Consider the following 115343-nt stretch of genomic DNA (forward strand, 5'->3'; position numbering starts at 1 on the left):
TATTAAGTTGTGCTAATTGCATCGACGGCTTTTCCTTGTGGTGAGTTGCTACATTCTCCCAAACTTCACAATCATACTACTGTTTGCTCGCCGCCAAGTTAAGACAAAATTTAGCCAAATAGAGATTTTTTCACTTTCTACGTTTCTGGGAATGGATGCATATTGATGTATTGCACTATACGAGGTGCGTTTGCTGTATTCGCACTGCCACCATGGGGTAAAAACTGGTGCCAAATCATCATATCTCCTGCATTGGCTGCAATTGCTTTGGAACCCAGTTGATGTAAGTACTCTGTATTTGGTATACATGGATCCCATGGGGCAGATGCAAGCCATGACTCTAGTTTTGTATGAAATCCGGGCACAACTGTTGTAGCCCCCTGCTTTTCTTCAGTGTCTGATAGATACAAAATCCCTTGCGTGCCAAACTTAAGCTGCCTAGAGAAATCTAAATCCCAGTGTAGATCAGGACCTTGAAAACTAGATTGCACAGTTTCAGGCGGGTTGAACCCACACTGATCGGCTGAAACTATCAGTTGTTCGCTCTGCCATAACTGGCTAAAGGCCTTATGAATTCTCATCGAATTCCGATTGTCTTCCAGTGCTTTATGTTGTACCAAATGCACCATACTGCGACTCATTTTTCCTTTGTTAACTTTATACCAAGTCTTTGGATCTGCTAGCTCTATCTCTAAATAGTCTTGGATCGCGTTTCTCGCATTAGCACAGCCTTCAGCACTCACTGCATTTTTAACGATGACATAACCGTTGTCCCGCCAGCATTCTAGGTCATCCTCAGTGAGTACATCCGGCATATTCTGAACTGCAGCTATTTTTTCTTGATAACTGTCGGGACAAGGCATCTGGCAGGTGACATGTTTTAGCAGTGCTATTTTTTCACTACTTGGCTGAGCAATTGTTACTATTGCATCAATAAAACTATCGTAATCGTGTGCATATCGAAACTGTAGCTGATGTGCTTGAGATAAACTTAGGCCCAGTATGTCAAAAGTCGTTTTATATAATTCGAAACTAACTGGCTCTAACTGCTGCTGTTTATTTGTGAGAGTGTTGTTGGCTTGAAGCCAGATCTTTTTGAGTATGGATAAATGATAAAGCGCTAGATCAAGGTTTACATCACACATTATTTAACAACCATCCTTTAAAGCAGAGTTGTGTGTTCCCTCCTTAAAATTTTATTACAAAGACGTTTTTTTTCAATTTTTACCGCTTACACCTCAATACACTATACGTATCACTAAACATGAGGATTCAGAGATGAAAAGAGCAGACTACTTCAATCAGGCACCTGAGCTTATTCAGCACTTATTGGGACAAGAGGAGTTATTAAAACAGCAGGCCCACGCTACTTTTGGAGTCACAATCTGGGAGCTTGTTAAACTTAGAGCATCACAAATCAATCAATGCGCTTTTTGTATTGCAATGCACACTAAACAAGCACTAGAGTATGGTGAGACCACTAATCGTATTATTGGATTAAGTGCATGGCAAGACATGCCGCTATACTCCAATAGAGAAAAACTAGCATTAGCGCTTTGTGAAAAGCTGACAAACGCACAAATGATTGACGACGCTTTTTATCAAACACTCAATATAGAATTTGATGATAAAGAGCTGGCCACGTTAACTATCGCTATTAATGCCATCAACAGCTGGAATCGGATCGTTAAAATGTTTAAGCCAAATGTAGAGTTCAATGAGCACAGATCTAACACTTGAATTAATAAACCCAACAGGTGAAATCGCTAACTATGTGCAAGCTATCTGGCTTGCACAATCACATAAGCGCGGAGAAACTTGGCTTCCAAGCGACGGGGCAACTGGATTTATTTTCCCTCTTCGTGGGCTCGTTAGCTTCAATGACAATCCGCTCACAGCCCCCTTTTATCTGCAACCAATTGCCATTCAGTCTAGCAAAGTCAACTATTCTGAACAGGCATGTTTTTTCGGGATACGGTTTAAACCCGCGGGACTGGCATTTCTGAAAACGCTGCAACATCCTATAGCAAATCCCAATAATATATTACCCTTGTTGAACACGCTGCAAACTAGTGCCAACTTGACAGCATTACTTCGACTACTAGAGCCGATATTGAATACGCCAATTCCTCGCCACAATTCTATCCTACATACCCAAATACTCCTTGAGCATATTGTTTCAATGACCCCTTTAGAGCAAGCATATGCTCAAACTCCGATCGGAAAACGGCAATTAGAGAGACAAGTTAAAACACATTGTGGGATAACCCCTAAACATTTAGCTCGCATTTATAGAGTTCGATTGGCTAAACAAAAACTGAGAGAAACGCCTGACATTAACATCGCTCAACTCGCGCTAGATTGCGGCTACGCTGATCAATCTCATCTTATTCGCGAATTTAAAACTATCTTTCAGATCACACCAGCAAAATACACAAAGCGACTAAAAGCTGCAGACACAACGTTACCTGCAGCTCGGTAAATTTTTCAACGACCAAGAATATAAAAGCAAGGTTAATTCATTACTACTTATTCGCGCAATGTGCGACCAAGGTTTCGCTTAAAAATTGATTTACCTCAGTTTGCACTTTTTTGTTAAAGCTGTAGTGACCCGAGTTAAGTGCGATATGTTTAAATGGATGAGAAAAATTAGCTTCGCGTAAACCAGCTTCAATATATCCGGCCATTTTGTACGATGGCCAAATTTCATCGTGTTTGGCAGAGACCAGCAGCACTGGCCCATTGGTGTTTTCAACCGGGATGCGAGCGGCTGCAATTGCTTCAGGCGTTGCCTCTGCCAATGCAGCCTCAAAGGCAGGTGTAAACTCTCCCGTTACGTTCCCCTTTTGCATTTTCCATGACAACAGGGGTGCATCAATGTAGTCCAGAGCATTACCGCTAAGCGTCCAGCTCGAGCGAGAAGACAAGGTTTTAACAGCATTCCAGCTTACGTGACTAGGCATAACGGACACGACATGGTTTATCTCATCAAAGTGCGCACCGAGTAATAACGCAAGCTCCGCTCCTTTAGAAAAACCATACACCGCGACGCAATTTGGGTTTATCTTTGGGTCTGCACTCAATGCTTTTATCCGTTTGGCTATATCATCCAAAGATAATTCAGCTGCACTGCTCGATGTATTTTCGGTGCCATAATAACCAAGTGCAGCTACTGAGACACCAATATCATTAAATCCATCTAAAAATGGTTTCCACTGAGGATTAGCGAGTGTATTCCCTCCTTCGCTACCACCTAACACCACAACCAACGGATGAGCCTGACCATCATCGATAAACTGACGTTTAACATCTGGTATAGTCGTGTTTGAACAGGCCGCAAGAAGCCCTACCAAAGAAAATGGCATTATAGTTTTCATCATTTTATTACCTTTTTGAGTTAGCTGAGCCCTATGTTGCTCAGTTGTTGTTTGAGTAGTTTTGCACCGCCCCGGCTAGTCACAACTTGTAAATTGCTATCTCGCAACTTGACAAGGTAACCCCCTGTAACCCAGCGTTCAAACGCAGTTATCGCGCTTTGGTTTACAATGGCATTACGGTGAACTCTTAAGAAATGTGTTGGCAATTGCTGTTGGATCTCCTCAAGGGAGCCATCAATGGGATATTGCTGTCCATTACTAAACGCAATGGCTTGACCGTATTCTAGCTTGATAAGTTCGATACTGCTGACATCAATTAGTGAGGTTTTCCCCGCCACCTTACTCGTTAAAGTAGCGGCGAATCCTGTCGCGATAACACGATTGACTCTTGATAGCGCCAACGCTAATCGTTCGGTACTATAAGGTTTGAGCAAATAATCAACAGCGCCGAGCGTAAAGGCCTCAACCGCAAACTCACTGTAGGCCGTGGTAAAAATTATCGCACCTGCAAACCCCGCCCCTTGAAGTTTCTCGACCAAAGTAACACCATTGCATTCTGGCAAGTTAATATCGACAAAGACAATATCTATCGCAAGCTCATGATGTGCGTCAAGAAATACTAATGGCGTGTTACAAGTCAGTACCAAGTTGTGCTTGGTGATCTGGCCAAGTTGTTCAGTTAATTTATCAATGGCTGGTTGCTCATCTTCCACAATGGCAATGTTCAACATTCCTTTGCTCCTCGTGTAAGTGAAAAGCTGACAACCGCACCACCTGTGTGCAGGTCGTTACCAAGCCTAAGTTCAGCATTTTCTTCTAACTTTAACCGTGAGCGCGTGATCGAAAGGCCGAGTCCCGCATCTGACGAACCCAATATGTCCTGCTCCTTAAAGCCCACCCCGTTGTCACTTATTTTAAACACTAACTGGTTCGCTAACTTTTTAATTACTACTTCAATGTGAAGCGGCCTGCTGTTGCCATGTTTTACTGCATTTTCTAAAAGCGGCTGTAATATCATTGGCGGTATTGCTTCGCTCAATAATACATCGTCGATATCAAAGTCGATGATAAGCGCATCCCCAGACCGACTTTGCTCTATCTCGCACCATTGATTTAGTGCAATTAGCTCATCGGCAACAGACACTTTGCTCGGTATTTTTCCGCTTGTCACAGAATGCGTTAATGAATATCTTAATACCGCAGCGAGATTATGAACCAAAGACCGTGCTGCTTCTGGTTGATTTGGTACAAAGGCTGCAATTGTGTTGAGGCTATTGAACATAAAGTGCGGGTTTAACTGACTGTGTAATAACTTAATTTCAGCTAGTTGGCGAAGCTGTTTTTCTTGTTTTAACAACTTTTGGGAAAGGTAGAACTTAATCACCACAAAAATACCGCTAGACCAAGGCAGTGCGATGGTTAGCGCCTCAAACAGTGAAAATGCATGGGTATTTAACATTCCACTTCTGAGTACACCCCAACATAAACAGCCCATTACCATCAGTCCATAAAAGCCGATATATTGCAGCGGCCAATTGCCTATCTTGAAACGGATGATGAGTACGTAACTTATCACCATCGGTAACCAGTAGAGGAACACAACCGCCAAAATAGAAGAAAGCGCGATATTTGCCGACAACAACATGCCCCGCTGCACCCAATCGGTAAGACTGATAGCAAAACTTATTGCGGCAACGATGGCTAAAATTGCGAATTGTTCATTTCGCTGCAATGTGAGATTGACCATAATCAATACAAATAGTGACTGAATACGTTCATGGTACGCATTTAGCATCGAAAAGCACTCTGAATATTGCTGAATGGTCGCTTTTCAATGCTAAATGGTTATCTGTATTAGTCCACACTTTTACATCCAAGTTAAAGTGCTAAGAAATAGATTAACTTGCTTTAAACCGTAAACACTTGAGGCTGCTTTGCTCATCAATGTCTTTAAATTCAGGTGGGTTTTGTAAACGTTCAACAAACGTAAGCGTTGGCGCCTCTCTGGTCATTTCATCAATCAGAAATTGGCTTGAAACATCGGGGGAATTTACACACGCCAACACTTGGGCATTTGGCGTAAGTAACTCAGGAAGCTTTCTTAAAATACGTTGATAGTCTTTGGTCAGTGCAAAGCTGCCTTTTTGAAAGCTTGGCGGATCAATTACGATTAGGTCGTACGGCCCATATTTACGTACTTTTCCCCAAGATTTAAATAAATCATGGCCTAAAAAAGATACCTTGCTGAGGTCGTGTTCATTGAGTTGATGGTTGACTCGGCCTTGCTTGAGCGCCGCTTTTGCCATATCTAGATTCACAACATGGGCAGCACCGCCCGCAATCGCCGCGACGGAAAACCCACAAGTATAAGAAAACAGATTAAGTACCCGAGCCCCCGCAGACTGAGCTTTTACAAACTCACGACCCAAACGCATATCTAAAAACAGTCCCATGTTCTGCTTTACGCCAAGCTTTAAGCCATATTTAAGTCCATTTTCTTCAACGATAGGCATAGCGGTTAATTCACCATACAAGACCTCGAGATCTGAATCAGGCAAATAACGATGTTGCAGCAAAATAGCAGAGAGTTTTTCGCTAAATGCTTCAGTCTCCACAAGTGATAATAATGCCTGCTTTAACGACGCTATAAAGTCAACGTCGTGCTCCTTGAATAAAGAGATTAAGAGCTGACCTTGTAACCAATCTACGGTGATTTGTTCAAGCCCTTCATAGCAACGACCACGTCCATGAAATAGACGCCTAAGCTCGTTTGGTACGGCTTGGGTTTGCAGATGATTAAGGAGGGTCGATACAGGGTTTATTGCTGTCATGTCGGTGTCTGGTTATGCGTAAAATTCGGCATTTTACTTGTTACTTCATAGCAAAAGCAAATGTCTAAGGCCTGCTTATCTTTCACGTTTATTTTTTGCAGCAAAGGAAACCAGTCTTATGGGCGCCACAACATCGTTGTTGCCCCGCTAAAACCAATTAACCAATTGAGATAAGAAAAATCCTCATGATGGGAGGCAACAAAGCCCATTCTCATGTAAAGCTTTTTTGCTTGGGGGTTAGAATCAATTACATCAAGTCGTAATGCGTGAAACCCGCTTTGTTTGGTATAGCGCTGCAGTGCCACTAGAAGCGCAGTGCCAACACCTCGTCCTCTGACCGATTCTGCAACAGCGATACCATCCATCACTACTTCATTGGGCGCAGGCTTTCGCTCAAATAGGGTAAACACCGCTGCGGCTTTAACCCCGCCTAGCAAACCTAATTCGTCAATAAGTCCAGAAAAGCCCATATTCGATGTAAAACCGCTTTTGCCATATTGAAAGCCCGCAATCCCCACTAACTTGCCGTCTGCAAAGGCAGCGAAAGAGTATTCTGAGATGAAGCTCTTCGCGATAATAGTGATAAGCTTATTGCGATCCGGCACTGCGGCTTTGAATTTGCTACCAAACGCGTCAACATAAAGCTCAGCAGCCGCTTGCGCATACTCTATATCCCATCCTTGTGTTATTTCTATTTCCATACCTTACCTCAAGCTAACGTGCCAACTTCAATAGTAGGTCAAAACTAGCTTAGGAATGAAGTTCGAATTTGTAAAAAATTCAAGTCGATTATGCATATAACTTAATTGTTAGTTTGCGCCATACACGTTCAACGGGTCCCACCTTAAAGAATCGCCCATAGATCACATTTAATAGCAGCTGCACTGCCATAATAGCAAGCCATAAGAACAAGAGCTCACTGCGACTTAGCGTATTATGTAATCCAAAGCCATAAAATATGACCACCAATAACAGTGACTGTCCAATGTAATTACTCAGCGCAAATCTCCCCACTTGATTTATCGCCTCAAGGGGTTTGAACCGATGCAACCAACGGTTATATAGCAAAGATAACAAAACCAAGTAAACAATCGCTTGCAGCTCCCGGTTAAGTACGATGACCATTTGTTTAGCGTAAGACAACACTGGGATATGTGAACTGTGTAGCCAATGAAAATAGCGAGCTTGAGTGGCATAACACGACACCGCAATCAAGCAAAGTAGCGCTACAACCGTGAGTGGGCTAAGCTTAGTCTTTGAGAACAATCCCCATTGAAACAGCTGCGAGCCTATCAGCATCATCATTAGCGTGGACCAAAAAATACTTGAATAAAACAGCTTACCTTTGTGGACTTGTGAGCTGTCAAAGTTTTTCTGCCAATACTCAGTTAAGCTTGGCGTTTCTTCCAAAGTACGATGAGTGGGTGTCCGTGGTTCGGTTTTATTCTGCCACCGGTTAATCGCTTTTTGCTGGTCTCGTGTGCGAGACACTTCGTCCACATTGAGTGCAGCTTGGTAAGCATCGTATTGGGCGTTGGTGCGCTCTGCTCTGCCAAAACCTGCAACTAACATAAACGCCAAACAAATTACTATGCTGACTTTGATGGCCCGGGTGCCAAGTAATATGACGGTGGTGGCAATCATTCCTATCACGGCATAGTGATAGAGAATGTCGCCACTCCAAATACAATAGGCATGAACAAGGCCGAGTATAAATAAAGCCACTAGCCTTGCCGCACTTAATTTAATCGCAAATTCAAATGGCTGTTTTTGAAGAATGATGGTGAGACCTGCGCCAAATAACATCGCCAGCAGTCCGTAAAATTTGCCCTGAGCAAATACATAAACCCAGTACCTTACCTCACTGTCTATATCCGTCATAAAGCCATATTGGTAAATGCCCCATGGATTGGGATAGGCAAAACTTTCGATGTTGATAAGTAAAATACATAGGATTGCTACCCCGCGAATAAAGTCGAGGCTGTTAATGCGATTTCTTTCAGGGCTAGTCATCGGCATTACCCATGCTGCCCGACTGTCCATCATTGTGAGCTAGCTTTGTGTTTTCGCTATCGAGTAGTGTGGTAATTTGTGCAACCTGCGCGCTAAATTCATCAAATTGCGTGTCATTTAGCTTAGTATTTTTTGGTTGTTTTAGGGTGAGTGGATTGATGGCTTTTCCGTCTTTATGCACTTCATAATGTAAGTGACGCGCCTGCGACAGGCCGGTATTACCAAGATAACCTATCACATCGCCTTGCTTTACTCGCGTCCCAGCCTTGAGGCCGCTCGCAAAGCCATTTAAGTGAGCATAAAGTGTTTGATAGCCTTTACCGTGATCTAACACTACGCGATTACCAAAGCTGCCGCCCCACCCAGCTTTGAGTACTTTTCCAGAACCCGCAGCCATAATAGGCGTACCAACAGGCGCACCAAAATCGATCCCTTTGTGCATTCGGGTGTAGCCCAATACTGGGTGATGACGTTTACCGAAGTTTGACGATAATCGAGCACCGTTAAGGGGCGTTTTCATTAAAAAACTTTGTGCGAGGGTACCGTCTGAGTGGTAAAAAGCGGTCGTTCCGCCATTATCAGTAAACCGGTATAAGCGGTATTTTTCTTTTCCTGAAAGTAGCGCAACATGTTGTAATTCTATAGGTTTGGAGATTTGCTTGAGTAACTCTTTGGCTGCCACAAGCTGCTGTTCTTGAAATACAAAATCAATTTGATCGCCGGCATATACTTCTCTTTGAAAATCGACAAGGTGAGATAAGGCCACAATACTTTGATTGATAATGTCATTGGGTACCCCGATTTTGCTGGCGTCTACAAAAAAGCTAGAATCTATGCTTGTCGATAAGCGCTTTGTTTGCGTGACGGTTTCAAGCTCACTTAGCGATGCATGCCAGTGTTCATCTACTCTTTTAATCTCAATAACCTGTGCAAATGCATATTCAAAGCAGATCTGCTGTACTTGTCCGTCTACAAGCTCTGCTTCTATTAACTGTCCAGCCTTGAGTTTAGTCAGTGATGTCCACGTACTCACGGCTTGTTCCACCAGCCAACTATCGCGGTCACTGAATGCAAACTCACTTAAAAGATTCGCTAAACTCTCACCCGATTTAAGTTCAAGTAAACGAATATCTTGAACAGGTTTTAACTCCTCTGTGATTTGGGTTTGGGCCGCGACTGAGTCTTCAGCGGATCCATTAAGTACAACAGCTTGGCCTTGTTCTGCTTGCGCCAAAACAAAGGTGTTCTCTTGCGCTTTATTGACCGAATGAGTCTGCTCTGGTTGTTTCGAGCAGCCAAAAGTTGCCATCATTGCAATGGCGATAGAAAGCTTTTTAATCATGTTAATTTTCCAATAAGGTCAGCGGATCAATGCGCGTGTTGTTATGCAGAGCTTCTAGATGTAGATGTGGACCAGTGACTCGACCGGTTTCACCTATGGTACCGATCACTTCTCCTTGCGATACTTGCTCACCCACTGCAACATCAATGCTATCAAGGTGTGCGTAGAGACTTTGATAACCATTGTCATGATGGATCAACACCACTTTACCGTAATTCTCAGGCAGGGTTTTATCATCAGCAATCGTGACCGTACCGCTGGCAACCGCCATCGCCGGTTCACCAACGCCGCCAGCTAAATCCAGTCCTTGATGTGCTTTATTGTGACGAAAGTTCGATACATGTCCAAACCTTGATGTTATTTCAGGGGTGACGACCGGGTATGTCCATGTTTTACTCACCATTGCCGTTCCCATTGTCCATTGAATATTGCCATAGGCTAAACCTGAACTAAGCAACACAAAAACCCCTATCAACACAAGATTACTTGGCTTCTTTTTAGATTTAAGAATAACGCTAAAACGCTTTTTATAGTCATCTAAAGTCAATGAGTTAGACGCAAAACTTGCTGTCATATTCATCGTTTCCGGCGGAGCAGCAGCTCGTTTTAAAGAGTTCATTAATGCTTTGCTATAAGCCAAGGGCTCTAGGCTGTGCTTCGCTATCGTCACCTCATCACAGCGATATTCCATCGCTCGAATAAAGCCCAGTTCCATTTTTGCAATAAATGGATTAAACCAAGCAAGCGTCGTGAGTATTCGCCAAATTACGACAGCAATATGATCGCCTTTATCTATATGAGTTAACTCATGCAGAATAAGCGCCTGCTGCTCGGCCTCTGGCAGCGTGTCAAATTCCACCGGCAAATACACTTTGGGTTGCCACAGTCCGAACACAAAAGGAGAGCAAGTAATTGGCAATTGATAGCAACTCCGTGTTCCGAGTTTTATTTTTGAAGCAGTACTACAAAGGCGTTTTACTCGCCAAAACTGTCGCCCAAGTACCAAAAGATGAGCAATGAGACCAACGCAATAGACCATAAATACAGCCAAAAGCGTCAAGTTTAGCCAGTCAGACCCAACCTGTGTGCGCTTAGTCATTGCCAGCAGCGGCTCTGCAAATTGTTGTAAGTTGGCATTAAACAAGATGGCTGGAATGGCGTTATGTTGCTCTATGTGTTCAAGTGGGATCCAAGGCACAAAAGTCACTGCCAGCACGCCCCACCAAAGTCCCTTATTCTGTATATACCGAGCGGAAAATTTCACTCCAAGTGCGTACGTTAAGCCACTAAGCGCCACCCACAGCAAGACCGAAAGTAATATCAGTTCCATACTTTACTCTTCATCACCTTGCGTCTTAGCTAACTCATCTAACATGGCTTCTAATTCATCTAATTCATCCGCTGCAATTAACTTACTATCTGAAAACATAGCGATTGGAAGAGGCTCATCCAACTCCATGATTTGCTTTGCAAACTCTTGGGCATAAAGTGCGAGAGTCGGTACCTTAGCAAGGACAGCTGAGTATATTTTTTTATTGCCTTGCATTTGCTCGGCGAGATAACCCTTTTCACACATTCTCTCAAGAGTTTTTCGAGTTGATGAGTAGCTCCAACTGAGCTTTGATCCTATTTCTGTGTGAATTTCTTTACCCGTTTTTGGCTGTTCACGCCAAAGGATTTTTAAAACGATTAGTTCGGTTGAGTTAGGTTTCATTGTTTTTCTCACAACTGCGACATATGTCACACATTAACAAACAAAAAAGTGCGACACAAGTCGCACATTATGCTTTTTTAATTTTCACCACGAAAAATGGCGACATTATCAACAGCACTTATACTTCAAGTTGATATGCAAAAAATGAGTTATCTGTAGTGCTAGAGCTAATTAATATTCGCCATAAATTATGGCTGCTAATTGTGTTTCCCGTCATTGCGCTTGCCTTACTGCTCGGATATGCTTTTAACCGTTACGCTCACCTTGAGTCAGAAGTAGAATCTCTATACGCCGATCGTGTTGTGCCGCTTATTCAAATAAAAAAAGTATCAGATCACGGTGCGATTCAGATTGTCGACATACTTCATAAGTATCGTGCAGGGTTGGTCTCCAAAGACGAGGTGCTGCTGCAAATAGCAGATGCAACTCGGGTCATGAACGACGCGTGGCAAAGCTATCTAAACACATATTTGGTGACTGCGGAGCAAGTCAAAGTTGAACTCATTGAGTTCCAAATGCAGGCCGTATTTACGCATATTGCCTCGCTCCAAAGCGCGATAAATCAAGGGACATTTTTAGCAATTCCACAACATCAGTTTGTTACTGCACTCTATGAAAAGTTCGATCCGTTAACTGCATCACTACAAGCACTCACCGAGGTACAAAATGACGTCGCACTCGGTATTGTGGAGCAAACCGAGCATCAATTTAGCCAACTAAAGTTGTTGCTCATTATTTTTTCTGTGATTGTATTGGTGAGCTTAATTGCCGTTGGCTTCGCTTTATATCGCTCTATTCAACATCCAATCAATCATATTCGCTCGCAAATCAATCACATTATTGAGAGCTCGAGTCTCGAAAAACGTATCGACATTGATAACCACAATGAATTGACTGATGTTAGCCTTGCCATCAACCAGCTCCTTAGCCACATCCATGTGATCCACCAGCAACTGGTAGAGGCGGAAAAATTATCAAGCCTAGGTAGTTTAGTTTCAGGATTGGCTCACGAGGTAAATACTCCACTTGGTGTCTCGATTACCGCAGTGTCATCCTGCCAAGAGCAAGTGGATGCGATGGAAACCGGCATGAAAGCGCAGCGTTTGTCGCACGCTGAGTTTTTAGAAATTATGGCAGCATTGGATTCTGGGTTGTCTATCGCAGAGCGAAATCTCGGCAAAACGGCAAAGCTAGTGCAAGAGTTCAAGAATATCTCCGCAGAGCAAGAAACTGACGTCGAGCAACTTGTCGACCTAGAAGCCGTTATTCGCAATTATTGCGAACAAACGGCCCGTTTTCAGTTAAAGATGCGCGTTGAATTTAGCGCAACAGGAAAACTGGAACAACTGGTCAAAATCAACGTTAAGGCGCTACAGCAAATTTTGTTGCAGCTGCTTGAGAATGCCCGAGTGCATGGTTTTAGTAATGATAGCGACACCCAGCCATTTGCTGCTGTTCGTTTAGAGATCACTGACAACAAAATATTTATTCGAGTCAAAGACGAAGGCGTCGGTATGAGTAATGAGGTCCTAAATCGGATCTTTGAGCCCTTTTACACCACAGCTCGCCAACATGGTCATGCTGGGCTTGGACTTTCCGTCACCTATAATCTCGTCAAAAAACATTTAGAAGGTGACTTAAAAGTTAATTCCAAAGCCGGAAATGGCACCACTTTTACCATCTTGTTGGCGAACAAAACGTTGGCACAAACCGCCTAACCAACTTGTGCCCTAATAGCATACTTAACGAGTGACAAAGCCTCCGTTAACAAACAAGGTTTGTCCAGTCGTCCAGCGTGATTGCTCCGACGCAAGATAAAGCACTGCAGGGGTAATATCGTCTACTTGCCCTAGTCGGTTCATTACACTTGCAGACTGCAAATAATTAACGGTTTGCTCGTTTTCTTCGCCATGGAAAAAGTCAGTGTCAATTGGACCTGGTGCAATCGTATTGACGGTCACACCTCGATGTCCGACTTCCTTTGCCAGCGCACGAGTGAAGTGCTCAAGTGGTGCTTTTGAGCCAGCGTAGAGCGCATAATTTCCAGTAAATGCTGCCAATAGCGAAGTGCCCATATTAATGATCCGACCGTTATCACGAATATGTTTAGCGGCTTCTTGCATCACAAAAAATGCCCCTTTACAGTTGATCCCAAATAGCCTGTCAAAATCTTCCTCGCTATATTCAGCAAATGGTTTCTTGCTGATAGTACCGGCATTATTGATAACGATATCCACGGCGCCAAACTCACTAATAATATGCTCAAATATATTCATTACCTGCGCTTTATTGCTGACATCTCCGTGTACTAGCGTCGTCCTAACACCCAGCGCTTCAACTTCCTTCTGGGTTTCAAGTGCTTGTGGTTTAGAATGGGCACTATGATAGTGAATGACAAGATCAGCGCCTTGCTTTGCCAACGCAATAGCAAAATCCTTCCCCATATTTTTGGCTGACCCAGTGATAAACGCAACCTTACCTGTTAACTGCTTAGACATACCTATTTCTCCTACTTGCAATATTCAATCGACTTTTAGTGTAGCTAGGTGAAAGGGATACAGGTATAGTGATTTTAGTCATTTACTAATTGCATTTTTTACATCCGCTATGAAATCGATTACTGAAGAAGATTTGTTTGTTCTTACCGTTGAATCTGGCAGCCTCAAATCTGCGGCTGAAGTGATAGGTACCGATCCCTCCTCGGTAAGCCGAAAACTCGCAAACTTAGAAAGTCGATTAGGAGTAAAACTTTTACAGCGCTCCACTAAGCAAACGGCCGCAACTGAAGTTGGGCTTGAGTACTATAAAGGCGTAAAACAATTACTAGATGAAAAAAGAGAATTGGAAGAGTCGATTTCAGGCACCTCCACACTGCCTTCTGGTACATTAAGAGTTGCAGCGCCACACGACTTCGCCGAGCGCTTCATTGCTCCTGTGATACAAACCATGATAACCACCTATCCAGACCTCAATATTGAGTTACTACTCGGCAGTCATTTTGAAGATCTCAAGGCTAAACAAATCGATATTGCAATTAGGATTGGCAAACTGGATGACTCCTCCTTGATTTGCCGACAACTTGGCCATGTACCACGGGTCTTGGTGGCCTCTAAAGCGTATATTGAGCGCATGGGACAACCACAACGCTTTAGCGATTTAAGCAAACTGGATTTTATCTTTTACAATAAACCTAAGCTTGGTGATCAGCTCATTCTCGGTAAAGGCCTGCATCGTGAAGCCGTTGCGGTAAGTGGTAAACTCGTCGCCAACAGTGTTGCTGTACTAAAAAATTGGGTAAACGCTGGCCTTGGTGTGCATTACGGGCCGCTATGGGCATTTAAAGATGAATTAACTATGGGCAGTTGTGTGCAGCTACTACCTGAACTACACGATGAAAGTTATCCTATCCACGCACTGTACTTGTCGAAGCAATATACTCCCGCAAAGGTACGGGAGTTTGTTGAGCTATTGACTTCAACCTATCAGCAATACCGCTTCGATTAACTCAGTTTTATAGTAAACAAGTATTAAGGCTAACTGATATAAGCTCAAGCCCAGCTTTTACTGTAACGGCAAAGCATGAGCTTAAAAGAAATTTACTTCATCAAGTTTTCGAATGCTACGCAAAAAAGCCCTACAGATTGTAGGGCCTTGACTATAAAGAAGTTAATCTTATTTTATTTGCGTCTACGACGAAGTGCCGCAAATGGTGCTGCCAGTAAAGCTAACCAGCCAAATGAACCCGACGAGCCAGTACCAACTTCAACTGGCTCTTCCACTACTGGTGGTGTCGTAGCCTCTGCAACATCAGCAACATTCACAGTTACCTTGGTTGGTGCAAGCATCAACGTACTTTCACCAGCGGCCTTCGCTGTGTATGTGAAGCTATCTACGCCGTTAAAGTCTGCTTCAGGGGTATAGATGACTTTACCTTCTTTGATTTCAACAGCACCATTAGCAGGAGCATCAACAACCGCTAGTGTTGCAGCATCAAAGCCACCTTCAGGATTGGCAAACGATACGCTTTGTACCGCGCGCTGATTTTCGCTGCCTTTCACCGTTAGCGTCACAGGAATAAGGTCAATATGTTGAGCATCATCATTCGCTAAAACATCAATAGCTTCAGATGACGTGTCTTCATCCATCTCTATTGTATCTGCTACACCTGCTTTGATATGTGCATTTTCAGCAAGCTTAACTTTAACACCAAGATTTACCGCACCACCCTTGTTATATTCATAAGCGATAACTTGTCCAGCAACTGGCGCAGTACCTTCACCATTGTGATACGTCTGAAGACCAACAATACCATTTGAATCCTCTATACCAACCGTTGCTTTACTTGGCATTTTTGGCACTTTTACATAGTTGAAGAAGTGCTCTTCTTCACCATTTAGACGGATCCAAGATTGGAAAGTGTATTCATCACCCGAAGTGTCTTCGAATAATCTCGCGTCAGCCCATTCAGTTACAAAGTAGTGTGTTAGGTTTTCAGGATCGTCCCCAAACGACAGAAGTGCAACATAAACTGCACCGCCAACAGCTTCATCAGGCCCTTGAAGATCAAAGTCAGCCCAAAGCGGGGCGATCAAACCGTTTTGTCCATTAACTGATGGTATCGCTTCATTAGAGCCTGTACCACTAGCTGAACCATTGCCGGCAACAATCAAGCCATTTGAGGTGATCGTAATATAACTATATTCAACACCACCTAACTTGAACGTATAGCCATCACCAATGTTTGCTAAGTTAAATTTAAAATCTGAATCATCACACGAATCTTCACAGGTTGGTCGATATTCCTTTCGAGCTTTAAGGTCAATATTTATTCCAGCCTCAATTGCGCTTTTTATAGATGATTTGTCAAGCTTTCCTGTCCAAGCAATGTGGCGAGTTGGAATATCTGCACCAGCAAGGATTTGGTTGCCATTATCCATAGAAACCTTAAAGCTGTCTGGGATTACTTCAAGTGAACTAGGCAATACTGAGTCAAGAGTAACTTGACCGTCAATAACATCATTCACAAAACCTAAATTCACATCAAATTCTGCTGAATTTGAAGCCCCTGATGTAGACACAGCTAAACCAGGAAGAGACGTTGATGATGCAAATGCAGCAAGAGGTACGTGACCGACACGCTCTCCCGCATCATTGTACGCTTCAATACGACCAAACTGCCATGCATCCAGATCGGAACCCGTAATGCTAAGTGTTATTGATGCTGACTTAGCATCGCCTTCCTCACCACGAGGTGCTAATTCGACAGAAGACGTTAGATCCTTAACAGCAACACCACCACCTATCGCAACGCCCTTAAAGTGCAGGTTCATTGCTTCAGCAGTCATGTTTTTCACAGTAACGCTGTAATCACAGCTTTCAATACATTGAGTTTCAGACAATCCCATCTCAGAGAAAGTCACTTTTGCGTTAAATGCTTTATCTAAATCAAAGCGTCCTGCACCAACATCAAAGCCGTCAGCCGGAGTCACTTCATCTTCTTTCTTCAAACCTTCAGTAACACTGGTATTGGCCAATGCTGATTTGATTTCTTCAGGGGTCCAGTCCGGATATTGCTGCTTAAGAAGTGCTGCAGCACCGGCAATGTGTGGACCTGCCATTGACGTACCAGAAAGCTCAGCGAAATTCGCAACACCGTCTACCGCCAAGTGCGCAGATAGAATATTAGTGCCTGGCGCTGCAACGTTTGGCTTAAAGATAGATGGATCGCCGTTAGGGCCTCGTGACGAAGACTCACGCATTGAATCACGAGCAGCTTCACTAATCGCGGTACGATTTACACCGTCAACGGCAAGCTTACCATCAAATCCGTCTGCAGAAGCGGCTGCAATAATCGCTTCACCATCTTCTTGGCTAACCATGAATGCAGGAAGGGTTTCGCCTGCGGTCGCCATCACAAAAGGTGTACCTACGCGATTATTATAAACAACAATAGCTTTAGCACCGGCATCAGCAGCATTTTTAACTTTAACTGAGAAATTACAATCGCCTCGAGACACTACAGCAAAAGCATCGGTGAAAGAGCCAGCTGGGAAAGGCTGACAACCAGTTACATTCTCTGCATCAACTTTTTCCGCTGCTACTGGTTTAGCAGAGATAACCGTACTATGTTCTGTATCTGAACTCGTTACGTGAAGAATATTTTCTCCACCGTCTAATGACATGCCAGTAGTGAAGATACGGCCGTGCTGAGTGTTTGCCACCGAAATAACTGATTCAAGGTTAGCTGGACCACCAATGGTGCTAGCGCCAGCACCGCCATTACCAGCAGAAACAACTGCAACAACACCCGCTGCTCTGATATTTTCAAAAACTTCAGCATAAGCACTATTTTCAGGGTGTGAACCATAGCCACCACCCCAAGAGTTGTTGATTACATCAGCACCGTCTTCTAATGCGTGCTCCAACGCCTCAATTAACATAATATTAGAGCCGCCCTCTTCATATAGAGCTTTGTAGCTCATGAGGTACGCGCCTGGTGCGACGCCACTCAACTCAACGGTATTACCGTTATAGTCAGCAGTTACCGCTGAACCTACCGCAGTACCCGCAACGTGAGTACCGTGACCGTCAAGGTCTAATGGGCTAAAAGTTTGAAAGTCAGGTTGTTCAAAAGTAGGTACAGAGTAACGGGCTACAATTAGTTTGTTGTTACAGAATGAGGTATCCACTTTTCGGCAGTAATCGTCTGATGGTAAGCCGTCTGTAGGCGCTTCCATACCAGTGTCGTCAAACATAGGATTAGTCGGAGTAATCCCAGAGTCAATAACTGCTACTCGAATACCTTTACCAACATTTCGGTCACCACCAAGCTTTTCCCACACTACAGGTGCATTGATTAAAGAAAGCGATGAGTCCATCTGAGCGTGATAGCGCTCTTCTTTAAATACGCGCGTTACACCAGGTAATGATTTAAGTTGTTCAAATATATCCTTTTCTGATTTAACAACAACCGCATTCATCGTTGCATCATAATGACGATCGATTTGAGCTCCAGGAATAGTTTGAGAAAGTTTTTGCGAGAATGAATTACGTTCCTGAGCAAGGGCTTGCCTCTGCGTCTTAACGGCTTGAGATTGCATCATCAGACCGTTGCCGCTTCGTTCTGAATTGATTGCGCCTTTGGTTTTCGCCAAAGCATTGCCTTCTAATCGAACGATATAATAGTGCTTACTTTCTGCTTTAATGGGGTTTGTTGGTTTAGCGTGGTTAGTTGATTTGTACTCAAACCCGTTAATCCCTGTTTTCACTTCTGAGCTTAGGTTTACACTAGCATGAGCGCTTGTCATCGCTAATGCGCCACACACTGATGCGGCAACCACTGATAGTTTTAGTTTATTGGACATTTTTACCCCTGAATTTTTTCTTATAGTAATATCATTGCAATCAATGCAAAAGAAAAATCAATATAATGTAAATCTGTACTGATAATCAACACAGTAAAGTTAAACTATTCCTACACAGAAATGCATATTGATAAAAAAACACATAAAACAATGATTTATAAAGAAAAAAAACACTGTAAAATTGGTAAACAAACGTAAACAAGACATTCAAATGTCATAATAAGCTGCTAGCTCACATCATTTTATTGACCAAGTATTAACCAATCTCAAACGATGTTACACCAAACACACGAGTTAATGGTAAATCAGGTTGTTCACCGGTATACATTCTCGCGGTTTCAAAGGAAAGTGACATCTTGTACTTTTGTGCAAGCGCAACAGCAGCTGCATTTACTTCTGGCACGTCCAAATAGATGGCCTCGGTTGTTGATACCTTAGCTCTAAGCGCTAAGAAAAGTGTCTCTGCAAGTTCCGCGCTATCAGCGTAAAGAGGACCTATTTTATAGCCGACGTGACAAGGGCGAATCACACCTATGGCTGCAAGTGTGTCATCCTGTTTAATGCCTAAAGCGTGGCAGTTTGGCTGGTTAAACCAAGCGTCAACAAAAGCGACTCTTTTTGCGGGGAAAAACGCACTGTCATAAGCAATGACCTCTTCTACCGGTAACCTTTCAAGTGCCACTAAGTTTGAGCAATCTGGCGCTTCGCCACCACCCACTCCTTCGTAGCGCATATTACGATAGGCGAGCTTAAAACCCGATTTTTTGTAATTATCTTGCTGAGCGACCACTCCATCAAGTGCGACGTTACAACCAGCTAAATATTGAAGCCCTGCCTGCCAAATCTGCATTCCATAACCCTGACCTCGATATTCTGGCTTAACGATATAAAAGCCTAAAAAACCAAATGTATCATCATATTTAACCACCGAAATCGAAGCGATAGGTTCATCGCCAAGATAGCCAATTAAAAAGCCATTTGGATCGGCTTGATAGTAGCACTTAGCATCACTAAGCCCAGGGTTCCACCCTTCTTGCAGAGCCCATTTTGCTGCAATTTCTAATTCAGTTAAGTTCATTACTTTTATATTGAATGTTCTATTTTCCACGGCGTATCTACTTTTCTCACCTGATGTAGTTTGTATTATAGCGGACAATCCAGCACTGCAATGGCCCTATCATAGGCATGATAAGCCACAAATTTGGAGAAAATATAAAGGACAGGCACGCTAACGCCCGAACAATTATGATCACTGATTGATTTTCCACGCGCCTCGCTATATGGTGTCCATCAAATACGAGCCTAACGTATTAATTACCAAAAAATAAACCATAAAAAGGAGTTGTTTTATGGCCCTCTACATTAAAGATTCGGCGGTCGCATGTCCTGCGGAAAAAGTATTGCAAGCTACTGACTTTTACAAGCCATTCCCGAGCACCCAAGATGTCGCGTTTAATGACACTCAGCTATTACCAATAGGACTACTTGACTATTCAAGGTTAGACGCAAACAGCGATGATAATATACTTATCGCATTACCGATTTCTATGGAGATTTTTGATGGCGACCTTTCCTATATCTCCTACTCATTGACAGACATTGGGTGGCAAGTTGACGCTCACAATGTTGACAATCTAAGTGAAGAGAAGGAGGATTTTGAAGACTATAGCGAATACTACCAGCAAGCAGCCAGCTTCTATGCTAAACATCAACGACTTAACTACTCTCTTGACGAAAGCGAAGAAAGCGACCCGCTCTTTGAATTAGGTGGCCAACCCATGCTCGGTTGCAATTGGGACGCCTATTTGTGGGATGAAGAAGGTGATGATGAAACGCGCTATTTTGACGCTATGGATGAGCAAAGCGGCGAGAATTACAGTCACTACTCCACTCGTGAAATTGGCTTTTTTGATGAAGAGCACGGTGTAGATTTTACTTATCTTGGTACCTTCTGCTTCTCTACTTATTTTGAAGGCGGTGGTGAAGGGATTGTTTTTTATAGCGCTAAACACAAAAGAGTATTGGTTATCGCCGAGTTTTCTTAAGTTCAATTAAATTCTCTCAAGGCACGATAACAGAAGTCAGCGTGCCTTTTTATCTTAAGCAAACTTTAAGTGAACCGACACACCTGTTTCGCCACTTTCAATCATCACCTCCACAGAAAACTTCTCACAAAGACGCTTTACTAGCGATAAGCCAATGCCTGTGCCTGAACTATTGGGACCGCGCATTCCAGACTCAAAGGCTTGCTCGTTTGCAGTAAAGATCTCTGATAACCCTTGCCCATTATCCGCAATTGTTAGTGTATTATCTCTGTAACGAATATGGATTTGCTCACCTTGGCTATGATGTACAGCGTTCTGTAGCAGGTTTTGCACCACCAATCTTAGCTCCTGCGCAGCCATAGAAACAAATACATTGGCGGGTAAGTCGATAGTTAGGACTTTATGCTCAAACAGCGCTTGATTGTTGATAATGCAGGCTTCAATCACGGATTGTAGATTAGTCTGTTCCGGTGTATCGGCTTTTTCTCGGGCAAGGGCAAGTAGCGCCTCTAGTGTTAGCTGTATCTGCTGGTCAGACTCCGCTATCCTTGCCACCAATTCCTGCTGTTTACTATTTAACTCAGTATGGTTGAGTAAACTGACCGCCCCTTGGGAAATGGTGACAGGTGTTCTCAATTCATGGGAAATATCTCTGGTAAATTGGCGTTCACGCTCAACGAATGCTCGAATGCGAGTAAGGGCTGACTCTAGCGTTTGTGCAAATTTACCAATTTCATTTTGCGAAAACTGAGATGCAAAATTGGTCGGGAGGTTTTCAACGGGACTTGCTTCTACAATTACCATTAGCTCATCCAAAGGTTTAAGTAGTCTTTTCGCCAGCTTTACCGTACCAAGCGCTAGCAATAGCGCGATTACTAAGCCAATCACCAATAAGGCCAATGAAAAACCAAGCATCAAGCCTCGAAGTTCGCGTACCACAAGATGGTCGCTTACTTCAGCAAGCAATATGCCTTGTCCACGGTCATGCTTGTTTAGAAAGACGATATGATAATGTTTACCCGCCTCAGCACTAAACTCTTTACGGTTTGGCTCCTCAGCAAGTAGCGTTTTTACCACCGCAGGTAAAGTATCGGTTGTTGGATGAAATGTGACGAAGTCAAAATGCGGTTCAGGTGTCTGGTTATTGATGATTTGAAGCGCTGTCTGCTTTCTTTCATCTTCTAAAATTTGATAAAAAAAGCTGTCTTCTATGATGTAGCTAAAAAGCAAAGTGATCAGTGAAAATAATACACTGAGCAGCACGACGATAGAGACAAAATAAGTGATGATGCGGTTTCTTAGTTGTTTTGTTTTCATTTTTCTCAATTGCTATTTCAGCTATAAATCCAGCACTAAGCCAACGCTGTGAATCGTTTTAATAATGGCAGTTGGAAATGGCTTATCTACCGCTTTGCGTAATTGGTAGATGTGTGACCGTAAAGAGTCCGAGTCAGTGCCCTCCTCGCCCCAAATACGCTCAACAAGCTCACTCTTAGATACCGCTCTAGGGTAACTTTCCATCAAAATTTTAAGAATATTGAACAAAATTGGCGGTAACACGAGTGTAGTCTCACCACGCGTTACCGTTTGATTTTGGTAATTGAGCGTAACCTGTTTATCTGCCTCCCCCACACTGAGCGCCCTTGCAGCAGGTATGGGATTTAATCGACAAGTTAATGCGCTGACTCGAGCTACTAGCTCCTCTAGTGAAAAAGGTTTGGTGAGGTAATCATCCGCACCCTGCGCAAATCCTGCTAATTTATCGTCCAAAGTATCTCTAGCAGTTAACATTATGATGGGAATATGCCTGTCGGCTTGAAGTCTTAATCGCTGGCAGACCTCAAGCCCTTCGATATCTGGCAGCATAATATCCAAAATAATACAGTCAAAATATTGTGTTAGTGCAAGCTCACAACCTTGCTCTCCCGTATAAGCAAAGTCCAGACTATGTCCCTGCATATCGAAGTAATCAGCAATATTACTTGCAATCGCGGAGTTGTCTTCAATTACTAATATATTGAGTTGTGAGCTTGTTTTCATTAATACCAACCTTGTAATTCTTTATAGTAGCCTTCAGGCAAGATATGCTCACCTTCAATAACCACGTGATGTTTTTTAACACTCGCAATAGCTTCGAATAATACTTCGTTCTCACGTTCGCTGGCGTATTCATCGTCATCTGCCGAGACCAACCACACCTTGGGAGAATCAACGGCTGTCGCAAAGTTTTTAATCGCCACTCGTGCCACCGCATTAGTCAGGTAAGGCGGCACAATTGATAACACATTATCCACTCGTTTATCCAGTGCAGCTAAAATTAAACTGATTTGACCTCCCATGCTGTATCCTGCAACACTGATTTGGTTTTGATCAAATTGCGATTGGGTTGCTATCCAATCAAGCAGAACTCTGTGATCCTTTACCGAATCAATAACCATGTTTTCATAGGGCTCGCGTTTTCCCCACCAATCTAAATCATGCATAACATCAATAAGGTTATAGTCAGGGTTTTTACGCTTACCATGGTTTCTGGAATCAATGGCAATCACTGCATACCCGTTTGCTAGTGCCATTTTGGTAAGTTCATCCGTTTGCTCGTATGTGTCACGTCCTTTAAAGCTTTCTTGTATCCAGCGTACATCACTTCGACCCATACCGTGGACCCCCACCATAACGGGCATTGGTTTAGTCGCGTCATAATTATTTGGATAGAGAATATGCCCATTGACTTTATCGCCATCAAACGTTTTGTACTCAAGCGCAAAGTGATTAGCTTTTAATGGTGAAAGATTTACCTCTACCGCCTTTTGCTCATAGCTATATATTTGCGCTAATTCCTCCGGCGTAACACTATATGGCTTTAGTCCAAATACTGCGTACCAAACAGCGGCAACACCTGCGATAATTCCAGTCACTACTAACATTGTTTTTCTCCAGCTTTGCTTAACCATAAACTTTCTCCTTTAGTGCAATCAGACTCTCCGCCGTCCCGTGCTTTTTAAGCGCTGCTTCTAATGTGGACTGTGCACCAGATATATCATTTAGTTTGAGCTGTGCATTTACTAGCGCTTCGTACAGCATGGGGTGATCAATATCTGCAAGGGTTAACTGCATCAACTCAACGGCCACCGCAAGTTGATGAGCAGTTTGCGCATGCTGCGCTTGATATAAACCAGAGATCCCGAGCAACATAGGATCAAATGATGACTTATCCGCTAAATAACGTGCCCTCGCTTTGCTGCTATCTGAAAAGAATTGCTCTACCAACAAAATACTTTCATCGTCTTTGAATCGCGGTAACTCGCTTACCGTCAGACCAAGCGCCGCAACCACCGCTTTAGCGGTATTTACCGTAGAAAAAGGGTTTTGTCCCGTGATCAATTGACCATCAATACTTACCTGATTCAACATCAATCCGTCTTGCACAAACGATGCACCACGCTCAATGAGTTTATCTTCAAGTAGGAATGGAAACTGTTTGGTCCACTTTTTACCAAACGCTGCCTCTTCTTCGTTAGTAAAACCATTTACTCGCTTGCCGGCGATTAAATACTCTCCATTTTCAAGCTTTACATCCACCAATGCCGCAGGACCATGGCAAACAGCACCAATTACGCCATTGTTAACGTAGATATCACGAATAATTGCCTGTAACGGTTTGGAGTCATGCAAGTCGAACATTGGGCCTTTACCCCCAACCACAAACACAGCATCGAATTGCGCGGGCTCTAACTCACTCAGTCTTTTAGTGTTTTTAAGCTGCGCCATCGCCGCCGTATCGTTACTGTATGCTTGATTATAGGGTTTGTTTTTATCGAACTTATCTGCCAATGGTTCACCGCCCTTTGGCGAGGCTAATGTGACTTTTACGCCATTTTGTTTAAACACGGCATATGCTTTACTGAGCTCGTCAAATTCAAACCCAGGTTTGCTTAAAGTGCCATCGGCCCCCATTTCACCATAGCTACTGAGTACCATGAGCACATGAGGTGTGTTTTTATCTTGTGCAAGCGTATTGACTGAAGTTGCTGACAACGCAGCAACGAGAGATAAAGTGAATAGTGATTTGTTCATCATCCTGTCCTCGGGCCTGTTGACCCTTGTGTTGTTTTGTTACAGACACTTTATGCGGACAGGTGTGAAATGGATGTGAAGTCAATTCACATGATTTAGAAAGCGAAAAACAGTTAATTATGATGTTAAAGGCTTTGGAAATTTTACTCTTACGTCGTCTATTAAGCGCTTGCGCGAGCTACGTTCACGCTCATGAGGCGCGAATAAAGCACTTGCCTCATCTAATAAATCGACCACTTGGTGAAGGTTGGTTAGTTCATCTGGGCTCAAGTGCTCATCTTGTGCTAAATACTCGTTGATGATAACGATAGCGGCTTCTTTATTTGCAATATCCTCAGGTAAACCGGTTTTTGTACAAAGTCCGTAAATACCGCCAAGGAAGTGTTGCCACTCACTTTCTAAGTGAGCGTCGATGTCTTGACCCAGTTTTGCATCTTGTGGATTAAGACCTTGCGTTTTTAATCTATGTAGTTGGTCTTTATAGCGTTGACTGAAGAGCGAAAAGGCTTGTGCTTCATCCGCTACTTGTGACACAGCACCAAGCCATACTAAAGTGCCTTGCGGATAAAATTCTAGGCAGCTTTCATCACTGTGCTCCCCAAAGAAAGAATCACATTCGAGCTTTAATGTTAATTTATAGGCGGCTTTTGGCATCAAACGTTTTTCAATTAACATAGCCAATTCAAAGTGAGATAGCTGCGACTCGCGTAGCAAGGCCTCTTTGGTAATAAAGTGCGCCTGCAGATAATTAAGTAGCTCCATTGATTATTCCTTTGAATTAGCTAGCTTTATTTTTGCCCTGAGCGCAGTCGTGATGATAATCAAACCAAGCAAGTTGATTTTTACTGCAATGGTTTCTAGATTCAACTGAACCGTTAACAACAGTCCTGATGAAAATTGGATTAGCGTATCATTGACAACTACGCCAATGGACATAAGCGCGCCCAGCACTGCTGCCCAATTTAAGGCCCTGAGTTGCTTTTGATATAACTTAAACGCGACGAATAAACACAAAAAGCTAGCAGTAAAGTCTAGAATTAAGGTCCATTCTGGGGCGCTAAATACGCCCAATAGAAATAATACAAACCCAGCTATTCCCGCGCATGCTAATAAGAAGGTAGTAATTTTTGAGCTATTTATATGGTGAGAAAACATCGATTTTATTTTTTATTATTGCTCGTTAGGTTAGCGGCATTATAACCACTAACCTTTCAAGTTAAAAAATATTATTGTACCTTATTCACCATTTCTTCAATATATTTAATGGCAATAAATGGATCTGTCTCATCAAATAGGTGAGAAGCGTATTTCATGGTAACAGAGGTGACATTGTCACCAATTTCTTGCAGTTTTATCTGGGAATCTTTTGACGTTTGAGTATAAACATCAACATCAGCATAACTCATGCCGGTAGAGCGGATAGTCACATGAGGGATCCCACGCGACAGTATCGTAACTGGCATTTTCCGGTTAATTTTATACATCTCTGTATGGGCAGAAGCTTCTTCCAAATCTTCTAGTGAATGAGTATCTCTCTCCCAGTTGACGATCCAATCCATGATCTTCCATGCTTCTTTGGACATCTTACTTTTCATATTGTGATACCAAGACTCATGAGCGATATCAATAAGTACCATCCCTTTCACTTTTTCAGGGTTTCGGTTGGCATAGGCTCTTGCTACAAAACCACCAAAAGAGTGAGGTACAAGTACCAAATTATCCATTTTAGTGGCTTGAGTGAATGCCTCAAGCTCTTGTGTAAGCTCCAACATAGTCCGTACTCGAGGCTTGGCAAAAGTGCTTTTTCCGGTGCCCGCTCTATCATAAAAACATAAGCGATAGCCTTTTGGATTTATGTTATGAATGGTGTTTTTGTAGGTTTCATGAGCATCAAGGCCCATTCCAGCAAGTAAAAGTGCCGTTGTTTCGCCCTCTCCTTTGCAAGCATAGGCAAGTTTGTTGCCGTTTATTTCCACATATTGATAATTGTGCTCATGAACTGATTGGTTGGCGCTGGCCACTGAACTACAAGCGACGAGCCCGAGTACTGCTGATGTTATTATTTTCATTGTCCTTTCTCATTTATTGTTTGCTCCAAAAACATACTAAGCAATTCTTTTAATGAATTCAATAAAGTTTCAGAAACTTCTGAAACTTTATTATATCAAAGTGTAAACAAAGTATGCGACGTAGCCTATAAATAAGATGCCTCCCTCTTTGCGACTGAGCATTAACCCAGAAATAAGTAATGGCGTACAAAGTATCGTTGCAACGATCATGACTGAAATATCAATACTCAGCATACGGCTTGTCACTTCTAAAGGAGTGGCGCTGATAAGTCCTGTCACGCCAAGTACACCCAATGAATTGAATAAATTACTACCAATAACATTGCCTACCGCAATATCAGCATGCCCTTTTATACTCGCCATGATTGAGGTAACCACTTCTGGTAGCGACGTGCCAATAGCAATAATAGTTAAGCCAATCATTACTTCATCCACTGCTAAAGCACGGGCTAGTTGCACCGCATTATCCACCATAAGTTTTGCACCAAGGATTAACAAGCCAAGCCCTACGATAAATAGCAGCATGCTAACTGCGCGCTCACGCCAACGGTTTGGTTGTTGTGATGGCGTCGGTTCATTATTCTTATTACTAAGCACGCGGCCTTGGGTAAACAAATAAACGACATAAAATAACAAAAGCGAGCACAATAATGCTGCGTCTAACTGACTGAGCCTGCCATCCCAGACTAATGCAGTGACAATAAAACTGGCGATCACTAGCATTGGAATATCTCGTTTCACTAATTCTTGTGAAACTACCAGTGGCGCTATCAGTGCAGATACACCGAGTATAAACAGAATATTAAAGGTATTGCTGCCTAACACATTAGCAAAAGCGAGACTACCTTGCCCCGTAACTGCTGACTGAATACTGACAGTAAGCTCAGGAGCACTAGTACCAAATGACACTATCGTTAACCCAATCAAGACGCTTGGAACATTAAAACTTGCAGCTAGCTTAGAGGCACCCGCGACTAAACGGTCAGCACCAAAGACCAAGAGTGATAAGCCTAAAACGATATAAATAAGATTGATTGTCATTGAAGCAAACCTTGCGTATTGATGGAACGTTAGCTAGAAATAACCATGAGAATAGAAATTACTACTTCTTGTTTACTCTCACTTAATTCACGTTATATCGCAACTAAACCGAGGGTAAGATTTGTCACTCTTGACGAGCAAAATAACTCATTAGACTGAGACTCTCTATTTGTGTCTAATGCGCGAAAATTAATAAGACCTTTCACTCAGTGAGTAGCCGCCAATGATGGCGCACTGCAGGCTGAACTCTAACTTATGTTAAGGAACTTGAATGACCAAATTTATCTCTTCTGAGCAAGCACGTGAATGCTACAACGTGCGCCACTGGAGCCAAGGCTTCTTTGGTATTAATGATCAGGGAGAGGTTACTGCGATGCCGAACCAACAGCAACCACAGCACGCCGTAACTCTGACAAACATTGCACAACAAATTAAATCTGAGGGTTATACCCTACCTGCGCTAGTACGTTTTCCACAAATTTTAGAGCAGCGTGTACATAATATTGTTGGTGCGTTTAATCAGGCGATTACTGATTACAGCTACCCAGAAGATTATTTATTGGTTTACCCAATTAAAGTAAACCAACAAAAAGAAGTCATTGAGGGGCTGATTGCAAGCCAAGCGGCAAGTGATAAAAAACAGCTTGGCTTAGAGGCTGGCAGTAAAGCTGAGTTACTTACTGTATTGGCGCTCAGTGAAAAGACCAGCGCAGTGATCGTGTGTAACGGCTACAAAGACAGAGAATATGTCCGTCTTGCACTTATCGGTGAAAAATTAGGTCATCAAGTTTATATCGTTTTAGAAAAACGTTCTGAGCTCGACATCGTGATGGCAGAAGCCAAAGCACTAAACGTGAAACCACGCTTAGGCTTACGCATTCGTTTGGCATCACAAGGTAAAGGCAAATGGCAAGCAAGCGGCGGCGAAAAGTCCAAATTTGGCCTGTCTGCATCGCAAGTGCTTACGGTTGTTAACCAATTAAAGCACGCTGACATGCTAGACGCGCTGCAACTGGTGCACTTTCACTTAGGCTCGCAAATGGCCAACATTCGTGACGTGCGCGTTGGTGTGGGTGAAGCCGCTAGATTCTACTGCGAATTACGCCGTTTAGGTGCAAACCTGTTGAATTTAGACGTAGGTGGCGGGCTTGCAGTAGATTACGATGGAACGCGCAGCCAGTCGTCCAACTCAATGAACTACAGCTTAGCTGAATATGCAAACAACATCGTTTACACCGTAGGCGATACCTGTAAGCAATACAATCAGCCAATGCCAAAGATTATCTCTGAGTCGGGTCGTGCGTTAACTGCCCATCATGCGGTATTAATCACCGATGTGATTGGCACCGAAAGCTACCAAGTAGAAGAGATAACTGCACCAGTGAGTGAAGCTCCAAGACTGCTACACAATATGTGGACGTCTTGGCAGGCACTCAACGAGCAGAGTGATGACCGTGCGTTGATTGAAATTTTTCATGATACGCAAGGCGACTTGGCAGAAGTACACAGCCAATTTGCGATGGGCCTATTAAGTCTTGAGCAAAGAGCTTGGGCGGAGCAAGTAAATCTGCGTGTTTGTTATGAGCTAAACAAGCGTATGGACAACAAAAACCGTTTCCATCGCCCAATTATTGACGAACTCAGTGCTAAGCTTGCGGATAAATTCTTTGTGAATTTCTCGCTATTTCAATCTTTGCCTGACGCTTGGGGGATTGAACAGGTATTCCCTGTATTGCCACTTAGCGGATTAACAGAAGCACCAAAGCGCCGCGCGGTATTGCTGGATATTACCTGTGATTCTGACGGTACGGTGGAGCATTATGTGGATGGCCAAGGTATTGAAGCAACATTGCCTGTACCTGAGTTTTGCAAAGATAAACCCTATTTACTGGGATTTTTCTTGGTGGGTGCATACCAAGAGATTTTAGGTGACATGCACAATCTATTTGGCGACACTCACACCGTTGTAGCCACATTAGACGATCAGGGTGAGCTATCGCTGGGTAATATCGATGCAGGCGACACCGTTGCCGATATGATGCGTTATGTACACCTTGATGTTGAACAATTTAAGCGTAACTTTGCCAACCTTGTTGAAAGCAAACTACCGCTTGAAGAGCAAGCAACCTGCCTAGCAGAGCTTGAAACCGGCCTTGACGGCTATACTTATTTGGAAGATTTTTAACCCATGAGCCATTTATTCGATCACACCGATCATTCTCTGTACTCCAACGGCATGACGTTTTTACGTCAGCCAATGGTACGCAATATCACAGATATTGATGCAGACGTTGTGGTACTTGGCTTGCCATTTGATTTGGCAACCTCTGGACGCCCAGGCGCACGCTTGGGTCCAGATGCGATCCGTCGCGCATCCGTGCATTTAGCTTGGGAAAGTAAAAAATACCCTTGGTCATTTGCATTGTGGGACAAAATAAAACTACAAGACGCTGGCGATTTCACATACCCAGTTGGCGATCCTGAGTATTTCACTGCGCAACTCGAGTTAGCCGCTCTGCAAATTTTGCAGCAAGGCAAAACGCTATTAAGCCTAGGTGGCGATCACTTTGTAACACTGCCATTACTGCGTGCTCACCAGCAAATTCACGGCAAAATGGCACTCGTACATTTTGATGCGCACACAGACACGTACAGCCAAGGTTCACGCTATGACCACGGTACTATGTTCTATCATGCTCCAATTGAGGGCTTAATAAGCCCAGAGCATTCAATGCAAATTGGCATTAGAACCGAGTACACAGAGCAAGGCCACGAGTTTGGCGTAATTGATGCTATGGCAGCAAATGACTTAAGCGCTGAAGAAATAGCTGCGCAGATCAAAGCACGCGTCGGCGACTTGCCGGTGTATTTAACCTTTGATATCGACTGTCTAGACCCAGCATTCGCACCCGGCACCGGCACCCCAGTATGCGGCGGTCTCACCAGCGACAAAGTGCTGAAGATTTTACGCGCATTGCAAGGGCTAAACATGATAGGCATGGACGTAGTAGAAGTCTCCCCTTCCTACGACCAAAGCGAGCTCACCGCAATCGCCGCCGCCACCATTGCACACGAACTACTGCATCTGTGGGCAGTAAAGCATAAATAATCGGATACAAGTTTGACTAAGCCACCTCAACAAGGTGGCTTTTTTGTTTGGGGTTTACTGTAAAGTCATAGAAGATCTCACATGCAACTTATTCTCCTTCGTCACACCTGAAAAACATACTTCTCGGCGGGTGCCCAGAACTATTCACACTGTGAGGCTGGAGCCTCAATTTTCTGAATTTGTAAACGAGTCTATCGCCATTAAGAAAGTGGAAATCCACAGGCGACTTATTCTCCCTCCACCACACCCGAAAAGCATAAGCCGATATGTTATGTGCCGACAGGATGTCGGCTTAGGATTTGAGGTTTAAGTGTGATGTCGGGGCGACGTTTTCTTGGTTCGTTCTTTTTTGTCGTTTTAAAAGAATGAACGAGGAGCGCATGGATGCGCTTTGATATTAGCCAAGGAAGGCTCAACTCATTAGTCAACTCGAAGTGGTCGCCCGCAAACTCATCATCGACAATAGTTCGAAAACATAACTTCTCGGCGGGTAAACCACCTCCCACAAAAATATTTATACTCCGAATTTAGAGACATACCGCGCTAACCGTGCAAGCAGCTTAATCGCTAAAACCGTAGAAGATCTCACATGCAGCTTCTTCCCCCTCCATCACACCCGAAAAGCATAAGCCGATATGCAATGTGCCGACAGGATGTCGGCCAAGTCTTGTCTGACACAGGGACGTGCCTTACAAGACGGTTGCATTATATCGGCTCAGGATTTGAGGATTATGTGTGATGCTGGGGCGACGTTTTCTTGGTTCGCTCTTTTGCGTCGTTTCAAAAGAATGAACGAGAAGCGCATGGATGCGCTTTGATATTAAACATGGAGATTTATTGTGCTAACGGCTGATAGCTCGAAATTTATCGTAAAGTCAGCCCGTCCTCCTGACTGGTTTCGACGCCCATCCATGGCCCTGTCACCGCTTTTCACGCATCCATGCGCTGAAATGACTCATTGGCAATTTACTTTCGGGTGTGATGAGGGAGATACAAGGTGCTGCTAGATTCTTGTGGTGCTTGCAAACAACTATGTTGCTAATGGCTTTGTGAACAGCTAACAGACAACTTGTTCCCCCTCCATCACACCCGAAAAGCATCAGCCGATATGCAATGTGCCGACAGGATGTCGGCCAAGTCTTGTCTGGCACAGGGACGTGCCTTACAAGGCGGTTGCACTATATCGGCTTAGGATTTGAGGTTTAAGTGTGATGTCGGGGCGACGTTTTCTTGGTTCGTTCTTTTTTGTCGTTTTAAAAGAATGAACGAGGAGCGCATGGATGCGCTTTGATATTAGCCAAGGAGGGCTATACTCATTAGTCAACTCGAAGTGGTCGCCCGCAAACTCATCATCGACAATAGCTTGAAAACACAACCTCTCGGCGGGTGAAGCTCCTTCCACAAAACTATTTACACTGCGGATTAGAAGAGATGCTACGCTGATAGTTTTTGCAATACCTGCAAGCAGCTTAATTGCTAAAACTATAGAAGATCATACAAGCAACTTATCCCCCCTCCATCACACCCGAAAAGCATAAGCCGATATGCAATGTGCCGACAGGATGTCGGCCAAGTCTTGTCTGGTACAGGGACGTGCCTTACAAGACGGTTGCATTATATCGGCTTAGGATTTGAGGATTGAGTGTGATGCTGGGACGACGTTTTCTTGGTTCGTTCTTTTTTGTCGTTTTAAAAGAATGAACGAGGAGCGCATGGATGCGCTTTGATATTAGCCAAGGAGGGCTATACTCATTAGTCAACTCGAAGTGGTCGCCCGCAAACTCATCATCGACAATAGCTCGAAAACATAACTTCTCGGCGGGTAAACCGCCTTCCACAAGACTATTCGCACGATAAAGCACCTTAAGTGGTGCTTCACTTATTCCAACCTAACCGACATATTACGAGACTGTTTACATCCTCACTCAAATTGCGTTAACCACGCTTTTAACTCACCATTTAACAAGGTTTGCTGCTCTTTACTCATCCCTTCAACCAATTGGGCTTGAATGGCGATATGCGGCTCAATCAGCTTTTCAATCAGGGCGAGGCCTTCTGCTGTCAATTCCACCGTTACACTGCGGCGATCTTCTATACAATGCTCACGTTTAATAAGGCCTTTTGCTGCTAGCTTGTCTAATCGATTGGTCATCGCGCCAGAGGTGAGTAGCATGGTTTTAAATAGCTCTGATGGGGTTAAGCGAAATGGCTTGCCGCTGCGGCGCAAGGTAGCTAACACATCAAACTCACCCAAATTTAAGCCGTATTGCTTATGTAGCTTTTCAACTTCGGCTTCCATATGTTTAGCTATGCGCACTAAGCGACCCATTATCGCCATGGGCGTTGTTTCTAACTGTGGTTTTTCGCGAGCCCACTGCTCTTGTACTCTATCAATCGCATCCATTAATATTTGCCCCGACAACAAACTTTGTAAAGAAATATCTTAACATAAAGATACTTTACAAAAAGTGTTTTTAGTAATACCTTACCGCAAAGTATCTCAACATGAAGATAATTAATGTGAATATACTCCTCGCGATGATCCCTGCATTTTTATGGGGCACCACGTACGCGGTGACACAATACACCCTTGCGGACTGGCCGCCTCTTTTACTTGGCGCTATTAGAGCGCTTCCGGCAGGGCTTATTTTGCTTGCAGTTAAGCCGAGTTTGCCAAAAAAAGCAGACTGGAAAATACTATGCGGCCTTGGGGCGATTAATATCGCGGCCTTTTTTAGCATGATCTTCGTGATGTCGTTAACGCTACCGTCTGCCATATCGAGCGTGGGCATGGTGTCTGTGCCGGTATTCGCTATGCTTTACCATTGGTTGGTCAATAAGCAACGCCCAGGATTGGTGCAAGCGTTATGCGGTGCGGCGCTTATTGTGTTGGCCTGGTTGCTATTTGATCCGAGTTCACTGAGTTTAAACCCTCTTGGTTTAGCGGCAATACTTGCGGCAATAACCTGTATCGTGATCGGCAGCTCAATCACTAAGTCTCTTGGTGATCGCATGCACTGGTGGACAGTGTTAACTTGGCAACTCATTATTGGCGGCGTTATTCTCACGCTTTTGTTTGGTATTCACGGTGTTGTCGCACCAACGAAGTATATTGCGGCCATTAACAATTTTTCGATGACTAATCTCAGCGGCATATTATGGGTTGTGCTCCTTAACACTGCGCTGGGCTATAGCTTGTACGTATGGTTACTACAGCGTATGTCTGTGGTGGACTTTACCTTTGGTGGTATTGCAAATCCGATTGCGGGTATTTTGACAGGGCTGGTGCTACTGGGCGAGACGTTCACGCCGCTTCAATATAGCTTAATGGTTGGCATGATTGTAATGCCGCTATTACCGCAAATTATCATCACTACCCTACGAAGCCGAGCTGTGCCTGCTAAGTGTGAGGTAAACTAACCAGTCGAGCGCATAATAATGTATGCGCTCATTCCGTCAAATAGATGAGTTAGAGTACTAATCGATAAATATACAACGACTCGTCATTTGCTACACCCAAATCATTGACACAGGACTCAACAAACTGACCGCCTATTTTTTCAATGATCCGCTGGCTTGCAATATTTGACTGTAAACATTGAAACTCCACAGTTGTAATATCGCTTACCTCTCGAAGCTTGGCTATAACCTGCTCAAGCACTTGTCCGATTAAACCGTTGCCTCTTGCTTTTTCGCCAAGCCAATAGCCGATTTCGGCGGTTTGTGTTTGAGCATCCATATATTTAATCCCAAACACACCACAGAACTCGCGATTAAACTCTATCGCAGACCAAACTCCGCCGACTTGGTTGTTTATACGCGTGTCTATGTATCGTTCTGCATCAGCCTCTGTATGTAATGCTGCAACCCATGGCAGTACGTTTTGTAAACTTTCACGACTACTTTGTACGCAATCAAATAATGGTTTTGCATGCCTCACTGCAAGGTTTTGTAGTTTGAGATTGTCAGAAATATCTAGTTGCATAGGATGTTCAGCTCCATTTACACATCTTTATTCAAACACAGGTCTAAAGAAGCTGCGTTCATAGCTGATTATGCAACCAGTATCTTCTGCAAATTTAATTGCAGCCTGACATTGTGCATCTTGAAACGATCCGATGCGATACGTTTCATAAGCCGCCAAACTTGGAAAAGTGAATAATGCCAAGGCGATATTACTTGCGCCTTCCGATGGTAAAAAGTAACCATTATGCTGCCCACCAAAGCGATTGACGAGTGGGATCCACATTTTGGCATATTTCTCAAAGTCAGCGATTTTTGTCGAGTCAACAACGTATTTTAAGTAGCAAGTAACCATACAACCTTTCCTTTTTGTTAAAAACACCAGTTTCACATTGCTCTACACACCGATAGACAGTGTGCGAGATTACTTTAAGCGTTAATAACATGAAGTTAAAGGGATATGGGACTATCTATCTCGATTAAATGCTCAAACTCCCGTATTGAACTCAGCGTAAAGCTACTGACAATAACAGACACACTGAGAGCGTATCTTAGCTGCAACTTTTAAAAAAATGATGGAATTCCATGATGATCACCATTGATTCTTTGGTGCTATATGTAAGTGATATCAAGCTAAGCGAAGCGTTTTATAGACAGCTATTTCAATCTGAGGCAGCGCAACTTTCTCCAACTTTTGTTTCTATTAAGTGTGCGCACAACGTCTCCATTGCACTTAAACAAAACACAGCCCTTACACCGCCAAGTTGCATTACCGGGGGCGGTTCTGAAATCTCTATTATGCAACCAAGCCAAGAGGCGTTTTTGGCTTTATACGATACATGGAAATTACTAGATATTGAGTTTGCTCAGGTCCCGCAAGCCGAGGTATATGGCGCTAGTTTTGTCGTATTAGACCCTGATAGACATCGTATTCGCGTGTTTACTAATGATAAGGTATGGAGCTATTTCTAGCTCTATACCTTTCTTCTTCCATCACACATGGAATTCAAATTTATAGTTTGTAATGCAGACTCAAACTAATATTTCTTGGCTCACCATATGCTAGCTGCGAGTAGAAGCCGATCTGACTGTAATATTCTTTATCAAAGGCATTATCAACGTTTAATTGTACTGATAGCGCCTCATTATGTTGGTATCTAGCCATTAAATTGATAAGTGAATAGGAAGGCTGTTCAACTCGTACATTACCTAATGGTGATTTTATGTCAGTGTAGTTTTCACCTTCCCAAGAGATACCTGCACCCAATGTAAATTGGTTATATTCAAAGGTATTGAATAGCCTAAATATTTTTCGAGGAAATCGGGTATTAACCGTATTTGATGTGCCGCTACTATCTTCAGCGGTTGCTTCGAATGCGGTATAATTGGCATTGATCTTCCAGCCATCCATGATCTGACCAACCACTTCGAGCTCGTAGCCGTCACTTTCAACGCCATCCGCTTCCTTGTATGCAGCTAACTTATCAGGACGTGGAACAAAATCAGGGTCAACAACCGCTAAATTCTCTTGTTGTGTTTGAAAGTAAGTTATATTGGTATGTAACGCATCATTGAAATAAGTGCTTTTTAAACCAATTTCATAATTGATCCCAGTGAGAGGATCTAAGTAATTGTCATCAGCGTCAACCGCATTCTGCGGCTTAAAAATTTCAGTATAACTTGTATAAATTGTATGACTGTCAGTTAAGCTATATAGCAGCCCCGCATAGGGAATAAATACGTCATCGTCGCCATAGTCTTGGTCTTTACCGTAGGAGACCCCCTGCCTATTCCAACTCGCTAACCGTGCACCAACAATTGCCTTAAACTTATCGCTCAAATGTATCCGTGTCGCAGCAAAGTAACCTGTTTGCTCCGTAGTGTAATCTTGGCTGGTGTATTTTTGGCCCCAATCTGGCTGGTCAAATTCTCCGTTCCACTCAAAAAAGTTCATGACCGGTTTGGCAGTTTTACTACCACCGCCTTCAAAGCCATAATATACAAAGTCTTGATCGCTCTTAGCAGCCCCAAGTACAAATTCATGTTCACGGTCAAACAAAGAGTACATGCCTTGTAACCTGACACCAAAGTCAACCTGCTCTCTTTCATTTTCTAGCCGCGATGCAGAAGCAGTCATCCCGCTTCCCGTCACAGGATGAGGAAGCCCGGATACCCACAGTAAATACATATCCGCAGTGCTGACATTTTTATTCGCATGGGCAACCAACTCCCATCCATTACTAAAGCTGTGATGTAGGTTTGCAAAAAATGTTTTGTGTGTACTGGCCCAACTACTCCATTTTGCGGCCACTGAAGCTGAACGATCAAAGTCTGTACGGCTGAGATCAGAGTGGAATATTGGCAGCCCACCCCATTGAGAGCCTTTGGGTTCATTGTCTTGAATGCTATACCCTAATCGCAGTAAGGTTGCATTCGACAAATCTGCATCAACGGTGGCATAAAAGACCTGTTTACTCTTTTTTTCATAGTCAACAAAAGAGTCTCCCTCTTGTAGCACCATAACTGTTCGACCACGAATAGAACCACTCTCGTTTAGCCCTGTCCCCAAGTCCAAACTCGCATAATAATTGTTCCATCGACCTAAGCGCGCAATAACCTTGCCACTGAGCTCACTCGAATTTGCGTGTTTACGAACTAAGTTAATTGATGCAGACGGATCTCCTGCGCCAGTCAACAATCCAGTTGCTCCTCGCACGATTTCAATGCGTTCATAGAGTGCCGTGTCGGTGAGTGACTCCCCAGCACTCTGTGCACCATTCCACTGTACTGGCACGCCATCGATTTGATAGTTGTCAACATTGAAACCTCGAGACGAAAACGCATTCCTTGAGCTATCATAGGCTTTGGCCGAAATGCCAGAAGCGTTGTTAATCACATCGGTTAGAGAAGTTAATGCCTGATCTTCAATGCTCTGACGAGTAATTATGTTCACGGTTTGTGGGGTTTCTTGCAATGTCAGACCCAAACCTGTTGCCGTATCAATTGGTTCATTAACAACATAACTGCCCATCACCGCAATACGTTCAATTTCCTTTTGGGGTGTTAGAGAAGTGTCTAGTTTATGGATTAAGAGGCGGTTTTCGCCAACTTTGGTTGCAACAAGCCCGCTTCCTTTTAATAGAATTTCGAGTGCCTTTTCTGTCGTATAGTCACCCTTCACTCGTATTGTTCTTTGCTCTGCTAGCGTGACGCCAACAGCTGTGATTTGCTGTTGCGTTGCAGCAGACAGTTCAGCTATTGCTGTAGAGAGCGGTTGAGGATCTATATTTAGTTGGTATTTGGTATCACTGGCATAAACATTCGCAGTTGCCAATATAAGTCCTGCGCTAGAAATAAATAAGCTCCGTCTACATATTCTCATCGCACGCTTAAACTTATTTAATCTAAAAGTGTTGCTTTTCATGGTCATCCTCTATTTTCATGTACCAATTTTTGTATTTCACCACTATGACGTCTACGAGTTAGCAAACCCGTAAAAATTTCTCAAACTCTGTTTTAGTGCAGCGGTATATCTCAAGATAAGTCGTAGCTAAAAGGTAACCGTAATATTTGTAAATACGAGTAGCGAAGGCATAGTCTGAACTTACTGGGATAGAACCTCTTTACAAAATTTTATTGCTACGGTGAGACGCTTTTCCACACTTGAAAGACTAATTGCTAGCTGTGCAGCAATATCTCGTTGCTTGATACCATTGATGGTGTACATGAAGAATATTTGTCGAGTTAACAGAGGCAGTTCATCTAACGCGATACGTAAACAACGAAGGTCACATGAGTCGATGTAGGATTTTGAAATATCGGGTATTTGGCTATCGACATACACCTTCATATACAGGCTTTCGCTCTGAGTTCTAACCTGCTTACTGCGGATATAATTAATGACCTCATTGTGAGCTGAGCGATACAAATATGCTGTTGGGTTTTCCACTGTACGCTTTACTTTTTTCAATAACAGCTTTTCAGCAATTATCTGCAGAATGTCTGATGCGGTGTCTGAGCAGCCAAGTTTTCTTGTCAAAAACCGCTTTAGCGCACATTCATTGGAGGAGAGTGACTGTAATATTTCTTGTGAATACATCATTTATAAGTCAACGAGCAAGTCCTTGCGAAAATCGAGAATGATAATAATTACCATTTAACGAGATTGCAATACTTATGAGATGTAAAGTTCCTAACTGAGGGGCAGTTCCTTATAAACTGGGTCCATGACAAGACAAATAGCCAATACACTGATGTGAAAGTAATTTATTAGTTTATATAAAAACGCTTTTCTCAGACGTCCAGCAATTAGAGTTTGTTATACCAGTTGTATTAAGTAAATGATCTATCTTGAAGCGGGGAAATAGCTTTAGTAGCACCGCTCTCGCGTCCTGCTACCGCTAAGGTACCTATATCCATATAGGCAAGGCAAAAATTTTGCTATTTAGTTGTTCTAAATGAGAAATTTTTAACGAAGCTAATATGCTATTTCACCCTTCAAATTGATTAGAGAATTAATTCAATTGGTATTATATCAAGGTAAAAGACGAAGCTGGCAATTTTCATGTTTGAATGTTAAATAACCTTTACTTGAGCTCAGAGCATGACAGGCAGTGTAATAGTGAAGCAGCTTCCGACACCAACCTCACTTTTCACCAAAAGCTCGCCGCCATGCTCTTTAATTATGTCATAACTTATTGAAAGGCCTAAGCCTGTCCCCTTACCAATAGACTTAGTCGTAAAAAATGGGTCAAATATCTTGTTTTTTATTTCTTCGGGGATCCCTATTCCATCATCTTGTATTTGGATCAATATACACTCATGATCTAGCCTAGTCGATACTCTGATCTCTCCCTCACTTTCCAGTGCCTGAGCCGCATTGATCAGTAAATTCGTGAACACTTGAATTAGTTTCCCTTGATTACCAAGCACTTGAGGGATTTCATTCAACTGTGTGATCACTTTTGCATGATATTTAATTTTACTCTCCACCAGATTTAACGTTGTCTTTATACAGGCATTAATATCGCAAGGTTGCAACTGAACGGTATCTGTCCTTGAAAACTGTTTGAGGTCATTCACAATAGCAGAAACTCTCTGTACCCCCGTCATCGATTCATCAATAAGCTCGTTACAATCACGGTTAATAAAAGTAAAATCTTTATCTTGAACGAACTGATTGAACGCTGTGAGTGTATCAGGTTCAAGTCCGAGCTGAATCGCACGTTTTGCAAGCTCTGCGTAATCACTCTGATAATGACGCATCACGTCGAGGTTGCTCGTGACAAATCCTAGGGGATTATTTATTTCATGGGCTACTCCAGCCGCCAACTGACCTACTGAGGCCATTTTTTCTGAGTGTACGAGCTGCTGTTGAGCTGCTTCAAGTTCTTTATTGGTTGCCTCAAGTTGATGATTTCGTTGATTTAGCTTTTCTGTTCTTTGTGCTACCAGTTCTTCTAAGTTTCTATTTAGCTCAACCAAATCATGTTGATATCGTTCTCGACGCTCATGTTCCTCAGCTAAAGTTTGTGATAACTCATCAAAGGCCAAAGACAGCTCTTGTAACTCATCTTTGCTCTGTATTGGTTTCCATTTGAAATCAAATACGCCATTTTTGACATTACTAGCAATAAATTTTGCTTGGCTTTTCAATATATACAGATTGGTTGTTAAATATATACCGAGAAAATAAGAGAAAATAGCAACTAACGCCATTTCAAACAGCGCGATGGAAACCGTCCAGCGTTTTACCTCTGACATAGCTCGATTTATGGTGCCAATATCTATGCCTATTTGAATGGTACCAAACAGTGTCCCACCCTCAACAATATCAGCATGAATATCAAAAATACCGTCGGTAACTGTTTCAACTAACGTATCACCTTCAAATGTACGTTCTTTTAAGCGCTCGTTACCTGCAAAAGAAAGAGTTTGGTTTTCACCATCGATGACTTTCACATAGAGAATATCAGGGTTACTTAATAGTTCATTGGTAAAGGCATCTAGAGTCGCTAAATCGTATGACAACACCGCATTCTTTGTCGCGCTCGCAAACAAACTAGCGGTCGTTGTTGCGCGTTTATTCATGGCGTCATTTGCAGACTCCATCATAAAATCAATCACCACAAATATGAGTGCACTCAGCAACACCGCTTCAATAATGGCAGTGCCAATCATAGTTTTAAGTCTTAACGATACTTTTTTCATTCAGTCGTGGCGCTTCTTAATAATCGGTGTACTATTTACCAACCAAGGCTTCTAATTCTAATGCTTTTATGTCTTGCCAATCCTCATTCGACGCCGCCATAATGCCTTTGAAATTAACAGCTTCGAGTAGCCGAATTCCTTCTCCAGTCAGTTCAAGAGAGAGCAACGCGTCAACTAATCTTTGCCTTGCGTCTTCTGGCATTACTTTTTTTACGGCGAATGCATGTGGTGTGTAACCCCTCGTCGTCCAAAGAATGTCGAGTTGCGATTTAATTTTAGGGTCGGCATTGTTGAAAGTGCGCATTACACCGCCCCCTGCCTTGGCAAATCCTCTCGACACATTAAGATAAACGGAATCATGGGATGAAACATATTTTGGCGTAAACTCAATGCCTTGTTTCATCAGCTCCCCACGGGGCAAAATGCTTGCAGCAAATGCAGCGGGAGCCGGAAAAGCAAGCGTTTCTCCTTGCAACTGTGACAAGTCAGTAATACCCGCTCCCTTTTTAACCACGATGATCCCTTTGATCATTTTATCTCTTTGCTTAGCGATAGCTTGATAACCTGCCCGCTCATTAAACACTACAAAGTGGTAGGGGTTCATGTATGCCACATCATATTCTTGTTGTAGCACTCGGGCTTCAAAGGTGGGTATATCTTTAGCGGTTTTAAAAGTGTAGTGATCTCCAGTTTTATCATTGAGATAATCGAGAATAGGCTGCCAATTCTTGGCTAACTTATTTGCAGACTGCTGGGGGACAAAGGCAAATGTATAATCAGCGCTAAAGCACGAAAATGAGAATAACCATATAATAATGAGTAGAGCTTTTATCATTGCCTCGCCACCTAAACGATAAACACTGTTTGAATAAAGACTTAAGCCTAAAGGAAGTATAGAACATATTAAAAAAACAGTTTGTATTTCAATATCGACAAAGAAACAAGTAATTTACAACACTCAACAATTATGCAACGTTAGAGAGGTACCCAATTCAGGGTTACAAGAGTTAAGGAAGATAAAATGAAACTATCAATAAAAAAAACAGCATTAAAATCACTAACGTCAAATAAGCAACTTGCACCAAATATGACACCAAACATCGCTGGAGGTGCTGTTGGACCAGATAGCAGTTACGCACCGACAGAACAAAATGATTGTTTGCCGACAGATACTTTCGCATCCTCTCCGGGTCCCGGACAGCCTTGTAACATTACTGGGATTTGCTAATATCCTTTAAGCAGTAGCAACTGACTAGGTTGCTACTTTGTTATTTCCTCAACTAGTGCTTCAGCCAACCAAGCCGTAAAGCGCTCCATAATTAATGTGCTCTTTCGGTGGGTTGTCTGCCTGACCCAATAACTGTAACCCTCAAAAGCTTTAAATTCTGTCTGCTTATACAACCACCCTTGCGTAACAGCTGTTCTCGCTAATACATCGCTCATTAAAGCCATGCCTTGCCCAGCCACAGCTGCCTGCATGACAAAGTGCTCTTGCTCAAAATAGCGTAACTCATACAAACTTTCATCGATGTGTTCATGGCAAGGAATATTTTTAAGCCCACTTTCATCTCGCCAATGGGTAATAAATAACACCGGTTTACCTTGCCTGGGCGGCTGATAATTTGGGCTTGCGTACATCCCTATCTGCTCTTTGATAAGATGGATTTCATTAGAATTTGATTCAGCGTTGCCATAGCGTAGGGCGATATCAATGTGCTTTTCTTTGTCTAAGTCAATTAGCTGATCACTTGCGCAGATTGTGACCGTTTGATTCGGAAAAGCGCGATTAATGGCAGCCATATTTGGTGCAAGCCAAAGTGCAGCAAACGAATTACAGCATGAAATCAGTAAATCGTTTTTTGGCTCCATAAACTCTATAAACGCATTATCTAATCTATTGAGTGAGTCAATACATACCTTTGCCAGTGCCTCTCCTTGCCTCGTTAATTGCACTGCTCGCGTTTTGCGCTCAAAGAGCTGGACTCTTAATTGTGATTCCAAAGATTTTATCTGATGTGACACTGCCGTGGGCGTGATATTAAGTGCTCGTGCTGCATCTTTAAAGCTCAAGTAATGCGCGGCAACCGCAAAAGTTTTTACATTATTCAAAGACGGTAAGTGTGTAAACATCGCAAACCTATAAATTAGTTTATCTCATCTATGAATGGATTCTTCTCAGTTGTCACATTGCTCACTTAAGCACAGAATAATGCACATAATACAACTGGAGATAAGCCATGAAAAACATTCTATACATAAGTTGCAGCGTAAGAAAGTACAGTGAGAACGAAACACAACACCAATCAATAAGCAGAATGTTGGGAGAGCAGTTTTTAAATACTTTTAGTCAAACTACACATAAAGTAGAAATCATCCATCGTGATCTTTCCGTAAAACAACCTGCATTTATCGATGAAAAATTTATTGCGGCTGCATTTGCAAAAGGAGCTTTGAGCGAAGAGCAGCATTTAGTACTCGCTGAGTCTGACGAAATTATTAAAGAGGTGGTCAATGCGGATATTATCGTGATCGCAAGTCCTATGTATAACTATGGCATGCCCGCCGTACTAAAGGCTTGGTTTGATCTGGCAATCCGAGTTGATAAAACCTTTAGTTTTGACCTAGCACGAGGTGATAAACCGCTTGAACCAATTTTATCAGGTAAAACACTCGTATTACTGTCATCTTGGGGCGAGTTTGCATTTAAAAAGGGCGAGTCACAATATCATTTGAACCACCTAAGTAGCCATATCGAGCAGCTGGCTCCATATTTAGGTGCTGAGGCGTTTTATGAAATCGCATCTGAGTATCAAGAGTTTGACGACGACAGGCATAAGCGATCTAAAGCGCTTGCAATTGAAGAAATCAACAACCTCGTACATATGCTCAGCAATCAAAATAGCTAAAAGAAATGGCCTACTTAACGATAGACTGTTAAGTAGGCAAAAAAACATAAACTTAATACGCCGTGTCTAAATTCGCGACGACTTGAATAGATACAAAATTATCAAATTTACTATCGCCTCTAAGGCCATTATTCCACTTTTCGTCCAATAATGCTGAAAAAGACTTATTATCAACCGCTTGACCTTCATAGCCATATAAATAGATAGATAACACTTCAAGGTCTACTTGACCTTCAGGCTCAGGGAAGACTTCTCCGAATGACAGATCAGGGATTTCTCCACGGATACCGCCTTCTATGTCCCAATCAAACCTAGTTTCAGCCGCATCATCAACGAGAAAACTAAATCCCCAACGCGCGCGTGCTAAGCGCTCGTCGGTTGAGGAGAAATCATAATTGGTACCTGAACTGTTGGATGCTGCGAGCAAATCATCAAATAGATTAGGTGAAATTTCAGGCAATTGCGTGAGTACATAATTGCCATCACTCCCAACTGAATTTTGCGCACGGATGTAAAAGTTGATGTCGACACTATTGACCGAAGTACTTTCGGTAATATACTGGTTTAAGAAATTAACATCAGTAAGAGTTGGAAAAATATACATAGGATCTGCAGACTGACCGCTAACGGCATTACCGAAAACATATCGCTTTTGACTCTTTAGATAACCTCGAGTAGAGATAAATTCCGCATTAGTCCAAGAAATAGGCTCAATTGCCAAACCATCATAAACAAAGTCGCTGTTACTTAGTTTAATGGTATTACTGTCTGTGGGAACTTCAATAATGGCTGCTTTACCAAGATTAATAAAGGGAGCGGTTGCAGTAATGTATAGCTCAGTTTTATCAGGGCAAATTGTTACCGAGTCACGTAAGAAAGTGCTAGAACCATATCGGATACTAGCATTGGCGTAATCTCCGGTTAACTCAGATTTATCTATATTGTATACTGAACAGCCGCAATTCTCGCTGTAATTCTGGAAGTAAAAGTTTCCGAGGTTTTTTCTCTGTGAGATATCTAATTCTGTATATATCTGTTTAAACTCTTCTAGGTCTCTGTCTTTCACATCACCTATTACAGATAGATGCATCGTGCCTTTAGGCACCTCGCCATTAAACGTACCACTGCTATTTGTTTTTGCAGTACCGACGGGTTTACCATTGGCGTCATGGAAAACGATATCTGTGCTGATACCTGTATCTTTCCCGCACTGGTACTGGTAAGTGTTAAGTGAAATCGTTTGAGTAGCTGGCTTTGTACCTCCGCCAATTTTCCCTGTATCATTCGATGACGAACCGCCACATGCAGACAGAGTTAGTGTTAAAAATGATGATAGTAAAGTGAGCTTATAGTTTTTCATGTAATGTCCATTTTCAGTTCTTACCTAAAATTATCACAAATAAACCCTCTGTGTATCAACAAAAAAATCTCTCTTGTGACAAAATATAACAACTCCTTATCAACGACACTAATTGGTTATCTTGAGGCTGCACAAATTCTACGAAATAGCTGTACTAAATTGGGTAGAGTTACAGTAAGACTAATTGTTGTGATACTTTCTGGCAGTTGGTTCAGCTTAATGAAGAAGGGAATTTATGTTCGAAAGAGGAGAGTTTGATTTATGCAAACTAATGGTGGGTGTCCACACAAGCGATTACTTTACGTGGACACCAAAAGGGTTTAATTAAAAGTTATTAGGCATTCAAAACACTAAGTAATCTGTCTTTTGAAGAAGAAAGTTCAGCCTCACTTGCTTCAGCCAAATAACTAATTAAGTAGATCTCAAGGCTACTTTCCTCACCTTGGAGTTTTGCATCAAGCATTGCGACTTGCTCAGACATTCTCTCGCTTTGCAGTGCTTCTGGTGAAGACTGGTTCGTTAAAATCTCAAGCCTCAACAGCAGTTGAGCGGTGTTTAATGAGGTTTTGTTGGTACCTTGCCAAGAACTCGGAATATCACCGCCCGTTTCTACCGCTTCCACCAGCTCATTGAACTTCTCGCGACGCTGTGAAGAAAATAGATCATCTAATTTTGATTTCACTTGTGACAATAAACGATTCTTTTCTTGCTTCAGTCCTAGCACGACAGTAAACGTATTGAGTTCATCACGAATAGCAGCTAGTTCATTTTGAGTTACCGCTTCGATGACTTTGTTGTCGAACTCTGCTAGCAACTGACGCTGTTCGGCTTCCTGCGACTTCTCCTGTGCTTTTTGCTCGGCATATTGTGCACTACGCTTTTCAAACACGGCATCATTATGGGCACGAAATGCTTTCCACAGGGTATGCTCTTGCTTGGCACCGGCAAAACCAATTTGCTGCCACTGCTTTTGCAACGATTTCAATAAGTCACAAGCTGCAGCCAAATCTTCAGCCTCTAGTTGTTGGCGTGCAGTTTCAACTAGCTTTGCCTTTTCAACGGCATTGGCTTGATGGAAGGCTTTTAGTTTCTCGTAAACTGCTTGATGATGCTCACGATAAATTGAATTCAGCTTTTGATAGATTTTAGCATCCACATTGCCAGCATTTTTCCATGCTTTGGCTAGGCGATTAAATTGTGCTTCAACTTCTCGCCAATCAATACCCTCGTTATCCAAAGTACTAAGCAGTACTTTCACTTCTTCAATTACCGCTTCACGTGCAATTTTTGCCTGCTCACGCTGCACTTCCTGCTCCGCAAAGTAAGCGCGACAAGGTACAAACAATAATTCAATTTTTTCATCAAATTGAGCTGCTTGTGCCTTTTCCTGTTCAGTTTCAACATGACCAAGTTCGTTCCAACGTGTTCTAAGTAGTTTTACTTCCTCAGCACGTTTAACGGGGTCAACCGACTCCTCAGCCAGTTTGATATCAAGCTCCGCAAGCAATTCTTCACGTTTAGGTGTGGCTGCATACTTTTGCCAATCTTTAAGATCTTTTAATGTTTTAGACAAGCTTTCATGCTGACTTTCGAGCTGTTTTTTGTAGCTTGGTGTAAGCAGCTCGAAATGCTCGATAAAACCATTAAAAACACCAAATGCTACGTTAAATCGACCTTGATCAATTAATCGTTGAACATCGCGTGCTTTCTTCTTCGCGATTTTGAGTGCTTTTTCTTGCTCATTTTTAAGCGGCTCAACAGCTGTCATAAACACATGGCTTGTGTCTGATAACTCAGCTTTTGCCGATTTATGCAATACCTTAGGCAGTGAATCTAGTGCTTTACGCGCCGCAACATAGCGGTCTTTTTGTTCTTGCATTTGGGTATCGAGCGCTTCTAACGAAGTTGGTACTTCGACTGCCTTCAACTCTGAGAGGGCATTATTGAAGGTTTCACTTGCAGCAATAAGTGCTGGCAAATCGGCAAGATCACGCTCGATATTTTGCAGTTTTCTGGTGAACTCACCAAGTGATTCAACAGCGATATATTGCGGTGCGGCTATCTTACCTTTTAATACTTCACTACGTTTAACCAGTGCATCGTGCGGAGTTAAGTCTAGTGTTTTACATGCAATTTCAACCGATTTTTCAATGGCTTCAAGTTCAGCCGTTAATTCAGCGAACTCTAGGGCTTCATTTTGCTTTTGCATTAACTCAGCTTGCTGCGCTTGATGTTTAACTTGTAACTCATTGAGGTGGCGGTTTAATTTATCTGCTACTTGTTGATACTTTGCATCTAGTGCAGTTACCGTTTCAGCATCTAACCACTTAAGCTCAATGCCTTGCCACTGCGCAAATAACTGCTGTGCTTGCGCATTCACAGTTTCATAGTTTTGCTTATCTCTTAGCGCGTTTAACTTGGCAAGCACAACTCGCGTTTGCTCAGCAACTTGAGTAGGCATTTCTTTTGCTAATCGCTGCTGCTCCAGTGATCCGTTAAGAGAAGTAAGCGCTTCACCTTTGGCTGCTTTTAGGACACTCTTTTCGAGTGAATGCTGTGCAATCAGTTCCAACATGGCAATCTGAAGAGCTTCATCACCGTCTTTGAACGATTTTTCGATTAACGTGGCGTTCGCAAGGCGCTTAAGCAGTTTAACTTTATTTGCTAAATCGGTTTCAATTAACGCGACTTTTTCAAGCGTTTTAGCTGGCGCATAGCGTTCAATGTATTCTTCACGAATGTTGCTCTGCAGCGCGGTGTCTTGGTTAATGACCGCACTCGAAATTTTCTGCTCAGCAAGCTCTTTTAGCTCGCTATCTTGCTTATAAACTTTCCACCAAAGACCAAGGTCATTTACTTTCGTAAGTACTTTTTTTCTGATCTGCGCTGACTCGTCCTCTAGTGCCAACGTGTGTAATAAACTTGCATCTTTGCTCAAGTCTAACTTGTCCACTGCTTGTGAGCGAACATCAACCTTAGGGTGTTTCCATTTCGGTGTAAAAAGGTGTTTAAAGATCATTTTCACTGAACCTAGCTATTTCGTTGTCGGCTTTGAATTCTTGTTGTAATTCGCGTTTGGATTTTTGCACCATCTCACCTTTTTCGTTGATGGTGAATTGTTCATTAGACTTTGCTACTTTTGCTTGATATAGCATGACTAACTGCACGGTTTGCTCTTTCTGCGCATCGCTTAGCGGCGTACCATCAGGCCACTTTCCAGTTGACGCGCCGTATTGCAAACGCTCGAATACTTCAGGGGTAATATTTTGAACTAAGCTATCTACATTCATTACTACTTTTTCTTTTTCAAAATAACGAGGATGACTCGATTAATTAAGTACCAAACCGCACCAATGCCTATAGCGCTTTTGCTTGCGATCATTTCAAACGAGTTAGGTTCAGGCTGCTGCCAATAGATATATAAGAATCCACCTAGCACTAGGATCAGTGCAATAAACGAATAATTCATTACAGATTGCTGACGTTTTACACGATTTCTAGAGACCGCTCTCTCTCTGTCTTCTTGAGAAAAGTCTGCTAAATTGGTTTCACAATGCGGACAGGACTTATGTTTGGAGGAAATAGATTTACCGCAGCTTGGGCACTGTGCTATTGCCATCGTGTTACTTCTCCATAATACAAAAAAGGGCACCTGTGAGGCGCCCTATTCTACTACCTTTGCGAACTCTTGTCCTTAAATGACAAGATAATTTTAATTAAAATTCGCTCACTGTTTGTGTTCTTTGTTGAAATCTTCCCAGTATTCTTTAACCGAAGATTTCATTTCTTTTCTGAGTAGTAAAATACCAAATAAGTTAGGTAAGGTCATCACTACAATGGCCACTGCCGCTAACTTCCATACCAATGTGGTGTCTGCAAACGACGCCCAGAAGAAACCGGCAACATAAAATACGCGATATGGCATAACCGAGCGGCTACCAAGTAGATAAATCATCGCGCGGTCGCCATAGTATGACCATGCAATTGCAGTAGAAAATGCGAATAACAACAAGCCAATTGAGACGATGTATTTACCATTTTCACCTAAATAACCTCGGGTAAACGCTTTTGTTGTCAGCTCTGCCGAGTGCACTAAAGAGTGCCCAATCAAACTAATACTATTGTCCGTTGGCAAACCGTCTTTCACTTCCACTGTTCCTGTGTACTTGTGACGCTCGGTAATACCAAAACGCACTTGCTCACCAATAGAGCGCGAGTGGATAACGGTAAAGTTTTCTGTAACCGCTTTACCCTGTACGACCTCAATTTCACCATTGAAAGGCTTGACATTGTGCTCTTTTTTACCATTCAAGTAAGCATACAGTGCTTCTCGGTCTTGTTGGTTCGACTCCTCATACTTACCGTCTAGAATAACCATAGACGAGCGCTCAAAGTGGGTTTCGAACTTTTCAGTCCACACGCCCGATGACAAAATAACCAATCCCGTCAAGGTACAAATAATGATTGTGTCAATAAATGGTTCTAGAATTGAAACCATACCTTCAGACACTGGTTCATCGGCTTTTGCCGAAGCGTGCGCAATTGGTGCTGAACCTTGACCCGCTTCGTTTGAAAACAGACCTCGGTTAACCCCACGGTTGAATGCATACGCAAAAGAAGCCCCTAAGAAGCCGCCAGCAGCAGCTGAACCTGTAAAGGCATCTTCAAATACAGAAAGGAACGAAGGAACGATATTTTCGATATTATAAAAAATCACCGCAAATGAACCGAGAATATAAATCGCAGCCATTAATGGCACGACGCGAGAAGTGATAGCAGCAATACGCTTGATACCGCCAAGAATAACGAGCGCAAGTAAAACTGAAAGCACTGCCCCTGTCGCCATCGGGGCAAAACCAAAGGTCGCCTCCATGCCTTGAGCAATGTTATTGATCTGCGGCAAACTACCTGTACCAAAAGAGCTGATTACGGTCGCAATCGCAAATAAAACCGCTAGCCATTTCATGTTTAGGCGGCGATCCATATAGTACATTGGACCACCAGCCATTGTGCCATCATCAGTTTGGACACGATATTTATGAGATAAAGTCACTTCCACAAACTTGGTTGTCATACCAAAAAATGCGGTCATCCACATCCAAAACAATGCCGCAGGTCCACCAATTGAAATTGCCAATGCTACCCCACCAATGTTACCGGTACCAACCGTACCAGAAAGCGCCGTAGCTAGCGCTTGGAAATGGGTTGTATCCCCTTCAAGGCCTTTCTTATCGAATTTTCCAGTCACGACTTTACAAGCGTGTTTGAAATATCGGATCTGTGGAAATTTCAAGTAGATTGTAAAAAATAAACCTACCCCTAACAGTACATACGGGAACCAAGGTGAACCACCTAACATTCCATCTAAGCTATCTAATAAGCTGCCTAACGCATCCACGAATATTCCCCTTTATTGTTGTTATTACACCCTGTTGAGGTGTTCTACCTTATTTTTAATATTAATTTGCTTTAAATATTATTTTGTTGTTCTTTTAAACCCACAAAAATAAACGGGTAATCTAAATGGCGATTACCCGTCTTTATACTTACCTTAAGTCGTCAACCACATTTAAGATTGCAGCTAAGGTATCTTGACCAAACTGATATGAACGTCGGTCTGACCAGCCGAAGTATGGATCCGGCAGATTTGCATTGTCCTTAAACGGCATTTCAACGGTATAGGCCAAAGCTTTGAATGCTTCACCAACAGCACATGATGCTACGGTAAGATTTGCTTCACCCGGTGCATCTTTGTCGTAACCAAATTCATCTTGGAACTCAGGTGTGATAGTTAACAGTGCCGCCTTGAAAGATTCTTCCAAACGCTGTAGACGTTCATCATAACTCGGAATACCTTCACTACCCGCAACGAAGTTGTACGGAAGTGCTTCATCACCATGAATATCGAGGTACATATCCAGCCCAGTTTCATGCATTTTATTTAATACATAATAAACTTCAGGTGAGTTCTCAAGTGTTGGCGTTTGCCATTCACGGTTTAGGTTTACGCCTTTTGCATTTGTACGCAGGTGACCACGAACGCTGCCGTCCGGATTCATATTTGGCACGACATAAAATACCGCTTTCGACAACAGTGCCGCGGCATGTGGATCTTCGTCATCCAATAGTTTGTGAAGTAGACCTTCAACGAACCATTCAGCCATCGTTTCACCCGGATGCTGGCGCGCCGTGATCCAAATCTTTTTCTTCTCATCTGACGGCTCACCAATAGTGAGCAAACTCATATCGCGGCCATCAAGCGTTTGACCTAGCGTCTCTACAACACATGTATCGTGGGCTTGAGCCCAGTAGACTAAGTCTAAATGACGCTCATAACTATAAGGCGCAAAGTAAGCAAAGTAGGTATGAGCACATTCAGGCTCAAAATCGATAGTTAATGTGCCATTCTCGTAACGGGTTGGCACACGGAACCAAGTTTGACGATCATAAGATGCAACCGCGTGATACTCATCCCAACCCTCTGGGTATGCTGAGTTTAGTAGTTGGTTGATATGAATTTTGTGCTCTAAAAAAGGCGTAGACTCAAGTCTAAAGTGAAACCATTGAAAAAAGTCAGACTCATTGTCTTTATTGATTTCTAGCTGAATATCCGCAGGTGATTCTGCTTTTACCACCTTGATATTACCACTATCGAAATTACTCGTAATGCGCATAGGTTTCCCTAAATAAGTTAAAAACTGTTGTGTAAATACACTGTTACCATACTTAGCTTGACGTTCATTAAGAACAATATTACAACTTCAAAGGTGTAATGCTGCACTGCTGTTCACGCTAAGTAATTACATAACTTTTTGTTAGCTAATTGTAGCTGGCCTATTTCTGCAAGCCTACCACAATCAATTTGTTTCAAAAACTAAAAAAGCCAGCTGGTGCTGGCTTTTTATCGTAAATTTCGTGTTAGCGAGGTAGACTCGGGAATTTTACTTCCGCCATGTCTTGCATTACACGTACAACTTGGCAGCTGTAACCAAACTCGTTATCGTACCATACGTAAAGCACTACTCTGTCGCCATCAACGATAGTCGCTTGAGAGTCAACTACACCTGCATAACGGCTACCCACAAGGTCAGTAGACACGATTTCTGTTGATGCTGTGTAGTCAATCTGGTCACGCAGTTCAGAGTAAAGTGAAGACTCACGAAGGAATTCATTTAGCTCTTCAGCGGTTGTTTCTTTACCTAGATTTAGGTTAAGAATTGCCATTGATACGTTTGGTGTTGGTACACGGATTGCGTTACCAGTTAGTTTACCAGCAAGCTCTGGCAGTGCTTTAGCAACCGCTTTCGCAGCACCTGTTGACGTGATAACCATGTTTAGTGCTGCACTACGACCACGACGCTCAGCTTTGTGGTAGTTGTCGATCAAATTTTGGTCATTAGTGTAAGAGTGAACCGTCTCAACGTGACCGTTCTTAATACCAAACTTGTCGTTAAGTGCTTTTAATACCGGTGTGATTGCGTTAGTTGTACAGCTTGCTGCAGATACAATTTTGTCTTCAGATTGAATGTCTGCGTTGTTAACACCATAAACGATGTTTTTGATGTCGCCTTTAGCAGGCGCTGTAAGTAGCACTTTAGACGCACCGATTGACTTAAGGTGTTTACCTAAGCCATCTTCGTCTTTCCAAACACCTGTATTGTCTACGATAAGTGCATTTTCAATACCGTATTTCGTGTAATCCACTTCTTCAGGTGAGTTTGCGTAGATAACTTGAATGTAGTTACCGTTTGCTTTAATCGCACCTTTCTCATGGTCTACTGTGATTGAACCATTGAAAGGACCATGAATTGAGTCACGGCGTAAAAGGCTTGCACGTTTTTCAAGATCACCATCGCGACCACCGCGAACAACAATTGCACGTAGGCGTAAATCAGCGTGAGAGCCGCCACGTTCGATAAGTAGGCGTGCTAATAAACGGCCAATGCGACCAAAACCATAAAGAACAACGTCACGAGGTTCTGGACGTGCGCCTTGGTTTAGTAATTCTGCAAGTTCTGCATTTAAAAACTCTTCGATTGAGCGGCCTTCACCTGCATTTTTATAAATGTAGGCATAAGCTAGCTTACCAAGGTCAACACGACCCGGTGCCAATTCCATTTTGCTGATCACTTCTAAGAATGGAAAGCTTTCACGAAGACGTAGTTTGCGCTCTTCAAAGCGTGCTACTGTTTTGTGTGCTTTGATAACATCAATGGTGCTTGCGCTTACAAGAGGACGACCGTATACAGAGATTTCAACGCCTTTATTACGGTATAGACGACCGATTAGGGGTTGCATGCTTTCTGCATAATCTTGACGCTCTTGCCAGCTGTTTTGATATTCTTGCTCGTGAGATAAGGTCATTTTTTCTGCCTAATAAACAATTTTCTTTGAACGGATAGCCCGAATGGGCACGGCTATTCTAATTTAAACTGCCGTGATTCTCCACTGTTACCGAACAATTCATTGCGTTAAACTGATAAACTATTAGCTCTACCCTGTTTATTCGGGCGTAACCCCCTATAATTATAAAAAATCATTGAGGTCAAACTATGGCGTTTAAAAAGTCGCTAGTTTTTGCAGCGTTACTACTTGCTGGTTGCGACGACACCCTAACCTTGAACCAAGTGTGTAGCGAAACGCCTGGTTTTTGTGAAGACTTGAATAAAGACAGTCACTGTAAAGACGAACGTGCGTTGCTAATCTACGCGCGCTATCACGAATACAAGTCACCGACGGACGAAAACAAATATGACTTGTTGCAGAATTTAGAAAGCTACAACCTATGTGTTTCTCGCGCCGCCAAAATTGAGCACATCAAGTTAAAGGAAAAAACCACTTCACGAGTGGAAGGTCATCTCACTGCACTAAAAGAAATGACACGTATTTACAATGAAACAAAAGGCAGTAACCACCCAGGCCTACTTTATTATCATTGGTCTCGTAACAGTGATAGCACAGCAATGAACAAGCTACTGAACATGCAGGATGACCCTAGAGTTCAAAACGATCCCGAAATTCAGCTTTTCCTCGCAGAGTTTTACGCCAAAGTAGATGACGATAAAACCGTCGATATTCTCTACCGTGTATTAGAGCTAAACAAGAGAGGCCATACCCCTAACCCAGAAGTCTATTCATCTCTGGTCAGTATCTTTTACAAACACGAAAAGTATAAGCACGCATATACTTTTGCTAGGGTAGCTCAACTTTCTGGGGTTGAAGATATCGATATTATTCCAGTGACAAACCAACTGGCTTCAATGGGAAAAGATTTAGCCAATTTAGATTCATTGGCGCAGCGAACTTATGAGAGCATTCAAGCTGGGGAGTTCGTTTCCCCACGTGATTTCTGAGCCTTGTTCTCAAAATCAAAACGGGAAGCGAAAGCTTCCCGTTTTTAAAAAATCGCCACTACTTTGCCAGTGCTACGTTAATAAATACCGCGGTCATTAAGATTGGACAAACAAATCTAACGTACTGAGCAAACCAGTAATGTGCACCACGGGATTCTAAGTGGAGCTGATTACCGCGCTTCCAAACCCAACCAACAGTAATAAAGTAGAACAGTCCCATCAATGGTAGCTGATATTGCGTGAATAGACTGATCACCAACTCGAACAGCCAATCAAAGTTTAGAATAATCGTGCTTGATGCTAATAAGATAACCAACGTAACCAACCAGGTCGCTTGCTTACGATTAAAGCCATGATTTTCAACTAAAAACGACACCGGAATTTCTGTTGAAGAAATGGTAGAAGTTACTGACGCAATCGACATAAGTACAAAGAAAGTCAGGCTTACTAATAGCCCCACTTCACCCATATTAGCAAACAGCTCAGGTAAAATGGCAAAAATCAACCGGCCTTCACCGATTAATTTGCCGTCTTGAAATACTTGAACACCATTTTGCTGCGCAACGAATATTGCAGGGATAATAAGTAAACCGGCCAAAAATGCGACACTGGTATCTAGCATTGCAACACTAAATGTAAGCTTAGGTAGATTTTCATTCGGTTTTAAGTACGAGCCATAAATCATCATGCAGCCCACACCTAACGACAACGAAAAGAACGCTTGCCCCATCGCCGCGATGATCAAATCAGGATCGCTAATTTTTGAAAAGTCCGGAACTAAATACGTTCTAAACCCTTCTGCTGCGCCGTCTAATGTCGCCATATAACCAATAAGGCAAAGCAGTAATACCAGTAACAACGGCATAAGTCTGCGCGACCAGGCTTCTATGCCTGACTTTACCCCTTTGAGAATAATGCTCGCAGTCAAAATTAACATCAGTGGTGTAAAGATAAAGTTTCTAAGCATCGAGTCACCGCTCAGAAACTGGTGTGCGACATCTAATTCAGCCATTTGCGCAAGAGGATCAAGTGCATGAGATAGCATCCATCCAGCCACAATGGAGTAAAAGCTTAGCATCACGATAGCGCCAGCAAGGCCGATATACCCCGCTGCAGCACCTATTTTCGGATTGCGCTCACGCCAGGCTGTTTTAAGTGCTTTGACTGGATTTGCTTGTGCCTGATGGCCTAAATACAATTCGGTGTAAAGAGCAGGCAATGCGAGTAAGAAAATCACCGCAAAATAAACCAGTAAAAATGCACCGCCACCGTGATTTGCAGCTTGTGTGGGAAATCCCCAAATGTTGCCAAGTCCAACAGCCGCACCTGCTGCTGCCAACACAAAGCCAAGTCGGCTTTGAAATCCATCGCGCGTATGAGCCATGTCTGTAATCAATCATTATTTTTGTAGACGGCCGATTATACGTACTTCCGCTGAAAATGCGAGAGGTTCTCGGTACACCTTAGAAACTCGAGTTGGGGGTCTCTAGAAAGTCCATTTCTTCTTCTGTTGAATCACGATTGAGTATTTCATTTCGATGGGGATAACGACCAAATCTATCGATAATTTTTTTATGCGCGACTTCAAAATCATAATTAGGCAGGTCACGAAAATAATGATCTGCAGCGCGATGGATGATGCGACTTTCACTATGCATCATGGGTAGGTATAAAAACATCAATTCAGTGTCGTTTAGCTGGCGGTGATAGCCCTTTTCAATGGCATGCTGAGTGAGGCATAGCGCCAGAGGGTCACTGGCAAATGCCTCTGGAGTGTCTCTGAATATATTCCGTGAAAACTGATCTAAGATAATGATTTCGCACAGCGCGCCAAGTGGTGTCGCTCTCCAACTCGAAAGCTCACCTTGATGCGCCATTTGGTGCAAAATACCGAAGCGATTTTTTATTATGCGATCAAAGTCCGCAGACTTCTTCCACCAGTCAACTTCTGTGCATTCAACAAACCAAAACTCGTAGACGTCTTTATAATTCATGATGGCACTCCTAGGGATAAACAAACTTAAAGGTCAACAAACCCTAAACGTTATCAACAAAGTGCCACCCCAAACTCAATAATGCAACTTTTTTATTAGTGCAACACAAGCAACGGAGTTACTTACGCGACCTCTAGTAATTTTGCATGAATTGACTGTACAACCTGATCTGACTCATGTTGTTCAACCAAAAAGCACAAGTTGTGCTTGCTCGCACCATGGCATATTAGTCGAATATTAAACTCTGACAACACATCCATCAGGTTAAGTTGGCACTTCTTCAACTGAATTTCAGAGCCGATCATGGCCACCAAAGTAAGATTATTTTCGACAGTCACATGACAAAACTCGCCAAGTTCATCCAAACAAGCTTGTTCTAACTCTGGCCGTGAAGCATTCGGCGCATTATCTAGTGTGAGCGCGACACTAATTTCCGAAGTCGTTACTAAGTCAACCGATATATTGTAATTACTTAAAATGGTGAAGATACGAGCCAAAAAGCCGCTAGCAAGGAGCATTTCTGGACTCTTTAGCGTCAATAGTATTTGGTTTTTACGTTGTGTCACAGCGCGAATGCCTGCTTGCGCCGTTTTCTCTTTTTCAATCCAAGTGCCGCCCGCTTGCGGGTCACGACTTGAACCAACAAATACTGAAATACCTTTACGACTCGCTGGCAATATAGTTGCGGGATGTAACACCTTAGCACCAAATGTCGCCATTTCTGCCGCTTCATCAAAACTCAAACGAGGAATTGGTCTAGCCTTTGCGCACAAACGCGGATCAGTACTAAAAATACCAACAACATCGGTCCAAATGTGTACACTTGACGCATCAATTGCCTCAGCCAACAGTGCAGCGCTATAGTCAGAACCGCCACGACCAAGCGTAGTCGTCTGACCGTATTGGTCACTACCAATAAACCCTTGTGTCACTTGCACTGTATCGCCAAGTAGCGCGACCAAATTGGTTTGCGCAGCTTTACGCGTCGCTGCGACATTCGGATTCGCTTTACCAAATTGATTATCTGTTTTAAGTACCTTGCGCACATCAAAGCGCGATGCCTGAACCTGGTTATTACGTAGTATTTGGGTAAACAAATAAGAAGAAAAACGCTCGCCAAAACTCAACATTTCATCGCATTGCTGTCTGCTAAGTGCTGGTAAACTCGCAAGGCTTTCAAATTCACTGAAGGTTTGCTTGTAACCCTCAGCAAGATCAGCATCCAACGACACTTGATCAATAATTGCCTGCTGTATGTTATCTACCGCTGCCACAACTGCTTTACGCCCGGCTTCATCTTCTTTTTGTTGAGTGAGCGTGACAAGGTGATTGGTTACGCCAGCACATGCACTAACAACCACTACGCGAACATTTGGGTTGTCACGAACAATATGAGCACAACGAGACATAGCTTCAAAGTCAGCGACACTGGTACCGCCAAATTTGGCTACAACATACTGCGAATTCATTTTCTCTCCTCTCGACTGTTGCCACAGTCAAATTTTATAAGGAGAACTCGGCATGGGATTTCTAGAAAGACGAATGCTTGAAATGACCTTTGCCAGAAGCTCTCCACCAATACGGTGACAGTTCCGAGGATTCAGCCTCGTAAACCGAAGAATCGCTGCGACGAGCAACTTTTCTCCTCGGCGAATACTTCCCTCACTAGTGGTCATTGGTCTCGTCACCTCACACTAACTACCTAAGCATCGCGCCTCTTCTGTTTATTTTGCCTTTGTTAATCTGAATAAAAGCAAAATAAAAGCCCGCAATCAATGCGGGCGATGTAAGAAAATTATCTTTTAGCCGTCTAGGTGTCAAGTTATTTATGAAAAACTTATCCCAAAGCGGTAAAAAATTAAATCCATTAGTCTTAAATAAGCTGACCCGCGAAGTACGCGCCACTATATCCAATGGTATAAGCGATAAGCAGGTAGATACTCATTTTAAGATAGCTTGAGAAGGTTAAGGCTTTAACCTTACTCATTGCAATGATCCCCGCTGCAGAACCAATGATGAGCATAGAGCCACCAACGCCAGTCGCATAAGTAAAGGTTAGCCATTGCGCTGGAGTCATCGTAATGTCTGCTTTTAATAGCGCAGCCGTCAAAGGCACGTTATCTACCGCCGCACTCATTAAACCGACCAAGTAGTTTGCGTATTCCGGTGCAAGATGCAGGTATAAATCGGTAAACTTAGACAGTACACCGACCTCTTTCAACGCTCCAACTAATAACAGCACACCCACAAAGAACAATAACGTGTCGTATTCAATTTCACGGATATAGTCGATGATTTTTTTATTGACGTCCTTCTTACGCATCAAGAATTGCGCCATTAAGAACATCAAAGACAAGCCAAATAAGAAAGTCAGCATCGGCGGTACATGGTATTGCACGCTTAAGAATAACGTAGCAAAAATGGTTGATAAGAAGATGAGCGCAATGGTGATATCAGTCTTTTCAATTCTGCGTAATTCAGCCTTTTCAAAGGTAATTTTTTCATTCATACCAATAGAAAGCATGGCTGCTAACACAAATACACTCAACATCGACGGCATGATCAGCAATAAAAGGTCTGGGATCGTGACTTTATCGGCCAAAAATATCATCAAGGTGGTTACATCACCGGTGATCAATGATACGCCGCCCGAATTGACACTAAAGATAATTAACGTCGCATATTTTATTAACTTTTTCGGGTCAAGTTTCAAAGACATGACAACAGCTAATGAAATAAGCGTCGCAGTAATATTATCCGAGATGGATGAAAATATGAATGCAAAAGCACCAACCAAAAACATTAGCTTGCGTTCGCTAATATGGGTTGGCATGATCCGATGAACAATATTTTGGATGAATCCTTTTGAGTTCAAATAGGCAACAAATGTCATTGCAGCCATTAAAAACAACCATAAAGTTGCGATTTCCAAAATGTTGTGGTCTAGCTCAATTTGTACAATTTCTGGGCTTTGGCCATTAATCGGAGAGATAAAGGCGATAATCCAACATAAAGTGCCAAAAAAAAGCGTTGTTTTGGCCTTGTTTACGTGAATAATATCTTCTATAACGATGAGTATAAAAGCGATGGCGATCAGGGTTAGAATAATGGGCGTGACCATAATGCGCAAACAACCTGTAATTAAATGTAACAAGGGGTGGGTTCGTTTTCGCGGCGGATTCTAGCACCATCACAGTCCCCATGCTACGTACGATAAACATTTTGTGACAAATTGATGAAGTTGTGATGTAGCCTAGCTACTATACCTTGGAAAGTTATGATCCCAGCTAAAAAATTATTAAATACGATAAATGAGCACTGGAATGTGTTGGAGCTACTTTTTAAACGATTTAAGCTCGCTGATTTCAGTCTAAAAGATGTACAAAACATCCTAAAACAGAAAAACCCAAGCTGGTCGAGTGAACGAATTTATAAAGAAACCAATCGATTACTCCAGCAAGAAATTATTATTCCTTTAGCTAAGTCCTCACAGTTAGAGATCAACCGTGCAATCGCTGACTTTGCCAGCTTCCTCTTGCAAGAAGAAAGCCTTGGTTTAGCGGAAGAGATCACGGTGCTGGTAAAAGACTTAGAAAGATTAGGTAATCGCATCGCACAAGCCGGTGAAGAGGCTGACTACTCTGAGCTACGCCGTTTTAGCCGCATTATGGACGAACGCGTTCGTAAAATTGTTAAGCTGTTCGAGCATAACGAAAGCGCTATCATGAACCTCGTGGAGCAAGCCAAATCAGACACCTCAACGCTGTCTCTTGGCATGAGATATAAAGCGGTATTGGAAGCGTTTGACGAATATATCGAACCTATGCTGGAAATGGTCGATATTCACGGCCCTTTCCAACGCTGCTTTGATCAAATAGAGCTTCAGGTCAGTGAGCAAATTGACGAGATTGAACAGTTAGGCCGTGGCGCTGCAGACAAACGTATGCTGGAGCAGCTCAGAACACGTATTTTAGATATGCACCTCATTGGTAGAGAAAGCTTAAGCCGCAGTGCCGATCTCCTCATGCCGTTACGTGAAGAACTGCGCCGCAATACACTCATTACACGGCAAGCCTCTAAAGTCCTTGGACAAATTAGAAAGCGCGGCGTTGACCGTTTACTCTCACCAGTTCAACCAGAATTTGTGTCAGACATTCAACGTTTTAACCTTGGGCAAAAGCGTCACATGGTCGCTTATATGGCAAGTCTCGTTGAGTTTGAACATGAAGAATATCAGCTGCCCGATCAAGACGATGTACCAGCTTATCAAAGCCCTTACATTCCAGATTACAACTCGGTAAAAACGAGATTTCAACAAACCGGTAAAAAGCGCCAGGCACTATTAGGCTTTTTAAGCGATAGCTACCCTGATCTTGAAGCAGACGAAATGCTGTTTCTTTATCAAAAGCTGATCAACGAATCTGACTTGGCACTTAGCCAAGAGCAACAAAAGAGTAAGATCACTATCGCATCGCATACCTTCTCCTTATATCCATTTAGTGCCAAAGCAAAACAAGATTAGCATTATGACGACAATTAACTTAGATATGCTCAACGAGCTCCAAGCCATCAATAAAAAACTGGTGAGCGGGTATCATATCAGTGAGCAAGACACGACCCTTTGGCAAGAATTAGATCAGCAAATTGATAGCTATCAAGCGCTATTTTCAGCTTTAGGCCATGACTTACAGCACGATGCCCGTGGCTTTTATTATTTGGCAAGCGATGAAAGTACGCCAAATATGGGGAAAATTTCCCGCGCGATTGCCTTAACCATTTATATTTTGATTGAGCACTATGCCAACCAAGGTAAAGATCCGCTTCGCGTACTATTTGATGAAAGCTGCGATTTAGAGCTAATGCAAACCATAGTGCAGCTCAATAAGCATCTTTTTGACCAGTTGGAGATTTTTTCGGGCTCAGATCTCAGAAAAGACGTGTTTTTACGTATGGTGAGATTGGGTCTAGCCCGTGAGGTTGAACAAGGCTTTATGCTACTTGCACCAATTTATCGCTACATTGACGCGCTAATGGAAGTAAACGAAGAACAATATGATATTGAGGACGAGCTATGAGCGAGCAGTTGTACGGCTTAAGTAAACTAGCATTATTAAATACCGCCGGATACGCTAAGTGTGTCATTCCTCTGGATAAAAGCGCGTCTATCTGCGCTCCGAATAACACCGGTAAAAGCTCGGTGATCAATGCGCTGCAGTTTCCACTTATCAACGATTTAAGACTGACTGAATGGGATGGACACGATTTAGAAGAAACACGTAAGTTCTACTTCTCTTCTGATCAATCCTATATTTTGCTTGAAGCCAACCTCCCCCACGGCGATGTGGTCATTGGCGTTGCGGGGCTGGGTAAAATTGCCGGTTATGCGCATCAGTTTTTTTGCTATCAAGGCAAACTCAATCTTGATGATTACACCGAAGGGAAAAGTATCATCAAGTACACTAAGCTATTTAATCACTTACAGGAAAAACAACTTAAGCCTGTAGAACTAAAAGCACAAGAGCTTAATGCCCTACTCACAGGTGGCGCCACACCATTTGATGGCGATATCAACCTGAAGATGATCCCACTGAATAATGTCCAAGATGCGCCTGTATACAAAGAAATATTCCGTCGTATTCTGAATCTGCATAAACTCGGCGCGCAAGACGTAAAACGCTTTATGCTCAAGGTGTTTGAACGTCATATGTCGAACTCGAAAGTCGACTTTTATGAAGTCTGGCGTCGCGCTTTTGATAAGGTTAACCGTGCGCGTCGTGAACTAAATGCGCTGGAGTCAATGCAAGAGCCAATTTCAGCCCTTGAGAAAATGCTTGAAAATGAAGCGGTATTAAAAGGTAAACTGGCGGCTTACGCACCGAAACTCGATTTAGCTTTGGTTGAATATGATAACTATCACAACGAGCAAATTGCAGAGCTGGCAACACAGCTAGAAGACATCGAAGCCGAAAAGCGCGAATTTGAGTCTAAGCAGCAGCTGTACGTCCAACAGTCTCGCGATATCGAGCGTAAGCAAACCCAAATCGAGCAATGGTTTACCGATTTCCACGCGTTAAAGCGTGAATTTGAACTGACTAATCATGCAACGCTTAAAACCAATTTAACGCTGTTGAAAAAGGAATATGAGCAACTTTCCTTCTCTATTAATAGTGCACAAGGGCAAAGTCTCCATACCCTTGATTTTCGCATCAACGAAACGCAAAAGCAGATTAAGAGTTTAAAACTGCAACTCAAGAACCTTGAGTTCAACCTGTTTACTCGTATGCGTGAAGATCTTTCTTTAAAAGAAGTGGAAGAGATCTCACGGATCTTGAATCCAGATTTATTATCGTTTTCAACCACCTCTCAAGGTGAAATTGATATCACCGACGAAGATGCCTTTGGCGCATTTTTGGAGTCCCTATCTAAGTCAGTTCAAGGCGGTGAGCTTAAAGTACCTGGCGCTACCGTTAAGTTGAAAAAACTGAGTCCAGTACAAATGCAAAGCGGTGAGAACAAAGCCCAACTGCAAGCACAGCTGGAGTCACTACAACAGTCGCTTAACGACTTAAAGCAGCAGCGTGAAGTAGCTGCAAACGTCGCTGAAAAACAAAAAGAACGTGATGCGCTTTATGATGAACTCATGGCTACCGAAGCGGCCATGAAACGCTTTGAGCAATATCAAACCATGTTGCAATCGGTCGATGCTCAACAAGCACTAAAAGAGCAGCTAGAGATGGAACGAGAGCAAGTTGATGAATATTTGCATGATATTCAACGTAATGCCGGTTCGATTTCAGACCGCCGCTCTATCATTAAAAGCAAGCAAGACTTATTGGTACGCCAAGCCGACCGCCTAAAGCAAGTGAAGTCAGAACGTATCGATCACACACTAGACCTATATTCGGGTAAGCTGGCACCGTACGAAATCGACATTAATCTAGATTTTGATAACCTGTCTGAAGTGATCCACCAGTTTAATAAAGACTGTAATGAGCTTCGAAACTTAGACGTTAATGTGCGTAATACCTATTTGCATATCTACAATGCTGGGATCACTAAGTTTGAAAACGAGTCAGACGTTACTATTAAGTATCAAAAGCTGATCAGCGCGTATCATAACTTAGATAACGAACGAGATGCCGTCGATAAACAAGCACGAGTGGCGCTCACTGAAGTGGCCGCAACCATTAAAGGATTGCGTCAAGACTTAGACCGCTTACGCCGAGAGATGAACAGCTTTAACAAAGGCATAAGCCAGCATCGTATCTCTAACTTGCAGGCATTCAAAATCAATGTCATCCCTCGTAAGATGCTAGTTGATAGTATAGATACCATTATTAGCACTTCAGATTTATATGAAAAAGGCGAAAGCTTAGACTTACTTAGTGAGCAGCCTAGCTCGGAAAAGTCTGTCAATGAGGCGAAAGATCACATCATCAAACTTGCAAGTGATAAAGCGGGATTGACGTTAACCGATCTCTTCGACATTCGCTTTGAAGTGGTCAACCGCGCGGGTGAAACCGAGCACTTTGATAAAATTGACTCGGCCGGCTCAAACGGTACGCGGATCACCATCAAGCTTTTATGTGGCATGCTATTTATCCGCTATCTATTATCTGATCAAGAGCAAGCAATGTATCGTATCCCAATTTACATCGATGAAGCTGCGGATATCGACCCACAAAACCAAAAGGCCATTATCGAAACCGCACTAAGCTTTGGGTTTGTACCAATTTTTGCATCGGTGAAACCACAGATCAGCTGTGACTACTTGGTGCCGATCCGCAATGTCGCACAAGGTAGCCAAAACTGGGTGGATGAAAAAGACTGGATTGAAGTGGAACATTAATCTCAAGTTAATGTCTTAGATACAATTATTAAAGGATGCTTGTCTCTACCATTTAACGCCTTAACACGTTAAGGTAGAGCAGACATCCGACTAAGGAGTAAAGACACATGTTTAAGAATATTGTTATCGCCACTTTGGTGCTGATGTTAGCGGCCTGCGCCAAAACCCCTGATTGGGATTATGATAAGTCTGTACAATTCGCTAACTACAAAACCTATGCTTGGTCACCCGAAGCGGACCTAAAAAATAATGGTCGTGAATACCAAGTCAATGACTTAATGGAAAAGCGGATCCGCAGTGCAATTCAAAACGAAATGAGCAAACAAGGTTTCACCCTCACCGATCCGCAATCGGCTGACTTACTGGTTAACTATCACGCATCAGTTGATACAAAAATTGAATCTGACTCGCTTCACACCACGTATGGCGCGCGTTGGAATTACTGGGGTATTGGCTGGCAAACACAGACCACAACACGTGAATATGAAGTAGGTACGCTAGTACTCGATATGATAGACAAAGCATCTAATCAGCTAGTTTGGCGCGGTGCAAAAGAAGGCCGCTTGCGTAGCAACCAATCACCTGAGCAAAGAACAGCATCAATTAACAAAACCATTTCAGAGTTGCTGGCTAACTTCCCACCACAGCCACAACATTAAGCGAAAACCGGATCAAGCCTAGGCTTGATCCGAATTCTTCATCACTATTTTGAAGGTGAACAGTCTTAAGGTGAATAAACCTTAACTTTATCTGCTAGGTTTGATTATTAGGGCTTAATCAAATATAAGTGCCAAACTCGGCCGTCCAACAGCAACTCCATATCTTAAACCCAATTGCAATAACGGATGCTCATCCGACTAGTATTTGGACAGAAATGTTTTTGGTCGTCGGCTGTATTAGGCGAATTTCGCATAAAAATTTCTATGGGTTAACGCCAAAATCAGCCGCGCTTATTCAGCGTCGGCTGCATTTTTTTGTTATACATCTATGTAAGATTTAGTCGCCTGTTAACTTCATCAATTGGGTTGTCACCCTTCCTTATTTCTAAGGGGAACCCCTCTACCTCAAGAATGTTTGTATTCAGTTCAACGACCAAATAAATTTCATTATTCTCAATTTTTGTTGAAAGATTAAATAAATCAGACTTTGCTCCAAACATATTTCTGCTTGACGACTTTAATTCAGCCTCAGTCGTTGATGGGGAGATCATGGCGAGAGCTGGAGTTGTGATCGCCAATACAATTTCTCTAATTGCTTCAGCTTCATTTATTTCCTCTGCATTAGATGCATACCTGATTGCTCTAACTATATCACCATAACTATTTTCTATAGCACTAGTCTCCATTGACAGAATTGACGTGGCTTCATGGGAGGCTGCATTTGGCTTTTCATCTGCTGTTAATTGGTCTGAATATTGATAGTAAGACTCTATCGTTCCAAGCCTCAAAATAAAGCAGCCTAGTTTCTCCAGCATTCCTAGAAGCATTAACAGTCTCGTTTTAATCGAAGACCAGTCTTGGCTATTAGTTACATCATTTAATTGAGGCTGCTCTGCCCCCATAAGCCAGCAAAAAGCAGCTCTTCTTTTTGCAATTATTTCATCTCGTTCCAGATCTCGATGGACCCAATAGGAATGTAAAGAAGCAAATGGCTCAATATCACTCCAGTTTGAATCTACTAAATTAGAAAAATCATTGTATACATTTCTAGAAAACGTAGGTGCGTCCCGGTGCCCCATTTCTGACGCAATTGAATTTGCCTGAGGCAAAGAAGTAAACGAGCTGATAATATCTAAATTATCAGTTAGAGCATCTGCATCTCCCATCATTACCGGGTTCTTACCAATTAGGCGCATCAACTTGATTACTACAGGAAATTGCCCCTTACCTGTGACTGGCAGTATCTGGGATCCAGCGGCTTCAGTATTTAATGACATCTTTCTACTAATTGACGAACACATAATTTGATCACTAGGGCCCTCAACCAATAATGGCGAATGACAGAAAAGTGCTAATTTATGTTCTTGCCCGATTCTTGAAAGCAATGCCTGTATCTTTCTACTCCTAAATTCTGGAAGCTGTGGGTCAATTTGTATCGGAGCTGTAAATACATCGTTGCAAAATACGATTGATGCCAATTCGTCAACTGAATTTAACTCAACAAACTCGGTCGAATGAGTAGATAGAACAACTAACTTCTTACCATCTTCCTCTGGGTTTCCTGCAACCTTCTTTATTTCCTGCAATAGAAATGACTGCAACTGAGGGTGTAATGAAACTTCTGGCTCATCGATTAAGACTGCGCCAACCTCATCATCATATATCGCTGCCAAGATAGCTGTCAGATGCAGTAACCCACTTGCTTCTCTTGAGGAGGAATAGTTATTTGTATCAGAATCAACTCTAGTAAAGTTAACTCTTAGGTGCCCACCATCCCACTCAATAAAGATGTTTCTTTTAAATAGCTTTTTAAGACGTTCCTGAATCTTAATTAAAATATCAGGTCTTTCGGAAAGGGTTCCAAAGTCACCCAAGACAGTTTCATTTTCGTGACGATAGTTTAATGACATTTTATTACCGTATTGGGCATCATCAAATCGAATACGGCCACCCCTTTGTCCGTCATAGTTGGAGCGATAAGTCTCAAGTGGGCCTAACCTTCCTGCTGAAATATATCTAACCTTTTTCGCGCTAGAATGAGGACTAATGGCTTGTTTCAATGCTCTCATTAGTTGAGTTTTACCTGAGCCGTTCGGACCTAAGAGAGTGGTAATACCACTATGTACCGAGATTTCCTTTGCTTCTACACCGGAGAGTGAAGAAACATTTATATTTACTTGTATATTTGTTGGAAACTCCATTACTCGCTAATTCTCCTTTGGTGTATAACATTTTATTCATGCGCATGCGCGTTTACCTCGTTGGACCAATGAAAACGCGCACAGTTAACTACCTGTATGCAAAGAACTTATCAGCATTCTGCTAAATATACCATCTGGAAAAATGCGCATGCGCGTTTCCCAAACCTATTATCTCAAATCGCAGATAGATAACCTATTGATAAAAAATAACATTTTTAATTTATTCATGCGTAAGCGCGCAAAATTTTTTTCATTATTTTCCTTGATATCCGAGAACTTCAGATGGTAAATCGCTGACACCCACTTTCATTACTATCATTAACACCCGATCTGAGGAGGCCAAGTAAAAAAGTATGAAAATACTTCCATCACGTTGGTCAAAAACGCTCATCAATAGGTTATTTTTTAGCACTCAAGCATATCTCTACACTAAAACAGGATTATCACGCACGACAACGCGCTGCAAATACAGCAGTATGAAATTCTAGCGTTGAGAATGTGAGTTTTGCTAAGCCAACAAGCGCTCGCAGTTTGTTAGGTTTGTCCGTCGTCGTTTTTGAAGTGTTTCGCAGTAAGCGGTTATTGTTCGCTCTCGTCCAACTGCACCGTGGAATGCCCGAGAAAATTGCGTAGTGAGTTTTATCCAGTTCTCCGGTTCGATATTTAATCGAGTAAGAATGGGTTGAGACTCACAGATATAGCCTCGCTTGTCGGCTCGAATGCACTGGCCTGTGAGTTCAACTAACTCAATATAAGATTTGAGTTCAAAAGGCAGGCCTTTTGGCATATGTTTTCGTGGGCTGCCAGCAAAGCGTAGTAGGCTTTTTGGTTGTTTTCCCAGCTTTGCATGGTCGATGCGTTTTTTGATGCTGGTGTAGTCTGAGGTTTCAGGCGTTGCGGCAATTTTGGCTCTAATGGGGTTTAGGTCTACGTAAGCGAGGCAGGCAGCCAGTGCAGCTTCATCCAGTAGTGCTTGGGATTTGAATCGTCCTTCCCAAAACCGACCTGTACAATTATCTTCTTTATTTGCTCGGCGGGCGATATCTTCGTTGAGTACTCGCATAAACCAGCTAATATCTGCGAGCCTTTCTCTGTATTTGGCGACATGCTCATTGAGTATCAACTGCTCCGACTCATTGAGTGGCTCACCTTCAGTAAATTTTTGGCTTATCCAATTGCCTTTAAACAACTTGTGCCACCGTATCACAATCGCTTCATCCGACAGGCGCTTAGCCTTTGTATCATCAACGTATAAAACAATGTGAGTGTGATTACTCATCACGGCATAAGCACTGACATTAATACAAAACACAGACCCCAACATCAATAGCTTTTCTTCAACCCAATCCCGGCGGTGTTCGTATGATTTGCCAGTAAATTTATCTTCACCGCACAGAAACGCACGCCTTACGCAACGGGAGATACAGTGGTAGTATTTGGTGTCGGTTAAACTGATTTGCTTTTTACGGGCAGTAGCCATAGTTTGGTTTCCTCAATCCTTTGAGTGCAGAATTAAAGCTTAGGCGGTATCTTAGAAAGGTGCAAATTAGTGGTGGGTGTCAGCGATTTACCGCAAATTAGTGGTGGGTGTCAGCGATTTACCGAGCGATTTACCGTATTAGCAATATGACGCAACAGGATCTGAAAAACTGTACGTACCAGCCAAATGCAAAGATTTTGCTATTTCGACAGTACAATTACTTTCAAAATAGTCGCCTTCTTCATCCCATACATCTCTCATATAAAAGTAGTCGTGAAACTGGAAACCTTCGTTAAAGTTAAAGAGAATTGCTTGAATGTAAACAGCACTTGCCCTGGAAGCGTGAAAAAGGAGATTCAACAAGTTTCTCTTTTTGTCTTCACCTCCCCAATACTCTGGATTGTCAATTATTGGGAAGACACCATGAGCAATGTGATTTCGAAGATTTCTGATAAAATGCAAACCAGCGCTATTATCGGTTTCCTTCACATCATCTATACCATTGACTCTTAAAGAAAAGTGGTCAATATACTTTCTAAAAGTTATCTCTAAGTTTTTCATTATATGAAAAAAATTGTCAGGCAAAGACTCTTTGGGAAGAAGGTCAATTACCACTGTTGCTCTCATGCTTGGCTCTCGAAGCCGTTTATTCTGTGGCATATTAGTAACAACATCCAAAGAATGATACTCCTTATCAATAAACCGATAAGCCTCTTCCATTGCATTTGCAACGTACATAAAACGAGTTAATGCTGTAGAGTATTGTGTGAAATGTTCCTCATCTAGCGCCTCATCGTCAATATCTGAAGGACAATACATTTCTGACACTTCATCTCTATATCGCCACCACTCCATATCAACTCTTTTTAAATGAGCAGCAAGTTTTAACCAGTCTCCTATAACTGATGTTTTCACTATGCGAGTAGTGCCATGCTGAGTAAACTCAACTGAGTTACCTAAATATTTACAGAGTTCCGAAAGCTCAAATAGATGTGATTCTAGTGGTCTATTTTTAGAGCAAATTGGACACTTCGTCATCTACCACTCCATTTAAATAATATTGCTAACGCCTCGTTAATAGGCAATAAAATAGTTGGCTAAAATTAGTGACGAAGGAACAAAAGCCAACTGTTTTTTGTCCTTTTAAACGACTTGTTAGCTTTTGTTACAACAGCTTTTTATACCAATTTACATTATCTTTATCCCTAGAAGTCTTGAGTTGCTCTTTATTTTGCGTATACGTCATTCCGTGAGCAAGCCCACCATCAAACTCTCGTATAGTGCCTTCACTATCTAGCTTAACAATTTGATGTGATTTGTGATGGGTTTTAATAATTATGAGCATCCCCAAAAACACAAAAACAATTCCCGGACTAGCATTTACCAACTTACCTTGTATATCTACAGCATTCACCACAATTTCTACAGAACCTGTGACACCTAGAATAAGCAGAACAAAACCACCTATACACATTAGCCCAGCGATAATTAGTTTAATTACCGTTGAATAGAAAAAATTTTGCTGTTGAACAATGAGCAACTCCTTTACATCATTTTTCATCGGTATTCTCCTTATGCTAAAGAAAGCTAACATTTTATTCGTGCGCATGCGCGTTTACCTCGTTGGACCAATGAAAACGCGCACAGTTAACTATCAGTATGCAAAGAACTTATCAGCATTCTGCTAAATATACCATCTGGAAAAATGCGCATGCGCGTTTCCCAAACCTATTATCTCAAATCAAAAAAAATAACCTATTGATAAAAGTAACATTTTTTATTTATTCATACGTAAACGCGCAAAATTTTTTTCATTATTTTCCTTGATATCCGAGAACTTCAGATAACACTGTATATGTACACAGCCACATAAGGTAAGCAGTTATCATGAGTCTAAAAAGCCCATTTCTGAAAGGTCTTCAGGAAGAAATGTGTATACGTGGTTACAGCATTAGTACAGAAAAAACCTACCTATATTGGATTAAGGGATTCATTAACTTTTACCACAAGCGTCACCCTGAGACAATGGGAACGGAAGAGGTTACACAATTTTTAGTCTTCCTTGCCAACAAACGAAATGTGGCTATCAACACACAAAAAATTGCACTTAACGCGTTAGCCTACTTGAGAGGAAAATAAGGAGAAAATAAGTGACATATATGGACGTTCGCTCTGAATGGGAAAAACTAAACGTAAACAACTCAAAAGCATTAAAAAATCTATATTTTTCAATACATTAGAAGATAGTTGTAAAAAGGCGATATCTGAAGGTTAGAAACTTTATATAAGTAAAAACACAGCAAACCAAGGTGCTCGCACAAGTGGTTTTGAGGCGTTGCGCTATGTTCAAATACAAAACACGACGCAACAATTATACAAATCTGTAGTTGGTTTTAAGATTTGCTCTCGCATTTTATCGTCTCTTCCCCAAGACGATAGGCATTATTTGCCAGCACATAAGTTCCCGAAATAATAGCAGTAGTAGGAACGAGTATCGGCGTTAATATAATTCCACTCACGGAATAATACGTATTGGTTTCGTCTGCAACATCGACTATCTTTAGGGTTTTTCTATCCGATGAAATCTCGCACTTGTTGGTGTGAGCGGTATCTTGAACTGGCATCACTACACAAGCGCTGAGTGAGATTACCGGTAACATAATCAATAAATTTAATTTCATCACTTTTCCTTGAATTTGGGTTGCAATACTCTTGTGACGTAAGTCTTAAATATTACCTTCCTCTATAGATTCCCTGTACTTACGCTTAAAGTACTTCAAACTGGCATTGATCTCTTTAATTTCCATCCTTGATTCCACCGCTAAATCTCTCATTTCTTTGACTCGCTTTGAAATAAGGTAAATAAAGAGGGGAATTGGTATACATAAAAAAATAAAACCTATGTAAACAAGCGCACTTATGACGCTGATACTACTCCACATTACTTCCATCATATAATTCTCCTTGAAATTTCCTATGTATTATTTATGTAAAGCTGGCAAAAATACGTAAATAAAGTTACTCCTTTCAACGCCATAAAACTAGCTTTATATGACCTGCGTCTACAAATTTTGGAGAATTATGAAACGGAAGTATTAGGTAATGGCACTACTTGGGTCAAGGTGATGAAAAACATGCGACCTTCAAAATGGTATAAATAAGTCCGAGGTAGCTCACTTAAAATGAAGCACCCCATACCAATAAGTCGAACCGAAATTTTAAGATTTACCGAGGTTTTTTTCGTAGACTTTAAGTGCGTGTTCTAAATCTTCTATCAAGTCTTCTACGTCTTCAAGACCAATGTGAAGGCGGATCACGGGGCCCAATGCCCAACCTGTGGTTGATCGCAAATGCTCCATGGTTTTATTAGCTGTAACTAAACTTTCATAGCCGCCCCATGAGAAACCCATTTTAAAATGGGATAAGGCATCTAAGAAGCGGTTAATCGCCTTTTGGCTACCTTCTTTCATTACGATTGAAAATAAACCATTACTACCATCAAAGTCTCGCTTGAAGAATTCATGGCCTGGGCAAGTCTCAAAAGCGGGATGTCTAACGTGGTCCACGAGCGGATGCGTTTCGAGCCATTTCGCCACTGTCATTGCCGACAGCTCGTGCTGTTTTAACCTTGCAGGCATAGTACGTAACCCACGTAGTGCTAAATAGGCATCATCTGCAGAGGTACATTGACCAAGTAAATACGAGTGCTCTCTAAGCTCAGGCCAATAGCGCTCATTTGCAACGGCAACCCCCATCATGACATCCGAATGCCCAACAATATACTTGGTTGCGGCTTGAATGCTGATATCAACACCATGATCGAGCGGACGAAACTGCCAGCCATTACCCCACGTATTATCAAGCATAGTGATAACGCCACGGCGCTTTGCAACTTCAACCATCGCTGGCACGTCTTGAACTTCCATGGTGATTGAACCTGGAGACTCTAAGAACAACACTTTGGTATTGTCTTGAATTAACGCGTCAATACCAGCGCCAACCATAGGGTCATAATAAGTGGTTTCGATACCATAACCTTTTAACAACTTATCGCACAAATCTCTGGTTGGTTCATAGGCAGTATCCACCATCAGCAGGTGATCGCCTGCTTTTAAAAATGACAGTAGTGACTGTGCGATAGCAGCAGCACCAGACGGATATAAGGCGCAACCCGCACCATTTTCAAGCTCAGTAATGGCATCTTGCAAGGCGAAATGGGTATTGGTGCCACGGCGGCCGTAAAACAGGGTGCGATGTCCACGGCCTTTTATCGCTTCTTGCATTTCGGCAACACTCTCAAAAACTACGGTAGAGGCGCGCTGAACAACTGGGTTTACTACCCCTTTGGTATATTCTGCTTTTCTTCCAGCAGCAACGATTTTAGTATGCTTTTTCATAATTACTCTTCTGATTGTGCACGCCAGTATTCAACTAAATATCTGGAGATAGAGTCTTCTCTGGTGAGTTTATAGCCGGGCTTTGTATCACCCCACTCTGAAAATGTATTAAGCTCCGCCCGTGAAAACCATTTAGCTTGCTCAAGCTCATCTTGCTCGACAAAAATCTCTGTGGTTTTCGCCTTCGCGATAAACCCAAGCATAAGTGAAGACGGGAACGGCCAAGGCTGTGAGGCAATATAAGTGGCGTCGTATGCTTCAACCCCCGCCTCTTCCATCACTTCCCTTATCACGGCTTGCTCTAACGTCTCGCCGGGGTCAACAAACCCAGCCAGCGTCGAAAATACACCTTCTGGCCAAACAGCCTGACGGCCCAACAAACAGCGTTCAACGCCATCAGGGAAAACATGAGTGACAAGCATGATAACGGCGGGATCTGTACGTGGAAACGTCATATGGCGGCATTCAGGGTTAACACAACGTCTTGCATGACCTGCTTCAACCATTTTATTGGGTTGCCCACAACGCCCGCAAAAACAATGGGTTTTATGCCAGTAACATAAGCCTCGTGCAAGCACACCAATTGAGCCCTGTTGCTTTGGTAAGTTACGACCCACTTGGCGCATATCGATAAATTCTGATTCGGAGTCAATAAAAGAAAGCTTTTCTTGTTGTTTGGAGACATCAAGCGCAAAATAGCTGTGCGCTTCGTCACGACCTAAGAATATCGCGTCTTGAAGTGCTAAATCAGCGACTTCTGTGCGAGAAAGATAGTGTAATTCATTATCTCGGGCATGCACTAAATTAGCGTCGTCTTGAATTAATAACCAGCGACTGTTGTCACCCATTTGAGATAATAACCAGTTTTGATCTTTTCTTTCGTTAGATGCTCTGTCCAACGTCATTTGAGTGTAATACAGCAAGCCCCTATCCCTTCGTGTTTTGGAACAATTTATCCACCTCGGCGAGACCTTAAAGCTACCATAGCACAAAGGTACAGGCAAAAAAAAAGCCCATAAATGGGCTTTTGAAAACTACAGTGTGATTTCACACTACAGAGAGGCAAGATAGTCCAACAGCTTTTGATTTTCGTTTTCAATATGCTTATAGAATTCAATATCTTTTAGCTTAGATGCCGCAGCTTCATCGATGACGATTACAGCATCACGATGCATTTGTAGTGCCGAAGCCGGACACGCTGCCGTTAACGGGCCTTCCACCATAGCAACAACGGCATCAGCTTTATTTTCACCAGTCGCTAATAACACGACTTTTTTAGCATCTAAAATCGTGCCAATACCCATAGTGATTGACAAGTGAGGTTGGTACTCATCTGCTTTAAAAAAACGGGCGTTATCATCAATCGTCGCTTTCGTTAGGGTTTTAACCCGAGTGCGTGACGTTAAGCCTGAAGACGGCTCGTTAAAGCCAATATGGCCATTTCTGCCAATACCTAACAGTTGTACATCAATACCACCAGCCGATTTAATACGCGCTTCATATTCGCCGCACGCCGTAATTGGATTTTTTGCATCCCCCGGCGGTACGTGCGTGTTACTTTTATCAATGTTGATATGGTCAAACAGCTGCTGCTGCATAAAGTAACGATAACTTTGTGGGTGCGAGCCATCTAAGCCTAAATATTCATCTAGGTTAAAGCTGGTAACTTCAGCAAAACTGATTTCGTTCGCTTGGTTACGCTTAATTAATTCTTGATACAAAGCGACCGGTGTTGAACCCGTCGCTAATCCCAACACAGAGTTAGCTTTACGCTTTAATTGCGTTGTAAAAATGTCTGCACCATATGCTGCCACTTCGGCAGCGTCTTTTAAAATGACTACTTGCATACGATTAACCAAATGTTGAGATGATTAGAATAAAATGGGATCTGAGCCTTGCCTCGCGTGCAATCAAAGCAAGGTCAGATCGAACCTAATTGGGATACACAACATTAGGTTATTACCATTATGACAACGCTGTCATTATTATCAGAAATAATTCGCTTGTAAAGCAAAAGTGAAAAAAAAATATGGATATTTTTTACTCTATGCAATCGAAAGATGTTAAAAAGCCCAAAACGGTGGGCTTTTTGGAAGAAGGCTTGTGATTATTATACACTTACAAAAATACGGCGTTTATACATCCAATGCAGCACTAAAAGCTGTACCGCCAGTAGCGCAAAAACAGCAATTAATGGTTGCCACGCAATTGGCACTGAGGCGATCACGCCACCGAATACGCTTTTACTAATAAAGGTCCAATTCACTAAGCTTGATGCTAAATAAATAATAATGGAGTTAGCCCCAATAATAACAAATGGATACGCCCAACGCTGAAAACTCAGTACATCTACTATCGCGTAAAATACCGCAAGTAGAATTGCGCTCCAGCCAACGGTTACTAGCACAAATGAGCTTGTCCACAGTTCTTTATTAACTGGAAATTGCATGTCCCAAAGCCAACCTAGTGCTAAGACGAGTACACCTGAGGCTGCCAAAATACCAACGGTTTTCCACTCTCCTTGCGTTTGTGCATTGGCAATCGCACGACCAGCAAATACACCTGCGATAGCGTTTACAATGGCAGGTAAGCTTGACAGCACACCTTCTGGGTCAACCGGACGGTTTTGATAACTGATCCCTGGTAGAAAATACGTATCAATAAACGCATTCCAACTACCAACACCATTTGCACTTAAGTCCCCCGCTTGCCCACCAGGAACCGGGATAAAGCAAAGCAGTAACCAATAAAATAACAATATGCCTAAACCCGCATAGGCTAAGGTTCGCAAGCTGGTATGCCAAACCAGTAAAGCACAAAAGAACCAAGCAAACGCGATACGACCTAATACACTGGCGTAGCGAATACCGTCAGGATCCATTGGGATCCCAGTTCCCCAACCATGGTTGTATAACACGCCAAAAGCACACAGTAACAAAAGGCGCTTCAGTGCTTTGAGATAAAACGGTTTACGTTCATTAAAGGGCAGATGGTCGATACGTTTAGGTGACAAGCCCATCGCCACACCCGATAAAAAGATAAATAGTGGAAAGATAAGATCATAAAAAGTGAAGCCATGCCAAGGGCTGTGCAGCGTGTGCGCTTCGAACGCCTTCCACCCTTGCCACCCAGTTAGTACAAACAGTGCCGCAAAAATAGACTGGCCACCTAAGATCCAGAACATATCCATGCCGCGTAAGGCATCTAAAGACGCAAGTCGCTTTGGCTTATTATTCGTTGTCATTGTTATTTATCCACGTGAAAACATTTACTATGGAGCGCTCAATCACGCAAATCCATTTGCCTCAAGGTGAGTTTTGATGCGCGTTGCAATCGCGACTGCATCATTACGCACACTACTCTAACTTCCTGAGTTGTCGATCCACCAATGCTTAACCAAATACCGGTTAAGCTAAAAAAACAAAGCCCCGCGGTACTGCTGCGGGGTTTTATCAGGGAAACTTAAACGGCCATTTCGGCCCACTATTCAATTGCAAATCAGTTATAACAACTGACCACCAATATAGGTTTGCTTCACAATCAAATCGCTGTCGAGCACCACGAAATCAGCATCAGCACCCGATCTTAGATGCCCCTTTTGGGACAAGCCAAGATATTGCGCAGGGTAAAGAGAGGCCATGCGCAAACTCTCCGCTAGACTCACGTTAAGCGTATTGACGGTATTTCGCACCGCACTTGCCATATCCAATACACTGCCAGCAAGCTCACCGGTTGTTGAATTTAATCGATCACCGGTACGAATAACTTTTCTGCCATCAAAAAAGTCAAACTCCGTATCATCTGTCCCAACTGGAGGCATGGCATCCGTCACTAGCATCATTTTGCCACGCTGCTTAGTACGAATCGCAAGCTGCGCCGACAATGGGTGAACGTGATGACCATCAACAATCAAACCACACCAGCTATTGTCATTCCAAAGCGCGGCACCGACAACGCCCGGCTCACGGGAAGTAAACGCAGACATTGCATTAAATAGATGCGTAAAACCATCCACGCCAACGTTTAGTGCAGCGTTAGCGGTGTCATAGTCCGCGTTTGAATGACCGATACACACTTTTACGCCCAATGAAATCAAGCGTTCGATATCACTAAGTGGCACGGTTTCAGGTGCTAAAGTCACCATTTTGATGCCTAAATCTTGACGCGCGTAAACCGCAAATTCTTGCTCTGAAATTGGTCTGATGAACTTTTCGCTATGCGTACCCTTTTTAGGATGAGATAAGTGTGGACCTTCAAAGTGGATCCCAAGCACTCCGGGCTGATTAGTAGCAATCGCTTCTGCTGTTGCGTCTGCCGCTTGTTGCATCACTTCAATCTTGTCAGTAATAAGGGTTGGCATTAATCCCGTGGAACCAAATTGGCCATGTGCTCTAACCATAGTCGCCAAGCATGCCGTCGATTGCTCGGCGTTAAAAAATGCACCGCCACCACCATTAACTTGAACGTCAATAAAGCCTGGAACAACCAACCCTGAAAGTTTCCTAACATTGGTTACTTGCGACTCAGTTACATAACGAATTTGACCGTTCTTTACCTCGAAAAAAACGTTATTTTTAAAACATTCACCATCAAAAAACTCTGGAGCAAAATAACATTGAGTTGTCATTAGTTCGCCTTTTTAAATTCTTGACCTGCACTTTGAATAGCAAAGTAAATAGCCCCCATTTCAGGAGGTTGCTTTGGTAATTGGACTTGCTTTGCAACGTCTGGGTCGAGCCAAGGTTGTAGCGGCTCGGATAATCCGCCGATCATAGAGAGTCTAGGCGGGTTTAATTCAAGTAAACGCTGCGCTAACCGACTGATATATTCCGCACCTGACTTCACAATTGAGAGGGCAACTTCATCATTTAGCTTTGCTTGCTCTAATACATAACGAGCCAGCTTTGCATAGCCGCTAGACGGCTGCCCCGCCATTTGCTCTGCAATACCCATTGCCCCTTTCGCACTGAAATGCTCTAGCAATACTCGGCTCAATGACGTTTTTTCGCCAAGGCCATCGAGATCGAGTAACGCAGCTTTTACCGCCTCTAATCCCATCCAAGCGCCACTGCCCATATCACCTTGCGCAAAACCATGACCACCATAGTTCACTGTTTTACCATCAACTAACGCAAAACCACAGGAACCGGTGCCCGTAATAATCACGGCACCATCGCTACCTTCATGAGCACCAATACACGCGGTGTGTAGGTCTGTGGTAAGGAACATTTGTTTAAAGGGATGTTCCCACTGCATGATTTTGTCATAGAGCGCGGGTAAGTTAACACCTGCAAGGCCAAGACCTGCATTTAGCTCATGTACTTGTTCAACACGAAGACCCGCGTCTTGTAACGCCATTTGTGTCGACACCATGATAGATTCAAGCGTGCGCTCTAGACCATGTAGGGGATTCGCAGGACCGCCTAGACCCGTACCCAAAACGCCATGTTGAAGAGAATAAATTGTAGCGCGGCATTTTGTTCCACCACCATCGACGCCGATGTATAGTTGGTCTTGGTTAACCTGTTTAGCCATCATGTAAAGACCCCTACTTTGTTCTGGATTAGACCGCGTTATTGTTTTCGTTGGACACGGTTTTTCATTCATGTTGAATTGATGTTACACAACAAATGACAGCGTTGTCATTAAATTTTTCAAGAAATTTCTTCATTTTGAAAAAAACTAATATTGCATAGTTTGTGAGGATTGTCAGTGAAAAATTGCAATAATCGTCAAATTACAAGGGCTAACAGAGATTAGGGATTGTTAGACACATAATAAAAAAGCGACTCAATATTACATCAAGTCGCTTTAAAGATTTAACCTTATCGTTCAGGTTATTCGCTATCGTAAGTCTAGATTACTTAACCCCAAGTTCTCTTAAACGCTCTTGCAAATAGCTATCTGCAGTGTAACGCTCTGACAACACAACATCCGGTCTTGGATGTAAGAATAGTGGCAATGAAATACGAGATTTCGTCGACGCTTTTCCTGTGGGGTTAATCACACGGTGAATTGTCGATGGGAAGTAATCACCCGACGCTTCTTGTAGCATGTCACCAATGTTAATAATTAGCGAACCAAAGTCGCATGGTACGTCTAACCAGCTGCCATCTTGTCTTTGCACTTGTAGGCCAGGCTCATTTGCCGCAGGCAATACAGTAAGTAGATTGATATCACCATGAGCTGCGGCGCGAATTGCACCCGGTTCTTCATCACCTGTCATCGGCGGGTAATGAAGAATACGCAGCAATGTTTGCTCTGATTCTTTGATCATATCTTTGAGATCAATAGAGAATCTCGCTCTCACATCTTCAGGCGCTTCAGCTTGTACCCAGCTTAGTAATTCTTGCGCAAACTCGTTCGCTAAACGGTAATATTCACGAATTTCTGCTTCTAATTGAGCCGGTACACGACCTTTTGGATAAACGTGAAAGTACTCTTTAATGTCTTTTACTGTAAAACCTTTCGCAACCTCGGATACTTCTGGTGGGAAGTAACCATCTTGGGTTTCTTTATTGAAAAGGAACTCGTGTTTTTCTTCTGAATTAAAAAATTCTTGCCAATGTTTGTAGATTGATTCAACCAACTCTTGTGGGATTGGGTGATTTTTTAGTACACCGAAACCCGTGTTTCTTAAAGATTCTACAAATTCTTTCGCAGCATTTGGCGATTGATAGTCTACGGTAGGTAACTGTTGCATAATGGTTCCACCAAAATTATTAGTAATTCATGGTTATTTACTCAATTGCACATTGGGGTAAATAACGCACTTCCCGTGTCATCTCAACACTGCGTACCTAGTAGAAGGTAAGGCGTATGTTATCGGGTCTGTTAACCTAGTGGGTTGTTTTAAACAATAAACTTGTGTTTAACAAGTCTCGCTAAAAACAGCAACAGCAAAGGCTAAAAAGCCCTTATACGATCGTGTTGTCGATAATTCTTCAAAAAGTGTAGCTAATTACATAGTTAGCAGAGTACTTTTTAAAGATTACGTTTTAACAGCGAGCGAGCTTATTGAATTAGGGCAAATGATATAAGGACTTATGTCCGCTTTTATATATAGGACCTGCTACTTTTGACGCAGATCAAGCATTCTCGGGAGGATCTATCGGTATTTGGATATCCCACTCCAATCCTTGCGGTGTATTTCTCACACTAAACTCTCCGTTAAGTGCCCCTGACACCAAATTAGCAGCTAAGTTCGCGCTTAATCCAACATGGCCTGCATTACCTCTTTTTGTCGTCACAAATGGCTTTAATAACTCGTGTGTACTAATTCCTCTGAGCCCTACTCCATTATCGGAGTAATTAACATGTAAGTTGTTACCCAAAAGCGTAAAAGTGATGATGGCAAGATGATCATGGTCAATCCACGCATGAGCGATAGAATTTTCAACTAAGTTGCTCAAGACCTCAATCAATGCTTGTCCATCAACATAAACCTCCATTGATGTGTTACCAACAAACTGGATTTGTACGTCTTGCTTGGAAAAGTCTTTTTTCAGTCTTGTTTCTATTTCTTTCAATTTGATTTCAATACAGCAACTATCTCGCTCTGACTGAGAAATTGACTTTAACAAACTGACAAACTTAGCGACTTTCTCTAAGTTGCGGCTACACAGCGCGCTGCTGTCTTTGATTTGCTCAAATCCCGCAGCCAACCCATCCTGCGTAAGCTTACCTGCGGTAAGTGCACTCTGCAGCTCTTCCATGACACCTTCTAAAAAGGTGTTTGATGTAATACAGGTACCGAGGGGAGTATTAATTTCGTGTGCTATCCCCATCACCATTTGGTTTATGGCTTTAGATAACTGCTGTTTTACTGCTAACTTTTGCGCTTCAATTAACTTAAATTGGGTGTTTACTCTGGCTATAATTTCAGCGGGTTTATAGGGTTTAGTGATGTAGTCAACACCACCAACCTCGAATGCTTGTACTAAGCTCTCGCTGTCTTCGTATGCACTGACAAAGACAACAGGAATGACCGCCGTCGAATTGTCGGACTTAAGCACCTTACAAAGTTCAATTCCCGACATATTTGGCATTTTTATATCGGTAATTATTAATTCAGGCTGATGCTTTTTAACGATACCCAGTGCAATGTCCCCTCCTCGAGCTGCTAATACTTTGTATCCTTCTTTTCTTAGTATGAGTTGCAATACTTGAAGGTTTTCCGGCATATCATCAACAATTAGAATGTCAGACATTTAACGGTACTCAACGTCCTAAAGATAGACACTTTTTACATCATAGCTTGAGAATTTGTATATCGCGACTATGTTTATATATAAATTCACGCGTAAATAATAACTTATGTCCTCAAAAGCATTATTAAGTTGGGTGGCACTTTTCGCCATAATGGCAGCCATAGGAAGCGCAGCGCTTATATACTATGCAACAACTACCCAAAGCACACTCGCGACCGACATCAATACTGCTTACCACAACCATTTGTCTCTTGAGATGTATAGTAAAGACAAAAATTCCCAATGGCTCGATGACATCAAACCTGCACCGAGTCATACAATACCACTTCCGCTACAACAAATTTATGAAACCCAAGCAAGATTAAAATCTCGATTGTTAGCAGATGCAGTTGAAAATACGGATTTCCCTCAAAGCTATCAAAGCGCCATTTCACAACTGCCTATCATTGCTAACGCTGAACTTGAAACAAGTACCAATCAACAACTACAAATATTGTTTATTACTGGTCTTGCTTTCGCGGTATTAACACTATTTTTAAGCTTTTATGTTTGGTTCATGCGCACCAAGCATTTTTCACCGCTCTATCGCATAGTCAATACCCTACGTGCACAAGCGTTAAACGGTGCCCCCCTTTCTGTTGGTCCTACAAATAGTGATGCGGATGTAAAACGACTCACACATGCAATCCATGCAGCCACCACCTCACAAAGCCAAAAGTTAGCGTCAGCCGCAATTATCGAAAGTTATAATCGCGAACTCAAATCTATCACCGGCTCAGAGCCTATTGTTCGCCATGCCCTAGAGTTTATTGCCAATGAGTTCAATGCTCCGAGTGTCTGTCTCTACGCCAATTTAGAAGATAGTACCGTGTCTCTAGTGAAAAGCCATGGGGTTACGCCGAGCCAATCAATTATTACGTCCACAATTGAGCTTTGCGCGGCAAATAACGAGCCACAAATACAACAAGAACCCCTGTGGCTCAAAGCGCAAGGAGCTGAAATCAAGATCCAAGGCCGTTATTGCTTTCCACTGACCATTGGTAATCATGTAGTTTACGTACTGCTCGTCGGGAGTGCTCAGTCGCTCATAGACAGTCAATTTGAAGCACTTGAATACTTGTGTAAGGACTTAAGTCTCGCGCTTGCTATTAATGAAAATATCGAAAAGCAACAAAAAACGGAGTCAGCCTTAAGCGAACAGCTTGAGCTTACTCATCATATAATTAATGCTATCCCAAATCCTACTTACTATCGGTCGACTGACGGTGTATTTATGGGGGTAAACAAGTCCTTTTTGGCACTGTTAGATCAATTCGAAGTAGATGTGATTGGCGCCAAACTAGACGAGGTTTTTGATTTAGGAATAGCCAGTCTATTTGAGTCCAAGGCCCACGAAATTATCACCACAACCCAAGAGCAAACCTACGAAGTACTTTTGCTTGATGGCCAAGAACAGGCTCGAGAACTTATTGTATACGAAGCGCCATTTTTTAATGAAAATGGCGCTGTCGCTGGAGTTGTTGGCATGTACCTTGATGTCTCGGAGAGGAACCAGCTACAACGTGAGCTCATAGAAGCAAAAGACTTGGCCCAAAACTCGGCAAAAGCGAAAAGCGAATTTCTCGCCAACATGAGCCATGAAATTAGAACCCCAATGAACGCGATTATTGGTATGTCTCATCTCGCACTCGCAACCGAATTAAATGCAAAACAGCACGACTACGTATCAAAAATAGATACTGCGGCAAAACAATTACTAAGATTGATCAACGATATACTCGATTTTTCAAAAATCGAAGCGGGCAAAATCGAGTTAGAATATCAGGCTTTTTCAACAGAAAAGCTACTCGACAGTGTCGCCACCATCGTCAGTGTAAAAGCCCAAGAAAAACAACTAGAGTTGGTCTTCGATCTCGACTCACAAGTGCCCTACTGCGTGATTGGTGATCAATTTAGAATAAGTCAAGTCCTCATCAATCTAGCGGGTAACGCGGTTAAATTCACAGAAACTGGTGAGGTTGTTATTCGTGTTGCCCTTGTCAATGTCGAAAAAGGGTTAGCAAAAATTAAATTTAGCGTAAAAGACTCTGGTATTGGCATGAATAAGCGCCAGCAAAAAAATCTATTCCAATCTTTCTCTCAAGCGGACAACTCAATCACACGTAAATATGGTGGTACAGGACTCGGCCTCACTATTTCGCAACAACTGGTTAAGCTGATGGGGGGAGAGATATACGTAGAGAGTGAAGAAAACGTCGGTTCGGAGTTTTATTTCACATTAGAGATGGAAGTCAGTGACGAACTGAGTCAGGCGAAAATGGCCTCAACTCACTTATCTGGACTGTCAGCAACAATCATTGATGACAACCAGCACGCTTTGGACGTGCTAAGCGGCATGCTAACAAACTTTGGTATGCAGGTTTGTGCTTATTTAGACCCTCATAAGGCGTTAAATCAGTTCGTCCTGACACAAGACTTACCAGACCTTATTTTCGTCGATTGGCATATGCCAAAAATAGATGGCATCGAACTAATTACTAAGCTGCAATCGCAAATTGATATATCACAGAGTAAATTTATTTTAGTCACAGCTTATGGTCGGGAGTTAAACCTCAACGATAGCCAAGCCAATTTAGTCGATGGTGTACTTTTAAAACCGATTAATCCATCAAATCTCGTGGATGTTATTCAAAATGCCGTGTTTGACTCACCAGAAGTAAGAACCACTATCACCAAAAAAGAACAAACAATTAGTAAACAAGCACTAAATGGCATATCGATTTTGGTTGCGGAGGATCAACCTGTCAATCAGGAGATCGCTGTAGAGATATTGTCTAGCTTCGGAGCTCAAGTGTCAGTCGCTGATAATGGGCAAGAAGCCATTGAGCAAGTTCATAACAAACACATAGATATTGTTTTAATGGATATGCAAATGCCAGTGATGGATGGTATTACCGCGACGCAAAACCTTCGTATGGAGTTCGATGAAAGTGCGCTTCCTATTCTTGCTATGACCGCCAATGCGATGGAAGAAGACATCCAAACTTGCATTGATGCTGGTATGAATGACCACGTCGCCAAACCCATCGATGTTGAGCAACTCGTTAACAGTATTTTGAAATACGCAAACGCTGAGACCGATATCCTTTCAACGGAACCTGTGGCAACCCCACCAGAAGCCTCTGCAGAAGTAGAGGAAGTTAATGAAGTCATTGAGTTTGAAGGCATTGATATTGCGGAGGGCATTGCTCGAGCCGCAGGCAACCAAAAGGTTTACTTCGATATATTAGAAAAGTTTCTATCCCAGCAGGTTGAGGAGCTGATCAATTTAAAACAGGCTTTAGCGATTGAGAATTTTGAACTTGCACATAGTATGTTACATGCATTAAAGGGCGCTAGCGCTAACCTTTCGATTGTTAAGCTGACCGAGGAGTTTAAGCAGATTGAAGCCTCTCTAAACGTCCGCCCTCCTAATGCGAGCGAAATTGACGAGCTGATTAAATACGTTAAATATGCACAGGAACAATGCCAAAAGCGCCGTAAAAGAGAAGCGTCTCAACAAGTAGAAAATGTAATGAAAAACAATGAGGCGACAGCCGGAAATAGTCAACTAGAGGAACTCATTCAGCTCGCGTGTGCGTTAAGAGATTATGATACTCAAGCTACAGAACTCGTAGACTCAATTTCAGTAAGTAGCTATTTGACTGAACCAGAGCTACAGAAATTAAAAACCGCCATTGCCCGTTTTGAGTTCAATGAAGCCTTTATGATGCTGACATCTATTAAACATGTAGAAGAAGCACCCGAGCTGAATATAGAAAAAGGCGCACTACATTAGGGCTATTGCTATATATTTATCCGAAGCCGAAATGAAGATTTTGCCGTAATAAAAAGGCCAATGATATGGCCTTTCTTTATATGCTCCAAGATGTTTACTTAAAAACGGTTATTACAGTCCCAACTGATCCATAAAGTCGTCATCTACAACATCTTCTTCCTGCGGCTTCGCCGGCTTTTTCTTTTCAGCCTGACTTGCAATAATGTCATCTGGATCTACCGACTCAGCAATATCAAAGTCATGTAGCTTAATGAATTCAGTTTTATCCATTGCCAATTCAAGATAGAAAATATTCTGGCCTTGAGTGGTAAAGGTAACGCGTCTTGCCTGCGGGCGATCCATCGTTGTGTCTACCGAGATCTGCACCTGTTTGTTGATGGCCATCATCTTAGGCTGGTTTTGCGTGATAGAGGTATGTAGCTGCTCGCGTACTTTGTTGGTGAAATCACCGACAATCTGGTTCATCAACTCACCCAATACGTTGGCAACGTCATCGGACAAATGACTATGCGCAATTTCTTCTTCAGGCATGCCCATATTACGCATGTAGTCGGTATACACCTCCATTGCTGCTTGCGCGGTAAAGTTAGTTACGACTAAACCGGTAAAACCGCCATCAAACAATACGAAACAGCCGATGTCAGGTCTCATACAGGTACGAGTGATCTTCTGTACCATCGCGGAATAGTTAATTTGGTTGCCGCTTGCCGATGACAGAACTTCTGTTACTGAGTGGCATAGCGTTGAAAGAATATCTTCTGTGCTAATCACTTTGCTTTTCGCCATTTTTGGTCTCATATTTACTTCTTATTGTTAATAGTAGCCAAGCTACTGAATTTATCACTGACTATCCAGCATAAAATGCTAAAATAGCGAGATTATTTTCAAAGAGAGATTTAATGTGACGGGCAAAGACAGTATTTATGCCACTGAGCAAGCAGTAAAAGATTTCACTTTTGACGCCAATGTCGTCGAAGTGTTTCCAGATATGATCCAGCGCTCAGTGCCGGGCTACGCGACAATAGTAAGCACAATGGGCAAACTTGCGGGTACTTACGCGCAAAGTAACTCTAACCTATATGACTTAGGCTGCTCTTTAGGCGCGGTCACACTAAGCATGCGTAGAAATATAGATAAAGAAAACTGTCATATCATTGCCGTGGATAATTCCCAGCCCATGGTAGAGCGCTGCCAACTGCATTTAAAAGGCTTTAAATCCGATGTCCCAGTCTCAGTCACTTTAGGTGATATCAATGAAATAGAGATTAGCAACGCGTCTGTCGTTGCGATGAACTTCACCCTACAGTTTATCCCATCAGAAAACCGCAAAGCGGTTCTAGAAAAAATATACCAAGGCCTGAAACCTGGTGGCGTACTGTTATTAAGTGAAAAAATTCGCGGTGAAAACGGTACTAAAGACAACTTACTTATTGACCTTCATCACGACTTTAAACGTCACAATGGCTACTCAGAATTAGAGATCAGCCAAAAACGCACCGCGATCGAAAACGTAATGCGTACGGACTCATTAAGTACTCATATGACAAGATTAGAGGATATCGGCTTTAATCAAACTCAAGTGTGGTATCAGTGTTTTAACTTCTGCTCAATGGTAGCAATAAAATAGAGGCAATTATGAATCATTGGTTTACCGACTTTTATGCAACCATTGCAAAAACACCACTAAGCCATTGGCTAGAAACATTACCTGCTCAGCTTAGCCATTGGCAGAAAGAGGCCCAACATGGCGACTGGCCGAAGTGGGAAAAAGTCATAAAAAATCTACCAGAGATCTCAACCACGCATGTTGATATAAAAACCAAAGTTGAGATAGGTACTGGCGAAGACGTTAGTGAAGGTCATCAAAAGCAGTTAACACATTTACTAAAACGCATGATGCCGTGGCGTAAGGGACCTTTTCACTTGCATGGTGTCCATATTGATACTGAGTGGCGCAGCGACTGGAAATGGGACAGATTGCTTCCTCATATTAGTGACCTTTATGGCCGTAATGTGTTGGATATTGGCTGTGGCTCTGGTTATCACTTGTGGCGTATGCGCGGTGAAGGCGCAGAGCTTGTAGTTGGTATTGATCCTTCCGATCTGTTTTTGTGTCAATTCCAGACTATTAAACACTTTAACCCCGATCCCAATGTACATTTACTACCGCTAGGTGTAGAGCAACTGCCTGAGCTAAAAGCATTTGATACTGTGTTTTCAATGGGCGTGCTGTATCACCGTCGTTCACCAATCGACTTCTTAGCACAGCTAAGGTCTCAACTAAGAAAAGGTGGCGAATTAGTGCTAGAAACGCTCGTGGTAGAAGGCGATGTAAATACAGTATTAGTGCCGACCGATCGCTACGCAAAAATGCGCAATGTATGGTTTATTCCAAGCTGTGATGCATTAACATTGTGGCTGGAGCGCGTGGGCTTTAAAGATATCAAGGTAGTAAACAAAGATGTCACGTCGTTAGACGAACAGCGCCAAACTCATTGGATGGAAACAGAGTCGCTTGCTGACTTTTTAGACCCTAATGACTCAAGCAAAACGATAGAAGGCTACCCAGCTCCGCTCCGTGCAATTTTTATCGCAAAGGCTTAAGCAGTCTATTCCAAGTGAAAGTGAACGCTAAGTCATTTCAGCTAGATGTTGCCTTGTTCTCGAACGAGGTCAACATCTCAATTTGAGTACAGCTTAGGCTCAAGGGTCAGTCTAGTATCTTATTAACTATTGCGATCTCACGTTATTTAGCAATATCGCAGTAGGCTTTGCTTAACTCTTCAAACCAGCTCGATGTAAAACCACCACCCCCTACTTGTGGTGTTAACTTTTGGTTAAGTGACTTTTTATCGGACAGGTTCAATATGCTCTTCTTTTTTATTTTTAACTTCATTTGTTATCCTTAATTACGATTCAATGTTACATACCTTTTACCAAAATATAAGCAAAAATAAAACACTTCGCAAATACTTGGCTATCTCTTTTCGCTTAGTTAGTGTCTCAATTGAGCTAAATTTTGAATCCCAGAAGTGCTTACATCGCATGAGCTATATTAGATCCACTAGATGGAAATTGAGCCCTAGTTGCTTGCTCAAAGCCAAATGATATACCAGCAAGGCTAGAAAGTTACTCCCTGCTATTGCGAGAGCACAACTGTGCAATGAGTAGGATCATGCAAAGTCACACAAAAATTGAAGCTCGATAAGATCGAGCTTCAATTTTTAATTCGATATAGCATTAGAAGCTATAAGAAATAGTCGCATAGACGAAGCGACCAATATTATCGTACGAACCACTATCACCGCCTGTGGCTGTAGTATATTTGATTGGCTTTTTATCAAATATATTGTCTACTCCAACTTTAATCGAGAGCCCCATATCAAAGTTGTAGCCAGCTGTAATATCGCTTACAACATACGACGGCCACTCCATAAAGTTCGACGGGTTAGGGTTAGTTTCTAATTCATCTGGGCGGAAACGATCTGAACGCTCAATGTAGCGCATTCTCCAAGAAGCAAAATAGTTCTCATAATCATAGTTAATATCCAGCGTACCTTGCCATGATGGTTCGGTATCGACACCTGCATATTCTTCAAAACGATCTAATTCCTCTTGGAAAGGATACCTTTTTCGTTCAATCAATCGCGTTGCCATTAAACGTGAACTAAAGTTACCAATATCAGTGTTAAAGGAATAATTTAGTTCGAAATCGACACCCGATGCCTCTTGTTTCGATATATTCAGCACCTGGTTCTTAATATTCGTAATCTTACCGGACGTATCACGTGTGATTAAAGCACAGTATTGATTGTCTATACTCGCAGCGTCAACACAACGTTCGAGAATTTGCTGAGCCAAGATACTACTGATTGAATCCTCTAATTCAATATTCCAATAATCTACTGTAAAGCTCAGACCTGAAATACTGCTAGGTGTAAATACTGCACCTACGGTATAACTACTTGACTCTTCAGGTGATAGGTTACGATTACCACTAGACTCTCCAGGTAGCCTCGAATCATCGTATGGTTCATCGAACCCTACTGGTACACCTAAAGCCGAACAACTCGCTTGTCGAGCAGCTCGTTTGTCACCTGATATTTCATTAAGGTATTTGGCACGGCAAGGATCGTCTACACCAAAAAAGTTTTGACTTTTTGCACCAAAAATTTCGCTAATATTTGGCGCTCGAATCGCTTCAGAGACCGTTGAACGGAATCTTAAGTCATCATATACTTGCCAATCCAAACCCACTTTCCAAGTAGTAACATCACCAACCGTACTGTAATCAGCATATCGCGCAGCAATTTCCACAGTCATTGTATCGATTAGCGGTAAATCACCGAGTATAGGAATAGACGTTTCAGCGAACACTTCTGAGACATCATATTTACCTTTGTCTTCACCTAGAGCATTGAAGAATGTATCACCGTCTTTCGCGTTATCATCCTCAGTGCTTTCACTTTTTTCTTCTCTATATTCCAAACCAAAAGCAATACCTACAGGGCCGGCTGGTAGCTCATAAATGGCGGAGTTAGTTATCGTCGCACCGACGTTTAGTTGTTCAATTGTGCTTGTACCAACTGATACTGTATTAACGTAATTAATCGACTCTTGGCTAGGACGACCATAGCCCATAATGTCCATTGGGATACAACCATTATTTCGAGCATCTGCACTGCGACAAACTACATTACCACTGCCATCGTCTATCGCATCAATAGCTGCCATAAAATTAGGTACTACTAGGTTATTATGATTCGCTCGTTCAATCTCAGTCTCACCTGAGTTAACAAACACCTCATAATCCCACTCTTCAGCGACTACCCCTTTGATACCAGCAACAAAACGAGTCGTTTCCCTAGTATTTATTTCGTACCTTCTACCGATATCACCATTGAATCGGTTAACTCTAATAGAATCAAGCCCATTTTCATCCATTAACTTTGCGGTAGTTGGGTGTAAAAAGGCGTTATCACGAGTAATGTTTAAAGCAGAACCTAAATAATAGAAGCTTGGCTGTCCCCAATCTTCAGATTCAATTTTTGAATATTTACCTTCAAAGTAGACTCTCGTGTCATCGTTAATTTCATAGTTGGTTTTGAAGTTAATAATGTGGCGATCAAAACTAGGCTGTATTTCTGTAAACTTACGTAGATTCATAAATTCACAGTTTTCACAACTTATGCCGTCAACTATGCCATTTAGTTGTATTGGACGAGAAGAGCCATCTGGGTTGAAAGTATACCAAGTGCCTCCCACATTAAATGCGCCAGGCTCATTCAACGCGAAGAGGCCCGCATTCTCATAGAAAATCTGGTCTGGATTATCTAGTGCATCTGGGCGAGTTGGGTCTTGATTTGGGTTAGTTAATTCTCGATAAGAGCCATTAGTAAAGTCACTATCTAGCGCGTTCAGTCTATCCTGTTGAGCAAACTCATAGGAAATACCAAAATTTCCCTTGCCGTTTAGGAAGCTTTGTCCATATGAGAAAGAAAACTTATCGTTACTATAATCGGAGTGCTCAGCCTCTCCTCGTGTATAAGACACCGATAAGCCCTCGATATCTTCTTTAAGAATAAAGTTTACAACACCTGTTACCGCATCAGCACCATAAACAGCAGACGCGCCACCAGTGATAACTTCAACTCTATCTATCCATGCCGTTGGGATAGTATTTGTATCAACAGACGCAGTACCTGCGCTACTTGCAACATGACGCTTACCATTTACGAGTACTAGAGTACGATCTGTACCCATACCACGAAGGTCCAAAATATTAAGGCCAGAAGTACCAATATAGCGTCCTGAATTCTGAAGACCAAATGTCGGTTTCAAACTGGGCATTTTATTCAATGCTTCACCAATATTGAGCGCGCCAGTATTAATTAGCTCCTCTCCAGAAATAACAGATACTGGACTTGGTGCAATAGCTCCTTCTCTGAGAATGCGAGAGCCAGTTACCTCGATTGTCTCTATTTCTTTTTCTTCTGCGGATACCGCTTGGATAGGCGCGCCAACAACAGTACTGACACATAGAAGCTTTACCGCAGCACTCAAGGGATTTATTTTAACCATTTCACATCCTTAAATTTATTATTTTAACATCACTTATACATTTAGAAATCGCAACAAAAAAATCAGATCAAAATATAAGCAATAAAGATACTAATACGGGAACATCTCAGTTGTAAACAATATGATGACGAATGAAAGATCAATTTAGAGGATCAAAGGTAATAAAAATGAAATTAAAATGAAAATAAAACAAGGTAAAATGTAAAGCCCTATCCCACCTTTTAAACTAAACCCCTCCTGCAAACCGAAACTAGAACTTTTACCAATTCCCGCCCATCTAAAAGGTTTAACCCGACACAAACTACACTAAAGTTTATTATTTACCCAGATGTTCAAGTGAAGCTCTGATTTGGTATTAACTGCTTAAAAGTAATGGAAAAATAATGAGGGAAAGTATAGCGAGTGAAGTTATTGAAGGTAGATATCTCGCATTCATCCATGAATGCGATACCTTAACTTAACCAAATTAAGCAACATACATCATTTCTTCTAATGCAACTGCCAATTGCTAACAGCCTAATACTTCTCGACAGATCGCTTTTGCGTAGCATTGTGAACTTAGTATCTTTTCGCTAACTTCTCTTAAATCAACACCTTTATTTAAATATTATCGTTGCACACCACCTGTACTTTCATTTGCTCCGAACTTTCACGAGCAATCAAGAGCTATCTTGTGACGCTGATACCCATGGTAACTCTGCGTACTTTTCGGCCAACAAAAGCGTAACTCTTTTAGTCGTTGACTCTATCTTCTAAAAATCCATGGAAGTCGTATTTATGATTTAAAGCAAAGCCTCAGGCCATTTGAAAGCACATTTGTCTTATCTATTTTTTGTGAACTCTCTGTGTAACTAAGTCATAGAGTCGTTGGTTGGAAAAGTAATCCTATTGAAGACTGTATATATCGGACTAAACTTAGCTTATCGCCGTATTACAAATACGATATTTTAACCTGAAATACTTGGATAAATACTTGGGGAAGTAAATTACGGCACCGTTTAATACCTCTTTCCTCAATTAAGATTCCTGTTTTGAGGCAAGAAAAAACGTCTGATTTACATCCTAAAATTGGGCTAGCATTAAAAGAAGCGGTATAGCACTCTACTCTGTCTATGCAAACGATGAGTATGATGAGCTTTGTCCTCTAACAAGGTATTTAATGGCTAAGGAGACTCGATGACGGTAAAAAAATCAGAACCGAATTATACACATGTAAAACAATTACTTCGTAAAATGGAGCCTGAAGTAGCCGCTAGCTTTAGCTATAAACAACGCAAAGCATTACAAAAAGCGATAAACACTCGAGGATGGAATAATCATAAGATCGACTTTAGGCCGACACTAGCACTACCGTTTTTACCTTGGAGTTTTTACTTTGTTTTTCTCGGAGGATTAAATAGGCGTACGTTGAGCTCAACTGAAAGAGTCAGCGCCGCAATAATGTTTATAATTGCTTTGCTAATTTGTGGGCTAATTCTACTTGGTACTCTTTTTGTGCTGCTCTATTTACTTAAATCTTGGCTCGGTATAGATGTTTTTTCCAATGAATCACTGGGGTTATGGGACCAGTTTAAAGCGTTATTTTGGTAAGTAAAAAGTCGAATGGCAAGCCAGAACTTCAACTTTTAGCTTCTATACAAATCAAAAAGCAATGGCACGTAATGCCTTGGCTTTTGCACAATACTAAAAAAGGAGCAACGATATGCTCCTTTTTTAGTACGTACAGCTAATGGGGAATTAGCCCAATAGTTCACCTAACTGCTTGCTTACCGCATCAACAGCTTGTGTACCATCTAGTTTGTGATATTGCGTGTTACCGGCGTCTGCTTCCGCACTATAGTAATCTACTAGAGGTTTTGTTTGCTCATGGTAAATCGCTAGACGTTTACGTACTGTCTCTTCAGTGTCGTCATCACGAATGATTAGGTCTTCACCCGTTACGTCATCTTTACCTTCAACTTTAGGCGGATTGTAAACGATGTGGTAAACACGACCAGAACCTGGGTGTACGCGACGACCGCTCATACGCTCAACGATGATCTCATCTGCCACGTCAAATTCGATAACATGGTCAACTTTGATGCCATTTTCTTTCATTGCATCTGCTTGTGGAATTGTGCGAGGGAAGCCATCAAGCAAGAAGCCATTTGCACAATCTTCTTTTGCGATGCGCTCTTTTACCAAGCCGATAATGATTTCATCAGATACTAGCTGACCTGCATCCATGACTTTTTTCGCTTCAAGACCCAGCGGAGTCCCTTCTTTGATAGCAGCACGTAGCATGTCGCCTGTAGAGATCTGAGGGATCCCATATTTGTCCATTAGAAATTGAGCTTGAGTACCTTTACCTGCACCCGGCGCGCCTAGCAAGATGATGCGCATAATTGAATCCTCGTTTGGAGTTATTGGTGTTTGTGTGGTGAATTTTTCCATATACGGTGCCGATCCTCAAGGAACTTATACTAATTGATAAGGAAGAATGGCAATTTTTCCGTCAAAAACAAAAAAGCTCCGCGATCTGCAGAGCTTTTGGTCAGAAATTAATCCTGATTATAAAAATGCACCTAGTGCTTTAACTTGGTCTAGCATGCGGCAAGAGAAGCCCCACTCGTTATCATACCAAGCCATCACTTTTACCAGCTTTCCATCTACTTTGGTTTGTGTAGAGTCAAACACTGAGGAAGCCGGGTTATGGTTGAAGTCGATAGAAACCAAGGGTAATTCATTGTATTCAAGGATTTCACTCATCGCGCCCTCAGCAGCTGCTTTGATTGCTGCATTCACTTCTTCTTTTGAAGTCTCACGCTTGGCAACAAACGTTAAATCAACCAGTGATACGTTGATGGTTGGCACACGAACCGCCATACCATCTAATTTACCCGCAAGTTCAGGAAGCACTAAGCCAACCGCTTTTGCTGCACCTGTTTTTGTTGGGATCATCGATTGTGTTGCGCTTCGAGCACGGTACAAATCTTTGTGGTATACATCGGACAAGTTCTGGTCGTTCGTGTACGCATGAATAGTTGTCATGCTACCTTGCTCAATACCAATAGTGTCATTCAAAACTTTTGCAATAGGCGCAAGACAGTTTGTGGTACAAGATGCGTTAGAGATAATAGTTGATTCAGCATTTAGTACTTCGCTGTTAACGCCATGAACAACCGTTGCATCCATATCTGTGCCCGGCGCAGATACAATCACTTTTTTCGCACCGGCTTCAATGTGTTTAGCCGCAGCTTCGCGAGAGGTGAACAGCCCAGTACATTCAAGTACGATATCAACGTTTAGCGCTTTCCAAGGAAGATTTGCAGGGTCACGCTCTTGCGTTAGCGTGATTTCGTCACCACCGATAACAAGTGTGTTGTCGCTCAGAACAACCTGCTCTTGAAAGCGGCCATGTACAGAGTCAAATTGAGTCAAATGCGCGTTTACGTTTGCAGGTGCGAGATCGTTGATGGCAACGACTTTGATGTCTTTATTCTGACCTGACTCGTACAGTGCACGAAGTACGTTACGACCGATACGTCCATAGCCATTAATTGCAATATTAATCATGATAACTGTCCCCTAATCTATTTTACTTCACTTGCTTGTTTCGCAAGCGCTTCAATGGCTTGCCAGTCTTTGTTTGCGATAAGTGCTTTATCAAGCATCCAAGTACCGCCCACACATACCACATTGTCGAGTGCAAGATACTTAGGTGCAGTTGCCAACGAAATACCACCCGTTGGACAGAATTTTACTTGTGGAATTGGTCCGCCAATGGATTTAAGCATTGGTGCACCACCTGCAGCTTCTGCTGGGAAAAACTTTAAGAATTCAAAGCCATGACTTGCAAGCTTCATCACTTCGCTTGGCGTTGCAGCACCCGGAAGAAATGGAATACTTGACGACTTAGCCAGTTCCAATAATTCATCATTGACACCTGGACTTACCATGAAGTCAGCGCCAGCTTCTACTGAGGCATTAAAGGTTGCCTTATCCACTACCGTACCAGTACCAACATAGGCGTCTGGTAAAGCCGCTTTAATGTCTTTTACCGCTTGCGCTGCCACCGGTGTACGAAGTGTCACTTCGAGTGCTTTTAAGCCACCATTAAACAATGCCGTAGCAAGCGGCACCGCGTCTTCGAGGTTATCAATAACGATAACCGGAACCACTGGTGCTGCTGACAATATCTCTTTAATACTCATGCTCACCCTCATTCCCACTGTTATTATTCTTCGATGCCAAATGAGCATGCGCCTTGATCTGCACTGCTCACTACGTGTCTAAATCCTGAGAATAGCTCTCGACCCGTACCAAATGTTTGCGATTGCGGTGAAAGCTGTAATTCGCGCTGTGCCATTTCTTCATCAGATACGTGTAACACTAATTCGCCTTTAGGTGCATTTAGGGTGATCAAGTCACCTTCGTGCACTTTTGCAATTGCACCACCTTCAACCGCTTCCGGCGCAAGGTGGATCGCCGCAGGTACTTTACCCGAAGCACCTGACATACGACCATCTGTGACAATCGCCACTTTAAAGCCTTGGTCTTGTAATGTAGCCATAACAGGTGTCAGTTTATGTAACTCAGGCATACCTTTCGCTTTAGGGCCTTGTTCTTTAATCACGGCAATAAAGTCTTGGTTAAGCTTGCCAGCAGCAAAGGCTTCTTGTAATTCACCTTGAGAACTGAATACCTTCGCCGGTGCAGTCACAGTTTGATGCTGCTCTTGTACCGCAGACACTTTAATCACCGCTTTACCCAAATTACCATTAAGTAATTGCAAGCCGCCTTGCTTGTTAAATGGATTTGCCACTGGGCGAAGCACTTCTTCATCCAGTGAGTTCTCAGGTACCGGTACCCATTTCACTTTGGCAGGGCCTTGATTATCGCTGATGATCACATTGCTGTTGATATCCAGTAGTGGTTCCATCGTGTAAGCATCAAGCCCCGCACCCACAATCGTTTTTACGTCATTGTGTAAGAAGCCGCCATCTCTTAATTCACGCATTAAGAACCCCATGCCACCAGCCGCTTGAAAGTGGTTTACATCGGCATGGCCATTTGGATAGATACGCGTTAACAGCGGTACCACTTCAGACAAATCCGCCATGTCTTTCCAAGTGATTTGAACACCCGCCGCTTTTGCCATTGCGACTAAGTGAATAGCATGATTGGTAGAACCACCAGTAGACAACAGACCAACTAAGCCATTAATAACGGTTTTTTCACTCACGATATCCGCAAGTGCATTGCCGCTTTTACCGTCAAGTAGCTGAGTTAGCATGGTCTCAACCGCACTCGCCGTTAAGCCATCTCTTAATTCTGTGTATGGATTGATAAACGAGCTACCTGGTAAATGAAGACCCATGATCTCCATTAGCATCTGGTTCGAGTTCGCCGTACCGTAGAAAGTACAAGTACCTGCACTGTGGTATGAAGCACTCTCAGCTTCCAGTAACTCTTCGCGGCTGACTAAGCCCTGTGCAAACTTTTGACGAATGCGCGCCTTTTCTTTGTTCGGGATCCCTGATTGCATTGGACCTGCGGGTAAAAAGAAAATGGGTAAATGACCAAAAGACAAAGCACCGATTAATAGTCCTGGGACGATTTTGTCACAGACACCAAGACAGAAAACCCCATCGAAGACATCATGTGACAACGCCACCGCTGTTGACATGGCAATGACATCTCGAGAAAACAAAGATAGTTCCATGCCATCGCGGCCTTGGGTCACCCCGTCACACATTGCAGGTACACCGCCTGCGACTTGTGCAGTCGCGTCAAACTTATTTGCCACTGCTTTAATTAAATCTGGATATTCTTTATATGGTTCGTGCGCCGACAACATGTCATTGTACGAATTGATAATTGCTAAATTTGGTTGTTCGTCTTCCTTCAGACGTGCTTTGTCACTGCTTGAGCAAGCAGCCATTACGTGTGCTAGGTTTCCACAGCCCAGTCCCGCTCGTACGCGCGTTTGTTTTTTTGCTTGTTGGATTCGAGCTAAATAGGCTTGACGTGTTGCTTTGCTTCGCTCAATGACGCGTTCGGTGACTTCCTGAATTCGTGGATGCAACATATTACTGACTCTCTAGTGTTAGAGGAAAAAGGCTCTGCACGATTACCAGCATTCGTGGTAATCCTTGTACAGAGCTGCTTTGATTTACCCGTTCAAAGGTACGCTATCAGGTTGTCTCTCACCTCAACCTGACACCGGTGTCACTATATTTACGCATAAAGCTGACACCGGTGTCAACCTTTCTTATAAATTTAGTCTAACTTTTTAAAATGACCAAATTATAACCATCTAAAATTTCTTATACGTGCGTTTTTTTAACTGGGTTGAATGTCAAACTTAGCAGCAATAACTCTGACACAATCCACTGCGCCCTTCATTGTCTCAAATCACAATATCACGGTTGTATTGCGACAGTTCAATATGCTGGAGTTGCTCGCATCAAATGACCAAAACCGCAAAGAGTAGTATTCTGACTTGGCATTTAAATGATCTTGTCTATTTGAACTGGAAACTTTGACAGTAGTTAAGTGTGGAATTGAATATCCAAATATAGGCTATGTATAGCGAGAACAAGAAACGCTGATTTACTCAGTGATACCTAATCTAGGTATATCAACTTTCAGCGTTTTACATTATGTACATTGTGGTTGCAGAGTACTGTTATAGCAATTCCACTATTCGCGCTCCCCTCAATAGAGAGCAACTAGAAGTAATTTAGAAAATGCCCTATCTAAGTATTGTGGCCTTAGACTTTTTCGCCCAACTTAAATAAAGCAAATTCACCAGGCTCAAGCTTTTGCCATTGCTCATCGTTAGTAAGCGGTCGAGTTGCGATCACTGTAACGATATCATCTGGTGTGGTCTCCTTTTGAAAATCCACCACCATATCAGCATCGATTAATGTGGCCTTACCAAATGGGGCTCTACGGGTTATCCAATGCAGGTTATTAGTACAATACGCCAACACATAAATGCCATCAGTGATCAACATGTTGAACACTCCTTTATCTCTCAAAGTATGTGCTAACTTTGCGATGTACCTAAAAACTGAGACCATGTTTGACGGACGACTTGGGTATTTCTCTCGTACTTTGTCCAAAATCCAACAAAAGGCTAGCTCACTGTCAGTGTTTCCAACGGGTCGGTAAAAGTCAGTTTTTAGGTCTTTATAGTCTGAAAGCTGACCATTGTGAGCGTAAGTGATCTCCCTACCCCATAATTCTCGCGTAAATGGATGAGTATTTTCAAGACAAGTCCGCCCCCTATTTCCCTGTCGAATATGGCTTATTACGGACACACTTTTAATCGGATACGCTTTGACCAGTTTAGCAATTTCTGACTGACAGCTCGGCTCTGGATCTTTAAAGGTTCTACATCCTTTCCCTTCGTAAAAGGTGATACCCCAGCCATCTTTATGAGGGCCCGTATTGCCACCGCGCTCCAATAACCCAGAAAAGCTAAAACAAATATCTGTCGGTACGTTCGCCGACATCCCCAAAAGCTCGCACATAACCACCTCAAGTGCAGGATAATAAAATTGCCAATATAATACCCTATAGGTTTTGGTTACAAAAATACTCAGCGTTGATAAATTCCAGAGTCATAGAGCCCAACGGCCACAAAAGCCAACAATAAGATAATTATTACAAAACCCGGGCTGAGCACGGTAACAAGCGCTCTATTTATTTTGGCTAGAGTCAACTTTCCCCTGTTGCACTGTCGCACTAACGAAAGCTGGACTACAGATAGCAATTCTTGAGCGACAAAGTGTGCTTCTTTGCAAAGGACATTGGTTCCTTTCGTTACATAACGTGCAACTTCACTGTAGGCAAGTCCAATATCCCCTGCAGGAACAGCTTCAAGGTAAACGGAGGCTTTTCGCAAAAAGAAAAATAAGAGTCCAGCGATTAATATAGGCCAAGTACTATCCCAAATCTTCTCGATTGCTAGCGACCCTTCGAAGCTCTGTTTTGAAGAAAAAAGTGTAAAGATCAACACAAAAGACACGATTATTAATCCTATATACGAAGAGGCTTGGGTGCTCTTAAGTACGGTCTTAGATACAGAGTTCACGCGTTTAAGGTCTACTAGGTATAAAAACCTCAGCATTAGCAGACTTGTTCCAAGTGTTGTAAACGGCAATAGGCTATTTATAAATATATCATGCTGCAGCGCATCCTTTAGAGCGAATTTACTCAGCGCACCAGTAGTGAAAGGCAGACCAGCAAGTGCAGCCGCTGGCACACAAATAGCAATCCAACATAACCACTTATGTCGTTGCCATGGCAACTTATCAGCTGCCCCTGCTGCCATAAAGAGTGCAGCTTTGGCCATACCATGATGCATCGCATATAAAACAATTACAGGTAACAGTACAGGCCAAATCTCAGGGTATGTTAAGCCACCTCCAACAGCGGCTATAACTATCCCCATTTGACTAATAGTAGAATAAGCTAGCAAGGTCTTTAAATCGTGTTGAGTAAATCCGATAAAGACGCCATAAAATGCTGAAAAAAGACCAATCATTATCATTAATGAGCCTAATTCAACGAATGCCGAAGTTCCAAAGGGGATGAATTTAATCCAGCCAAGCAGGCCCGCCTTAACCATAATACCACTTAGCAATGCACTAGCCGCTACGGGCGCAACAGGATGAGCCTGAGGTAACCACACATGAAAAGCGAACATACCTGCTTTTATACCAAACCCAACAAGTAACAAAACAATTACCCAAGAGGGGTGGCTTACTAATGCCGCTCCCTCCGCGGTTTGAAGAGCACTATATGCTAAACCTGCAAAAGCAGTAAATAATAGTAGTTCACCAAAAATAGCCCATTGGATATAGGACTTGCCAGCTTTAATAGCCTGTGGCGTGCCGTAATGGATGACTAAACCATATGATGCCAAACTCATCACAGTGAAGAAACTAATGAATCCAGACATATCTTGAGAAAGAACGAGACCAAAATTACCACTCATTGACAATAAGAAGAACAAACAAAATCGCTCTTTGTTGTCATCACTCCTGATGAAGTCTACCGCATAAATAGATGCTGCAAGCCATAGTACCGCTGCCAACAAGAAAAATGGTGAAGTAACTTCGTTTAGCGTTAACACACTACCGAAAAACAACCATGGAGTTAAGTTTGATCCTTGAGGTGATAAAACATACATAAGCAATGCAATCGCGGACACACCGGCGGGTAACCAGTGCAGATAGTTTCTTATCCTGTGGTTCATGACAAATAAACAGCAGACTAATGGCAAAATAATGGTTAACCACATTGCAGGAATTTGCTGAACTCCGATATTGATAATGGTTGTGAATTCCTCACCATATTCTCTCGCAGCAATCAACTTAACCCAATTAATAGGGCTAAATTGTGCATCAGCAAAAAGCCCAGCAGCTAAGGCTAACATTGCAGTCAACAAAGGTGGTAAAACCAGCATCCAGTGTGCTTCAAATCGCATTTTAGGCTTTTCCGATGGCCATTCGTCTTTTTGGTCTTTAAACCAGGCTGAATATAGTATTGGTAAAAAATACATAGCATTAAGTAGACTACTGAGAATTAGCACACCTAATACCCAAAAATAACCACTTTCCAAAGCCCCTGTACCTAAATACCACTTTGATACAAATCCCGCCGCAGGAGGTATACCAATCATACCCAGTACCGCCAAACTAAAGGCAATCATAGTAAGCGGCATTCTTTTGCCGATACCAGCCATCTGGTCAACTTTGGTAACGCCTAATGTCTCAGCAATTGACCCTGCACAAAAGAACATTGTAATTTTCATCAGGCCTTGATGAACCAAATGAGCAATCCCTCCAATGGTTGCAATCGGGCCAGCAATCGCAGTACCCAACGCGATATATGAAACTTGGCTGACTGTAGAATAGGCTAGGCGCTTTTTAAGATCATTTTGAAACAGTGCACGCGTTGAGCCATATATGATTGTGATCGAGGCCAGTATGGCGAGTAGCATGGTTAATCCTAAATCTCTCGCAAACTCAACGCCATAAACATCATACACCACCCTGACAATACCAAAAGCCCCTGCTTTCACCACAGCTACAGCGTGTAACAATGCACTAACAGGTGCAGGCGCTGCCATCGCTGAAGGCAACCAACCATGAAAAGGAACCAATGCCGCCTTTACCCCTAGCCCTAGTACGATAAGCACAAAAATAACTTTTAGGCTATTCGGGTCCAACTCGGGCATTGCTGCGAGTAAACCAGTAGCGGTAAAATCCAAAGGACCCGCAAGAGACTTGAGCCAAACAACCCCGATTAGAAAACTAGCACCACCTAGCATTGTGTAGATCAGGTATTTTCTACCAGCAGCCAAAGATGCTGAATTTCCTTTATGAACAACCAAGGGATATGTCGTTAATGTCAGTAGTTCGTAAAAAATAAGAAACGTGATGAGGTTGCCAGCCAACGCAATTCCTATGGTCGCAAATACACACAAGCTAAAGAAGCCAAAAAATCGACTCCTATTTGGCGAGTCTTCTAAGTAACCAATTGCGTATATGGTTGTTAATAGCCAAAGGAAGCCTGAAAGGGCAACAAATAGCAAAGAAAGTGCATCCGCATGCAAGACCAAATCTATATCAGGGAGTAAAGGAAAACGCGCTTCAAAAACTTGCCCTTGGTAAACGCCTGCAATTAATAATACGATCAGAACAATACAAGTCCCTGCTCCAGTAAAGTTGAGTGCTTTTCGCAGTTTTGGTTTTGCTTCACTTACAAAAAATATTGCGATGCCAGATAACAATGCACTTAACAGGATCATTGTAGGTAAAGCCGATTGCCATGTCATTCTCTACCTCCTAACGATACAAGATTAATGATTACCTCAGCATTAAAGCCCAAAGCAACTGTACACAATGCTAAAAATAGTCCAGCATAAGGCATAAAGGGACTAAGTTTATAAATACTCTTATTTTTATCAAAAGCCAAGGTACTACTTTCGGGTTTAATAAATGCTAAATCAAGCACTCGAAATATTGCTAACGCCGCAAGCAGTCCCCCCGTTATAACAACAATTACCCACCACCATTGGGCAGTGTCCACGGCAGCGTTAAGTAGAAGCCATTTAGCAATAAAACCCGCACTTGGTGGTAATCCAATTAGGCTAGCTCCAGCGATGGCAAAGGTAAACAAGCTCACAGGCATGTATTTAGCCATACCTTGTAGCTGGGCGATATTGTCATGCCCAAGTGTCTTAATGATATTTCCAGCAGCAATAAACATTGCAGCTTTGGCACAGGCATGCGCAACGATAAAATAGCTAATTGCGGTTAAAGTATGCTGGCGTAGTTCCGAAGAGTCGATCTCAGGATCAGCGCTAGTCAAAAGAGGAAAAAGTAGAAATAAATACCCAATTTGAGCCACTGTGGAATAAGCAATCATTATTTTCAGGCGCTCAGCTCTTAGGGCTTTTACACAACCCCACAACACCGCCCCAGCCCCTAATCCCCCCATCAACATCAACGCTGAGTTTGAGACAACCGGAGATAAAATCTCCATCCAGAACCGTACAAGTAAATAAAAAGATGCCTTCACTACCAGAGCTGAGAGAATAGCGCTCACTGGCGCCGGAGCACTACCATGAGCATAGGGCAACCAAAAATGAAGGGGGACAATCGCAGTTTTTAGTGCCAGTCCCAATGAAATTAGGATTAGCACCATTAGATTCAGCAGATTTACCTCTACCTGCTCAGCCAAAGATAAAAGTGATAAGGTGCCATAGCTGTGATATAACAAAGCGACTCCAGCTAGGTAGAGTAATGAGCCAAGCAAACCTACGAGTAAATAACGAAGCGCAGCGATTAGACCTTCCTTGCTGTCGTTTAACGCAACTAAAGCAACGGAAGCAAGACCTATAATTTCGAGCGTGACATAAATATTGAAAATATCTGACGATATAAATAATGCATTCAGTCCTGTAACTAACAACCACCATAAAGGCCAGAAGCGTTGAGCTACAGGTTTATTGTTAAAATAAAAAGCCGCATAAAATGATAGTACGCTGATCAAAAAGGTGCTGAGAATAATCATCAACATTGATAAACCATCTATCAAAAAGCCAATTCCTAATGGAGCAGCCCAACCACCAACTTCATACTTCAATGTGCTCGAGTCAACATTGAGACCAAGGTACAATTGCTGAACAACAACGCATAGTCCTAAAGCTGCCAGAAAGCTGATTACTAACTGTACAGACCGGGTGGTAAAAAGCATAGAAAGTATCGATGCTACTAATGGTATTAGAATTAATGCTGGAATAATTAACTCGGCTGTACTGTGCATATTTACTTTCCAACCTGTTGTTTAGTCTTGTCGTAGATTCTACAAACTAAGGATAAGGCTAAAGCCGTTCCTGCTACGGCAACAACGATCCCTGTAAGTACGATGGCATGGGGCACATAATCAACACTGCCATTTACAGCTGTTGAATTTGCAATAAAAATCATAAAAATACCCACACCACAAATATTTACGGCTAATATTTTTTTCATGGCCTGTGCAAGGGCTACGACACCAAACAACCCAATCCCGAACATCGCGATACCAATTGCAGTATAAAGTGAACCCTCCATTATCATTATTCCTCTTTTTCTATCCTATCAACGTTATAGGGTGCGTATTTATCGGACTCAGAGTTGGTCAGGCTGTGGTATAAAAGCACTAAAATCATCGCAATAGACAATGTCGCTGCGACTTCTATAACGAGTATTAAAGCCCCAGCGTATTTATCTGGAAAGTCGAGTATTGTTTTGGAGTTTGTTGCAACACCAACTCCCACTATCAAAAATATGACTAATCCAACGACCATCATTTTTTGAGCAATATCGCAGCTAAAATCTACACGATAACTTCCTGTTAGTAACAATAATATCCCGGCGCCAGCCAATAATGCGCCCGCTTGAAAAGCGCCACCGGGTAAGCTAGCTCCTGTCCACAGCAAATACCCTGCGGTTACAACAATACTCGGCAACAACCATCTTAGAAATGCTTCCAGCACATCATTCCTATGTGGATTTTTTACATGTGTAATAAAACCTTGACTAGTGGAATCTAACTTATTCGGCATAACAGCTAATGCAACAATTAACAGCACCGCAATCTCTAAAAGTGTGTCTAAACTTCTAAAGTTTAGTAATACTGCGGTAACCGGATTAGAAACACCGCTACTTGCCAGGTTTTGCTCAATAAGCTCCACGACAGGCCTTGAGGGTACTGGTACTTGCAGGAGTGAGAAAAATATCAGCGAGCAAAACACACATATCACTCCGCCAAGAAAAACTCCCAGTCCAAAGTTATTTTCCTTTGACCCTTCTTCATTATGTAAAGTCATCGAATGAAACATAATTCCCCCCAATTCACCAACGTAAGACTGTTGAAGACAACGCGATGACGAGTCTGTAATCTAGCTCTTATCTTGTTGCATTAGCCGACGGCGAGTCGCGAGTAATAGTGCCCCCGTCAGACCAGCTCCAATAGCCGCTTCGGCAATTGCGACGTCCCATGCCCCAAGCCGAGCCCAAATTAAAGTAACTAGCAACCCCATACACATAAAAACCAATATTGACTGAAATAAGTCTCTGATAGCCAAGCAGAGTATCGCTGTGATAACCGCACCGACACCGAGCATTAGATCAATGAAGAGCGCATATTCAATCATCAGATTTACTCCTAGGCTCAATTTCACGTGAATTTTTGAGTTTTTCTTGACCTTGAACCTCTTCAGATGAGCTCGCTAGCAAATAGCAAGAAATTGCTCCCGAGAGCATCACTGCAAACCAAATAACCAAGAGTTGAACAGCATCTACTGCATCGGTCACTAACGGAATGACACCCACAATAATGAAGCCTAAACCCAAGTTATCCGCCTTAGTTAACGCATGAAGGCGACTTAGCACGTCAGGAAAACGCCATAATCCCACAGTTCCTGCAAGAAAAAAAAATGTGCCAAGTGCAATCATTAGTACACAAAGCCACTCAATGTTCGTCATCTGTAACTCCTCCCAACCTGACCAAAATAACAGTCGTCGTTGGTGCTAACAGCGCCAACACCAACGCCACATTAAAAAGTGCACTTTGATCCATATAAACAGCGAGTAAGATCATCACAGCAACACCCAACGTACCAAAGAGTTGTAATGACGAAATGAGATCTAACCGAGTTGATCCAACACACAACCTTAGTAGTCCGAGTAACAACACTATCGTCAGAATACTAATTACAACGCCGAGATATACTGTCATTTTGATTTTCCCCATGTTGCCTTATCTTTATCAAGACCAAAAAGAAAAGCGATTTTTTCTTCACACTGCGTAATATCTCTGACGTTATTGCTACTTACTTCAAGCATATGAACAGCAAGCTCATCTCCCTCAATTCGAGCGCTGAGGGTTCCCGGCAATAAGCTAATTAGGTGAATAAACCAAAGCCTTACCTCCCCTTGAGGGAGGTTAACTGAGTAGCGTACCAAACCTGATGTAGTTAATGATTTGCGACGAAAAGCTAAACGGGATGTTTGAATACCACCTTTTAGTGAGTTCATCAGAAAGTAAGGGAGCAGGCGTAGTAGTCTAAAGAGACTAAAATAATAACTTTTAGTCTCTCCTTTTTTATCACTAACAACATGATGTCGAGGAATAAAAAGTCTCAGGTTTAACCAGGCTGCAAACGGGACCACAACGATGCCTATAACCCAGGAGCTCAGCTCCCCATTGGTCAGTAGCACCCAAAGAAGAGAGAAGAAAACTAGTCGAACAATGGCTTTTGTGTAATTCGCCGTAATAGACTTCTCTCTTCGGTTCATACTTCTCTCCTCACATGTGTCTGAGTCTCTGGTTTAGCTTTGATTTTGGTTTCTGTATTATTTCTATACCACTTTTCAGCACCAACAATAAGCGATATCAACCACCCACAAATAAAGACTCTAAGCCAAGAGCCCAGGTCAATAGGCTCACTTTGAAACCACTCGTTCATTAACGATGAGTAGGTAAATAGCAATTGCAGTAACATCATGGAGCCAATACCTACCCAAACCCAGATGTTAGAAAACAATCCAATTGAGAACACCGAGCGATGTAATGAGCGGCAATTAAATAAATAAAAAGCTTCACCGACCACGAACATAGCAACAGCGACTGTTCTAGCTTGCGCCTCAGACGCCCCCCAATATAGCTCCAGTTCATATAAACCAAATGCCATGACACAGAGTAACGAGGAGACAAGCAAGATACGCCACGCTAATATCCTATCTATTATCGGAGCAGCTGGATCGTAAGGTGGTCTTTCCATGATTCCCTGCTCTTTTGGCTCAAAGGCGAGCATCAAGCCAAGAAAAATAGCTGTCGTCATATTGACCCACAAAATATGAACGGGTAGTAGTGGCAACGACACTCCCAACAACACTGCAAGCAAGATGACCAAACCTTCTCCACCATTAGTAGGCAAGGTCCAGACAATAAACTTTTTAAGGTTATCAAATACACCTCTGCCTTCTTCAACCGCTGCTCTCACTGTCGCAAAGTTGTCGTCAGTTAACATCATGTCTGATGCATCTCGCGCCACCTCTGTACCATTTAGGGCCATCGCCACCCCAATGTCGGCTCGCCTTAACGCTGGCGCATCATTCACCCCATCTCCGGTCATAGCCACCACTTGACCGCCAGATTGCAATGACTGTACTAACTGTAGTTTATTTTCGGGCGTCACTCTTGCAAATACGTCATAATTTTCAGAAACATGGGTAAAATCTTGTTCTGACATTCCCGACAACTCGTAACCAGTGATGGTTTTGTTATCACTGTCAGATGTCAAAATTCCAAGCTGACGCGCTATGCTAGTCGCCGTTAACGCATGGTCACCGGTGATCATTTTGACTCGAATACCTGCTTTATGACACGCGGCTACGGCTTCTATTGCCTCAGGTCTAGGGGGATCAATCATCGCCTGTAAGCCTAAAAACTCTAGTCCCTCAGCAACATCTTCATGAGATAACGTTTGCTTCTCCGTAGTACAATTCTTAGAAGCAAACGCAAGCACTCTCAACCCTCTACTCGCTAGCTTCTCCGCCTGCAACTTAATATCATCAATATCTATCGGCACGGACTCACCGACACGATTAAGCATACTGTTACACTTCGGCAAGATGCTCTCAATTGAACCCTTAATGTGAATCAAAGTATCACTAGCAACTCTATCCAAAGTTGCCATATATTGATATTCAGATTGGAATGGAATACTGTCGCTACGTAACGCTCCCAATGACTCACCTGTCAAACCTGCCTTAAGACCAGACACCAGTAATGCAGCCTCGGTGGGATCTCCATTAATTTTCCATTGCTCTCGCTCTGACACCGGCGCAATTAACTGCGCATCGTTACACAAAACCCCGGCTCTTAACATTTTGTATAACGCAGCCTCTCCCATCTCGCCAGACTCAATTGCTTCTTGATTATCTCTAGAAATAACACCAGCAGGATTATAGCCATTACCGCTAACGGAAAAATGCTCAGAACCTGCGTAAATTTGCTCAACTGTCATTTCGTTTTTAGTCAGAGTGCCTGTTTTATCCGAACAAATAATAGTTGTGCTTCCTAACGTTTCCACTGCTGGTAAATTACGGATGACAGCTCGACGCTTGGCCATTCTCGATACCCCAATCGCCAGCATGATAGTGACAGCCGCAGGCAATCCTTCAGGAATAGCACCTACTGCAAGGGCAACAGCGGCCATAAAAGAGGTTAACAATGGCTGACCGTGAAGGTAACCTATGACCAATGTTAAAGCCGCCAAAATGACAATTGCATAGAGTAAAACATGGCTAAACTGCTTGATACGTTTGGTCAATGGGGTATCTAGGGTCGGTGTTGTCGCAATTAACTCCGATATTTTACCGATTTCTGTATCATCACCTGTACTAGTGACAACCCCTATTCCGCTGCCATAGACCACCAATGTCGAGGAAAATGCCATATTCTGACGATCCCCGAGTAGTGTTTCTTTATCTAGTTTTTCGGTAATTTTTTGCACAGGCACAGACTCTCCTGTGAGTGCAGATTCATCTACTTGCAAGTCCTTTACCTTAACTAACCGTATATCCGCACAAACCTTGTCACCGGCATGCAACAACACAATATCACCAGGTACTAGCTCCTCAGCAGGGATGGAGTGCTTTTTACCATCACGTAATACTGTTGCAAACGACTTAATACTGCCAGACAGTGCGTTTATTGCATTAATCGCTTTTGACTCCTGAATAAACCCAATAATTGCATTTAACAAGACCACGGCAAATATTACTGCGGCATCAACCCATTCTTGCAACACCAAAGTCACCGCAACTGCAGCGAGCAGGATATAAACTAGAGGTTGATGAAACTGCAGTACAAATCGTTTGAATGGGCCATCTCCAGTATGTTTGGTCAGTGAGTTAGCACCATGCTTTTGCCTACGTTCTACTACTTCACCATCACTCAAACCCACAGTTTGATTAGCTGTGAGCTGCTTTAATACTTCTTCGGTGTGGTAACTATGCCATTCTATCGGGTTTTTCATGTTACACCTCTGGAGCTAGTTAAGTTAAAGATATACTAGGATGTAGAAATATGATGTAAAACTCGAATTATTTAATTTAAAAGCTCGAAAAAAACGATGTTTTGAATTTAGAAACCTTTATTCAGCTTGCAAATAATGACGCTTTAGCAGCTTCGAAAATAGCGGCAATAGCAGGGTGTCGGATTTTTCTTTCCGCCGAAATTGCATAAAATTTTTGCTTTACTTCAGGCAGAGTACCGAAGGCCTCAACATGAAAAGTTTCAACAATACTCTGTGCTATTGCAGATGGCATAAAAAAGGCGCCTAACCCTGATTGTCCAAATGACTTAAGTAGTGCGCTGTCATCAAATTGTGCCACGATATTTGGACGAATATTCTTATCACTCAGCCAAAAGTCGAACTCTTTTCGGATTTCATGCTGATTAGTAGGTAGTAGTAAGGGCGCTTCACTTAGCGAATTAGGAAAATCTTTGCGGTACTGCTCAGCCAAAGACGGGGCAGCAAAAAAAGTAATGCCACTCTCCCCAAGAAAATGATTGTAAGCTTTAACGCTCAAAGCACCTGTAACCGGCACATCACTTAACACTAGATCAACTTTGTGTACTGCCAGATCAGCCAGTAAACTTTCGACCGGCCCCTCCAAACTAGTTAACCTAATTTCATGATCTATGGTCAATGCAGGCGCTATAATCTTATGCACTATTGTTTTGGGTAACCCGCTAGATGCAGCCACAATAAAGTCAGCGGGCCCAACCGTACCGCTTCCTCGGATCACATCACCCAGCTCATTCCCAAGCTCAAAAATCTCATCAGCATAACGCAGGACGAGATGCCCTGTATCGGTCAAGCGTAACCCTCGGCCTTCTTTTTGAAAAAGCGCGCAGCCAATACGCTCCTCAAGAAGGGATAATTGTCCACTGATTGTCTGCGGAGTAATATTGAGTTTTGTACTTGCTCTGGCGATACTTCCCTCGTGAGAGACAACCCAAAAATACTTCAAGTGCTTGTAATTGATCATATCTTGCATTGACACATTCCTTACAATAAAGCTCGTTTTATTCGAACTATATACATATAACAAACGATTTAAATTTAATCATTACAAGTTATACGATTTGATTTAAAGAAATGATTTTCAGCGAAACGATAGCCAAAGAAAGAATATGAGTGTCAAAAATGATAGTGATCTTTAATGGAGCCCAAACGCCAAATCTTGCCAGTAATGAGATCCAGAGCAGAATTGAAGCGAAGGTGCGGCTGGCGTTGGGAAGATATGAAAGTGACATAGAAAAAGTCAACATTCAGCTTGAAAAAATTGACTCAGAGGAAAACGAAAAAAAAATACGATATGTCTGTATGATTAGAGCAAAATTAACCTCAAAAAAGCAGATAGAAATCTCTGAAACAGCAAGGCAAATTGAGGTCGCAATTAGCGCTTGCATTCGTAGAATTGGTCGGTACGTAAAACGCGCCTTCTATCTACCAGACAACGCCAAAAGACATATTCGCTGAGCATCAGATTCTGTGCATTAGGAGACAGATATTGAGGTGAGCATTGTTAGGGATTAACCCTATCGTGAGACAACCTTGAAAAATATCCGAATTTCCCACCAATAGAAACTCGGATTATGGCTGTATATAAACACTCAAGATATTAAGTTCAGTAAAGTCTATATTGTTACCACATGCCATTGGTATGCGAGGCTAGCGCCAGCCAATGAGCATGCTAATAAAAAGTTCATTACCTCTTTTGAGCTAAGTGAGCGAGACTCCCGAGAAAAATGCTTAGCATGTAATCTCATACCTAGTGGTTGCAATTCTTTTTCATGCTTTGGCAATGCAATTAATCCAGCAAATAGCATAACTAAACAAAGCATATAACTACCTTGCACGATAAAGAATAGAGTAAGTGAAAATGCGGTGATAGAAAAAATCCAAGAAATGAATTTAAACATAGCAGCTCCGTTTGCTATCAGTGTTACCAGTTCGATTTTACAATCATCAAGCTGGCTAGTTTCTAATTTTAATACAGAGTTTAGAGCTATTAGTTTAAAAGCACAAGCAGACTAAAGTATTAGCCCTTATTTTCGAACAATTCCTTCATAAATTCATAGAATGCCTCTGCCTTGCGTGTCTTCAGCGAGTGCTGTGGCCTGACAAACCAAATAGGTGCGTCGCCACTTTCGAGACAACCTGGAATAATAGGCACTAACTCACCCCGTTTTAGGTTATCTCTGATGGCGATGTGAGATTTAACTGCAATACCGTGGCCAGCCAAGGCGGCAGAAGTCATGTTGTCTGAGTTTGAAATCGTAAAACGAGTTTTTGCGTTAAAGTGTACAATTCTACCATTTGGTTCTTTTAACTTAAATTCTCGTTGCCAAGGTAAGCATACAAAAAAGTGATTTTGTAATTCGCTGATATTTTCAGGCATGCCATAGCGGTCAATATAGCTCGGCGCTGCACATAATATCCGGTGGTTATCGCATAGCTTTCTCGCCAATAACCCCGAATCAGCCAGCTGCCCAACACGTATCGCAACATCTTGAGCACCTTCAACTATGTTTACAAACTGGTCATTGATCAGGAAATCGAGTGCTAACTGTGGGTGCGCTTGCTCAAATTGACTAAGATTTGGCATCACAAATTGTGAAAACACCCAAGGCGGCATAGTGACACGAAGTAACCCACTCACTGCTGAGCCCCTTGCACCTATTTCATGCTCAGCATCATAAAGCGCCTCTAATATATGCTCCACCCTCTCTCTAAAAGCACTTCCGGCAGGGGACAATGTTAGCGTACGACTATCTCTAAACAGCAAAGTCGTGCCTAAATGTTGTTCTAACTTATTAAGACGATGACTAACTGTCGCAGGCGAGAGCCTCAATTGCTTCGCAGCATTAACCACTCCTTGATGCTTAATAATAGCTAAGAATGTTTCGAGTTCAGCAATTGAATACATGTCGATTTAGTTTTTTCGAATCTTACTTTCGAATATGCGCGCTTTGTTTAAATTTATCAAATAAATATACTGCTTCTCATCGCAACTAAATTGGAATTATCAATGAAACGCACCTTAATTAGTCTATTCGTTATGTTAGGAAGCCTAATGCCGAATATTAGCCAAGCCAACTCAAAGGTTGAACGCCCGGAAGTTATTTTCTTCGATGTCAATGAAACCTTACTTGATTTAGAGTCAATGAATAAACCAGTTAGCCAAGTTTTGGCGGGTGATGAGTCCCTATTACCCCTTTGGTTTTCCACTATGCTACATCACTCGTTAGTGACTACAGTAAGTGGTGATTATCAAGATTTTGGCAAGATAGGCGTTGCCGCGCTACAGATGGTTGCAAAAAACAAAGGCCTAACGATAACTGACGCACAAGCTAAGCAAGCAATTGTGCCCGCCCTGCTCTCTTTGCCCCCGCATCAAGATGTCATTCCAGCGCTAAAACGGCTCAAACAAGCAGGCTTTAAACTCGTGAGTTTAACCAATTCATCGAATGCAGGAGTTAAAGCGCAGTTTGAAAATGCCGGTCTAATTACCTATTTTGATCAACGCTTGAGTATTGAAGATATTAAAGTGTATAAGCCCGACCTTAGAGCCTATGAGTGGGCGTTACAGCAACTAAATATTCGCCCAGATCAAGCGCTAATGGTGGCAGCTCACGGCTGGGATGTTGCCGGCGCTAAAGCCGCGGGCATGCAAACTGCGTTTATTGCAAGACCACAAAAGCAACTTTATCCACTGGCAAAGGCACCAGATTACGTGCTGACTGATTTAACAAGTTTGGCTGATGAACTCACCACTTCTGAAAACGAGTAGTATTAAAAAATATCCGTAGGCAACCTGACACTAGCAGATAAAAATGGTAAAGGCATATCGGGACTTGAACTAAATCGGCTATGTGAGCCTTCTTGCACCACCAGCGTGTCTGGTAAAGGGCTCAAACGTAGGATAGTGTTTGCGAATAGACAACTTAGCCTTATGACTGATTAATTGAGTACTGCCAACTTTGTCAGTACTCAATTAATAGAATAACTTAGGTTATTAGAAAAACCCTAAAGGACTGGTGCTATAGCTCACCAAGAGGTTCTTGGTTTGTTGGTAATGATCCAGCGCCTTTTTATGAGTTTCTCTGCCAATGCCTGATTTTTTATAACCACCAAATGCCGCGTGCGCAGGATACATATGATAACAGTTAGTCCAGACGCGACCCGCTTCGATTTGGCGACCAAATTGATATGCGCGATTCATATCTCTAGTCCACACCCCAGCACCTAAACCAAACTCAGAGCTATTCGCCAATTCCAACGCCTCCGCTTCATCTTTAAAAGTACATAAAGAGATCACCGGACCAAATATTTCCTCTTGGAATACCCGCATTTGGTTATGCCCTTTTAACAGCGTAGGCTGAATATAAAAGCCTTTATGATAACCCTCGCCAAGCTCTGCGACTTCGCCACCAATTAACACTTCAGCCCCCTCCTTCTTGCCAATATCAATATAGCTAAGAATTTTATCAAATTGAGCTTGTGAGGCTTGTGCACCAACCATGGTTTCTGTATCAAGCGGATTACCGCGTTTAATCGCCTTGGTGCGTTCGATGACTTTGGCTATAAAGTCATCATATATATCTTCTTGCACGAGCAATCGCGATGGACAAGTACATACTTCGCCTTGGTTAAAGTAGGCCAGCACCGCGCCTTCAATACACTTACTTAGGTAATCATCGTCAGCTTGCATCACATCACTAAAGTAGATATTGGGCGACTTCCCCCCTAGCTCCACCGTTGAGGGAATGATATTTTCAGCGGCACATTTTAGGATGTGAGAACCCACAGGAGTCGAGCCTGTAAACGCAATTTTTGCGATACGTGTACTCGTAGCAAGCGCTTCACCTGCCTCTTTCCCAAAACCATTCACAACATTAACCACGCCATTTGGTAATAAATCAGCGATAAGTTCCATCAACAACAAAATAGACGCAGGCGTTTGCTCCGCAGGCTTTAGCACTACGCAATTCCCAGCTGCGAGAGCGGGTGCCAGTTTCCAAGCGGCCATAAGTAATGGGAAGTTCCATGGGATGATCTGTCCCACAACGCCCAGAGGTTCATGAAAATGATAGGCCACGGTTGACTCATCAATTTCACCAATGGCTCCTTCTTGAGCACGAACGCAACCTGCAAAATAGCGGAAATGATCAGCGGCAAGCGGTACATCCGCGGCTAGCGTTTCACGTACAGCTTTACCATTATCCCATGTCTCGGCCACCGCTAGGTATTCAAGGTTTGTCTCTATTCTGTCTGCGATTTTGAGTAATATATTGCTTCGCTCAGTGACCGAAGTTTTACCCCACTCAGCCTTTGCGGCATGGGCGGCGTCAAGTGCCAGTTCAATGTCTGCATTATTTGAGCGCGGGATCTGACAAAACACTTCGCCATTAACAGGACTAATATTGTCGAAGTACTTGCCGTTAACGGGTGGCGTCCACTCACCGCCAATAAAGTTTTGATATTGCGACTTAAAGCTGACGACTGCACCTTCAGTATTTGGGTTTGCGTATATCATTTTTACCTCTGCAACTTGTGTTATTTATTTGGGCTTCATTCATCCCAGTTTTGTTTTTACTAATATTTGACATTAGCCAAATTCACCTTTAAAAACTTAACTTAGGGTCTCGGAATGTATACGCACAGTCCAAAAGTAACCGAGAAGGAGTGCATTGTTTGCAGATCTCTAAACATCGCAGTCGTGTCGAACGCTTAGTTGAAAACAAGATAAGTTTTGCCGCCAATCACGTAGAGCTGAGCGTCTATGACACTTACGAAAGTACCAATGGAGTCAAACTCGCCTCTAATGAAGTGTTGTTTTGTGCAATGATCACGGGCAAAAAAGTGATGCACGTAGACAGTTGTGACTATCACCAGCCCTTTTTACCTCATCAAAGCTTCGTATTGGCACCAGAACAAACCGTATTTATAGACTTTCCCGACGCCAGCTTATCCGCTCCCACCACCTGTTTAGCAATTGAGATCAGCCGAGAGAAAATTAATACCGTGAGTGAGAAGTTAGCGCTTTCGCTTCCTAGTGATTTTAATTATCAAAAGCAGCTGGTTCACACCGAGCATAACTGGCAAACCCAGCACTGCTTGGGGCGATTGCTCCATCTGTTCAGTGAGAATGAGGCTGAGCGGGGGTACTTTATCGATTTGGCAATGGACGAACTAATTGCAAGACTACTACAGCAACAAAGCCGAGATCTGCTG

General features: G+C 42.5%; 99 protein-coding genes, 1 pseudogene and 1 riboswitch (2 of these 101 only partly in view). Of the genes and pseudogenes, 24 read left to right on the forward strand and 76 right to left on the reverse strand.

Annotation, left to right across the window (positions count from 1 at the left end; genetic code table 11):
* Together CWC29_RS08870 and CWC29_RS08875 are read right to left on the reverse strand one after the other, a co-directional pair.
* Positions 1-22, reverse strand: the beginning of a protein-coding gene (locus tag CWC29_RS08870; protein WP_138521525.1) for a DUF3291 domain-containing protein. The gene continues 449 nt to the left of window position 1, outside the view; only the first 22 of its 471 coding nucleotides appear in the window; its start codon is at positions 20-22; its stop codon lies beyond the left edge, outside the window.
* 115 nt (positions 23-137) lie between these two features.
* On the reverse strand, positions 138-1145 hold the full coding sequence (locus CWC29_RS08875; protein WP_128726312.1) for a phytanoyl-CoA dioxygenase family protein: 1008 nt from the start codon (positions 1143-1145) through the stop codon (positions 138-140).
* 133 nt (positions 1146-1278) lie between these two features.
* Here CWC29_RS08875 and CWC29_RS08880 point away from each other — a divergent pair, with 133 nt between their 5' ends.
* Entirely contained in the window at positions 1279-1740 is a 462-nt protein-coding gene (locus CWC29_RS08880; RefSeq protein ID WP_138521523.1) for a carboxymuconolactone decarboxylase family protein, read from the forward strand.
* Positions 1718-2482, forward strand: coding sequence for an AraC family transcriptional regulator (locus CWC29_RS08885; RefSeq protein WP_138521521.1), 765 nt, complete (start codon positions 1718-1720; stop codon positions 2480-2482). Before CWC29_RS08880 ends, CWC29_RS08885 begins: the two co-directional genes overlap by 23 nt.
* A 43-nt stretch (positions 2483-2525) precedes the next feature.
* Here CWC29_RS08885 and CWC29_RS08890 read toward each other — a convergent pair whose 3' ends face one another.
* The 9 genes from CWC29_RS08890 to CWC29_RS08930 form a co-directional block, all read right to left on the reverse strand.
* Entirely contained in the window at positions 2526-3380 is an 855-nt protein-coding gene (locus tag CWC29_RS08890; RefSeq protein WP_128726309.1) for an acyl-CoA thioester hydrolase/BAAT C-terminal domain-containing protein, read from the reverse strand.
* Positions 3381-3397: 17 nt separating this feature from the next.
* Positions 3398-4108 (reverse strand): LytR/AlgR family response regulator transcription factor, encoded by a 711-nt coding sequence (locus CWC29_RS08895; RefSeq protein ID WP_138521519.1) that lies wholly within the window; start codon positions 4106-4108, stop codon positions 3398-3400.
* Positions 4102-5172, reverse strand: coding sequence for a sensor histidine kinase (locus CWC29_RS08900; protein WP_235956550.1), 1071 nt, complete (start codon positions 5170-5172; stop codon positions 4102-4104). The genes CWC29_RS08895 and CWC29_RS08900 overlap by 7 nt, the downstream gene beginning before the upstream one ends.
* A gap of 103 nt (positions 5173-5275) precedes the next feature.
* The gene (locus CWC29_RS08905) at positions 5276-6208 is read right to left on the reverse strand and encodes a class I SAM-dependent methyltransferase (protein ID WP_138521517.1); all 933 of its coding nucleotides are present in this window, start codon (positions 6206-6208) and stop codon (positions 5276-5278) included.
* Between the two features lie 116 nt (positions 6209-6324).
* Positions 6325-6909 (reverse strand): GNAT family N-acetyltransferase, encoded by a 585-nt coding sequence (locus CWC29_RS08910; protein ID WP_128726305.1) that lies wholly within the window; start codon positions 6907-6909, stop codon positions 6325-6327.
* Between the two features lie 88 nt (positions 6910-6997).
* Positions 6998-8254, reverse strand: a complete 1257-nt coding sequence (locus CWC29_RS08915) for a DUF418 domain-containing protein (RefSeq protein ID WP_235956551.1) — start codon at positions 8252-8254, stop codon at positions 6998-7000.
* On the reverse strand, positions 8214-9563 hold the full coding sequence (locus CWC29_RS08920) for a M23 family metallopeptidase (protein ID WP_138521515.1): 1350 nt from the start codon (positions 9561-9563) through the stop codon (positions 8214-8216). Before CWC29_RS08920 ends, CWC29_RS08915 begins: the two co-directional genes overlap by 41 nt.
* Before the next feature lies 1 nt (position 9564).
* A complete protein-coding gene (locus CWC29_RS08925; RefSeq protein WP_138521513.1) occupies positions 9565-10893 on the reverse strand; it encodes a M23/M56 family metallopeptidase in 1329 nt (442 codons plus the stop codon).
* Positions 10894-10896: 3 nt separating this feature from the next.
* Positions 10897-11277: a BlaI/MecI/CopY family transcriptional regulator gene (locus tag CWC29_RS08930; RefSeq protein WP_128726302.1), complete on the reverse strand. Its 381-nt coding sequence runs from the start codon at positions 11275-11277 to the stop codon at positions 10897-10899.
* A 158-nt stretch (positions 11278-11435) separates the two neighbouring features.
* Between CWC29_RS08930 and CWC29_RS24075 the strand changes: the two genes are divergently transcribed.
* Positions 11436-12995 (forward strand): ATP-binding protein, encoded by a 1560-nt coding sequence (locus CWC29_RS24075; RefSeq protein WP_138521511.1) that lies wholly within the window; start codon positions 11436-11438, stop codon positions 12993-12995.
* Between the two features lie 24 nt (positions 12996-13019).
* Here the strand turns inward: CWC29_RS24075 and CWC29_RS08940 are convergent, their stop codons facing one another.
* The gene (locus CWC29_RS08940) at positions 13020-13775 is read right to left on the reverse strand and encodes an SDR family oxidoreductase (RefSeq protein ID WP_128726300.1); all 756 of its coding nucleotides are present in this window, start codon (positions 13773-13775) and stop codon (positions 13020-13022) included.
* Positions 13776-13884: 109 nt separating this feature from the next.
* Here CWC29_RS08940 and CWC29_RS08945 point away from each other — a divergent pair, with 109 nt between their 5' ends.
* The gene (locus CWC29_RS08945; RefSeq protein WP_128726299.1) at positions 13885-14781 is read left to right on the forward strand and encodes a LysR family transcriptional regulator; all 897 of its coding nucleotides are present in this window, start codon (positions 13885-13887) and stop codon (positions 14779-14781) included.
* Positions 14782-14954: 173 nt separating this feature from the next.
* On the opposite strand, the gene CWC29_RS08950 is transcribed toward CWC29_RS08945, so the two are convergent.
* Both CWC29_RS08950 and CWC29_RS08955 read right to left on the reverse strand, forming a co-directional pair.
* Positions 14955-18641, reverse strand: a complete 3687-nt coding sequence (locus tag CWC29_RS08950) for a S8 family serine peptidase (RefSeq protein ID WP_138521509.1) — start codon at positions 18639-18641, stop codon at positions 14955-14957.
* 256 nt (positions 18642-18897) lie between these two features.
* Positions 18898-19749, reverse strand: coding sequence for a GNAT family N-acetyltransferase (locus tag CWC29_RS08955; RefSeq protein ID WP_128726297.1), 852 nt, complete (start codon positions 19747-19749; stop codon positions 18898-18900).
* A 241-nt stretch (positions 19750-19990) separates the two neighbouring features.
* Between CWC29_RS08955 and CWC29_RS08960 the strand changes: the two genes are divergently transcribed.
* Positions 19991-20686: a hypothetical protein gene (locus CWC29_RS08960; RefSeq protein ID WP_138521507.1), complete on the forward strand. Its 696-nt coding sequence runs from the start codon at positions 19991-19993 to the stop codon at positions 20684-20686.
* A gap of 54 nt (positions 20687-20740) precedes the next feature.
* Here CWC29_RS08960 and CWC29_RS08965 read toward each other — a convergent pair whose 3' ends face one another.
* The 8 genes from CWC29_RS08965 to CWC29_RS09000 form a co-directional block, all read right to left on the reverse strand.
* Positions 20741-22003, reverse strand: a complete 1263-nt coding sequence (locus CWC29_RS08965; RefSeq protein WP_128726295.1) for a sensor histidine kinase — start codon at positions 22001-22003, stop codon at positions 20741-20743.
* Positions 22004-22024: 21 nt separating this feature from the next.
* On the reverse strand, positions 22025-22726 hold the full coding sequence (locus CWC29_RS08970; RefSeq protein ID WP_128726294.1) for a response regulator transcription factor: 702 nt from the start codon (positions 22724-22726) through the stop codon (positions 22025-22027).
* Positions 22726-23637: an alpha/beta hydrolase gene (locus tag CWC29_RS08975; RefSeq protein WP_138521505.1), complete on the reverse strand. Its 912-nt coding sequence runs from the start codon at positions 23635-23637 to the stop codon at positions 22726-22728. Before CWC29_RS08975 ends, CWC29_RS08970 begins: the two co-directional genes overlap by 1 nt.
* Entirely contained in the window at positions 23630-24763 is a 1134-nt protein-coding gene (locus tag CWC29_RS08980; RefSeq protein ID WP_235956552.1) for a type 1 glutamine amidotransferase domain-containing protein, read from the reverse strand. The genes CWC29_RS08975 and CWC29_RS08980 overlap by 8 nt, the downstream gene beginning before the upstream one ends.
* A gap of 114 nt (positions 24764-24877) precedes the next feature.
* Entirely contained in the window at positions 24878-25522 is a 645-nt protein-coding gene (locus CWC29_RS08985) for a DUF6058 family natural product biosynthesis protein (RefSeq protein ID WP_138521503.1), read from the reverse strand.
* A 3-nt stretch (positions 25523-25525) separates the two neighbouring features.
* Positions 25526-25696: a hypothetical protein gene (locus CWC29_RS23710; RefSeq protein ID WP_235956553.1), complete on the reverse strand. Its 171-nt coding sequence runs from the start codon at positions 25694-25696 to the stop codon at positions 25526-25528.
* 290 nt (positions 25697-25986) lie between these two features.
* On the reverse strand, positions 25987-26829 hold the full coding sequence (locus CWC29_RS08995; RefSeq protein WP_128726290.1) for an alpha/beta fold hydrolase: 843 nt from the start codon (positions 26827-26829) through the stop codon (positions 25987-25989).
* A 90-nt stretch (positions 26830-26919) separates the two neighbouring features.
* On the reverse strand, positions 26920-27870 hold the full coding sequence (locus tag CWC29_RS09000; RefSeq protein ID WP_138521501.1) for a calcium/sodium antiporter: 951 nt from the start codon (positions 27868-27870) through the stop codon (positions 26920-26922).
* Between the two features lie 271 nt (positions 27871-28141).
* Here CWC29_RS09000 and speA point away from each other — a divergent pair, with 271 nt between their 5' ends.
* Positions 28142-30055 (forward strand): biosynthetic arginine decarboxylase, encoded by a 1914-nt coding sequence (gene speA, locus CWC29_RS09005; protein ID WP_138521499.1) that lies wholly within the window; start codon positions 28142-28144, stop codon positions 30053-30055.
* A 3-nt stretch (positions 30056-30058) separates the two neighbouring features.
* The gene (gene speB, locus CWC29_RS09010) at positions 30059-30979 is read left to right on the forward strand and encodes an agmatinase (RefSeq protein WP_010604538.1); all 921 of its coding nucleotides are present in this window, start codon (positions 30059-30061) and stop codon (positions 30977-30979) included.
* A 1921-nt stretch (positions 30980-32900) separates the two neighbouring features.
* Here the strand turns inward: speB and CWC29_RS09015 are convergent.
* A complete protein-coding gene (locus tag CWC29_RS09015) occupies positions 32901-33383 on the reverse strand; it encodes a MarR family winged helix-turn-helix transcriptional regulator (protein WP_045962358.1) in 483 nt (160 codons plus the stop codon).
* Between the two features lie 116 nt (positions 33384-33499).
* Between CWC29_RS09015 and CWC29_RS09020 the strand changes: the two genes are divergently transcribed.
* Positions 33500-34399 (forward strand): DMT family transporter, encoded by a 900-nt coding sequence (locus tag CWC29_RS09020; RefSeq protein ID WP_239966360.1) that lies wholly within the window; start codon positions 33500-33502, stop codon positions 34397-34399.
* 49 nt (positions 34400-34448) lie between these two features.
* Here CWC29_RS09020 and CWC29_RS09025 read toward each other — a convergent pair whose 3' ends face one another.
* Positions 34449-34964, reverse strand: coding sequence for a GNAT family N-acetyltransferase (locus CWC29_RS09025; RefSeq protein WP_138523573.1), 516 nt, complete (start codon positions 34962-34964; stop codon positions 34449-34451).
* Between the two features lie 27 nt (positions 34965-34991).
* A complete protein-coding gene (locus CWC29_RS09030; protein WP_138523575.1) occupies positions 34992-35297 on the reverse strand; it encodes an NIPSNAP family protein in 306 nt (101 codons plus the stop codon).
* Between the two features lie 230 nt (positions 35298-35527).
* Here CWC29_RS09030 and CWC29_RS09035 point away from each other — a divergent pair, with 230 nt between their 5' ends.
* Positions 35528-35914, forward strand: coding sequence for a VOC family protein (locus tag CWC29_RS09035; RefSeq protein WP_235956554.1), 387 nt, complete (start codon positions 35528-35530; stop codon positions 35912-35914).
* 40 nt (positions 35915-35954) lie between these two features.
* Here the strand turns inward: CWC29_RS09035 and CWC29_RS09040 are convergent, their stop codons facing one another.
* From CWC29_RS09040 to CWC29_RS09055, 4 genes are all read right to left on the reverse strand, one after another.
* Positions 35955-38366 (reverse strand): TonB-dependent siderophore receptor, encoded by a 2412-nt coding sequence (locus CWC29_RS09040; protein ID WP_128726282.1) that lies wholly within the window; start codon positions 38364-38366, stop codon positions 35955-35957.
* 180 nt (positions 38367-38546) lie between these two features.
* Entirely contained in the window at positions 38547-39044 is a 498-nt protein-coding gene (locus tag CWC29_RS09045; protein ID WP_138523577.1) for an RNA polymerase sigma factor, read from the reverse strand.
* A 494-nt stretch (positions 39045-39538) separates the two neighbouring features.
* Complete coding sequence (locus CWC29_RS09050; RefSeq protein ID WP_235956555.1) at positions 39539-41152, reverse strand: sensor histidine kinase; 1614 nt, start codon at positions 41150-41152, stop codon at positions 39539-39541.
* 31 nt (positions 41153-41183) lie between these two features.
* Positions 41184-41987 (reverse strand): PhnD/SsuA/transferrin family substrate-binding protein, encoded by an 804-nt coding sequence (locus CWC29_RS09055; protein WP_128726280.1) that lies wholly within the window; start codon positions 41985-41987, stop codon positions 41184-41186.
* A gap of 186 nt (positions 41988-42173) precedes the next feature.
* Between CWC29_RS09055 and CWC29_RS09060 the strand changes: the two genes are divergently transcribed.
* Entirely contained in the window at positions 42174-42380 is a 207-nt protein-coding gene (locus tag CWC29_RS09060) for a hypothetical protein (protein WP_128726279.1), read from the forward strand.
* Between the two features lie 32 nt (positions 42381-42412).
* On the opposite strand, the gene CWC29_RS09065 is transcribed toward CWC29_RS09060, so the two are convergent.
* Positions 42413-43282: a LysR family transcriptional regulator gene (locus CWC29_RS09065; RefSeq protein WP_128726278.1), complete on the reverse strand. Its 870-nt coding sequence runs from the start codon at positions 43280-43282 to the stop codon at positions 42413-42415.
* A gap of 107 nt (positions 43283-43389) precedes the next feature.
* Here CWC29_RS09065 and CWC29_RS09070 point away from each other — a divergent pair, with 107 nt between their 5' ends.
* Positions 43390-44058: an FMN-dependent NADH-azoreductase gene (locus CWC29_RS09070; protein WP_138523286.1), complete on the forward strand. Its 669-nt coding sequence runs from the start codon at positions 43390-43392 to the stop codon at positions 44056-44058.
* Positions 44059-44110: 52 nt separating this feature from the next.
* Here CWC29_RS09070 and CWC29_RS09075 read toward each other — a convergent pair whose 3' ends face one another.
* The 7 genes from CWC29_RS09075 to CWC29_RS09105 form a co-directional block, all read right to left on the reverse strand.
* Positions 44111-45418, reverse strand: a complete 1308-nt coding sequence (locus CWC29_RS09075) for a hypothetical protein (RefSeq protein ID WP_138523288.1) — start codon at positions 45416-45418, stop codon at positions 44111-44113.
* A 334-nt stretch (positions 45419-45752) separates the two neighbouring features.
* Positions 45753-48437, reverse strand: coding sequence for a DUF349 domain-containing protein (locus CWC29_RS09080; protein WP_138523290.1), 2685 nt, complete (start codon positions 48435-48437; stop codon positions 45753-45755).
* Complete coding sequence (locus CWC29_RS09085; protein ID WP_010371878.1) at positions 48427-48708, reverse strand: YeaC family protein; 282 nt, start codon at positions 48706-48708, stop codon at positions 48427-48429. Before CWC29_RS09085 ends, CWC29_RS09080 begins: the two co-directional genes overlap by 11 nt.
* A 2-nt stretch (positions 48709-48710) precedes the next feature.
* Positions 48711-49037 carry a hypothetical protein gene (locus tag CWC29_RS09090; RefSeq protein WP_138523292.1) on the reverse strand — a complete coding sequence of 109 codons (327 nt, stop codon included), beginning with the start codon at positions 49035-49037 and terminating at the stop codon, positions 48711-48713.
* 108 nt (positions 49038-49145) lie between these two features.
* Positions 49146-50816, reverse strand: a complete 1671-nt coding sequence (locus CWC29_RS09095; RefSeq protein ID WP_128726273.1) for an alanine/glycine:cation symporter family protein — start codon at positions 50814-50816, stop codon at positions 49146-49148.
* Positions 50817-50964: 148 nt separating this feature from the next.
* Entirely contained in the window at positions 50965-52092 is a 1128-nt protein-coding gene (locus CWC29_RS09100; RefSeq protein ID WP_128726272.1) for a M14 family metallopeptidase, read from the reverse strand.
* Positions 52093-52336: 244 nt separating this feature from the next.
* Positions 52337-53782: a glyceraldehyde-3-phosphate dehydrogenase gene (locus CWC29_RS09105; RefSeq protein WP_128726271.1), complete on the reverse strand. Its 1446-nt coding sequence runs from the start codon at positions 53780-53782 to the stop codon at positions 52337-52339.
* A 188-nt stretch (positions 53783-53970) separates the two neighbouring features.
* Here CWC29_RS09105 and CWC29_RS09110 point away from each other — a divergent pair, with 188 nt between their 5' ends.
* The gene (locus tag CWC29_RS09110; RefSeq protein ID WP_128726270.1) at positions 53971-54771 is read left to right on the forward strand and encodes a DUF2989 domain-containing protein; all 801 of its coding nucleotides are present in this window, start codon (positions 53971-53973) and stop codon (positions 54769-54771) included.
* Between the two features lie 58 nt (positions 54772-54829).
* Here the strand turns inward: CWC29_RS09110 and CWC29_RS09115 are convergent, their stop codons facing one another.
* From CWC29_RS09115 to nhaD, 4 genes are all read right to left on the reverse strand, one after another.
* On the reverse strand, positions 54830-56155 hold the full coding sequence (locus tag CWC29_RS09115; RefSeq protein ID WP_138523294.1) for a sodium-dependent transporter: 1326 nt from the start codon (positions 56153-56155) through the stop codon (positions 54830-54832).
* A gap of 79 nt (positions 56156-56234) precedes the next feature.
* Positions 56235-56765, reverse strand: a complete 531-nt coding sequence (locus CWC29_RS09120; RefSeq protein ID WP_128726268.1) for a DUF924 family protein — start codon at positions 56763-56765, stop codon at positions 56235-56237.
* Positions 56766-56887: 122 nt separating this feature from the next.
* Entirely contained in the window at positions 56888-58234 is a 1347-nt protein-coding gene (gene lysC / locus CWC29_RS09125) for a lysine-sensitive aspartokinase 3 (protein WP_138523296.1), read from the reverse strand.
* Positions 58235-58322: 88 nt separating this feature from the next.
* Positions 58323-58493: riboswitch (Lysine riboswitch) on the reverse strand.
* Between the two features lie 145 nt (positions 58494-58638).
* Positions 58639-59886, reverse strand: coding sequence for a sodium:proton antiporter NhaD (gene nhaD / locus CWC29_RS09130; RefSeq protein WP_128726403.1), 1248 nt, complete (start codon positions 59884-59886; stop codon positions 58639-58641).
* Between the two features lie 156 nt (positions 59887-60042).
* Between nhaD and CWC29_RS09135 the strand changes: the two genes are divergently transcribed.
* The 4 genes from CWC29_RS09135 to CWC29_RS09150 all read left to right on the forward strand — a co-directional run bounded on the left by CWC29_RS09135 (position 60043) and on the right by CWC29_RS09150 (position 65273).
* Positions 60043-61287: a hypothetical protein gene (locus CWC29_RS09135; RefSeq protein WP_128726266.1), complete on the forward strand. Its 1245-nt coding sequence runs from the start codon at positions 60043-60045 to the stop codon at positions 61285-61287.
* A gap of 4 nt (positions 61288-61291) precedes the next feature.
* Positions 61292-61840 carry a condensin complex protein MksE gene (locus tag CWC29_RS09140; protein ID WP_010371906.1) on the forward strand — a complete coding sequence of 183 codons (549 nt, stop codon included), beginning with the start codon at positions 61292-61294 and terminating at the stop codon, positions 61838-61840.
* Positions 61837-64614 (forward strand): coiled-coil domain-containing protein, encoded by a 2778-nt coding sequence (locus tag CWC29_RS09145; protein ID WP_138523298.1) that lies wholly within the window; start codon positions 61837-61839, stop codon positions 64612-64614. The genes CWC29_RS09140 and CWC29_RS09145 overlap by 4 nt, the downstream gene beginning before the upstream one ends.
* A 107-nt stretch (positions 64615-64721) precedes the next feature.
* Complete coding sequence (locus CWC29_RS09150) at positions 64722-65273, forward strand: DUF4136 domain-containing protein (RefSeq protein ID WP_138523300.1); 552 nt, start codon at positions 64722-64724, stop codon at positions 65271-65273.
* A gap of 326 nt (positions 65274-65599) precedes the next feature.
* On the opposite strand, the gene CWC29_RS09155 is transcribed toward CWC29_RS09150, so the two are convergent.
* From CWC29_RS09155 to CWC29_RS09170, 4 genes are all read right to left on the reverse strand, one after another.
* Positions 65600-67474 carry an ATP-dependent nuclease gene (locus tag CWC29_RS09155; protein ID WP_138523302.1) on the reverse strand — a complete coding sequence of 625 codons (1875 nt, stop codon included), beginning with the start codon at positions 67472-67474 and terminating at the stop codon, positions 65600-65602.
* 508 nt (positions 67475-67982) lie between these two features.
* Positions 67983-68954 (reverse strand): transposase, encoded by a 972-nt coding sequence (locus tag CWC29_RS09160; RefSeq protein ID WP_167815421.1) that lies wholly within the window; start codon positions 68952-68954, stop codon positions 67983-67985.
* 138 nt (positions 68955-69092) lie between these two features.
* Positions 69093-69992, reverse strand: a complete 900-nt coding sequence (locus CWC29_RS09165) for a hypothetical protein (RefSeq protein ID WP_138523734.1) — start codon at positions 69990-69992, stop codon at positions 69093-69095.
* A 127-nt stretch (positions 69993-70119) separates the two neighbouring features.
* Positions 70120-70515, reverse strand: a complete 396-nt coding sequence (locus CWC29_RS09170) for a hypothetical protein (RefSeq protein ID WP_138523733.1) — start codon at positions 70513-70515, stop codon at positions 70120-70122.
* A 326-nt stretch (positions 70516-70841) separates the two neighbouring features.
* Between CWC29_RS09170 and CWC29_RS09175 the strand changes: the two are divergent.
* Positions 70842-71090 (forward strand): annotated as a pseudogene (locus CWC29_RS09175) (site-specific integrase); the annotation flags it as partial.
* Between the two features lie 257 nt (positions 71091-71347).
* Here CWC29_RS09175 and CWC29_RS09180 read toward each other — a convergent pair.
* From CWC29_RS09180 to CWC29_RS09225, 10 genes are all read right to left on the reverse strand, one after another.
* Positions 71348-71635: a hypothetical protein gene (locus CWC29_RS09180; protein ID WP_128726402.1), complete on the reverse strand. Its 288-nt coding sequence runs from the start codon at positions 71633-71635 to the stop codon at positions 71348-71350.
* A 45-nt stretch (positions 71636-71680) separates the two neighbouring features.
* The gene (locus CWC29_RS09185; RefSeq protein WP_010378049.1) at positions 71681-71908 is read right to left on the reverse strand and encodes a hypothetical protein; all 228 of its coding nucleotides are present in this window, start codon (positions 71906-71908) and stop codon (positions 71681-71683) included.
* Between the two features lie 264 nt (positions 71909-72172).
* A complete protein-coding gene (locus CWC29_RS09190; protein ID WP_128725345.1) occupies positions 72173-73351 on the reverse strand; it encodes a cystathionine beta-lyase in 1179 nt (392 codons plus the stop codon).
* A gap of 2 nt (positions 73352-73353) precedes the next feature.
* Positions 73354-74256 (reverse strand): NAD(+) diphosphatase, encoded by a 903-nt coding sequence (nudC, locus tag CWC29_RS09195; protein WP_128725380.1) that lies wholly within the window; start codon positions 74254-74256, stop codon positions 73354-73356.
* 147 nt (positions 74257-74403) lie between these two features.
* A complete protein-coding gene (gene nagB / locus CWC29_RS09200; protein WP_045988699.1) occupies positions 74404-75198 on the reverse strand; it encodes a glucosamine-6-phosphate deaminase in 795 nt (264 codons plus the stop codon).
* Between the two features lie 263 nt (positions 75199-75461).
* Positions 75462-76595, reverse strand: coding sequence for a transmembrane glucosamine N-acetyltransferase NagX (nagX, locus tag CWC29_RS09205; RefSeq protein WP_138523731.1), 1134 nt, complete (start codon positions 76593-76595; stop codon positions 75462-75464).
* A gap of 258 nt (positions 76596-76853) precedes the next feature.
* Positions 76854-77978 carry an N-acetylglucosamine-6-phosphate deacetylase gene (gene nagA, locus CWC29_RS09210; RefSeq protein ID WP_128725347.1) on the reverse strand — a complete coding sequence of 375 codons (1125 nt, stop codon included), beginning with the start codon at positions 77976-77978 and terminating at the stop codon, positions 76854-76856.
* Positions 77978-78889, reverse strand: coding sequence for an N-acetylglucosamine kinase (gene nagK, locus CWC29_RS09215; protein ID WP_128725348.1), 912 nt, complete (start codon positions 78887-78889; stop codon positions 77978-77980). Before nagK ends, nagA begins: the two co-directional genes overlap by 1 nt.
* Before the next feature lie 322 nt (positions 78890-79211).
* Complete coding sequence (locus CWC29_RS09220; RefSeq protein ID WP_128725349.1) at positions 79212-80054, reverse strand: isopenicillin N synthase family dioxygenase; 843 nt, start codon at positions 80052-80054, stop codon at positions 79212-79214.
* Positions 80055-80439: 385 nt separating this feature from the next.
* Positions 80440-81561, reverse strand: coding sequence for a hybrid sensor histidine kinase/response regulator (locus CWC29_RS09225; protein WP_128725350.1), 1122 nt, complete (start codon positions 81559-81561; stop codon positions 80440-80442).
* A gap of 106 nt (positions 81562-81667) precedes the next feature.
* On the opposite strand from CWC29_RS09225, the gene CWC29_RS09230 reads away from it, so the two are divergent.
* Positions 81668-85399, forward strand: coding sequence for a PAS domain-containing hybrid sensor histidine kinase/response regulator (locus CWC29_RS09230; RefSeq protein ID WP_128725351.1), 3732 nt, complete (start codon positions 81668-81670; stop codon positions 85397-85399).
* 111 nt (positions 85400-85510) lie between these two features.
* Here CWC29_RS09230 and CWC29_RS09235 read toward each other — a convergent pair whose 3' ends face one another.
* Positions 85511-86185: a DUF3334 family protein gene (locus tag CWC29_RS09235; protein WP_010378035.1), complete on the reverse strand. Its 675-nt coding sequence runs from the start codon at positions 86183-86185 to the stop codon at positions 85511-85513.
* 115 nt (positions 86186-86300) lie between these two features.
* On the opposite strand from CWC29_RS09235, the gene cmoA reads away from it, so the two are divergent.
* Both cmoA and cmoB read left to right on the forward strand, forming a co-directional pair.
* Positions 86301-87026 (forward strand): carboxy-S-adenosyl-L-methionine synthase CmoA, encoded by a 726-nt coding sequence (cmoA, locus tag CWC29_RS09240; RefSeq protein WP_128725352.1) that lies wholly within the window; start codon positions 86301-86303, stop codon positions 87024-87026.
* An 8-nt stretch (positions 87027-87034) separates the two neighbouring features.
* Positions 87035-88003, forward strand: a complete 969-nt coding sequence (gene cmoB / locus CWC29_RS09245; RefSeq protein ID WP_128725353.1) for a tRNA 5-methoxyuridine(34)/uridine 5-oxyacetic acid(34) synthase CmoB — start codon at positions 87035-87037, stop codon at positions 88001-88003.
* 142 nt (positions 88004-88145) lie between these two features.
* Here the strand turns inward: cmoB and CWC29_RS09250 are convergent, their stop codons facing one another.
* Together CWC29_RS09250 and CWC29_RS09255 are read right to left on the reverse strand one after the other, a co-directional pair.
* On the reverse strand, positions 88146-88295 hold the full coding sequence (locus tag CWC29_RS09250; RefSeq protein ID WP_161568666.1) for a hypothetical protein: 150 nt from the start codon (positions 88293-88295) through the stop codon (positions 88146-88148).
* Positions 88296-88639: 344 nt separating this feature from the next.
* Positions 88640-91480, reverse strand: a complete 2841-nt coding sequence (locus CWC29_RS09255) for a TonB-dependent receptor plug domain-containing protein (protein ID WP_138523729.1) — start codon at positions 91478-91480, stop codon at positions 88640-88642.
* A gap of 1176 nt (positions 91481-92656) precedes the next feature.
* Here CWC29_RS09255 and CWC29_RS09260 point away from each other — a divergent pair.
* On the forward strand, positions 92657-93070 hold the full coding sequence (locus tag CWC29_RS09260; protein WP_128725355.1) for a hypothetical protein: 414 nt from the start codon (positions 92657-92659) through the stop codon (positions 93068-93070).
* A gap of 147 nt (positions 93071-93217) precedes the next feature.
* Here CWC29_RS09260 and adk read toward each other — a convergent pair whose 3' ends face one another.
* The 15 genes from adk to nhaR all read right to left on the reverse strand — a co-directional run bounded on the left by adk (position 93218) and on the right by nhaR (position 110100).
* Positions 93218-93862 (reverse strand): adenylate kinase, encoded by a 645-nt coding sequence (gene adk / locus CWC29_RS09265; protein WP_010378026.1) that lies wholly within the window; start codon positions 93860-93862, stop codon positions 93218-93220.
* Positions 93863-94030: 168 nt separating this feature from the next.
* Entirely contained in the window at positions 94031-95035 is a 1005-nt protein-coding gene (gene gap / locus CWC29_RS09270) for a type I glyceraldehyde-3-phosphate dehydrogenase (protein WP_128725356.1), read from the reverse strand.
* Between the two features lie 17 nt (positions 95036-95052).
* Entirely contained in the window at positions 95053-95673 is a 621-nt protein-coding gene (locus CWC29_RS09275) for a bifunctional 4-hydroxy-2-oxoglutarate aldolase/2-dehydro-3-deoxy-phosphogluconate aldolase (RefSeq protein WP_010378022.1), read from the reverse strand.
* Between the two features lie 23 nt (positions 95674-95696).
* The gene (gene edd, locus CWC29_RS09280) at positions 95697-97550 is read right to left on the reverse strand and encodes a phosphogluconate dehydratase (RefSeq protein ID WP_128725357.1); all 1854 of its coding nucleotides are present in this window, start codon (positions 97548-97550) and stop codon (positions 95697-95699) included.
* A 685-nt stretch (positions 97551-98235) separates the two neighbouring features.
* A complete protein-coding gene (locus tag CWC29_RS09285; protein WP_128725358.1) occupies positions 98236-99000 on the reverse strand; it encodes a class II glutamine amidotransferase in 765 nt (254 codons plus the stop codon).
* A gap of 68 nt (positions 99001-99068) precedes the next feature.
* Positions 99069-102314 carry a complex I subunit 5 family protein gene (locus CWC29_RS09290; RefSeq protein WP_128725359.1) on the reverse strand — a complete coding sequence of 1082 codons (3246 nt, stop codon included), beginning with the start codon at positions 102312-102314 and terminating at the stop codon, positions 99069-99071.
* On the reverse strand, positions 102311-103807 hold the full coding sequence (locus tag CWC29_RS09295; RefSeq protein WP_128725360.1) for a complex I subunit 5 family protein: 1497 nt from the start codon (positions 103805-103807) through the stop codon (positions 102311-102313). The genes CWC29_RS09290 and CWC29_RS09295 overlap by 4 nt, the downstream gene beginning before the upstream one ends.
* 2 nt (positions 103808-103809) lie before the next feature.
* A complete protein-coding gene (locus CWC29_RS09300) occupies positions 103810-104097 on the reverse strand; it encodes an NADH-quinone oxidoreductase subunit K (RefSeq protein WP_235956556.1) in 288 nt (95 codons plus the stop codon).
* Between the two features lie 5 nt (positions 104098-104102).
* Positions 104103-104867 carry a hydrogen gas-evolving membrane-bound hydrogenase subunit E gene (gene mbhE, locus CWC29_RS09305; RefSeq protein WP_128725362.1) on the reverse strand — a complete coding sequence of 255 codons (765 nt, stop codon included), beginning with the start codon at positions 104865-104867 and terminating at the stop codon, positions 104103-104105.
* 60 nt (positions 104868-104927) lie between these two features.
* The gene (locus CWC29_RS09310) at positions 104928-105182 is read right to left on the reverse strand and encodes a DUF4040 domain-containing protein (protein ID WP_128725363.1); all 255 of its coding nucleotides are present in this window, start codon (positions 105180-105182) and stop codon (positions 104928-104930) included.
* Positions 105175-105513 (reverse strand): cation:proton antiporter, encoded by a 339-nt coding sequence (locus CWC29_RS09315; protein WP_138523727.1) that lies wholly within the window; start codon positions 105511-105513, stop codon positions 105175-105177. The genes CWC29_RS09310 and CWC29_RS09315 overlap by 8 nt, the downstream gene beginning before the upstream one ends.
* Complete coding sequence (locus tag CWC29_RS09320; RefSeq protein ID WP_128725365.1) at positions 105500-105766, reverse strand: monovalent cation/H+ antiporter complex subunit F; 267 nt, start codon at positions 105764-105766, stop codon at positions 105500-105502. The genes CWC29_RS09315 and CWC29_RS09320 overlap by 14 nt, the downstream gene beginning before the upstream one ends.
* A complete protein-coding gene (locus tag CWC29_RS09325) occupies positions 105763-106326 on the reverse strand; it encodes a Na+/H+ antiporter subunit E (RefSeq protein WP_128725366.1) in 564 nt (187 codons plus the stop codon). The genes CWC29_RS09320 and CWC29_RS09325 overlap by 4 nt, the downstream gene beginning before the upstream one ends.
* A complete protein-coding gene (locus CWC29_RS09330; protein WP_138523725.1) occupies positions 106323-109073 on the reverse strand; it encodes a cation-transporting P-type ATPase in 2751 nt (916 codons plus the stop codon). Before CWC29_RS09330 ends, CWC29_RS09325 begins: the two co-directional genes overlap by 4 nt.
* A 121-nt stretch (positions 109074-109194) precedes the next feature.
* Positions 109195-110100 carry a transcriptional activator NhaR gene (gene nhaR / locus CWC29_RS09335; protein WP_138523723.1) on the reverse strand — a complete coding sequence of 302 codons (906 nt, stop codon included), beginning with the start codon at positions 110098-110100 and terminating at the stop codon, positions 109195-109197.
* 140 nt (positions 110101-110240) lie between these two features.
* On the opposite strand from nhaR, the gene CWC29_RS09340 reads away from it, so the two are divergent.
* Positions 110241-110585 (forward strand): hypothetical protein, encoded by a 345-nt coding sequence (locus CWC29_RS09340; protein WP_138523721.1) that lies wholly within the window; start codon positions 110241-110243, stop codon positions 110583-110585.
* Positions 110586-110743: 158 nt separating this feature from the next.
* Here CWC29_RS09340 and CWC29_RS09345 read toward each other — a convergent pair whose 3' ends face one another.
* Positions 110744-111028 carry a hypothetical protein gene (locus CWC29_RS09345; protein ID WP_128725370.1) on the reverse strand — a complete coding sequence of 95 codons (285 nt, stop codon included), beginning with the start codon at positions 111026-111028 and terminating at the stop codon, positions 110744-110746.
* A gap of 119 nt (positions 111029-111147) precedes the next feature.
* Positions 111148-112035 (reverse strand): LysR family transcriptional regulator, encoded by an 888-nt coding sequence (locus CWC29_RS09350; RefSeq protein ID WP_138523719.1) that lies wholly within the window; start codon positions 112033-112035, stop codon positions 111148-111150.
* A gap of 147 nt (positions 112036-112182) precedes the next feature.
* Between CWC29_RS09350 and CWC29_RS09355 the strand changes: the two genes are divergently transcribed.
* Entirely contained in the window at positions 112183-112899 is a 717-nt protein-coding gene (locus tag CWC29_RS09355; RefSeq protein WP_138523738.1) for a haloacid dehalogenase type II, read from the forward strand.
* Between the two features lie 225 nt (positions 112900-113124).
* Here CWC29_RS09355 and exaC read toward each other — a convergent pair whose 3' ends face one another.
* The gene (gene exaC, locus CWC29_RS09360; protein WP_138523717.1) at positions 113125-114645 is read right to left on the reverse strand and encodes an acetaldehyde dehydrogenase ExaC; all 1521 of its coding nucleotides are present in this window, start codon (positions 114643-114645) and stop codon (positions 113125-113127) included.
* A 158-nt stretch (positions 114646-114803) separates the two neighbouring features.
* Here exaC and CWC29_RS09365 point away from each other — a divergent pair, with 158 nt between their 5' ends.
* Positions 114804-115343, forward strand: the 5' portion of a protein-coding gene (locus tag CWC29_RS09365; RefSeq protein ID WP_138523715.1) for a helix-turn-helix domain-containing protein. 372 nt of this gene lie beyond the right edge of the window; the window shows 540 of its 912 coding nt (coding positions 1-540); it begins with the start codon at positions 114804-114806; its stop codon lies beyond the right edge, outside the window.

The sequence above is a fragment of the Pseudoalteromonas galatheae genome (assembly GCF_005886105.2).
Taxonomy (GTDB): domain Bacteria; phylum Pseudomonadota; class Gammaproteobacteria; order Enterobacterales; family Alteromonadaceae; genus Pseudoalteromonas; species Pseudoalteromonas galatheae.

Bases quoted from the DNA above. Each gene is read 5' to 3' on its own strand.
- nagA (WP_128725347.1), bottom strand. From the start codon at position 77,978: ATGACAACTCAATGTTATTTTGCTCCAGAGTTTTTTGATGGTGAATGT.
- CWC29_RS09115 (WP_138523294.1), bottom strand. From the start codon at position 56,155: ATGGCTCATACGCGCGATGGATTTCAAAGCCGACTTGGCTTTGTGTTG.
- CWC29_RS08950 (WP_138521509.1), bottom strand. From the start codon at position 18,641: ATGTCCAATAAACTAAAACTATCAGTGGTTGCCGCATCAGTGTGTGGC.
- CWC29_RS08980 (WP_235956552.1), bottom strand. From the start codon at position 24,763: ATGATGAACAAATCACTATTCACTTTATCTCTCGTTGCTGCGTTGTCA.
- CWC29_RS09190 (WP_128725345.1), bottom strand. From the start codon at position 73,351: ATGAAAAAGCATACTAAAATCGTTGCTGCTGGAAGAAAAGCAGAATAT.
- CWC29_RS09260 (WP_128725355.1), top strand. From the start codon at position 92,657: ATGACGGTAAAAAAATCAGAACCGAATTATACACATGTAAAACAATTA.
- CWC29_RS09285 (WP_128725358.1), bottom strand. From the start codon at position 99,000: ATGTGCGAGCTTTTGGGGATGTCGGCGAACGTACCGACAGATATTTGT.
- CWC29_RS09050 (WP_235956555.1), bottom strand. From the start codon at position 41,152: ATGAAAAAAGTATCGTTAAGACTTAAAACTATGATTGGCACTGCCATT.
- CWC29_RS09015 (WP_045962358.1), bottom strand. From the start codon at position 33,383: ATGGATGCGATTGATAGAGTACAAGAGCAGTGGGCTCGCGAAAAACCA.
- edd (WP_128725357.1), bottom strand. From the start codon at position 97,550: ATGTTGCATCCACGAATTCAGGAAGTCACCGAACGCGTCATTGAGCGA.
- CWC29_RS08915 (WP_235956551.1), bottom strand. From the start codon at position 8,254: ATGATGGACAGTCGGGCAGCATGGGTAATGCCGATGACTAGCCCTGAA.
- CWC29_RS09075 (WP_138523288.1), bottom strand. From the start codon at position 45,418: ATGAAAAACTATAAGCTCACTTTACTATCATCATTTTTAACACTAACT.
- CWC29_RS09060 (WP_128726279.1), top strand. From the start codon at position 42,174: ATGAAACTATCAATAAAAAAAACAGCATTAAAATCACTAACGTCAAAT.
- CWC29_RS09135 (WP_128726266.1), top strand. From the start codon at position 60,043: ATGATCCCAGCTAAAAAATTATTAAATACGATAAATGAGCACTGGAAT.
- CWC29_RS09090 (WP_138523292.1), bottom strand. From the start codon at position 49,037: ATGGCAATAGCACAGTGCCCAAGCTGCGGTAAATCTATTTCCTCCAAA.
- CWC29_RS09065 (WP_128726278.1), bottom strand. From the start codon at position 43,282: ATGTTTACACACTTACCGTCTTTGAATAATGTAAAAACTTTTGCGGTT.
- CWC29_RS09350 (WP_138523719.1), bottom strand. From the start codon at position 112,035: ATGTATTCAATTGCTGAACTCGAAACATTCTTAGCTATTATTAAGCAT.
- CWC29_RS09165 (WP_138523734.1), bottom strand. From the start codon at position 69,992: ATGACGAAGTGTCCAATTTGCTCTAAAAATAGACCACTAGAATCACAT.
- CWC29_RS09035 (WP_235956554.1), top strand. From the start codon at position 35,528: ATGATGATCACCATTGATTCTTTGGTGCTATATGTAAGTGATATCAAG.
- CWC29_RS08945 (WP_128726299.1), top strand. From the start codon at position 13,885: ATGAAATCGATTACTGAAGAAGATTTGTTTGTTCTTACCGTTGAATCT.
- nagB (WP_045988699.1), bottom strand. From the start codon at position 75,198: ATGCAAGTAGTCATTTTAAAAGACGCTGCCGAAGTGGCAGCATATGGT.
- CWC29_RS09235 (WP_010378035.1), bottom strand. From the start codon at position 86,185: ATGGCGAAAAGCAAAGTGATTAGCACAGAAGATATTCTTTCAACGCTA.
- adk (WP_010378026.1), bottom strand. From the start codon at position 93,862: ATGCGCATCATCTTGCTAGGCGCGCCGGGTGCAGGTAAAGGTACTCAA.
- CWC29_RS08960 (WP_138521507.1), top strand. From the start codon at position 19,991: ATGGCCCTCTACATTAAAGATTCGGCGGTCGCATGTCCTGCGGAAAAA.
- nudC (WP_128725380.1), bottom strand. From the start codon at position 74,256: ATGACGTTGGACAGAGCATCTAACGAAAGAAAAGATCAAAACTGGTTA.
- gap (WP_128725356.1), bottom strand. From the start codon at position 95,035: ATGATTAATATTGCAATTAATGGCTATGGACGTATCGGTCGTAACGTA.
- CWC29_RS09300 (WP_235956556.1), bottom strand. From the start codon at position 104,097: ATGGAGGGTTCACTTTATACTGCAATTGGTATCGCGATGTTCGGGATT.
- CWC29_RS09160 (WP_167815421.1), bottom strand. From the start codon at position 68,954: ATGGCTACTGCCCGTAAAAAGCAAATCAGTTTAACCGACACCAAATAC.
- CWC29_RS09225 (WP_128725350.1), bottom strand. From the start codon at position 81,561: ATGTCTGACATTCTAATTGTTGATGATATGCCGGAAAACCTTCAAGTA.
- CWC29_RS08920 (WP_138521515.1), bottom strand. From the start codon at position 9,563: ATGATTAAAAAGCTTTCTATCGCCATTGCAATGATGGCAACTTTTGGC.
- CWC29_RS09000 (WP_138521501.1), bottom strand. From the start codon at position 27,870: ATGACAATCAATCTTATTTATATCGTTTTAGGCTTATCACTCTTGGTC.
- CWC29_RS09025 (WP_138523573.1), bottom strand. From the start codon at position 34,964: ATGCAACTAGATATTTCTGACAATCTCAAACTACAAAACCTTGCAGTG.
- CWC29_RS09170 (WP_138523733.1), bottom strand. From the start codon at position 70,515: ATGAAAAATGATGTAAAGGAGTTGCTCATTGTTCAACAGCAAAATTTT.
- CWC29_RS08905 (WP_138521517.1), bottom strand. From the start codon at position 6,208: ATGACAGCAATAAACCCTGTATCGACCCTCCTTAATCATCTGCAAACC.
- CWC29_RS08940 (WP_128726300.1), bottom strand. From the start codon at position 13,775: ATGTCTAAGCAGTTAACAGGTAAGGTTGCGTTTATCACTGGGTCAGCC.
- CWC29_RS09325 (WP_128725366.1), bottom strand. From the start codon at position 106,326: ATGAACCGAAGAGAGAAGTCTATTACGGCGAATTACACAAAAGCCATT.
- CWC29_RS09110 (WP_128726270.1), top strand. From the start codon at position 53,971: ATGGCGTTTAAAAAGTCGCTAGTTTTTGCAGCGTTACTACTTGCTGGT.
- speA (WP_138521499.1), top strand. From the start codon at position 28,142: ATGACCAAATTTATCTCTTCTGAGCAAGCACGTGAATGCTACAACGTG.
- cmoB (WP_128725353.1), top strand. From the start codon at position 87,035: ATGAATCATTGGTTTACCGACTTTTATGCAACCATTGCAAAAACACCA.
- CWC29_RS09045 (WP_138523577.1), bottom strand. From the start codon at position 39,044: ATGATGTATTCACAAGAAATATTACAGTCACTCTCCTCCAATGAATGT.
- CWC29_RS09295 (WP_128725360.1), bottom strand. From the start codon at position 103,807: ATGCACAGTACAGCCGAGTTAATTATTCCAGCATTAATTCTAATACCA.
- CWC29_RS09310 (WP_128725363.1), bottom strand. From the start codon at position 105,182: ATGATTGAATATGCGCTCTTCATTGATCTAATGCTCGGTGTCGGTGCG.
- CWC29_RS09150 (WP_138523300.1), top strand. From the start codon at position 64,722: ATGTTTAAGAATATTGTTATCGCCACTTTGGTGCTGATGTTAGCGGCC.
- CWC29_RS08875 (WP_128726312.1), bottom strand. From the start codon at position 1,145: ATGTGTGATGTAAACCTTGATCTAGCGCTTTATCATTTATCCATACTC.
- CWC29_RS09320 (WP_128725365.1), bottom strand. From the start codon at position 105,766: ATGACAGTATATCTCGGCGTTGTAATTAGTATTCTGACGATAGTGTTG.
- CWC29_RS09185 (WP_010378049.1), bottom strand. From the start codon at position 71,908: ATGATGGAAGTAATGTGGAGTAGTATCAGCGTCATAAGTGCGCTTGTT.
- CWC29_RS09080 (WP_138523290.1), bottom strand. From the start codon at position 48,437: ATGATCTTTAAACACCTTTTTACACCGAAATGGAAACACCCTAAGGTT.
- mbhE (WP_128725362.1), bottom strand. From the start codon at position 104,867: ATGTTTCATTCGATGACTTTACATAATGAAGAAGGGTCAAAGGAAAAT.
- CWC29_RS08890 (WP_128726309.1), bottom strand. From the start codon at position 3,380: ATGATGAAAACTATAATGCCATTTTCTTTGGTAGGGCTTCTTGCGGCC.
- CWC29_RS09250 (WP_161568666.1), bottom strand. From the start codon at position 88,295: ATGAAGTTAAAAATAAAAAAGAAGAGCATATTGAACCTGTCCGATAAA.
- CWC29_RS09100 (WP_128726272.1), bottom strand. From the start codon at position 52,092: ATGCGCATTACGAGTAATTTCGATAGTGGTAATATCAAGGTGGTAAAA.
- nagK (WP_128725348.1), bottom strand. From the start codon at position 78,889: ATGATGGCTAAACAGGTTAACCAAGACCAACTATACATCGGCGTCGAT.
- speB (WP_010604538.1), top strand. From the start codon at position 30,059: ATGAGCCATTTATTCGATCACACCGATCATTCTCTGTACTCCAACGGC.
- CWC29_RS08910 (WP_128726305.1), bottom strand. From the start codon at position 6,909: ATGGAAATAGAAATAACACAAGGATGGGATATAGAGTATGCGCAAGCG.
- CWC29_RS08885 (WP_138521521.1), top strand. From the start codon at position 1,718: ATGAGCACAGATCTAACACTTGAATTAATAAACCCAACAGGTGAAATC.
- CWC29_RS09355 (WP_138523738.1), top strand. From the start codon at position 112,183: ATGCCGAATATTAGCCAAGCCAACTCAAAGGTTGAACGCCCGGAAGTT.
- CWC29_RS08880 (WP_138521523.1), top strand. From the start codon at position 1,279: ATGAAAAGAGCAGACTACTTCAATCAGGCACCTGAGCTTATTCAGCAC.
- CWC29_RS23710 (WP_235956553.1), bottom strand. From the start codon at position 25,696: ATGTCCATTGGCGTAGTTGTCAATGATACGCTAATCCAATTTTCATCA.
- lysC (WP_138523296.1), bottom strand. From the start codon at position 58,234: ATGAATTCGCAGTATGTTGTAGCCAAATTTGGCGGTACCAGTGTCGCT.
- CWC29_RS09275 (WP_010378022.1), bottom strand. From the start codon at position 95,673: ATGAGTATTAAAGAGATATTGTCAGCAGCACCAGTGGTTCCGGTTATC.
- CWC29_RS09140 (WP_010371906.1), top strand. From the start codon at position 61,292: ATGACGACAATTAACTTAGATATGCTCAACGAGCTCCAAGCCATCAAT.
- CWC29_RS09220 (WP_128725349.1), bottom strand. From the start codon at position 80,054: ATGCAACAGTTACCTACCGTAGACTATCAATCGCCAAATGCTGCGAAA.
- nagX (WP_138523731.1), bottom strand. From the start codon at position 76,595: ATGACAACGAATAATAAGCCAAAGCGACTTGCGTCTTTAGATGCCTTA.
- CWC29_RS09030 (WP_138523575.1), bottom strand. From the start codon at position 35,297: ATGGTTACTTGCTACTTAAAATACGTTGTTGACTCGACAAAAATCGCT.
- CWC29_RS08925 (WP_138521513.1), bottom strand. From the start codon at position 10,893: ATGGAACTGATATTACTTTCGGTCTTGCTGTGGGTGGCGCTTAGTGGC.
- CWC29_RS09120 (WP_128726268.1), bottom strand. From the start codon at position 56,765: ATGAATTATAAAGACGTCTACGAGTTTTGGTTTGTTGAATGCACAGAA.
- CWC29_RS09055 (WP_128726280.1), bottom strand. From the start codon at position 41,987: ATGATAAAAGCTCTACTCATTATTATATGGTTATTCTCATTTTCGTGC.
- CWC29_RS09105 (WP_128726271.1), bottom strand. From the start codon at position 53,782: ATGACCTTATCTCACGAGCAAGAATATCAAAACAGCTGGCAAGAGCGT.
- CWC29_RS08995 (WP_128726290.1), bottom strand. From the start codon at position 26,829: ATGAAAATAATAACATCAGCAGTACTCGGGCTCGTCGCTTGTAGTTCA.
- CWC29_RS08895 (WP_138521519.1), bottom strand. From the start codon at position 4,108: ATGTTGAACATTGCCATTGTGGAAGATGAGCAACCAGCCATTGATAAA.
- exaC (WP_138523717.1), bottom strand. From the start codon at position 114,645: ATGATATACGCAAACCCAAATACTGAAGGTGCAGTCGTCAGCTTTAAG.
- CWC29_RS09180 (WP_128726402.1), bottom strand. From the start codon at position 71,635: ATGAAATTAAATTTATTGATTATGTTACCGGTAATCTCACTCAGCGCT.
- CWC29_RS09255 (WP_138523729.1), bottom strand. From the start codon at position 91,480: ATGGTTAAAATAAATCCCTTGAGTGCTGCGGTAAAGCTTCTATGTGTC.
- CWC29_RS09040 (WP_128726282.1), bottom strand. From the start codon at position 38,366: ATGAAAAGCAACACTTTTAGATTAAATAAGTTTAAGCGTGCGATGAGA.
- CWC29_RS09315 (WP_138523727.1), bottom strand. From the start codon at position 105,513: ATGACGAACATTGAGTGGCTTTGTGTACTAATGATTGCACTTGGCACA.
- CWC29_RS09345 (WP_128725370.1), bottom strand. From the start codon at position 111,028: ATGTTTAAATTCATTTCTTGGATTTTTTCTATCACCGCATTTTCACTT.
- CWC29_RS09070 (WP_138523286.1), top strand. From the start codon at position 43,390: ATGAAAAACATTCTATACATAAGTTGCAGCGTAAGAAAGTACAGTGAG.
- CWC29_RS09230 (WP_128725351.1), top strand. From the start codon at position 81,668: ATGTCCTCAAAAGCATTATTAAGTTGGGTGGCACTTTTCGCCATAATG.
- CWC29_RS08965 (WP_128726295.1), bottom strand. From the start codon at position 22,003: ATGAAAACAAAACAACTAAGAAACCGCATCATCACTTATTTTGTCTCT.
- CWC29_RS08975 (WP_138521505.1), bottom strand. From the start codon at position 23,637: ATGGTTAAGCAAAGCTGGAGAAAAACAATGTTAGTAGTGACTGGAATT.
- CWC29_RS09155 (WP_138523302.1), bottom strand. From the start codon at position 67,474: ATGGAGTTTCCAACAAATATACAAGTAAATATAAATGTTTCTTCACTC.
- nhaD (WP_128726403.1), bottom strand. From the start codon at position 59,886: ATGGTCACGCCCATTATTCTAACCCTGATCGCCATCGCTTTTATACTC.
- CWC29_RS08985 (WP_138521503.1), bottom strand. From the start codon at position 25,522: ATGGAGCTACTTAATTATCTGCAGGCGCACTTTATTACCAAAGAGGCC.
- CWC29_RS08970 (WP_128726294.1), bottom strand. From the start codon at position 22,726: ATGAAAACAAGCTCACAACTCAATATATTAGTAATTGAAGACAACTCC.
- nhaR (WP_138523723.1), bottom strand. From the start codon at position 110,100: ATGCAAGATATGATCAATTACAAGCACTTGAAGTATTTTTGGGTTGTC.
- CWC29_RS09085 (WP_010371878.1), bottom strand. From the start codon at position 48,708: ATGAATGTAGATAGCTTAGTTCAAAATATTACCCCTGAAGTATTCGAG.
- CWC29_RS09330 (WP_138523725.1), bottom strand. From the start codon at position 109,073: ATGAAAAACCCGATAGAATGGCATAGTTACCACACCGAAGAAGTATTA.
- CWC29_RS09290 (WP_128725359.1), bottom strand. From the start codon at position 102,314: ATGACATGGCAATCGGCTTTACCTACAATGATCCTGTTAAGTGCATTG.
- CWC29_RS08930 (WP_128726302.1), bottom strand. From the start codon at position 11,277: ATGAAACCTAACTCAACCGAACTAATCGTTTTAAAAATCCTTTGGCGT.
- CWC29_RS09145 (WP_138523298.1), top strand. From the start codon at position 61,837: ATGAGCGAGCAGTTGTACGGCTTAAGTAAACTAGCATTATTAAATACC.
- CWC29_RS08900 (WP_235956550.1), bottom strand. From the start codon at position 5,172: ATGCTAAATGCGTACCATGAACGTATTCAGTCACTATTTGTATTGATT.